Annotated in this window: 103 protein-coding genes (1 of these 103 cut by a window edge); 54 read left to right on the forward strand and 49 right to left on the reverse strand. The window is 70.9% G+C overall.

Going from position 1 to position 113564, the window contains the following annotated elements; genetic code table 11:
• Window positions 1-9, forward strand: partial view of an alanine racemase gene (locus tag BEK98_RS05580; protein ID WP_094215254.1) — the end only. Its footprint begins 1269 nt before the window's first position; only the last 9 of its 1278 coding nucleotides appear in the window; its start codon lies off the left edge, out of view; its stop codon occupies window positions 7-9.
• A gap of 16 nt (window positions 10-25) precedes the next feature.
• Window positions 26-1636, forward strand: a complete 1611-nt coding sequence (locus BEK98_RS05585) for an N-acyl-D-amino-acid deacylase family protein (protein ID WP_094215255.1) — start codon at window positions 26-28, stop codon at window positions 1634-1636.
• Window positions 1637-1654: 18 nt separating this feature from the next.
• Here BEK98_RS05585 and BEK98_RS05590 read toward each other — a convergent pair whose 3' ends face one another.
• Window positions 1655-2497, reverse strand: coding sequence for a trypsin-like serine peptidase (locus BEK98_RS05590; RefSeq protein ID WP_094215256.1), 843 nt, complete (start codon window positions 2495-2497; stop codon window positions 1655-1657).
• A gap of 142 nt (window positions 2498-2639) precedes the next feature.
• Window positions 2640-3356: a hypothetical protein gene (locus BEK98_RS05595; protein WP_244201756.1), complete on the reverse strand. Its 717-nt coding sequence runs from the start codon at window positions 3354-3356 to the stop codon at window positions 2640-2642.
• Between the two features lie 361 nt (window positions 3357-3717).
• Here BEK98_RS05595 and BEK98_RS05600 point away from each other — a divergent pair, with 361 nt between their 5' ends.
• The 7 genes from BEK98_RS05600 (at window position 3718) to BEK98_RS05630 (ending at window position 11402) form a co-directional block, all read left to right on the forward strand.
• On the forward strand, window positions 3718-4920 hold the full coding sequence (locus tag BEK98_RS05600; protein WP_094215257.1) for an RNA-guided endonuclease InsQ/TnpB family protein: 1203 nt from the start codon (window positions 3718-3720) through the stop codon (window positions 4918-4920).
• Between the two features lie 90 nt (window positions 4921-5010).
• Entirely contained in the window at window positions 5011-6222 is a 1212-nt protein-coding gene (locus tag BEK98_RS05605) for a pyridoxal phosphate-dependent aminotransferase (protein WP_094215258.1), read from the forward strand.
• A 96-nt stretch (window positions 6223-6318) separates the two neighbouring features.
• Window positions 6319-6738, forward strand: a complete 420-nt coding sequence (locus BEK98_RS05610; protein WP_094215259.1) for an SCO4983 family protein — start codon at window positions 6319-6321, stop codon at window positions 6736-6738.
• Window positions 6739-7001: 263 nt separating this feature from the next.
• Window positions 7002-8087 carry a substrate-binding domain-containing protein gene (locus BEK98_RS05615; protein WP_094215260.1) on the forward strand — a complete coding sequence of 362 codons (1086 nt, stop codon included), beginning with the start codon at window positions 7002-7004 and terminating at the stop codon, window positions 8085-8087.
• A gap of 15 nt (window positions 8088-8102) precedes the next feature.
• The gene (locus tag BEK98_RS05620; RefSeq protein ID WP_094215261.1) at window positions 8103-9272 is read left to right on the forward strand and encodes a toxic anion resistance protein; all 1170 of its coding nucleotides are present in this window, start codon (window positions 8103-8105) and stop codon (window positions 9270-9272) included.
• The gene (locus BEK98_RS05625; protein ID WP_094215262.1) at window positions 9269-10813 is read left to right on the forward strand and encodes a vWA domain-containing protein; all 1545 of its coding nucleotides are present in this window, start codon (window positions 9269-9271) and stop codon (window positions 10811-10813) included. The genes BEK98_RS05620 and BEK98_RS05625 overlap by 4 nt, the downstream gene beginning before the upstream one ends.
• Window positions 10800-11402, forward strand: coding sequence for a hypothetical protein (locus tag BEK98_RS05630; protein ID WP_208643017.1), 603 nt, complete (start codon window positions 10800-10802; stop codon window positions 11400-11402). The genes BEK98_RS05625 and BEK98_RS05630 overlap by 14 nt, the downstream gene beginning before the upstream one ends.
• Window positions 11403-11513: 111 nt before the next feature.
• Here the strand turns inward: BEK98_RS05630 and BEK98_RS05635 are convergent, their stop codons facing one another.
• Window positions 11514-13337: a phosphoenolpyruvate carboxykinase (GTP) gene (locus tag BEK98_RS05635; protein ID WP_094215264.1), complete on the reverse strand. Its 1824-nt coding sequence runs from the start codon at window positions 13335-13337 to the stop codon at window positions 11514-11516.
• A gap of 281 nt (window positions 13338-13618) precedes the next feature.
• Here BEK98_RS05635 and trhA point away from each other — a divergent pair, with 281 nt between their 5' ends.
• From trhA to BEK98_RS05655, 4 genes are all read left to right on the forward strand, one after another.
• On the forward strand, window positions 13619-14332 hold the full coding sequence (trhA, locus tag BEK98_RS05640) for a PAQR family membrane homeostasis protein TrhA (protein WP_094215265.1): 714 nt from the start codon (window positions 13619-13621) through the stop codon (window positions 14330-14332).
• A 126-nt stretch (window positions 14333-14458) separates the two neighbouring features.
• Window positions 14459-16027, forward strand: a complete 1569-nt coding sequence (locus BEK98_RS05645) for an MFS transporter (protein WP_094215266.1) — start codon at window positions 14459-14461, stop codon at window positions 16025-16027.
• 5 nt (window positions 16028-16032) lie between these two features.
• Window positions 16033-16665 (forward strand): TetR/AcrR family transcriptional regulator, encoded by a 633-nt coding sequence (locus BEK98_RS05650; protein WP_483027323.1) that lies wholly within the window; start codon window positions 16033-16035, stop codon window positions 16663-16665.
• A gap of 33 nt (window positions 16666-16698) precedes the next feature.
• Entirely contained in the window at window positions 16699-17421 is a 723-nt protein-coding gene (locus tag BEK98_RS05655) for a Mut7-C RNAse domain-containing protein (protein ID WP_094215268.1), read from the forward strand.
• Between the two features lie 3 nt (window positions 17422-17424).
• Here BEK98_RS05655 and BEK98_RS05660 read toward each other — a convergent pair whose 3' ends face one another.
• From BEK98_RS05660 to BEK98_RS05685, 6 genes are all read right to left on the reverse strand, one after another.
• On the reverse strand, window positions 17425-19821 hold the full coding sequence (locus BEK98_RS05660) for a galactose oxidase early set domain-containing protein (protein ID WP_094215269.1): 2397 nt from the start codon (window positions 19819-19821) through the stop codon (window positions 17425-17427).
• Entirely contained in the window at window positions 19818-21002 is a 1185-nt protein-coding gene (locus BEK98_RS05665) for a glycosyltransferase (protein WP_094215270.1), read from the reverse strand. Before BEK98_RS05665 ends, BEK98_RS05660 begins: the two co-directional genes overlap by 4 nt.
• Window positions 20999-22651, reverse strand: a complete 1653-nt coding sequence (locus BEK98_RS05670) for an ArnT family glycosyltransferase (RefSeq protein WP_094215271.1) — start codon at window positions 22649-22651, stop codon at window positions 20999-21001. Before BEK98_RS05670 ends, BEK98_RS05665 begins: the two co-directional genes overlap by 4 nt.
• Window positions 22648-23916 carry a glycosyltransferase gene (locus tag BEK98_RS05675; RefSeq protein ID WP_094215272.1) on the reverse strand — a complete coding sequence of 423 codons (1269 nt, stop codon included), beginning with the start codon at window positions 23914-23916 and terminating at the stop codon, window positions 22648-22650. Before BEK98_RS05675 ends, BEK98_RS05670 begins: the two co-directional genes overlap by 4 nt.
• A 215-nt stretch (window positions 23917-24131) precedes the next feature.
• Window positions 24132-26186, reverse strand: a complete 2055-nt coding sequence (locus BEK98_RS05680) for a thioredoxin domain-containing protein (RefSeq protein ID WP_094215273.1) — start codon at window positions 26184-26186, stop codon at window positions 24132-24134.
• Entirely contained in the window at window positions 26167-26757 is a 591-nt protein-coding gene (locus BEK98_RS05685; RefSeq protein ID WP_094215274.1) for a winged helix-turn-helix domain-containing protein, read from the reverse strand. Before BEK98_RS05685 ends, BEK98_RS05680 begins: the two co-directional genes overlap by 20 nt.
• Before the next feature lie 128 nt (window positions 26758-26885).
• Between BEK98_RS05685 and BEK98_RS05690 the strand changes: the two genes are divergently transcribed.
• Together BEK98_RS05690 and BEK98_RS05695 are read left to right on the forward strand one after the other, a co-directional pair.
• On the forward strand, window positions 26886-27353 hold the full coding sequence (locus BEK98_RS05690) for a hypothetical protein (protein ID WP_094215275.1): 468 nt from the start codon (window positions 26886-26888) through the stop codon (window positions 27351-27353).
• Between the two features lie 76 nt (window positions 27354-27429).
• Window positions 27430-30633: a tetratricopeptide repeat protein gene (locus BEK98_RS05695; protein WP_094215276.1), complete on the forward strand. Its 3204-nt coding sequence runs from the start codon at window positions 27430-27432 to the stop codon at window positions 30631-30633.
• Window positions 30634-30637: 4 nt separating this feature from the next.
• Here BEK98_RS05695 and BEK98_RS05700 read toward each other — a convergent pair whose 3' ends face one another.
• Window positions 30638-30871 carry a hypothetical protein gene (locus tag BEK98_RS05700; protein WP_208643018.1) on the reverse strand — a complete coding sequence of 78 codons (234 nt, stop codon included), beginning with the start codon at window positions 30869-30871 and terminating at the stop codon, window positions 30638-30640.
• Window positions 30864-31745: a mycothiol conjugate amidase Mca gene (gene mca, locus BEK98_RS05705; RefSeq protein WP_094215278.1), complete on the reverse strand. Its 882-nt coding sequence runs from the start codon at window positions 31743-31745 to the stop codon at window positions 30864-30866. Before mca ends, BEK98_RS05700 begins: the two co-directional genes overlap by 8 nt.
• Before the next feature lie 104 nt (window positions 31746-31849).
• Here mca and BEK98_RS05710 point away from each other — a divergent pair, with 104 nt between their 5' ends.
• From BEK98_RS05710 to BEK98_RS05720, 3 genes are all read left to right on the forward strand, one after another.
• Window positions 31850-32248 carry a DUF4307 domain-containing protein gene (locus tag BEK98_RS05710; protein WP_094215279.1) on the forward strand — a complete coding sequence of 133 codons (399 nt, stop codon included), beginning with the start codon at window positions 31850-31852 and terminating at the stop codon, window positions 32246-32248.
• 171 nt (window positions 32249-32419) lie between these two features.
• Entirely contained in the window at window positions 32420-32920 is a 501-nt protein-coding gene (greA, locus tag BEK98_RS05715) for a transcription elongation factor GreA (protein WP_094215280.1), read from the forward strand.
• Between the two features lie 252 nt (window positions 32921-33172).
• A complete protein-coding gene (locus tag BEK98_RS05720; protein WP_208643047.1) occupies window positions 33173-34273 on the forward strand; it encodes a serine hydrolase domain-containing protein in 1101 nt (366 codons plus the stop codon).
• Window positions 34274-34317: 44 nt separating this feature from the next.
• Here BEK98_RS05720 and BEK98_RS05725 read toward each other — a convergent pair whose 3' ends face one another.
• The 3 genes from BEK98_RS05725 to ilvA all read right to left on the reverse strand — a co-directional run bounded on the left by BEK98_RS05725 (window position 34318) and on the right by ilvA (window position 37624).
• Window positions 34318-35169: an ABC transporter permease gene (locus BEK98_RS05725; RefSeq protein ID WP_094215281.1), complete on the reverse strand. Its 852-nt coding sequence runs from the start codon at window positions 35167-35169 to the stop codon at window positions 34318-34320.
• Window positions 35166-36152 (reverse strand): ATP-binding cassette domain-containing protein, encoded by a 987-nt coding sequence (locus BEK98_RS05730; protein WP_094215282.1) that lies wholly within the window; start codon window positions 36150-36152, stop codon window positions 35166-35168. The genes BEK98_RS05725 and BEK98_RS05730 overlap by 4 nt, the downstream gene beginning before the upstream one ends.
• A gap of 242 nt (window positions 36153-36394) precedes the next feature.
• Window positions 36395-37624, reverse strand: a complete 1230-nt coding sequence (ilvA, locus tag BEK98_RS05735) for a threonine ammonia-lyase (protein WP_094215283.1) — start codon at window positions 37622-37624, stop codon at window positions 36395-36397.
• Window positions 37625-37786: 162 nt separating this feature from the next.
• Between ilvA and BEK98_RS05740 the strand changes: the two genes are divergently transcribed.
• The 3 genes from BEK98_RS05740 (at window position 37787) to BEK98_RS05750 (ending at window position 39199) form a co-directional block, all read left to right on the forward strand.
• Window positions 37787-38290 (forward strand): MarR family winged helix-turn-helix transcriptional regulator, encoded by a 504-nt coding sequence (locus tag BEK98_RS05740; RefSeq protein ID WP_208643048.1) that lies wholly within the window; start codon window positions 37787-37789, stop codon window positions 38288-38290.
• A 130-nt stretch (window positions 38291-38420) separates the two neighbouring features.
• Window positions 38421-38954 carry a sigma factor-like helix-turn-helix DNA-binding protein gene (locus BEK98_RS05745; RefSeq protein ID WP_094215284.1) on the forward strand — a complete coding sequence of 178 codons (534 nt, stop codon included), beginning with the start codon at window positions 38421-38423 and terminating at the stop codon, window positions 38952-38954.
• Window positions 38951-39199 carry a hypothetical protein gene (locus BEK98_RS05750; protein WP_094215285.1) on the forward strand — a complete coding sequence of 83 codons (249 nt, stop codon included), beginning with the start codon at window positions 38951-38953 and terminating at the stop codon, window positions 39197-39199. The genes BEK98_RS05745 and BEK98_RS05750 overlap by 4 nt, the downstream gene beginning before the upstream one ends.
• Before the next feature lie 7 nt (window positions 39200-39206).
• Here BEK98_RS05750 and BEK98_RS05755 read toward each other — a convergent pair whose 3' ends face one another.
• Window positions 39207-40361 (reverse strand): cystathionine gamma-synthase, encoded by a 1155-nt coding sequence (locus tag BEK98_RS05755; RefSeq protein WP_094215730.1) that lies wholly within the window; start codon window positions 40359-40361, stop codon window positions 39207-39209.
• A 119-nt stretch (window positions 40362-40480) separates the two neighbouring features.
• On the opposite strand from BEK98_RS05755, the gene BEK98_RS05760 reads away from it, so the two are divergent.
• From BEK98_RS05760 to BEK98_RS05780, 5 genes are all read left to right on the forward strand, one after another.
• Window positions 40481-41599, forward strand: coding sequence for a hypothetical protein (locus BEK98_RS05760; protein ID WP_094215286.1), 1119 nt, complete (start codon window positions 40481-40483; stop codon window positions 41597-41599).
• A 195-nt stretch (window positions 41600-41794) separates the two neighbouring features.
• Window positions 41795-43435: a M48 family metallopeptidase gene (locus tag BEK98_RS05765; RefSeq protein ID WP_094215287.1), complete on the forward strand. Its 1641-nt coding sequence runs from the start codon at window positions 41795-41797 to the stop codon at window positions 43433-43435.
• 58 nt (window positions 43436-43493) lie between these two features.
• A complete protein-coding gene (locus BEK98_RS05770) occupies window positions 43494-44585 on the forward strand; it encodes a hypothetical protein (RefSeq protein ID WP_094215288.1) in 1092 nt (363 codons plus the stop codon).
• A 78-nt stretch (window positions 44586-44663) separates the two neighbouring features.
• Complete coding sequence (gene msrA / locus BEK98_RS05775; protein WP_094215289.1) at window positions 44664-45329, forward strand: peptide-methionine (S)-S-oxide reductase MsrA; 666 nt, start codon at window positions 44664-44666, stop codon at window positions 45327-45329.
• A gap of 150 nt (window positions 45330-45479) precedes the next feature.
• Window positions 45480-47900 (forward strand): SpoIIE family protein phosphatase, encoded by a 2421-nt coding sequence (locus BEK98_RS05780; protein ID WP_244201758.1) that lies wholly within the window; start codon window positions 45480-45482, stop codon window positions 47898-47900.
• Between the two features lie 39 nt (window positions 47901-47939).
• Here BEK98_RS05780 and BEK98_RS05785 read toward each other — a convergent pair whose 3' ends face one another.
• From BEK98_RS05785 to BEK98_RS05795, 3 genes are read right to left on the reverse strand one after another with little or no spacing between them, the layout of a single operon-like run.
• Window positions 47940-48662: a hypothetical protein gene (locus BEK98_RS05785; protein ID WP_094215291.1), complete on the reverse strand. Its 723-nt coding sequence runs from the start codon at window positions 48660-48662 to the stop codon at window positions 47940-47942.
• A gap of 38 nt (window positions 48663-48700) precedes the next feature.
• Window positions 48701-49510, reverse strand: coding sequence for an endonuclease/exonuclease/phosphatase family protein (locus BEK98_RS05790; RefSeq protein ID WP_167444094.1), 810 nt, complete (start codon window positions 49508-49510; stop codon window positions 48701-48703).
• Window positions 49501-50781, reverse strand: a complete 1281-nt coding sequence (locus BEK98_RS05795) for a hypothetical protein (protein WP_143684078.1) — start codon at window positions 50779-50781, stop codon at window positions 49501-49503. The genes BEK98_RS05790 and BEK98_RS05795 overlap by 10 nt, the downstream gene beginning before the upstream one ends.
• 179 nt (window positions 50782-50960) lie before the next feature.
• Between BEK98_RS05795 and BEK98_RS05800 the strand changes: the two genes are divergently transcribed.
• Window positions 50961-51695, forward strand: a complete 735-nt coding sequence (locus tag BEK98_RS05800; RefSeq protein WP_094215294.1) for a type 1 glutamine amidotransferase family protein — start codon at window positions 50961-50963, stop codon at window positions 51693-51695.
• Between the two features lie 107 nt (window positions 51696-51802).
• Here BEK98_RS05800 and BEK98_RS05805 read toward each other — a convergent pair whose 3' ends face one another.
• On the reverse strand, window positions 51803-52843 hold the full coding sequence (locus BEK98_RS05805; protein WP_094215295.1) for an NAD(P)-dependent alcohol dehydrogenase: 1041 nt from the start codon (window positions 52841-52843) through the stop codon (window positions 51803-51805).
• A gap of 179 nt (window positions 52844-53022) precedes the next feature.
• Between BEK98_RS05805 and BEK98_RS05810 the strand changes: the two genes are divergently transcribed.
• The gene (locus BEK98_RS05810; protein ID WP_094215296.1) at window positions 53023-53919 is read left to right on the forward strand and encodes a helix-turn-helix domain-containing protein; all 897 of its coding nucleotides are present in this window, start codon (window positions 53023-53025) and stop codon (window positions 53917-53919) included.
• Window positions 53920-53968: 49 nt separating this feature from the next.
• On the opposite strand, the gene BEK98_RS05815 is transcribed toward BEK98_RS05810, so the two are convergent.
• The 6 genes from BEK98_RS05815 to BEK98_RS05845 form a co-directional block, all read right to left on the reverse strand.
• The gene (locus BEK98_RS05815; protein ID WP_094215297.1) at window positions 53969-54739 is read right to left on the reverse strand and encodes a group II truncated hemoglobin; all 771 of its coding nucleotides are present in this window, start codon (window positions 54737-54739) and stop codon (window positions 53969-53971) included.
• Between the two features lie 47 nt (window positions 54740-54786).
• The gene (locus BEK98_RS05820) at window positions 54787-58089 is read right to left on the reverse strand and encodes a S8 family peptidase (protein ID WP_208643019.1); all 3303 of its coding nucleotides are present in this window, start codon (window positions 58087-58089) and stop codon (window positions 54787-54789) included.
• Window positions 58090-58333: 244 nt separating this feature from the next.
• Window positions 58334-59017 carry an ABC transporter ATP-binding protein gene (locus BEK98_RS05830; RefSeq protein WP_094215299.1) on the reverse strand — a complete coding sequence of 228 codons (684 nt, stop codon included), beginning with the start codon at window positions 59015-59017 and terminating at the stop codon, window positions 58334-58336.
• An 84-nt stretch (window positions 59018-59101) separates the two neighbouring features.
• Window positions 59102-60562 (reverse strand): ABC transporter permease, encoded by a 1461-nt coding sequence (locus BEK98_RS05835; RefSeq protein WP_094215300.1) that lies wholly within the window; start codon window positions 60560-60562, stop codon window positions 59102-59104.
• Window positions 60563-60727: 165 nt separating this feature from the next.
• On the reverse strand, window positions 60728-61975 hold the full coding sequence (locus tag BEK98_RS05840; protein WP_244201759.1) for a L,D-transpeptidase: 1248 nt from the start codon (window positions 61973-61975) through the stop codon (window positions 60728-60730).
• A 221-nt stretch (window positions 61976-62196) separates the two neighbouring features.
• A complete protein-coding gene (locus BEK98_RS05845) occupies window positions 62197-62541 on the reverse strand; it encodes a hypothetical protein (protein ID WP_094215301.1) in 345 nt (114 codons plus the stop codon).
• A gap of 111 nt (window positions 62542-62652) precedes the next feature.
• On the opposite strand from BEK98_RS05845, the gene BEK98_RS05850 reads away from it, so the two are divergent.
• Together BEK98_RS05850 and BEK98_RS05855 are read left to right on the forward strand one after the other, a co-directional pair.
• Entirely contained in the window at window positions 62653-62988 is a 336-nt protein-coding gene (locus BEK98_RS05850) for an LAETG motif-containing sortase-dependent surface protein (protein ID WP_094215302.1), read from the forward strand.
• Window positions 62989-63030: 42 nt separating this feature from the next.
• The gene (locus BEK98_RS05855) at window positions 63031-63816 is read left to right on the forward strand and encodes a hypothetical protein (RefSeq protein ID WP_244201760.1); all 786 of its coding nucleotides are present in this window, start codon (window positions 63031-63033) and stop codon (window positions 63814-63816) included.
• Between the two features lie 67 nt (window positions 63817-63883).
• Here BEK98_RS05855 and hutH read toward each other — a convergent pair whose 3' ends face one another.
• From hutH to BEK98_RS05870, 3 genes are all read right to left on the reverse strand, one after another.
• Entirely contained in the window at window positions 63884-65422 is a 1539-nt protein-coding gene (hutH, locus tag BEK98_RS05860; RefSeq protein WP_094215304.1) for a histidine ammonia-lyase, read from the reverse strand.
• A 64-nt stretch (window positions 65423-65486) separates the two neighbouring features.
• Complete coding sequence (locus BEK98_RS05865; RefSeq protein ID WP_094215305.1) at window positions 65487-66674, reverse strand: GGDEF domain-containing protein; 1188 nt, start codon at window positions 66672-66674, stop codon at window positions 65487-65489.
• Between the two features lie 241 nt (window positions 66675-66915).
• Window positions 66916-67710: an enoyl-CoA hydratase/isomerase family protein gene (locus BEK98_RS05870; RefSeq protein ID WP_094215306.1), complete on the reverse strand. Its 795-nt coding sequence runs from the start codon at window positions 67708-67710 to the stop codon at window positions 66916-66918.
• Between the two features lie 203 nt (window positions 67711-67913).
• Here BEK98_RS05870 and BEK98_RS05875 point away from each other — a divergent pair, with 203 nt between their 5' ends.
• Window positions 67914-68594 carry a hypothetical protein gene (locus BEK98_RS05875; protein ID WP_208643021.1) on the forward strand — a complete coding sequence of 227 codons (681 nt, stop codon included), beginning with the start codon at window positions 67914-67916 and terminating at the stop codon, window positions 68592-68594.
• On the opposite strand, the gene BEK98_RS05880 is transcribed toward BEK98_RS05875, so the two are convergent.
• Window positions 68585-69691 (reverse strand): adenylate/guanylate cyclase domain-containing protein, encoded by a 1107-nt coding sequence (locus BEK98_RS05880; RefSeq protein WP_094215307.1) that lies wholly within the window; start codon window positions 69689-69691, stop codon window positions 68585-68587. The two genes, BEK98_RS05875 and BEK98_RS05880, sit on opposite strands and share 10 nt — an antisense overlap.
• Before the next feature lie 491 nt (window positions 69692-70182).
• On the reverse strand, window positions 70183-71043 hold the full coding sequence (locus tag BEK98_RS05885; protein WP_094215308.1) for a biotin--[acetyl-CoA-carboxylase] ligase: 861 nt from the start codon (window positions 71041-71043) through the stop codon (window positions 70183-70185).
• 111 nt (window positions 71044-71154) lie between these two features.
• Here BEK98_RS05885 and BEK98_RS05890 point away from each other — a divergent pair, with 111 nt between their 5' ends.
• The 4 genes from BEK98_RS05890 to BEK98_RS05905 all read left to right on the forward strand — a co-directional run bounded on the left by BEK98_RS05890 (window position 71155) and on the right by BEK98_RS05905 (window position 73868).
• Window positions 71155-72750: an acyl-CoA carboxylase subunit beta gene (locus tag BEK98_RS05890; protein ID WP_094215309.1), complete on the forward strand. Its 1596-nt coding sequence runs from the start codon at window positions 71155-71157 to the stop codon at window positions 72748-72750.
• A 24-nt stretch (window positions 72751-72774) separates the two neighbouring features.
• Window positions 72775-72984: an acyl-CoA carboxylase epsilon subunit gene (locus BEK98_RS05895; protein WP_094215310.1), complete on the forward strand. Its 210-nt coding sequence runs from the start codon at window positions 72775-72777 to the stop codon at window positions 72982-72984.
• Window positions 72985-73095: 111 nt separating this feature from the next.
• Window positions 73096-73224, forward strand: a complete 129-nt coding sequence (gene mmpB / locus BEK98_RS50820) for a morphogenic membrane protein MmpB (protein WP_094215311.1) — start codon at window positions 73096-73098, stop codon at window positions 73222-73224.
• 26 nt (window positions 73225-73250) lie between these two features.
• Window positions 73251-73868 (forward strand): Maf family protein, encoded by a 618-nt coding sequence (locus BEK98_RS05905; RefSeq protein WP_094215312.1) that lies wholly within the window; start codon window positions 73251-73253, stop codon window positions 73866-73868.
• Here BEK98_RS05905 and BEK98_RS05910 read toward each other — a convergent pair.
• Window positions 73840-74397, reverse strand: coding sequence for a hypothetical protein (locus BEK98_RS05910; protein ID WP_094215732.1), 558 nt, complete (start codon window positions 74395-74397; stop codon window positions 73840-73842). The genes BEK98_RS05905 and BEK98_RS05910 overlap by 29 nt on opposite strands.
• Window positions 74398-74799: 402 nt before the next feature.
• On the opposite strand from BEK98_RS05910, the gene BEK98_RS05915 reads away from it, so the two are divergent.
• On the forward strand, window positions 74800-76572 hold the full coding sequence (locus BEK98_RS05915; RefSeq protein ID WP_094215313.1) for an acetyl/propionyl/methylcrotonyl-CoA carboxylase subunit alpha: 1773 nt from the start codon (window positions 74800-74802) through the stop codon (window positions 76570-76572).
• 69 nt (window positions 76573-76641) lie between these two features.
• On the opposite strand, the gene BEK98_RS05920 is transcribed toward BEK98_RS05915, so the two are convergent.
• Window positions 76642-77580, reverse strand: coding sequence for a DeoR/GlpR family DNA-binding transcription regulator (locus tag BEK98_RS05920; protein WP_094215314.1), 939 nt, complete (start codon window positions 77578-77580; stop codon window positions 76642-76644).
• A 166-nt stretch (window positions 77581-77746) separates the two neighbouring features.
• Window positions 77747-79195 (reverse strand): NAD(P)H-quinone dehydrogenase, encoded by a 1449-nt coding sequence (locus BEK98_RS05925; protein WP_094215315.1) that lies wholly within the window; start codon window positions 79193-79195, stop codon window positions 77747-77749.
• Between the two features lie 98 nt (window positions 79196-79293).
• Here BEK98_RS05925 and BEK98_RS05930 point away from each other — a divergent pair, with 98 nt between their 5' ends.
• From BEK98_RS05930 to BEK98_RS05945, 4 genes are all read left to right on the forward strand, one after another.
• A complete protein-coding gene (locus tag BEK98_RS05930; RefSeq protein ID WP_094215316.1) occupies window positions 79294-79731 on the forward strand; it encodes a gamma-glutamylcyclotransferase family protein in 438 nt (145 codons plus the stop codon).
• A gap of 51 nt (window positions 79732-79782) precedes the next feature.
• On the forward strand, window positions 79783-80061 hold the full coding sequence (locus BEK98_RS05935) for a type II toxin-antitoxin system RelE family toxin (protein WP_094215317.1): 279 nt from the start codon (window positions 79783-79785) through the stop codon (window positions 80059-80061).
• 110 nt (window positions 80062-80171) lie between these two features.
• A complete protein-coding gene (locus tag BEK98_RS05940) occupies window positions 80172-80996 on the forward strand; it encodes a purine-nucleoside phosphorylase (RefSeq protein WP_094215318.1) in 825 nt (274 codons plus the stop codon).
• A gap of 172 nt (window positions 80997-81168) precedes the next feature.
• Complete coding sequence (locus BEK98_RS05945) at window positions 81169-82800, forward strand: phospho-sugar mutase (protein WP_094215319.1); 1632 nt, start codon at window positions 81169-81171, stop codon at window positions 82798-82800.
• A 76-nt stretch (window positions 82801-82876) separates the two neighbouring features.
• Here the strand turns inward: BEK98_RS05945 and BEK98_RS05950 are convergent, their stop codons facing one another.
• Both BEK98_RS05950 and BEK98_RS05955 read right to left on the reverse strand, forming a co-directional pair.
• Window positions 82877-84523 carry a hypothetical protein gene (locus tag BEK98_RS05950; protein WP_094215320.1) on the reverse strand — a complete coding sequence of 549 codons (1647 nt, stop codon included), beginning with the start codon at window positions 84521-84523 and terminating at the stop codon, window positions 82877-82879.
• 136 nt (window positions 84524-84659) lie between these two features.
• On the reverse strand, window positions 84660-85319 hold the full coding sequence (locus BEK98_RS05955; RefSeq protein ID WP_094215321.1) for a PH domain-containing protein: 660 nt from the start codon (window positions 85317-85319) through the stop codon (window positions 84660-84662).
• Between the two features lie 137 nt (window positions 85320-85456).
• Between BEK98_RS05955 and deoC the strand changes: the two genes are divergently transcribed.
• From deoC to BEK98_RS05970, 3 genes are read left to right on the forward strand one after another with little or no spacing between them, the layout of a single operon-like run.
• A complete protein-coding gene (deoC, locus tag BEK98_RS05960; protein WP_094215322.1) occupies window positions 85457-86416 on the forward strand; it encodes a deoxyribose-phosphate aldolase in 960 nt (319 codons plus the stop codon).
• A gap of 5 nt (window positions 86417-86421) precedes the next feature.
• Window positions 86422-87858, forward strand: a complete 1437-nt coding sequence (locus BEK98_RS05965; protein ID WP_094215323.1) for an aldehyde dehydrogenase family protein — start codon at window positions 86422-86424, stop codon at window positions 87856-87858.
• Window positions 87851-88780 (forward strand): aldehyde dehydrogenase family protein, encoded by a 930-nt coding sequence (locus tag BEK98_RS05970; protein WP_094215324.1) that lies wholly within the window; start codon window positions 87851-87853, stop codon window positions 88778-88780. Before BEK98_RS05965 ends, BEK98_RS05970 begins: the two co-directional genes overlap by 8 nt.
• A gap of 91 nt (window positions 88781-88871) precedes the next feature.
• Here the strand turns inward: BEK98_RS05970 and BEK98_RS05975 are convergent, their stop codons facing one another.
• Window positions 88872-89294: a hypothetical protein gene (locus BEK98_RS05975; protein ID WP_094215325.1), complete on the reverse strand. Its 423-nt coding sequence runs from the start codon at window positions 89292-89294 to the stop codon at window positions 88872-88874.
• Window positions 89295-89421: 127 nt separating this feature from the next.
• Between BEK98_RS05975 and BEK98_RS05980 the strand changes: the two genes are divergently transcribed.
• Window positions 89422-90057, forward strand: a complete 636-nt coding sequence (locus BEK98_RS05980) for a uridine kinase family protein (RefSeq protein WP_244201763.1) — start codon at window positions 89422-89424, stop codon at window positions 90055-90057.
• Between the two features lie 158 nt (window positions 90058-90215).
• Here the strand turns inward: BEK98_RS05980 and BEK98_RS05985 are convergent, their stop codons facing one another.
• On the reverse strand, window positions 90216-90953 hold the full coding sequence (locus tag BEK98_RS05985; RefSeq protein ID WP_094215327.1) for a SigE family RNA polymerase sigma factor: 738 nt from the start codon (window positions 90951-90953) through the stop codon (window positions 90216-90218).
• 229 nt (window positions 90954-91182) lie between these two features.
• Here BEK98_RS05985 and afsQ1 point away from each other — a divergent pair, with 229 nt between their 5' ends.
• From afsQ1 to BEK98_RS06010, 5 genes are all read left to right on the forward strand, one after another.
• On the forward strand, window positions 91183-91860 hold the full coding sequence (afsQ1, locus tag BEK98_RS05990; RefSeq protein WP_208643022.1) for a two-component system response regulator AfsQ1: 678 nt from the start codon (window positions 91183-91185) through the stop codon (window positions 91858-91860).
• Complete coding sequence (locus BEK98_RS05995; RefSeq protein WP_094215329.1) at window positions 91857-93449, forward strand: sensor histidine kinase; 1593 nt, start codon at window positions 91857-91859, stop codon at window positions 93447-93449. The genes afsQ1 and BEK98_RS05995 overlap by 4 nt, the downstream gene beginning before the upstream one ends.
• On the forward strand, window positions 93446-94057 hold the full coding sequence (locus BEK98_RS06000) for a hypothetical protein (protein ID WP_094215330.1): 612 nt from the start codon (window positions 93446-93448) through the stop codon (window positions 94055-94057). Before BEK98_RS05995 ends, BEK98_RS06000 begins: the two co-directional genes overlap by 4 nt.
• Before the next feature lie 93 nt (window positions 94058-94150).
• The gene (locus tag BEK98_RS06005; RefSeq protein WP_094215331.1) at window positions 94151-94708 is read left to right on the forward strand and encodes a VanZ family protein; all 558 of its coding nucleotides are present in this window, start codon (window positions 94151-94153) and stop codon (window positions 94706-94708) included.
• Window positions 94709-94801: 93 nt separating this feature from the next.
• The gene (locus tag BEK98_RS06010; RefSeq protein ID WP_094215332.1) at window positions 94802-95005 is read left to right on the forward strand and encodes a PspC domain-containing protein; all 204 of its coding nucleotides are present in this window, start codon (window positions 94802-94804) and stop codon (window positions 95003-95005) included.
• Between the two features lie 76 nt (window positions 95006-95081).
• Here BEK98_RS06010 and BEK98_RS06015 read toward each other — a convergent pair whose 3' ends face one another.
• Window positions 95082-95435 (reverse strand): ATP-binding protein, encoded by a 354-nt coding sequence (locus BEK98_RS06015; protein WP_094215333.1) that lies wholly within the window; start codon window positions 95433-95435, stop codon window positions 95082-95084.
• Between the two features lie 151 nt (window positions 95436-95586).
• Window positions 95587-96762 carry an adenosine deaminase gene (locus tag BEK98_RS06020; protein ID WP_094215334.1) on the reverse strand — a complete coding sequence of 392 codons (1176 nt, stop codon included), beginning with the start codon at window positions 96760-96762 and terminating at the stop codon, window positions 95587-95589.
• A gap of 121 nt (window positions 96763-96883) precedes the next feature.
• Between BEK98_RS06020 and BEK98_RS06025 the strand changes: the two genes are divergently transcribed.
• Window positions 96884-97645, forward strand: a complete 762-nt coding sequence (locus BEK98_RS06025) for an alpha/beta hydrolase (protein ID WP_094215335.1) — start codon at window positions 96884-96886, stop codon at window positions 97643-97645.
• A gap of 68 nt (window positions 97646-97713) precedes the next feature.
• Here BEK98_RS06025 and BEK98_RS06030 read toward each other — a convergent pair whose 3' ends face one another.
• Window positions 97714-98667, reverse strand: coding sequence for a LysR family transcriptional regulator (locus tag BEK98_RS06030; RefSeq protein WP_094215336.1), 954 nt, complete (start codon window positions 98665-98667; stop codon window positions 97714-97716).
• Between the two features lie 63 nt (window positions 98668-98730).
• On the opposite strand from BEK98_RS06030, the gene BEK98_RS06035 reads away from it, so the two are divergent.
• The 3 genes from BEK98_RS06035 (at window position 98731) to BEK98_RS06045 (ending at window position 102359) form a co-directional block, all read left to right on the forward strand.
• Window positions 98731-100023 (forward strand): MFS transporter, encoded by a 1293-nt coding sequence (locus tag BEK98_RS06035; RefSeq protein ID WP_094215337.1) that lies wholly within the window; start codon window positions 98731-98733, stop codon window positions 100021-100023.
• A gap of 97 nt (window positions 100024-100120) precedes the next feature.
• On the forward strand, window positions 100121-101239 hold the full coding sequence (gene dnaN / locus BEK98_RS06040) for a DNA polymerase III subunit beta (protein WP_094215338.1): 1119 nt from the start codon (window positions 100121-100123) through the stop codon (window positions 101237-101239).
• A gap of 106 nt (window positions 101240-101345) precedes the next feature.
• Window positions 101346-102359 (forward strand): sigma-70 family RNA polymerase sigma factor, encoded by a 1014-nt coding sequence (locus BEK98_RS06045; protein WP_094215339.1) that lies wholly within the window; start codon window positions 101346-101348, stop codon window positions 102357-102359.
• Here the strand turns inward: BEK98_RS06045 and BEK98_RS06050 are convergent.
• Complete coding sequence (locus tag BEK98_RS06050) at window positions 102243-102629, reverse strand: STAS domain-containing protein (protein WP_143684079.1); 387 nt, start codon at window positions 102627-102629, stop codon at window positions 102243-102245. The two genes, BEK98_RS06045 and BEK98_RS06050, sit on opposite strands and share 117 nt — an antisense overlap.
• A 76-nt stretch (window positions 102630-102705) precedes the next feature.
• Between BEK98_RS06050 and BEK98_RS06055 the strand changes: the two genes are divergently transcribed.
• On the forward strand, window positions 102706-103626 hold the full coding sequence (locus BEK98_RS06055) for an AEC family transporter (RefSeq protein ID WP_094215733.1): 921 nt from the start codon (window positions 102706-102708) through the stop codon (window positions 103624-103626).
• Window positions 103627-103688: 62 nt separating this feature from the next.
• Here the strand turns inward: BEK98_RS06055 and BEK98_RS06060 are convergent, their stop codons facing one another.
• From BEK98_RS06060 to BEK98_RS06095, 8 genes are all read right to left on the reverse strand, one after another.
• Complete coding sequence (locus tag BEK98_RS06060) at window positions 103689-104966, reverse strand: thymidine phosphorylase (protein ID WP_208643023.1); 1278 nt, start codon at window positions 104964-104966, stop codon at window positions 103689-103691.
• A 71-nt stretch (window positions 104967-105037) separates the two neighbouring features.
• Window positions 105038-105442, reverse strand: a complete 405-nt coding sequence (locus tag BEK98_RS06065; protein WP_094215341.1) for a cytidine deaminase — start codon at window positions 105440-105442, stop codon at window positions 105038-105040.
• On the reverse strand, window positions 105439-106701 hold the full coding sequence (locus tag BEK98_RS06070; protein ID WP_094215342.1) for an ABC transporter permease: 1263 nt from the start codon (window positions 106699-106701) through the stop codon (window positions 105439-105441). Before BEK98_RS06070 ends, BEK98_RS06065 begins: the two co-directional genes overlap by 4 nt.
• Window positions 106701-107822, reverse strand: a complete 1122-nt coding sequence (locus BEK98_RS06075; protein ID WP_094215343.1) for an ABC transporter permease — start codon at window positions 107820-107822, stop codon at window positions 106701-106703. Before BEK98_RS06075 ends, BEK98_RS06070 begins: the two co-directional genes overlap by 1 nt.
• A complete protein-coding gene (locus tag BEK98_RS06080) occupies window positions 107819-109492 on the reverse strand; it encodes an ABC transporter ATP-binding protein (RefSeq protein ID WP_094215344.1) in 1674 nt (557 codons plus the stop codon). The genes BEK98_RS06075 and BEK98_RS06080 overlap by 4 nt, the downstream gene beginning before the upstream one ends.
• A gap of 231 nt (window positions 109493-109723) precedes the next feature.
• Complete coding sequence (locus tag BEK98_RS06085) at window positions 109724-110776, reverse strand: BMP family lipoprotein (protein WP_094215345.1); 1053 nt, start codon at window positions 110774-110776, stop codon at window positions 109724-109726.
• 215 nt (window positions 110777-110991) lie between these two features.
• Complete coding sequence (locus BEK98_RS06090; protein WP_094215346.1) at window positions 110992-112020, reverse strand: BMP family lipoprotein; 1029 nt, start codon at window positions 112018-112020, stop codon at window positions 110992-110994.
• A 289-nt stretch (window positions 112021-112309) separates the two neighbouring features.
• A complete protein-coding gene (locus tag BEK98_RS06095) occupies window positions 112310-113551 on the reverse strand; it encodes a M20 family metallopeptidase (RefSeq protein WP_094215347.1) in 1242 nt (413 codons plus the stop codon).
• Between the last annotated feature and the right edge of the window lie 13 nt (window positions 113552-113564).

Raw genomic sequence — 113564 nt, forward strand, 5'->3', positions numbered from 1 at the left:
TTCTTCTAAACAACCGGGGAGTGCCGTGGAGGACCTGGTCATCCGGGACGCGGACGTCGTCGACGGCAGCGGTGCGGACTCCTACCGCGCCGATGTCGTGGTCGACGGCGGCCGGATCGTCTCGATCGTCAAGGAGGCCGCGGCAGCGGGCTGTCAGCGGCCCGGGGCGCGGCGGGAGCTGGACGCGGAGGGGCTCGTCCTCTCCCCCGGCTTCATCGACATGCACGCCCACTCCGACCTGGCCCTGCTGCGCGACCCCGACCACAGCGCGAAGGCCGCGCAGGGAGTCACACTCGAAGTCGTCGGCCAGGACGGTCTGTCGTACGCGCCCGTGGACGACCGCACGCTGGAGGAGGTCCGGCGGGCGATCACCGGCTGGAACGGGTACGGCGACGACCTCGACATGGACTGGCGGACGGTCGGCGAGTACCTCGACCGGCTCGACCGGGGCATCGCCGTCAACGCCGCCTATCTCGTCCCCCAGGGCACGGTCCGCGCGCTCGCCGTCGGCTGGGAGGACCGGCCGGCCACGCCCGCCGAGCTGGACCGGATGCGGCGGCTGGTCGCGGAGGGCCTGGAGCAGGGCGCGGTCGGCCTGTCCTCGGGGCTCACGTACACGCCCGGGATGTACGCCGAGGACGCCGAACTGACCGAGCTGTGCCGGGTGGTGGCGCGGTACGGCGGCTACTACTGCCCGCACCACCGCTCCTACGGCGACGGCGCCCTGGAGGCCTACGCCGAGATGGTGGCGCTGACCCGGGAGGCGGGCTGCCCGCTGCATCTGGCCCACGCGACGATGAACTTCGGCGTGAACAAGGGCCGGGCGCCCGACCTGCTGGCCCTGCTCGACGAGGCCCTGGACTCCGGCGCGGACATCACGCTGGACACCTACCCCTACACCCCCGGCTCCACGACCCTGGCCGCGCTGCTGCCGAGCTGGGCGAGCGAAGGCGGCCCTGAGCGGATCCTGGACCGGCTCGCCGACCCGGCGACGGCCGCGCGGATCCGGCACGACCTGGAGGTGACCGGCGCGGACGGCTGCCACGGCGTGCCCGTGGAGTGGGAGACGATCGAGATCTCCGGCGTGACCGCACCGGCCCTGGCCGACCACGTGGGCCGTACGGTCCGGGAGTCGGCGAACCTGCGCGGCGAGAGCTGCTGGACGACCGCCCGCCGCCTGCTGGTCGAGGACCGGCTCGGTACGACGATCCTCCAGCACGTCGGCCACGAGGAGAACGTCCGCACGATCATGCGGCACCGCGCCCACACCGGCGGCTCGGACGGCATCCTGCGGGGCGCCAAGCCGCACCCGCGGGCCTACGGCACGTTCCCCCGCTATCTCGGGCACTACGTACGGGAGCTGGGCGTGCTGACGCTGGAGGAGTGCGTCGCCCACCTCACGGCGCGGCCCGCGGCCCGGCTGCGACTGCCGGACCGCGGGCTGGTGCGTGAGGGATACCGGGCGGACCTGGTGCTCTTCGACCCGGCGAAGGTGGCGCCCGGCGCCACCTTCGCCGAGCCCCGCGCGCTGCCGACCGGGATCCCGTACGTCCTGGTCGACGGTGGGTTCGTCATCGAGGACGGCCGGCGGACGGACGTACTGGCGGGCCGGGCGGTGCGCCGTACACCGGTGTGACCGCCCGGGCCGGAGGGACTACGGCTTGGGCAGGGTGCAGCCGGAGGCGCTCAGGTTGAGCTTGTTGCCGGTCGTGAAGCAGGCCGGGATCTGGTAGGTCTCCTCGGCGTAGTTGATGCCCTGGCGGACGGTGACGTTGCCGCTCTCGTCCACCTCGCACGGGTTGTTCTCCGTGCAGCGCTCGCCGTCCTCGTTGCCCGTGTTGTTGACCGCGACGACGTTGCCGGTGGCCGTGTCGATCACCGGGGAGCCGGAGGTGCCGCCGATGGTGTTGCAGGCGGAGGTGTAGCGCAGCGAGTCCTTCCAGGTCCAGTCGCCCTCCTTCAGCCGGTACACGAACCCGTCCACGTTGCAGTTGTAGATCCGCTTCCAGTAGCCGGAGACGACCTTGATGGCGGATCCGGTGGTCGGGTGCGTGTTCTGCACGGTGAGCGGGCTGATCCCGTACGAGCTCTTGATCGCCGCGTAGGTGGTGGTCAGCCGGTAGATCGTGACGTCCGTGTCCGTCATGGTCGAGTAGACGACCTGGTTGGCGCGGAGCGTGGCGACCTTGGTGCCGGAGGAGTTCAGCAGGCCGAAGGTGCGGCTGGAGGACTGGCCGGTGATGACCTCGCCCGGTTCCGGGAAGCCGGTCTCCAGGCAGTGGCCGTTGGTCATCACGAGCGCCGGGTCGCTGTCCGCGGAGTTCGGGAAGCGGACGACGGAACCGGAGCAGTTGCTGAGCGAGACGGTGCCCGCGAAGTTGACGGTCACCGCCTTGGCCGCCTTGGCCGTCTTGGCCTGGGGCGCGGCGACCGCGGGGGTCGCGCCGAGCCCGGCGATCGCCAGGGCGGAGAGCGCGGCCAGGAGAGGCTTGTTCATGTGGGGGTCCCCTCTGCAGACATAAGCGACCGGAGATCTTCCGGCCGCCCACTGTCTTGTCATGAGCATTCTCATGAGAGGGACATGAGTGAGCAAGGAGTTGTATGCGAACTGTTTTCCTGACGGAGCGTCAATCCGTGGACTAGTGAGGCTTCTTGGTGGCACCGCGGCCGTGCCCCCGGCCGCCGGGGACGCCGGTGGTCGTCGGCGTCGCGGAAGCGCTCGCGGTCGCCGATGCGCTCGTCGCCGTCGGCGTGGGGGCGGTGGAGGTCTGCGCGCCCGGAGAGGTGGCCGTGCTCGCCGAGGCGGCGGTGGACCCGGACGCGAGGGACGGCGAGGCACCACCGGGGGTGCCGGCGCTGGCCGTGTCGCTCGGAGCGCCGCTGTCCTGCCCCGTACTCGGCGCGCCGGAGTCACCGGAGTCGTCGGAGGAGACCCGGCCGCCCTTCGAGGGCTGCTGTCCGGCCGGGGAACCCGAGCCGCCCGCCAGCGCGGCGACCACGGCGACGGCACCGGCCACGCCGAGGACCCCCGCGACGACCGCCACCCGGCGACGACCGCCCTGCTTCCGCCGCCGCCGGAGATCGGCCCGGCCGCGGCCCGCCACGGGAGCGGGCGGCCCGGCGGGATCGTCCGGCGCGGGCACCGGGGGCACCGCGGGCATGGCGGGCACCGCAGGCAGCTCACGGGTCTCGTCGTAGGCGTTCTGCCAGCCGTGGGCGGCGGCAGGATCGCCGTACTCCTCGTACGACGGGGCCGAGGCGGCCCGCGGGTGGTACACGTTCGGCGCAGCCCCCGGCTCGCCACCCGCTCCGGGCGCGCCGTACGCCTCCGCCTCGTGCTCACGATCGGTGGACATGGGCGGGAATTGTAGAGACGCGTGTGACTCCTGAGACAGCTACCGGCGATAACAGACCAAAGCGACCCGACTCATCAAGCCTCACGGAGGATGTTCCGACTTTCAGATCCGGGAGGACCGGGTCCCTCAGGACGGCCCGGCCAGAACCGGCAAGAAGCCCGGGACATGCTGGGCGCGCCGGTCTGCACCGGGCGCGGCATGCCCGCACGCCGCCTGTCGGAGCCGAGAGGAGCGAACGTGCGTGTCATCGCTCACCGATTGAGGTGATGAAGGCCAGAGGATGGTGCGGGCGTTCGGGCATAGCACGTACGGTCTGATGGTGGAGGCCGCGTGATCTGGGCGTGAGGGCGGGGGTGCTGGTGTGGCGGCGGTGCGGGAGTCCGATGGCGCGGGGCATGCCCGGTACACCTACCGGTTGCGTGTGTCGGCCACCGCCCGTGAGGCGCTGCTGGCGGAGTGGGGGCGGTGCCGGTGGGTGTGGAACGAGTGCGTGGCCCGTTCCAAGAAGGCCCACACCGACGCGGAGGAGTGTGGTCCGGCGCGGCTGGACCGGCTGCTGACCCGGGCTCGCGCCATCACCCCATGGCTGGCCGCGGGGGCCAGCGTGCCGCAGCAGCAGCTGATCCGCGACTTCGGCAAGTCCCGCGCAAAGGCACTGAAAGACATCAAGGATCGGCTGCCGGTCCGGCAGCGGGCAGGGATGCCGGGCTACAAGAAGAAGCATGAGGCCGATCCGAGCCTGAACTACACGCGGCACGGCTTCCGGCTCAAGGAGGGGCGGCTGCATCTGGCGGGCGGGATCACCCTGACCGTGGTCTGGTCCCGTGAGCTGCCCGCCGAGCCCTCGTCGGTACGCGTGTACCGGGACAGCGTCGGCGACTGGTACGCCTCGTTCGTCGTCCCCGCCCGGGTCGAGCCGCTGCCGGAGAGCGGCCGGGCGCTCGGTGTCGACTGGGGAGTGAAAGAGATTGCGACGACCACCAGCGACGCCCACGACCTGCCCCATGCCGAGCACGGCAAGAAGGCGAAGGGGAAGCTGTCGCGGTACGACCGGATGATGGCCCGCCGAAGGCCGAAGAAGGGCCAAGCAGCTTCGAAGGGCTATGGGCAGGCGAAGAAGTGGCGGGCCAAGACGTACCAGAAGATCGCCCGCCAGCGGCAGGACGCTGCCCGCAAGTGGGCGAAGAAGGTTGTGCGGGACCATGACGCGATCGCCGTGGAGGACTTCCGCCCGAAGTTCCTCGCCAAGACGTCGATGGCGCGGAAGGCGGCGGACGCCGCGATCGGCGCGACGAAGAAGGCCCTGATCGAGATGGGCCGCAAGCACGGGCGGGACGTGCGTCTGGTGCATCCCGCGCACACCACCATGGACTGCGGACGCTGCGGAGCGAGAACCAAGCACGCACTCCCGCTGTCGGAACGTACCTACACCTGCACCGCGTGCGGAATGGTGTCTCCAAGGGACAAGAACTCCGCGCGTGTGATGCTCGTCCGGGCTGGTCTGGCCCCGGCTGGTGTCGAGGGCGTAAGACCCCCTGGAGCGCTGCTCCAGGAGGCGGCCTGAGCCAGGAATCCCCTCCCACCAGGGACGGGAGCAGTCAAGTGGTGGAAAACACGGCCCCACGGGGCTTTACAGGGCCGTAAGCTGCCTGACATGCAGGTGATCCAGTCGACCAAGCTCGCCAACGTCTGTTACGAGATCCGGGGCCCGGTTCTCGAGGAGGCGATGCGCCTTGAGGCAGCAGGTCACCGCATCCTGAAGCTCAACACGGGCAACCCGGCCGCCTTCGGCTTCGAGTGCCCGCCGGAGATCCTGGAGGACATCCTCCGCAACGTCTCCACCGCGCACGGCTACGGCGACGCGAAGGGCCTGCTGGCCGCGCGCCGGGCGGTCGTCATGCACAACCAGACCCTCGGCATCGAGACCGACGTCGAGCACGTCTTCATCGGCAACGGCGTCTCCGAGCTGATCGTGATGGCGATGCAGGGCCTGCTGGACGACGGCGACGAGGTCCTCGTACCGGCCCCGGACTACCCGCTGTGGACGGCGGCCGTCTCCCTGTCCGGCGGTACGGCGGTGCACTACCGCTGCGACGAGCAGTCCGACTGGATGCCCGACCTCGCCGACATCGAGCGCAAGGTGACCGACCGCACCAAGGCGATCGTCATCATCAACCCGAACAACCCCACGGGCGCGGTCTACGACGAGGCGATGATCAAGGGGCTGACGGACATCGCCCGCCGCCACAACCTGCTGGTCTGCTCCGACGAGATCTACGACAAGATCCTCTACGACGGCGCCACGCACACCCCGACCGCCAAGGTCGCCCCCGATCTGCTCACCCTCACCTTCAACGGCATGTCCAAGGCGTACCGGGTGGCCGGCTACCGCGTCGGCTGGATGTCGATCTCCGGCCCGCGCGCGCACGCCGACTCCTACATCGAGGGCCTGACCATCCTGGCCAACATGCGGCTGTGCGCCAACATGCCGGGCCAGCACGGGGTGGTCGCCGCGCTCAGCGGACGCCAGTCGATCAACGACCTGGTGCTGCCGGGCGGCCGGCTCAAGGAGCAGCTGGACGTCGCCTACGACCTGCTCACCCAGATCCCGGGCGTGACCTGCGTACGGCCCAAGGGTGCGCTGTATCTCTTCCCGCGCCTCGACCCCAAGGTCTTCAAGATCAGGGACGACCGGCGGATGGTGCTGGAGCTGCTGCGCCAGGAGAAGATCATGGTCGTCCAGGGCACCGGCTTCAACTGGCCCGAGCCCGACCACTTCCGTGTGGTGACCCTGCCGACCGCCGGTGATCTCCGGGACGCGGTGACCCGGATCGGGAACTTCCTGGACGGCTACAGCCAGCCGTAGCGGACGGAGACCGGCGGACCGCAATCCGTGACACGGCTCAACTTTAGACGAAATCCAAGCTAGGATGGTTTCCTGTCAGCACAGGAGGCCATCCCCATGTACGAACCGATCCGCACCAAGTCGGTCCACAGCACGATGGCCGGCACCCCTTCCGACTTTCCGCACCGGTCGCGCGAGGAGGAGCTGGACATCCAGCTGGCCGGACACCTCTCCGCGCTGCTCGCCGTCACCGACGACCTGCGCGCCCTGACCCCGTGCGCCGACCTGGACGCGGCCGCTGAACGCCTCGCCAGCGAGGTCGGCCGACTGCGGGAAGGACGTCCGCCGTTGCGTGCGACGCCGACCGCGTCCGGTGCCCCCGCCGCCCTTCACCAGCGCGCACACGCCCTCGCCGGCCGCGCCCTCGTGGTCGCCGCCTCCCGCGCGGACACCGCGGCGGCGATCCTCGCGGCCGAGCGGATGGACGCCCACGCCGCCGCCCTGGCCGACCCGAAGGAACTCAGCGCGGCCCACTGACCCCGCCTCAGGGGTCCCCCGATCGGCCCCGGTCCGCGTGCACCCGCAGCGACGCGCGGACCGGGAGCCACACACTGCGTTGGCTTGAGCCCGGGTACCTTTCGCCGTAGGGGCTTGTGTCGTCCTGCGGCTGTCTGCCGTGCGTGGCTTGTCGCGCAGTTCCCCGCGCCCCTTAACGGCGTTGCAGTGCCGGGGCCGGTATGTCACCCCCCGTTCACCGGCCACCGCGGGGAATGTTGGGTTCCGCGAGCACAGTCCCCGGCGTGAGACGTATCGCAGGAATCGTCCTCGCCGTTCTGCTGATCGGTGGCGTGGTGGCCGCCGTCGTCGCGGGACGGCACGGGGAGGACAAGGGCACGGCAACGAAGACCGTGCGGGGAGTGATCGGATCGGAGAAGGCCGACTTCTTCGCCGATCCCGATGTGGTGAAGGCCCTCGCCGCCAAGGGCTACACCGTGAAGACGGAGGCGTCGGGGTCCTGGGCCATGGAGGGCCTGGACCTCAAGGGGTACGACTTCGCCTTCCCGTCCAGTCAGGCGCCCGCCGACGTGCTGGCCGCCAAGTACCACGTGCAGGAGCCGCTGCCCCGGCCGTTCTACTCGCCCCTCGTGGTCGTGGCCCACCGCAGTGCCGCCGATGTGCTGGCCGCCAACGGGCTGGCCACGCTCGACGGGAAGAGCCGGGGCACGCTGAAGATGGGCGCCTATGTCGACGCCGCCCGGCACAACCGGACCTGGCAGCAGCTCAAGGGAGCCTCCAGGCACGGGGAGTTGACCGGCACGCTCTACATCGCGAGCACCGACCCGGAGTCCTCCAACTCGGGCGCGCTGTACCTCGCCGCCGCCTCCTACGTCGCGAACGGCGGCAAGGTGGTCGCGAGCAAGGCCGACGTCGACCGCACCGCACCCCTGCTGCGCCAGCTGGTCAGCGTCCAGGGCGCCCAGCAGTCCAGCTCGGACGCGGTCTTCCGGGACTTCATCAGCGGCGCCGGAAACCCGCTGGTGCTCGTGTACGAGTCGCAGGTCGCCTCGCTGCTCGCCGAACAGCAGCCCAGCTCGGACGCGGACGACCTGGTGGTGCTCTACCCGGACACCACGGTCAACAGCGACCACACCGTCGTACCGCTCGACGCGAACGGCCGCGCGCTCGGGGAACTCCTCAGCACCGACCCGACGCTGCGCAAGCTCGCCGTACGACACGGTTTCCGGCCGCAGGGCGACGCCGCCGAGTTCGTCGCGGCCACCGCGGACCGCACCGCCTACCTGAACCAGAAGCTGACCGGCGTCCGGCAGGCGCCCGTGCCCACCTCCGCGGTGCTGCACGAGATGGCCCGCCGGGCGCGCGGATGACGGGGGAATCGTCAAGTGACCAGTAACGACAACGAGTTCACGCTCACACCACCCGAGGCCGTCACGCCCGTGCCGCGGGACAAGGCCGGTGGGCTGGTGCCCGTCGAGGACGGTGTGCGCACCGACATGGCCCGCAAGGCCGCCGCGTACGTCGACGGGCTCGCCTCGCTCGACGCCCGCTCGCCCGAGTTCGCGGGCAAGGTCGGCGAGATCACCGCCCTCGGCGCCGGCGACATGCGCACCGCAGCGGCGCAGTCCAACCGCATGCTGGAGCGGACCGTGCGCAGCCTGCCCGACAAGGGCGGGGACGCCCAGACGAAGGTCGCCGGCTCGCTGGTGGAACTCCGCCGGGTCGTCGAGGACCTGGACCCGCGCGACCTGCCGTCGGGCAAGGGCCGTAAGTTCCTCTCCCGGCTGCCCGGCGGCAACAAGCTGCGCGACCACGTCGCCAAGTACGCCTCCGCGCAGGGCACGTTGAACAGGATCGTGGGCTCGCTGCGCGGCGGGCAGGACGAACTGCGCCGGGACAACGCGGCGTTGCAGACCGAGCGGGTCCGGCTGTGGGAGTCCATGGGCAAGCTCCAGGAGTACGTCGTCCTCACCGAGGCCCTGGACACCGCCGTCGAGGAGCACATCGCCGGGATCACCGACCCCCAGCAGGCCGACAGCCTGCGCGCCGACGTCCTCTTCCCGGTCCGGCAGAAGCACCAGGACCTGCTCACCCAGCTCGCGGTGTGCGCACAGGGCTACCTCGCCATGGACGTCGTACGCCGTAACAACGACGAGCTGATCAAGGGCGTCGACCGGGCGGCCACCACCACCGTCTCGGCCCTGCGCATCTCGGTCATGCTGGCCTCCGCCCTCGACAACCAGAAGAAGGTCGTCGAGCAGGTCAACGCGCTGCGCGGCACCACCGAGGACCTCATCCGGGCCAACGCCGACATGCTCAGCACGCAGAGCGGCGAGATCCAGCGCATCGCCGCCGACCCGGCCGTCGGCGCGGAGACGCTGCGCTCGGCGTTCCAGCAGATCTACCGCACCCTGGACGCCATCGACACCTACAAGGCGCAGGCGACCGAGGCGATGGCCTCCACCGTCCAGTCGCTGACGGACGAGCTGCAGAACGCGAGCGCGTACCTGGAGCGCAGCCGGTCCCGGGGCGCGCTGGAGGGCGGAGTCGCATGACGAGACGGACACTGGCCGTGCTGGCCACCACTGCCGCTCTCCTCACCGCCTGCACGGCCGAGGGACACGAGGACGGCACCGCCGACTCCACCGCCCCGAAGCCCGGCACCCTGCGGATCCTCGCGTCCAGCGAACTCAGCGACATGACCGCCGTCTTCGACCGCGTCCGCAAGGACACCGGTGTCACCGTCCGCCCGACCTACATGGGCACCCTGGACGCCGTGGACCTGCTCGCCAAGGGCAAGGCCGACGGGCGGTACGACGCGCTGTGGCTGTCCTCGGACGACTATCTGCGGCTGCGTCCCGACGCGGCGAAGAAGGTGCTCTCCGAGACGCCGGTCATGTCCAGCCCGGTCGCCATCGGCGTGAAGACGGCCACCGCCCAGGCCCTCGGCTGGAAGCCCGAGCAGGTCACCTGGTCGCAGATCGAGCAGGCCGTGCAGGACGGGAAGCTGACCTACGGCATGACCGATCCGGCCCGCTCCAACTCCGGTTTCTCCACCCTCGTCTCGGTCGCCTCGGCCCTGTCCGGTGCCCAGTCGGCACTGACGGACGCGGACGTCGCCAAGGCCACGCCGAGGCTGAAGGAGTTCTTCAAGGGCCAGAAGCTGACGTCGGGTTCCTCCGGGTGGCTGGCGACGGCGTACAAGCGGCGCGGCAACGTCGACGCCCTGCTCAACTACGAGTCCGTCCTCAAGGGCATCCCGGGCCTGACCGTGATCCGCCCCAAGGACGGCGTCGTCACGGCCGACTACCCGCTCTCCTCGCTCACCGCGACCGACGCCCGCACCCGTGAGGACGTCCGCAAGGTGACCGAGGACCTGCGTACCGACGCCGTACAGAAGCTGATCACCGACACCACCCACCGCCGCCCGGTCGTCGCCTCGGTGGCGCCCGCGTCCGGCCTGGACACGAGCCGCCGGCGCGAACTGCCCTTCCCTGGCAGCCGTTCCGTCGCCGATGGGCTCCTCGACTCCTACGAGAACGAGCTGCGCCGCCCCTCGCGCACGGTGTACGTCCTCGACACCTCCGGCTCGATGGAGGGCGACCGGCTGACCGCGCTGAAGAAGGCGCTCACCGGCCTGACCGGCGACTTCCGCGACCGTGAGGAGGTCACGCTGATGCCGTTCGGCTCGGACGTGAAGAGCGTGCGGACGCACGTCGTGGACCCCAAGGACCCGAAGGCCGGTCTGGACGCCATCCGCAAGGACACCGACGCCCTCGAAGCCGACGGCAACACCGCGATCTACACCTCGCTGGAGAAGGCCTACGACCACCTCGGCGGCGACCGCGACACGTTCACCTCGATCGTGCTGATGACCGACGGCGAGAACACCACCGGCGCCGGGGCCGGGGACTTCGACGGCTTCTACCGCCGGCTCACCGGCACCCGGCGGGACACCCCCGTCTTCCCGATCCTCTTCGGCGACTCCGACCGCTCCGAGCTGGCCCACATCGCCGACCTGACCGGCGGCCGCCTCTTCGATGCACAGAGCGGCTCGCTGGACGGCGCCTTCGAGGAGATCCGTGGCTACCAGTAAGGTCCTCGGCTATCTCGAGTCCCGCAAGAACCTCACCGGCGGCGCCCTGGGCCTGGTCGGCCTGGTGCTGACCTTCACCGGGGTCGCGGGCCCGTACTGGCCCGTCGTGGTGGCCGGACTCTACGGCGCGGGCGCGCTGATCGCCCCGCCGGAGCGGCCGGCCCCGCCCGCCTTCCCGGACCCGTCGGCCCAGCTCGACGCGGTGCGCGAGGACTTCGGGAAGCTCGGCGGGTATCTCACCGGCGTCGACCTGCCGCCCGGCCCCGCCGCCCGGCTCACCGAGCTGACCGACCTGCTGGCCGCGCTGCTGGAGCCGGGCTGGGTCGCCGCGGCGCTCGCCCGGGACCCCGAGGGCGTGCACGCCCTCTCCCGGGCGGTACGGCAGGACGTCCCCGAGGCCGTCGACGCCTTCGTCCGCACCCGGTGGTGGACCCGGCTGACCCCGGGCACGGAGCCGCCCGAAGTCCACCTCGAACGGCAGCTCTCCCTGTTGCGCGAGGAGGCCGAACGTCTGGCGTCGGCACTGCGCGAAGCGGAGGCGCGCAGGCAGGAGACCCACACGCGCTATCTGGAGGACCGCCAGCAGTAGACGAAGGCCCCGCACGCCGTTGTGCGGGGCCTTCGAGGGTGTCACCACGGCCGGCCGTGACGATCGCTGGTCAGGGCATCCCAACCGGCCGTGGAGTCTTCGGTGCGGGACTCAGCCCAGGCGCTCGACCAGCGCGCGGTACTGGTCCCACAGCTCCTTCGGCGTGTGGTCGCCGAAGGTGTTGAGGTGCTCGGGGACGAGGGCCGCCTCCTCGCGCCAGACCTCCTGGTCGACCGTGAGCAGGAAGTCGAGGTCGGACTCGGCCAGTTCGAGGCCGTCGGTGTCCAGCGCGTCCCGGGTCGGCAGAACGCCGATCGGGGTCTCGACGCCCTCGGCCTTGCCGTCCAGGCGCTCCACGATCCACTTCAGGACGCGGCTGTTCTCACCGAAGCCCGGCCAGACGAACTTGCCCGCGTCGTTCTTGCGGAACCAGTTGACGTAGTAGATCTTCGGCAGCTTGGACTGGTCCTTGTCCTTGGCCACGTCGACCCAGTGGGCCATGTAGTCGCCCATGTTGTAGCCGCAGAACGGCAGCATGGCGAAGGGGTCGCGGCGCAGCTCGCCGACCTTGCCCTCGGCGGCGGCGGTCTTCTCGCTCGCCACGTTGGCGCCGAGGAACACACCGTGGTTCCAGTCGAAGGACTCCGTCACCAGCGGCACCGCGGAGGCGCGGCGGCCGCCGAAGAGGATCGCCGAGATCGGCACGCCCTTCGGGTCCTCCCACTCGGGCGCGATGATCGGGCACTGGGAGGCCGGGACGGTGAAGCGGGCGTTGGGGTGGGCGGCCGGGGTCTCGGACGCCGGCGTCCACTCGTTGCCCTTCCAGTCGGTCAGATGGGCGGGCGCCTCCTCGGTCATGCCCTCCCACCAGACGTCGTCGTCGTCGGTGAGGGCGACGTTGGTGAAGACCGCGTTGCCCCACAGCGTCTTCATCGCGTTGGCGTTGGTGTGCTCACCGGTGCCGGGCGCGACGCCGAAGAAGCCGGCCTCGGGGTTGATCGCGTACAGCCGGCCGTCCGCGCCGAACCGCATCCAGGCGATGTCGTCGCCGATGGTCTCCACGGTCCAGCCGGAGATCGTGGGCTCCAGCATGGCGAGGTTGGTCTTGCCGCAGGCGCTCGGGAAGGCGGCGGCGACGTACTTGGACTCGCCCTGCGGCGGGGTGAGCTTGAGGATCAGCATGTGCTCGGCCAGCCAGCCCTCGTCGCGGGCCATGACGGAGGCGATGCGCAGGGCGTAGCACTTCTTGCCGAGCAGCGCGTTGCCGCCGTAGCCGGAGCCGTACGACCAGATCTCGCGGCTCTCCGGGAAGTGGGAGATGTACTTGGTCTGGTTGCAGGGCCAGGGGACGTCCGCCTGGCCGGGCTCCAGCGGGGCGCCGAGCGTGTGGACGGCCTTGACGAAGAAGCCGCTGTCGCCCAGCTCGTCCAGGACGGCCTGGCCCATGCGCGTCATCGTGCGCATGGAGACGGCGACGTAGGCGGAGTCGGTGATCTCCACGCCGATCGCGGAGAGCGGGGAGCCGAGCGGGCCCATGCAGAACGGGACGACGTACATGGTCCGGCCGCGCATCGAGCCACGGAACAGGCCCTTCTCACCTGCGAAGATCTCCCGCATCTCGGCGGGGGCCTTCCAGTGGTTGGTCGGGCCGGCGTCCTGCTCCTGCTCGGAGCAGATGAAGGTCCGGTCCTCGACGCGCGCGACGTCGGTCGGGTCGGAGGCGGCGTAGTAGGAGTGCGGGCGCTTGATCGGGTCGAGCTTCTTGAAGGTCCCCTTTGCGACGAGCTCCTCGCACAGTCGCTCGTACTCGGCCTCGGATCCGTCACACCAGACCACGCTGTCCGGCTGGGTCAGTTCGACGATCTCGTTGACCCACGAGATCAGTTCCTGGTGGTGGGTGGGGATGACGGTGGGAGCCGCGATGTCGCGCGCCACGATTGCTCCTAATTGAGGGATTTTTGTCTTGTCTCGCCCCGTGGGGGCCGCGGCCCGGACGCTTCGTAGCCGCTCATCCGGTGCCGACCGCACTCATTTGATCATCCGATTCTAGTGCCCATCTGTCCAGAGGGCATCACAGGTGAGCAACGTGAGGAATCCCACGGTTTCCGTGATTCTTTGCGTACGCATGGAGTTCAGCAGGAGGACTTTTTGCGTTACGGCCCCTCACGAGGGCGCGCTGACACACGACTTACGGAGCCGTAGGTACCATGCCCCGCATGACTGCGCCCGTCCCCGACGCGCCCACGGACTCGCCGGCCGCCGGCCACGGTCCCACCGCGCTCTCGCTGCCGCACCCGGTCAAGCCCAGGCTCCGCGGCTGGCTGCACCTCGGCATGTTCCCGGCCGTACTGATCGCCGGGCTGGTGCTCACCGCCCTCGCCGACTCCACCAGAGGCCGCATCGCCTGCGGGATCTACGTCCTGACGGCCTGCCTGCTCTTCGGCGTCAGCGCGCTGTACCACCGGGGCAACTGGAGCCCCCGGATGGACGGCGTCCTGCGCCGCCTGGACCACGCCAACATCTTCCTGATCATCGCGGGCACCTACACCCCGCTGACCATGCTGCTCCTCCCGGGCGCCAAGGGTCAGTGGCTGCTGTGGAGCGTCTGGGCCGCGGCCGCCGCGGGCATCGTCTTCCGCGTCTTCTGGGTCGGCGCCCCGCGCTGGCTCTACACCCCCTGCTACATCGCGATGGGCTGGGCGGCCGTCTTCTTCCTGCCCGACTTCATGCGCACCGGCGGCATCGCCGTCCTGGTCCTGGTGATCGTCGGCGGCCTGCTCTACAGCGCCGGGGGCGTGATCTACGGCATCAAGCGCCCGAACCCGTCACCGCGCTGGTTCGGCTTCCACGAGGTCTTCCACTCCTTCACCCTCGCCGCGTTCGTCGTCCACTACGTCGGCATCTCGCTGGTGGCGTACCAGCACGCGTAGCCCTTTCCGGCGGCCTCTTTCGAGCGGCCCCTTTCCGGCCACGGCACTCCAGCCGTGGCCGTTTTTCATTCCCTGACAGTGCATCCCCGTTGACGAAACCCATCTTTTGACAGTTACTCTCATTTCATGGTTGCTGTCATCCAGACCGAAGAGACGCGGCGCGACCCCCGCCGCTGGTGGGCCCTCGGGGCCCTGGTCGCGAGCATGCTGGTGCTCGGCTTCGACATGACGATCCTCAACGTGGCGCTGCCGACCATGGCGGAGCAGCTGGGTGCCACCACCGGTGAGCAGCAGTGGATGGCGGACGCGTACGTCGTCGTCTTCGCGGCGCTGATGCTCCCGGCGGGCCTGCTCGGCGACCGGTTCGGGCGGCGGCGGATGCTGATCGCCGGACTGGTGGTCTTCCTGGCCGGCTCCCTGCTGGGCGCCCTCGCCGGTGACGTGAACGTGGTGATCGCGGCTCGCGCGGTGATGGGCGTGGGCGCCGCGCTGATCACACCGCTGGCGATGTCCGTGCTGCCGTCGCTGTTCACGCCCGACGAGCAGGGCAAGGCCATCGGCCTCGTCTCCACCGGCTCGGCACTGGGCCTGCCGCTGGGACCGATCATCGGCGGCTGGTTGCTCGACCACTTCTGGTGGGGCTCGGTCTTCCTGATCAACGTCCCGATGGTCGCGATCGGCATCACGGCCTGCGTCCTCCTGCTCCCCGAGACCCGCGACCCCGCTTCCCCCAGAGTCGACACCCTCTCCACCGCGTTCACCGTCGGCGGGCTCGGCGCCCTCATCTACGCGATCATCGAGGCCCCCGACCGCGGCTGGGGCGATCCGCTGCTCCTCGCCGTGTTCGCCGGAGCGGCGGTCCTGATCACCGGGCTGGTCCTGCGCTCGCGCCGGGTGCCGCGCCCCATGCTGGACATGACCCTGCTCGCCAGGCGCGGCTTCCTGCTCAACACCGTCGCCGCGACCCTGGTGATGTTCGTGCTGTCCGGCCTGATGTTCGTGCTGCCGCCCTACCTCCAGGCCGTCCTCGGCAACGACACCCTCGGCACCGGCGTCCGGATGCTGCCCATGGTCCTCGGCCTGTCCGTCGCCGCGAAGCTCGCTCCGCCGGTCGCCACCCGCTTCGGGGCGCGCGCCACGGTCAGCGCGGGCCTGGTCGTGCTGGCCTTCGCCGCCCTGCTCGGCAGCCGTACGACGACCGTCTCGGGCTACGGCTTCACCGCCCTGTGGCTCACCATCGCCGGCCTCGGCTTCGGCTTCGCGCTCGTACCGTCCATGACCGGCGCCCTCGCGACCCTGCCCCGCGACCGGGCCGGCAGCGGCTCGGGCCTGCTGATGACCCTGCGCCAGGTCGGCTCCGCGATCGGCATCGCCCTGCTCGGCAGCCTGCTGGCCAACGTCTTCCGCGACCGCCTCGACGTGACCGGCCTGCCCGCACCGGCCGCCCACACCGCCGGGGACTCGGTGGTCGCCGCACATCTGATCGCCCAGAAGACCGGCTCCGCGCACCTGGCCGCCTCCGCGAACGGTGCCTACGTCCACGGCATGGGCGTGGTCCTGCTGGTCTGCGGCGTCGCCGCCCTGGTCTCCGCGCTGCTGGCGGCGGCGTTCCTGCCGAACACCCCGGTCACGCGGCGCACGGAACGCGAGCAGGCCCCGGCCGTGGCCGCCCCCGCGGGAGATGCCGGACAATGACGGGCATGACGGCCGCACACTCCCCCGCCTCCGCTGCCGACCGCCCCCGCCTCGGTCTGCGCGAACGCAAGAAGATCAAGACCCGCGAGGCGATCCGCGCGGCGACGTACGCCCTGGTCGAGGAGCAGGGGTACGACGCCACGACGATCGACCAGATCGCCGACCGGGCGGAGGTGTCGCCGTCGACCGTCTTCCGCTACTTCCCGACCAAGGAGGACATCGTCCTCACCGACGAGTACGACCCGCTGCTCCTGGACGAGCTGAGGGCACGACCAGCGGACGAGCCGTGGACGGAATCCATCCGGTACGTGACGCACCGGGCCGTCCAGGCCGGCATCGAGGAGGACGCCAGGGTGTCCCGGCTGCGCAGCCGGCTGACGGCCGAGGTCCCCGCGGTGCGCTCGCGGATGATGGAGACCATGTCGGTCACCGGCCGGATGATCTGCCAGGCCGTCGGCGAGCGCACCGGCCGCGACCCGGACAGCCTGGAGGTGCGGGTCTACGCCATGTCCCTGATCGGCGCTCTGATGGAGGCCACGATGTACTGGGCCGAGCACGGCCACCAGGACGACTACGCGGAGCTGCTCGACCGCACCCTGGACGTCCTGGAACACGGCCTCCCCGCCGAAAAACCCTGAGGCCCCGGCCCGGCCCCGTGCCATCCTGACGATGTGAACGGACCCGAGATCCACGTCGAAGTCGCCCCCGCACTGCACCTGTTCGTGCCGCCGGCACGGCGCGCCGGTGCCGCTGGTCTCAGCACGGACGGCGTCTCGACGCTCGGCCATGTCATCGAGTCCCTCGGCGTCCCGCTCACCGAGGTCGGCGCGCTGGTCGTGGACGGCCGCGAGGTGCCGCCGTCGCACATCCCGGCGTCGGGCGAGCGCGTGGAGGTCCGCGCGGTGCAACGCCCCCAGCGGGTCCCCGGCGCCCCGCTCCGCTTCCTCCTCGACGTCCACCTCGGCACCCTCGCCCGCCGGCTGCGCCTGCTCGGCGTGGACACGGCGTACGAGTCGACCGACATCGGCGACCCGGCGCTGGCCGCCCGCTCGGCGGCGGAGAAGCGGGTCATGCTCAGCCGCGACCGGGGCCTGCTGCGCCGTCGCGAGCTGTGGGCGGGGGCGTACATCTACAGCACCCGCCCCGAGGACCAGCTCCAGGACGTCCTCGACCGCTTCGCCCCCGACCTGCGCCCCTGGACCCGCTGCACCGCCTGCAACGGCCTGCTGCGCGAGGCCACCAAGGACGAGGTCGCCGACCAGCTGGAACACGGCACCCAGCGCACGTACGACGTCTTCGCCCAGTGCACGGCATGCGGCCGCGCCTACTGGAAGGGCGCGCACCACGACCAGCTCGAAGCGATCGTGGAACGCGCCCTGACGCAACGCCCCTAGGGGCTAACGCACGTCAGCCCTCCCACAGGCGACCCCGTCCCGGTTCCGGTCGAGCCCCAGCGGATCGTCCCCGCCGTTGACCTTCAGCCGGCCGTAGTGGTTCTGCTTGAGCCAGGTGCAGCGGGCGGCGGCGGTCTTCTTCACCTGCGACGGGAACACCGTCGGCACGCACACGTTGATCGACCCGTAGTGCCGGTCGCACCCGGAGATCGTGGGGCTGACCTTCTGCGAGGACCGCTTCTTGCCCGGCCCCGAGGTCGTGCCCGTCAGACCGTCGGCGAAGGAGTGGACGTGCGGGGAGGCGGCCGAGGCGCTGAGCGCGGCCGGCCCCTGCAGATGCACCCACTTGGCCACCGACGGCACCCCGTTGGCGTCCACCGCGAAGAGCATGTACCAGCCGGGCGGGGCCAGGTTGGGGTTGCTCGTCACGTTCAGGTCGACGTTGTTGCCGTCGACGGACAGCGGCAGGTCGACGAAGCGCTGGTTCGGGTCGGAGGAGTGGGTGACCGCGGCCGGGCGGATCAGCTCGGCCTTGGCGATGGGCCGGTCGACGGTGATCCGCTGGGTGTCGCCGTACTTCCACTCCTGGTTGATCACCGAGGTGATCGTCGGGCGGGTGCCCTTGTAGAGGTAGGGCGGGGTGTAGATCGACACGTTGTGGTTCCAGGTGCCGTTGCCCGGGTTGTCGCCGGTGGCCATCACCCGGCCGTCGGGCAGCAGGAACGCGGAGGAGTGGTAGCCGCGGGACTCGGGGTCGGCGGCGACGGGGTCGAAGGTGTTGGTGCCCGGGTCGTAGATCGAGGACTCGTACACCGGGTTGGCGCGGTTGTGCAGGGCGCCGCCCGTCTCCAGGACCTTGCCGTCGGGCAGCAGGACGGCGGAGACGTACATCTTGCCCTGGTTGCCGGTCTCGGCGACCTTGCCGTTGCCGAGGTCGACCGTGCCCTGCGGGATCTGCGGCCCGGCGACGTACGACGGGTTCGCCTGCTTGAGGTCGATCAGGTCGGTGAGGCGGTTGGCGTCGGGGTTGGAGTCGATGTTGCCGCCGCCGATGGTGAGGACCTTCTGGTCCTGCGCCGGAGGTAGCAGGACGCTCGCCGACTGGTCCCGCTGGTCCTTGTTCTGCAGCCCCGGGACCTGGGTGACCGTGTTGGCGTTGTAGTCGTAGACCGCCGAGCCGGTGCCGGGGATGTTGTTGCCGAAGACATGGCTGCCCGTGTAGAAGAGGCGGCCGTCCTGCATGAGGACCATCGACGGGTACAGACCCCAGTACGACCAGGTCTGGTTGACCTTCCACAGCGGCAGCCACTGCTGGTCCTTGTCCGACCAGTACTCGGCGGTCACCGAGCCGGTGGAGTCCTCGCGCAGACCGCCGAAGGAGACGACGTCACCGTTGCCCAGCTCGGTCGCCGACGGGTACCAGTGGCCGTCGTTGAGGTCGTTGGTCTTGCTGTAGGTCTCGGTCTTCGGGTCGAAGATGTACGAGTCCTTGAACCCCTCGTAGCCGTGCCCGCCCGCGACCGGGTACGCCTTGTTGCCGCTCATGACGAGCACCCGGCCATCCTGGAGCTGCACATGGCCGGCGCAGAACATGTCCTTCGGCGTCGGGATCACCTTGTAGGTGCCGTTCGCCGGGTCGTACACCGCGCTGGTGAAGGTGCCCGCGTTGAAGTTCTCCTCGCTGTTGCCGGAGCCCGCGATCAGCAGCACCTTGCCGTTGTTGAGGACGACCGAGTGCATGGAGCGGACCGGGTTCTGCGTCGGCAGGACGGACCAACTGCCGTTGGCGCACTGGTCGTTCGTGCCGGTGCACTGGGCGGGCGGGACCGGGTCCGCGACCTGCTCCATGGTGTAGTCGTCGGTGGTCGCCGAGCCGGTGCCGTAGACGGAGACACCCCAGGTGATCCGGTCGGTGCCGGCCGGGACCGCGGGGGTGCGGACCGTGGCCTGGGTCCACGCGGACGCCATGTCCAGGGTCTTCAGGTCGGTCCAGTACTGCCAGCCGGCGGTGGCGTCGTGCCGGAAGAGGGTGATGTTGGCGTCGGGCGTCGTGGTCTTGTACCAGAGCCCGAGGTCGTACTGCTTGCCGACGGTCACCACCGGCGCGCACGCGGTGGACTCGGTGATCAGCGCCTTGCGGTCACCGTCCACCCGCCGGGTCAGCGTGACCTTCATGGCCTTGGTACCGGAGTGGGCGTCGGACGTGGTCTGGAAGCTGAAGTCGTTGTTGCCCCACCCGGACTTCTCCCAGCAGTAGGGCATGTCGTCCGTACCGGCGGTCTCGAAGCCCGGGTTCTTGACCAGGTTGGCGGCCACGGCGGCCTGCGGTGAGGTGAGAAGCAGACCGGCGGTCAGGGCCCCCACCCCGACCAGCGCGGTCCGTCTGCGGTACTTGCTCACACGGCTCTCCTAGCGGTTGTACTGCCCCCGCGGCGGCGTCGCGGGAGATAGACCAGCGCTTCGGTCCCCACGAAGCGCAGGACGAACGTCATGACCAGCGCGAGCGCGGTGGCGGGCAGCGCGCCCATCCCGAACCGGTCCACCAGCAGCGCGATCAGCGGGATGCGCAGCACCAGGTCAGCGTTGGCGAGCAGCGCGAACCGGCCCAGCCGGTCCCACCAGCGGCGGTGCGCGCGCCGGTCGCGGAACAGCAGCTGCTCGATGAGCAGGAAGTTCCAGGCGACGCCGAGCTGGTTGGCGAGGATCTCGGCGGGCACGTAGTGCAGGCCGAGCACGGTCAGCGCCCACAGCCCGACGAGGTTCGGCACGAAGCCGCTCGCCCCGATCAGCCCGAAGCCGACCATGCGGGCGACCGGTGAGGCGGTGCGCAGCCCGACCAGGTGGCGCAGGAAGCGGAAGCCCTCCTGCGCGCTCGACTTGGACTCGCCGGCGAACCGGTCCTGGAAGACGAACGGCACCTCGGCGACCTGCCGGGGGCGGCTGCGTACCGCCAGCTCCAGGAGGATCTTGTAGCCGAGCGGCTTGAGCACGTCGGCCGTGACCGCGCTGCGCCGGATCGCGAAGAAGCCGCTCATCGGGTCGCTGATGCCGTGCAGCCGGCGCGGGAAGAGCGCCTTGGTGAGCCAGGTCGCGCCGCGCGAGACGGCCACCCGGTAGCTGCCGGCCAGCCCGGCCCGGCTGCCGCCCTTGATGTACCGGGAGGCGACGACGAGCCCGGCGTTCGTCCGCTCACCGGTGGCCACCAACTCCGGCACCAGGGACGGCGGATGCTGGCAGTCGCCGTCCATGACGACGATCCAGTCCGAGGTCGCCGCCTTCAGCCCCTCGACCACCGCCCCGCCGAGCCCGCCGACCGGATCCTCGCGGTGCAGCACGGCCACCGGGAACGGGCAGTCCTGCGCGGCCGCGCGGATCACCTCGGGGGTGTCGTCGGTGGAGTCGTCCACGAAGACGACCTCGCAGGGCAGCCGGGCGGGCACCGACTCGGTGATCTGGTGCAGCAGCTGCCGGATGTTCGCGGACTCGTTGAAGGTCGGCACGACGATGGTGACGGCGCCGGGCTCGGCGACTTCCGCGGCGTCCAGGCCCTCGGCCGGGACGGTGTACTCGTGGCTGCTCATCGCGCGCCTCCCGCGGCTGCCGTCTGGATCTGCCGGATCTCGATCCGGTCGGGTCCGGTGCCGAAGGTGGCGACCGGCTCGGAGTGCTGGATGGCGGCCTTGACGTTGGGCAGGTCCTTGGCGTCGCGGCGGACGGTCGGCGAGGCGACGACGTAGTCGATGTCCCGCCAGCCGTGCGGCATGGTCTTGGTGACGGCCGGGTCGAGGTCGGCCTTGTAGAACCAGATCGCGCCGAGCCCGGGCCGGTACCCGGCGTGCACGAGGTCCAGCCAGAGGGCGTCGTCCACGAGGACACGGGTGCCCTTCGGGTCCGCGACCTTCGTGCTGAGCCAGTGGGAGGCCTGCCGGTAGGGCTTGTTGGCATCGGCGGTAAGGGCGGTGCGGTCGCCGTCGTACCAGTGCGGTACGACGTAGGCGCCGGCGGCGAGGGCCAGTACGGCGGCGAGCGCGTACCGGCCGCCGGTGACATACCGCTTCTCGCCCTCGGCGCGCCTACGGCGGACGACCGCGTGGGCGACGGAGGCGGCGCCGCCGGCCAGGACCAGGGCGAGGAACGGCAGCGCGCCGATGATGTACATGGCGGGCAGATAACCGTTGGGCCGCATGGCCACGGCGGCCAGGATCGCCACGGCCAGGGCGGGTCCGGCGAGGGCACGGGCGGTGACCGACCAGCGCCAGGTGACGATCAGCAGCAGGGCTCCGGCGAGGCCGCCGAGGGGCAGCACCCGGTCGTAGTACAGCCAGGAGTGCAGCACCCCGTACGAGCCGGAGGAGGTGTCCAGGATGAAGCCCGAACCGGGCCTGGACATCTGGTACTTGACGCCGTCCCACAGCGAGACGTGCCCGCTGCCCGGAAGCAGCTCGCCCTTCAGCAGGGCGAAGAGCGGGTAGGAGAAGCCGATCAGGGCGCAGGCGGTGACGGCTCCGGTGAGCGCGAACTTGCGGGTGTCGCGGTGGCTGTGCCGCCACATGGTGACGAACAGGGCGGGCAGGACGACGAGCATCGTCTCCTTGGTGAGCACGCCCGCGGCGGCCGCGAGGCCCGCGCCGAAGTGGTGCCACAGATGCCGGCTGGGCGAGGCGGCGAGGCAGAACGCCAGCAGCAACCACATCACGGCGATGTTGTCGAGGAAGATCTCCCGCTGGAGCACGACGGCCAGCGGCGAGAGCCCGAACAGGGCCATGCCGAGCCCGGCGGCCCAGCGGGGCAGGGAGAGCCTGCGGCCGAGGACGTACACCAGCACCGCGCTGATGCCGCTGATCACCAGCATGGCGATCCGCATGGAGCCGACGGTCATCGAGCCCGGGCTGATCGCCGAGGGTATCCAGGTGAGCAGGGCTATCTGGACCCAGCCGAGCGGCGGGTGGTCGTACCAGTAGGTGTAGTGGGCCAGGCCCTTGCCCTGCTGGACGGCCCAGGCCTGGGCGAGGTAGGTGCCCTCGTCGTCGCTGAGGGTCGGGTAGTCGGCGATGTGCCAGCCCTGGACGACGAGGATCGCCGCGAGCAGGAGACCGCACAGCAGCAGGTCGGAGCGGGAGGAGCGGAGCCGCTCCGGCGGGCGTGTCCGGCCGGTCGAACGCGCCTCAGGCGCAGGCCGGCGCTGCGCGGGGACCTTCGGAGTGGTCACCGCGGGAAGAGTGGAGGTCACGCAGGAACGTCCTCTCGGATCGGCTCGGCCGCGGTGAGGTGCGCGCCGACGTGCGTGGTCAACTCCCAGTCGTTCCGGCCGCGTTGCTCGCGCCACACCGCGCGGATCGCCGCCCCGGCAAGGAGGACCTGGTAGAAGGGGCCGCCCACGACGAGCTTCGCGTAGTGGACGAGGCGGACCCGAAGCCCGTACTGCTTGCCGAAGTCGTGCAGTCCGACCACCTCGAAGACGAAGGTGACGGCGGCCGTGACCAGCGGCAGGAAGGTGATGAAGGCGACGCCGACCGGCACGTCGAGGAAGAGCGCGATCGCCGCGTTGACCGGAATGATCACGCCGGAGAAGGCCTGCAGGAACGGGGTCATCAGCGTGTACCGGGCGAGCAACCGCTGCCTGAAGCCGGGCAGTTGCTTCCAGTCCTTCTTCCGGTACACCTGCAGGAAGCCCTGGTTCCAGCGGGTGCGCTGCTTCAGCAGCGACATCAGCGAGCCCGGGGTCTCCTCACGGGTGACCATGTCGGAGTCGTAGGCGACGACGACCTTCTTGCCGACGCTGGACAGCCGCACGCCCAGGTCGCAGTCCTCGGCGAGGCAGTTGGGGTCCCAGCCGTCCGCTTCCCTGAGGACGTCGGTCCGCACGAAGACGGTGTTGCCGCCGAGCGGGATGAACCCCTTCTGCGCGTGCAGGTGCAGCCGGGAGCGGAACCAGAAGAAGTACTCCAGGCAGTTGCGCAGGCTGTACCAGCTGGAGTGGAAGTTGATCAGCTGGACACCGCCCTGGACGACGTCCGCCTCCGTCGTCCGGAACGCGTGGTCGACGTGGGCGAGCAGCTCCGGGTGGACCTGGTCCTCGGCGTCGAAGACCCCGACGACGTCGCCGCGGCAGTGCGGCAGCGCCGTGTTCATGGCCTTCGGTTTGTTCTTCTTCTCGTGGGTGTCGACGACGACACGGACACGCTGGTCGCGCTCGGCCGCCGCCCGGGCCACCTCGGTGGTCTCCGGGTCGTCGTGCCCGACGATCACGATGATCTCGAAGTCGGCGTGTGTGGACTCCAGCAGCCGCTGGATGGTGTGGTCGAGCACGGCCTGCTCGTGCCGGGCCGGCAGGAGCAGCGAGAAGGACAGGTGCTCGTCCCCGTCCGGTCTGCTGAACCGGGTGGAGGCGAGCACCTCGGGCGTACGCCACGCGTGCATCTGCCACCACAGAGTGAAGGCCGCCATCCAGAACAGAGCCAGCGAAACGGCAGCAATAAAGACAGACGTCAGCAAAAAGATCCCCCCAGATCCCCAATACCCCCTGTGCGCGCAACGGTGAGTAACACCCGCGTGCGCGCTGTGGAGAGACTAGGGGGGATCTGTGAAGCGTGGGAGCTGTTCCGATAAATAGCGTGTTTCGGAACGGTGTTACGGGAAGCGGTAGCTATCCGAACACCTGCTCACATTTGGGCAGTTCACTCCTCCGCTGCCCCGTTCGTTCGCGCCGCTCAGGTGGTGTTCAGCGCCGCGCCCAGCCGCTCCGGATCGGTCGTCGGGACGTCACAGGTGAAGTTACGGCAGATGTACGCCGCCGGTTCACCGCCCACGAGCGGACGATCGGCGAGCAACGGGAACTCGTCACTGTCCGGAGTCCCGGCGGCGACGACGGCACCCGGGGCGTTGCCGAGAAGTGCCGTACGGTGCAGGACACTTGTCCTCTCGTCGGCGAGGGACGGCCCGACGATCGCGACCTCCCGGGGCCCGTCGAGCAGCGCCTCCGCGACGGCCAGCCCCCACCCGATGAACCGCGGCACGCGCGGCCCGAGCGCCTTCACCACGCCCAACGCCCGTTCCGCCGCCGCCCGGTGGGCCTCCGAGCCGGTGTGGGCCGCATAGCTCAGCAGGGCACCGGCCGCCGCGGTCCAGCCGGACGGGGTGGCGTTGTCGGTGGGGTCCTGGGGCCGGCGGATGAGCTGCTCGGCGTCGGAGGCGGTGTCGTACAGGGCGCCGCTGCCGGGGTCGGTGAAGCGGGCCAGCACATGGTCGAGGAGCAGCCCGGCGAAGTCCAGCCAGACACCCTCGCCGGTCACGGACGCGAGCGCGAGGAAGCCCTCGGCGACGTCGGCGTAGTCCTCCAGCACCCCCGCGTTGGGCCCTACTCGGCCGTCCTTGCTGGTCCGGGCGAGCCGGCCATGGTCGTCGAGATGCACGCGGACGAGGAGATCGGCGGCGCCGACGGCGGCTTCGACGAGGTCGGGCCGCCCGAAGTAGGCGCCGGTCTCGGCGAGCGCGGCGATCGCGAGCCCGTTCCAGGCGGCGACGACCTTGTCGTCGCGGCCGGGGGCGGGGCGCTGCGCGCGCTTCTCCAGCAGGCGGTCCTTGACGGACGCGATCAGCTGGGCGTCGAAGACGCCTTCCTGCTGCGGAAGCTGGAGGACCGACTGGCCGTGCTCGAAGGTGCCTTCCTCGGTCACGCCGAAGTACTGGGCGGCGAGGTCGGCATCACCTTGGAGGGTCTCGCGGAGCTGCTCGGGGGTCCACGCGTAGTAGGCGCCCTCGACGTGCTTGCCCGTGCCGTCGTCGCTGTCGGCGTCGAGGGCCGAGGCGAACCCGCCCTCGGTGGTGCGCAGTTCGCGCACCAGGAAGTCGGCGGTCTCCAGGGCGACCCGCCGGGCGAGGTCGCCGTGTCCATCAGCGGCTCCGCCGCGGGCGGTGGCTCGCCACAGATGCGCGTACACACGGCACAGCAGCGCGTTGTCGTACAGCATCTTCTCGAAGTGCGGCACCACCCAGTCGCGGTCGACGGAGTAGCGGGCGAACCCGCCGCCGAGCTGGTCGTAGATCCCGCCGCGGGCCATCCGCTCGCAGGTGTCCTGGGCCATCTGCAGGGCGCCCTCGGCGCCGGTCCGCGCGTGGTGCCGCAGCAGGAACTCCAGCACCATGGACGGCGGGAACTTGGGCGCGCCGCCGAATCCGCCGCGCTGCGGGTCGTACTCGCGGGTGAGCCCGAGGAGGGCCTGGGCCAACTCCTGTTCGCCGGGGACCCGGTCGGTCTGGTAGCTGATCTCCCGCTGGGCGAGATCGCGCACGATCTTCTCGGCGACCTCGCCGACCTCGTCGCGCCGCTCGTCCCAGGCCTGCCGGACGCCCTCCAGCACCTGCCGGAAGGAGGGCATGCCGTGCCGGGGCGCGGGCGGGAAGTAGGTGCCGAAGTAGAAGGGTTCGGCGTCCGGGGTGAGGAACACGGTCATGGGCCAGCCGCCCTGGCCGGTGGCCGCCTGCACGGCCTCCATGTAGACGGCGTCGACGTCCGGGCGCTCCTCGCGGTCGACCTTGACGCTGACGAAGTGCTCGTTGAGGTAGTCGGCGGTGGCCTGGTCCTCGAAGGACTCGTGGGCCATGACATGACACCAGTGGCAGCTGCTGTAGCCGACGCTCAGGAGGACCGGTCTGTTCGCCTTGCGGGCGGCCTCGAAGGCCTCGGCCGACCAGGGCCACCAGTCGACGGGGTTGTCGGCGTGCTGGAGCAGGTACGGGGACGTCTCATGGGCCAGTCGGTTCACCGTTCCACTCTCCCACGGGCTCCGGGACCGCGTAGAAACGCATCATCACCGGGCGCGCCCCCTCGGGGGCGTCCTCGCGGAGGTGGCCGTACCGCTCGAGCAGGGCGTGGTACTCGCGCATGAAGGCGAGGAGTTCCTCCCTGGTCAGCCAGGTGCCGGTGCGCTGGACCTGGGCCCAGCCCTCGGGACCCCGGTACTCCTGGTGGGCGCGGCGGTAGAGGGCGGTGTCGAACTCGATCTTGAGGTGGGCGAGCTGTTCGGCGGCCGCGTACTCCTCCGGGGACATCGTGGCCGGGTCGGGTGTGGTGTGCCTGAAGGGCAGTACCCGCCACCAGCGCTCGCGTCCGCCGGACTTCTCCGGGATCTCCTCGATGAGCCGCTGCTCGGCGAGTTTGCGCAGGTGGTAGCTGGTGGTGCCGGAGCTCTCGCCGAGTTCGCGGGCGAGGACGGTGGAGTTCGCCTCGCCGTGCCGGCCGAGGTAGTCGAGGATCCGGCGGCGCAGGGGGTTGCCGAGGGACTTGTAGAGAGCGGTGCGCTCAAGGCTGGTCATCTCGGGCATGCCGTCGGTCATGCGGCCACCGTAACCCTGAGAACCCTGAGCCGTCCCTGATCTCTGCCGAGTTTTCTTTGCAAAAATTTCTCTGCGGTCTACTGTGGGGCTGTGCGGAAAGGACGCGGACGACGGACGGGGGATCTTTCATGAAGGGCGCACTGAAGAAGTGGACGGCGAAGAAGTGGACGGCGAAGAGGTGGACGGCGAAGAGGTGGACGCTGATCCTGCTCGGGGCGGGGGCCGTCCTGCTGGTGCCGTGGATGGTGGTGCTCGCGCTGACACTCCCGGGCAGCACGGAGGTACAGCACTGGTCGCTGGCCTGGATCGGCCTCGACGCCCTCATCGCGACAGGCTGCGCCGCGACGGCCCTGCTCGGCCTGCGCGCGGATCCCCGGGCCCGCCTCACGGCCGCGGCGACGGCGGCGATGGCGGTGCTGGACGCATGGTTCGACATAACGACGTCCCAGTCGGGCAGCGACCTCGCGCAGGCGCTGGCGTGTGCGGTGGCGGAGACCGTGCTGGCGGGGGTGTGTGTGGTTCTGGCGTTGTCGGAGCCGCAAAAGGCGGCCGCGCACAAGGGAGTTGCCGCCACCAAATCCTCACCCAGCCCCTGATCTCCGCCCCTCGCGTTCCCGCCCTCCCCGAAGGACACTCATAGGCAAGGGAGTTGCCGCCGGAGGGGGACGGGACATGCGGGACAGCCACCGGGTGGAGGCCGAGCGGCTGCTGGGGCGGGCCGTGGAGGAGGAGGTACGGCGCTCCGGCGGGCGGACCGACGGGCAGCTCCTGCTGTCGCGGGGGCGCGGCGCGCTGGACGCCATGGCGCAGTCCGCAGCCGAGGAGTACGAGACCTACACGCGCGCGCTCGACGAGGCCGAGGCCGGGCGCCTCACCTTCGGCCAGCGGTACGCCCGCGAGGGTGCCGGAACGGCCTTACTGGTGGCGGGCGTCGCCGCGGTGGCCGCCGCCGTCGCCGACCTGTCCCTCGGCACCGGTACCGGTACGGCCGTCGGTGCGGGCGTCGCCGTGGGTGTGGTGGGGGCCGCGGCCACCGTGGTGAAGGTGGCCGGTTCCCATCTGCCCGCCGCCCACCATCGCGCGGGCGCGGCCGGCCAGCCCGGCGGCCCGGAGCAGCTGCGGCTGCAGTGGCTGACCGCGCTGGAGGTGCGCGGCATCCGCCCGTTCCTCGACCAGCAGCGGGTGCTCAGCGCCTCCACGGGTCCGAAGAAGACGAGCGGCCCGGCGCTGCGCGGTGCGGACAAGAGCGCGGCGGCCCGCAGGCGTACGGTGCTGGAGCAGTCGTTCGGTCAACTGCCGGAGCCGGCCGGCCCGTTCGCGGGGCGCCGCCAGGAGCTGGCGCGGATCAGGCAGTGGGCGCAGTCGGCCCGGGCGGCGACCGATACCCGGCCGACGGTGGTGGTGCTGCACGGGGAGCCGGGCGCGGGCCGTACGACGCTCGCGGTCCGGGCGGCGCACGACCTCAGGGACCATTTCCGCGGCGCGGTCGTCGTGGACCTGCGCGGCGGCAGCCGGGAGGAGCCGCCGCTGCCCACCCGGGACGCCCTGCTGCACCTGCTCAACCGGCTCGGCGCACCCCGCGAGCAGTTGCTGTTCCGTGAGCGCTCCTCCCCCGACCAGCAGGTCAAGCGGCTCGGCGAGCTGTACCACCAGCAGCTGACCGGTGTGCCGGTGACGATCGTGCTGGACGACGCCTCGGACCCGGAGCAGGTGCGGGCGCTGGTGCCGGAGCGCTCCGACAGCCTGGTCCTGGTCACCTCCCGCACGCCGCTGGAGCTGCCCGCGGACCTGGTGGCCTGGGTGCACCATCTGCCGGTGGAGGCGCTGGACACGGCGGGCGCCGAGGAACTGCTGAGCGCGGCCGCGCAGGACATGTCGGGGCCGTACGACGCCGAGTCCACGGACCGGATCCGGCAGTTGTGCGGAAGCCTGCCGCTGGCGCTGCGGGTCGCGGGCTCGTCGCTGGGTCCGCGCTCGCCCCGGCAGCTGGCCACGGACCTGGGCGCGTACGGCCCGGTGGAGCCGGTGGAGCGGGTGCTGTGGCTGCGCTACACCGACCAGCCGGAGAGCGCGCGCCGGCTGCTGCGAAGGCTGGCGCTGGCCGGCCGGGCCTCGCTGGGCGCGGCGGCGGCCGCCGCCCTGCTGGCCACCGACGAGCCGGAGGCGACCCGGCATCTGGCCGCGCTCGCCCGGGCGGGCCTGATCGACCATGTGCGCGGCAGCCGCTACCGGCTGCACGACCTGGTGCGTGCCTTCGCGCAGGCCCGGCTGCTGGACGAGGAGGACCCGGCCGAGCGCACGGCCGCGCAGGAGCGGCTGATCGTGAACTACGCGGAGCTGGCCGACTCGGTGCTGCGGCTGGTCGACGGCAACATGTCGACGCGCTCGGACCGCTTCGGCCCGCACGGCTTCACCTCGCTGGACGAGGCGCTGCGCTGGCTGGACGACGAGTCCAGCTTCATCACGGCGGCCCTGCGGCACGCGGAGGGCGTGAACCAGGCGGCGGTGCTGAACCTGCTCGGTGCCCTGTGCGACTACTGCCTGCTGCGCGGGGACCTGTACCGGCTGGGCGAGATCAGCGAGCTGGCCCAGGCCGTCGACCAGGGCCTGCTGGTGCGTTCCGTGCAGTGGCGCACGGGTATCGCGGCCCGCCACCTGGGCGAGCTGGACAAGGCGCGCACCACGCTCGCCTCGGTCGTGGACCTCTACCGGGAGGCCCACCACGACGCGGGCGCCGCCCGCGCCCTGTGCTCCCTCGGCATCACCCTGCACCACCAGGGGAACCTCACCGAAGCGGCCGCCAAGCTCCAGGAGGCCCTGGATCTGCAGGCGGCCGAGGAGCTGTCGACGGACCGCGCCTGGACGATGCACGCGCTGGCGGCGGTCCAGCGCGACCGCGCCCGGCTGTCGGAGGCGCTGGACCTGCTCACCCGCTCCCTGGTCCTGCACCGCGAGGGCGGCTCCCTGCACGGCGAGGCCTGGGCCCACTTCCAGCTCGGCCAGCTGGCCCTGCGGATGGGTGACGTACCGCGCGCGGAGACGGAGCTGCGGGCGGCCCTGGAGCGGTACGGCCGTACCCGCGACGCGCGCGGGGAGGCCTGGGCGCTGACCCAGCTGGCCCGGGCGCGGCTGGTCGGCGGCGACGCCGCCCCCGCGGTGGAGGGCCTGCGCCAGGCGGCGGCCCGGCACCGGGAGAACGAGGACGCGCGCGGCGAGGCCTGGACGCTGTACTACCTCGGCCAGGCCCTGGAGGAGACCGGCGAGCTGGACCATGCGGTCCGGGACCTGGAGCGTTCCCGGCAGATGTTCTCCCGGATGCGCGACGTCTACGGCCTGGCCTGCGCCCGGCACCACTCGGCCCGGGTCACCCGGGACCAGCGGGCCGCGCAGACCGGCTCGCTGCGCAACTCGGGCTTCGCCCGTCAGCTGCTCGTGGACGCCCGCGCCGACTTCCAGCGCATCGGCGTCGCCCACGGCGAGGCCTGGACCTGCCTGGAGCTGGCGGTGGTGGACGCGGGCAACGCCCGGATCCCGCAGGCGCTGGCCCTGTGCGACGAGGCGCTGACCCTGTTCACGTCCTACGGCGACCGGCGCGGCGAGGACTGGGCCCGCTTCCTGCGCTGCACCCTGCTGCCGTACGGGGCGCCGGGCGGCATGGAGGTGGGTACGGCCGTCGCCCAGGAGGAGCTGGCCCAGCTGGCCCGCGCCACGCATCCGCTGCGGGACGAGAAGCTGGACGAGTGGGTACCGGCCTACGCCCTGCTGCTGGAGCGGGGCGTGAGCCTGGAGGCGGGCTGGCAGGCCTGGCGGCTGCGCATGACGCCGGACCGCCACGCCCGGGAGGTGATGGGGGTGGCGGTGCCGGCCGGGCGCTGAGGGGTCAGCCCCGCTGCGGTGTGGAGTCGGACGGCTGCTCCGACCCGGCGTCCGGGGACTCCTTGAAGTCGACCTTCTGCATGTGCTTGCTCATCGACTTCATCAGGCCCCACACGGCCAGGGCCATCACCGCGAAGACGATGAAGCCGAGGACGCCGGGGGTGACCTTGTTCTCGTCGATTTCCTTGGCGAGGGGGACGAGATGCGTCAGTGCCAGGCTTGCGCTCATGTCAGGCATTGTCGCGGATGCCCGCGAAGAGGTCGTCCTCGGGGAGGGAGGTGTCGACGAGCGCCTTCGCCAGCTCGTACTCCTCCGTCGGCCAGACCGCCTTCTGCAGCTCCATCGGCACCTTGAACCAGCCGCCGTCGGGGTCGATCTGCGTGGCGTGGGCGATCAGCGCCTTGTCACGGATCTCGAAGAAGTCCGCGCACGGGATGTGCGTGGTCAGCGTGCGCTCGGTGCGCTCGAACTCCTTCCAGCGCTTGAGCCACTCCCCGTAGGGCGAGTCCAGGCCGCGGTCGAGCATCGCCTGGTGCAGGGCCTCGGTGCGGGGGCGGTTGAAGCCCTGGTTGTAGTAGAGCTTGAGCGGCTGGTAGGCCGGGCCGTACTCGCTCTCGGGGTACTTCTCGGTGTCCGCCGCGCCCTCGAACGCCACCATCGAGATCTTGTGGGTCATGATGTGGTCGGGGTGCGGGTAGCCGCCGTTCTCGTCGTAGGTGGTGATCACCTGCGGGCGGAAGGAGCGGATCTTCCGGACCAGCTCGCCGGCCGCCTTGTCGACGTCCTCCAGGGCGAAGCAGCCCTCGGGCAGCGGCGGCAGCGGGTCGCCCTCGGGCAGGCCGGAGTCGACGAAGCCGAGCCACTCCTGCTTGATCCCGAGGATCTCGCGAGCCTCGTCCATCTCCTTCTTGCGTACCTCGTGGATGTGCTCCTCGATGTACTGGTCGCCCTGCAGCTTGGGGTTGAGGATGGACCCGCGCTCTCCGCCGGTGCACGTCACCACCAGCACGTCCACCCCCTCGGACACGTACTTCGCCATGGTCGCCGCGCCCTTGCTCGACTCGTCGTCGGGGTGCGCGTGCACGGCCATCAGTCGCAGCTGGTCAGTCAAGACACTCGATCCTCGTATGTCGGCGCCCCCGCGTCTTGGGGTGCGTTCGGCGGCTTCTATAGTGACCGAATCGGGGGGCGAATAATTCCGCGGAGAGGACGATCATGAGCACGGCGAGCACGCGGCTGCCCGAGGGCCGCTACGGTCGCTCCTCGGACGAGCGTGCCGACCGCAAGCTCAAGATCGCCGGATCCGTGCTGGGCGCCCTCCTGCTCGCACTGGTCGGCTACTTCGCCTACCACTACGTCGCGCAGAACGAGATCAGCGCCCAGGTGATCACCTTCCAGGCCTCGGACGACGCGGTCAAGGTGCATCTGGAGGTCCACAAGGACTCCGGCGCCACCGGCTACTGCACCCTGCGCTCCCAGTCGGCGGACGGTGCCGAGGTGGGCCGGGCGGACTTCCGCTTCACGGGTTCGGCCACGCGCATCGACAAGGTCGTCACGCTCCGTACGACGGCCGAGGGGACGACGGCCGAGCTGCTCGGCTGCCACGCCGGCTGATCCTTCACTCGCAATGCATATGCTCTGACCTGCATTGATGAGATTCTGATGGCTTATGTCCTCCCCCTTCTGGCATTGAATTGTTAGGCTCGTGGTTTCGCCCATCCAAGAGGGAACATTCTTCTGGGTAGGGCGATGCTTTGTATTCCCAGTACCGACGAGGAGCACCCTGTGACCCAGACCAGCGAGAACGTCACCTGGCTGACCCAGGAGGCGTACAACAAGCTCAAGGACGAGCTTGAGTACCTTACTGGTCCTGCGCGCACGGAGATCGCCGCCAAGATCGCGGCCGCGCGCGAGGAGGGCGACCTGCGCGAGAACGGCGGGTACCACGCTGCCAAGGAGGAGCAGGGCAAGCAGGAGCTGCGCGTGCGCCAGCTGACCCAGCTTCTGGAGGGCGCCCAGGTCGGCGAGGCCCCGGTCTCCGCCGACGGTGCCGTCGCGCCGGGCATGGTCGTCACGATCGCCTTCGACGGCGACGAGGACGACACGATGACGTTCCTGCTCGCCTCCCGCGAGTACGCGAGCGCCGACATCGAGACGTACTCGCCGCAGTCCCCGCTGGGCGCCGGTGTCATCGGCCACAAGGTCGGCGAGGACGCGGCGTACGAGCTGCCGAACGGCAAGAAGGCCTCGGTGCGGATCCTGAAGGCCGAGCCGTACTCGGGCTGATCCCACCCACTGGTTCGCATCGCGCCCCCGGCGTCCGCGTGACACCGGGGGCGCTGCCATGTCGTCGTGCGGCCGGGGGTTAGCCCTACCTGGAGCTGGGCGGGTAGCACGATCGTCCCGCGCGGTCGCTTCCGGAGATGCTGGGCCCATCAGCCGGTGGTTACCCAATGATTCCGGGGGAGTTGGCTCGTGCGTGAGCAGGCATGGCAGAGGTTTCGTTCGTCCGGGCGGCGGAGTGGCCGGCGCAGAGCCGTGCCGGCCGCGGCCGCGGTGGCCGTCGGCGTCATGACGATGGGCGCCCTGGCCCCGCCCGCGGCGTCTGCCGCCGCCAGGCCGCACACCATCCAGAAGGACCTGAACGCGCTGGTGCGCACAGACGGCGTGCCCGCCGCGCTGGCGAGCGTCCAAGACCGTGACAGCCGTACCCGCACCTACACCGCAGGGGTCGGCGACCTGGCCACCGGTACGAAGGTGCCCCGGGACGGTCAGGTGCGCATCGGCAGCAACACCAAGACGTTCACGGCGGTGGTCGTCCTGCAACTGGTCGGTGAAGGCAGGATCGGCCTCGATGCCCCGGTCGACACCTATCTGCCCGGTCTCCTCCGCGGGGACGGGATCGACGGACGCCACATCACCGTCCGCCAACTGCTCCAGCACACCAGCGGACTTCCCAACTACAGCAAGTACCTCAGCGACGACATCCGCTACTACGACCCCCGCGAACTCCTCGACCTCGCTCTGCAGCACGAGGCCGACTTCGCCCCCGGCACGAAATGGGCCTACAGCAACACGAACTACCTGGTGGCGGGCCTGATCGTGCAGAACGTCACCGGCCGTCCCCTCGCCGAGGAGATCGACCGGCGCGTCATCCGGCGCATCGGCCTGCGCCACACCTACTTCCCCGCCCCGGGAGAGGTGACGATCCGGGAGCGCCATCCCAGGGGTTACTACCAGGATTCGGCAGGCGCGCCCCTGGTCGACGCCACGGAATGGGACCCTTCCTGGGCCTGGGCCGCGGGCCAGATGGTGTCCACCGGCTCCGACCTGAACCGGTTCTTCACCGCGCTGTTGGCCGGCCGCCTTCTCCCTAAGGCCCAGCTCGACCAGATGCGCACCACCGTCCCGGCCGGTTACCCCTTTCCCGCCGGTGCCCGTTACGGGCTGGGACTCGTCAGCACACCGCTGTCGTGCGGCGGTGTGTACTGGGGCCACGGCGGCAGCATGACGGGATACGAGACCCGGGGCGGCGCCACCGAGGACGGCCGCGCGGCCGACGTCGCCGTGACCATGCAGCCGAGCCAGGCGACCAAGGAGCGGATGGACGGTGTCGTGGACACCGCCCTGTGCCGCTGAACCGCGTGCGGGATCCGCCGTCGCCGCGAGCGACGGCGGATCCGTCAGCCGGCCGCCCGGCGGTACTTGCGGACCGCCAGCGTACGGAAGACCAGGATGATCACGACCGACCAGATCAGCGAGGCCCACACCGGGTGCTGCATGGGCCAGGCGTCGGACGCCTGGAAGCCCGGGGGAAGGTTGCCGAACAGCTCACGGCTCGCCTGCACGGTGGCGCTGAACGGGTTCCACTCCGCGATGTGCCGCAGGAAGGACGGCATCTGGTTCGCGTCCACGAACGCGTTCGAGATGAACGTCAGCGGAAACAGCCAGATCAGGCCGCCCGAGGTCGCCGCTTCAGGAGTGCGCACGGACAGGCCGATGAGCGCGCCGATCCACGAGAACGCGTACCCGAGCAGCAGAAGCAGGCAGAATCCGGCGAGCACCTTGCCGACGTTCTCGTGCGTGCGCCAGCCGACGACCAGGGCGACGACCGCCAGGACGACAAGGGTGAGTGACGTCTGCACCAGGTCGGCGATGGTGCGTCCGGTCAGCACCGCACCACGCGCCATCGGCAGGGAGCGGAAGCGGTCGATGAGCCCCTTGTGCATGTCGTCGGCGATGCCCGCACCCGCGCCCGCCGTGGCGAACGTGACGGTCTGGGCGAAGATGCCGGCCATCAGGAACTCGCGGTAGGCCTGGGTGGAGGTGGAGGAGCCGACCTGGATCGAGCCGCCGAACACGTAGGTGAACAGCACCACGAACATGATCGGCTGTATCAGCCCGAAGATCACCATTTCCGGGATCCGGGACATCCGGATCAGGTTGCGTTTCGCGACGATCAGCGAGTCGCGGATGGACCGGCCGATGGGGTTGCCGGGTGCCGCGATGCGGACGGTGTCGGTGACGGCACTCATTTCTTCACGGCCTCCTTGCCGTTCGCCCGGTCCTGGTCGGCGGCCTCGGCCATGTGTCCGGTCAGGGACAGGAAGACGTCGTCGAGGGTCGGGCGGCGCAGCCCGATGTCGTCCATCTCGATCCCGCGGGTGTCCAGCTCCCGGATGACCTCGGCGAGCAGCTTGGCGCCGCCGGTGACGGGGACGGTGAGCTTGCGGGTGTGCTCCTCGACCGTCGTCTCGCCCTTGCCGAAGCCCCGCAGGACCTCGACGGCGGTCTGTATGTGCTCGCGCTCGTGCACCACGACCTCGACGCGCTCGCCGCCGGTGCGGGCCTTGAGCTGGTCGGAGGTGCCCTTGGCGATGACCCGGCCGTGGTCGACGACCGCGATGTCATGGGCGAGATGGTCGGCCTCTTCCAGGTACTGCGTGGTCAGCAGCAGCGTCGTACCGCCGGAGACGAGCTGTTTGATGACCTCCCACAGCTGCTGGCGGTTGCGCGGGTCGAGGCCGGTGGTCGGCTCGTCCATGAACATCACGGGCGGTGAGACCACGAGGGCGGCGGCCAGGTCGAGCCGGCGGCGCATGCCTCCGGAGTACGTCTTGGCGGGGCGGTCGGCCGCGTCCGCGAGGTGGAACTGCTCGAGCAGTTCGGCCGCGCGCTGCCGGGCCGCCCTGGCCCTCATCTGGTAGAGCTGCCCCACCATCTGCAGGTTCTCCCGGCCGGTCAGGTACTCGTCGACCGCCGCGAACTGGCCGGACAGGCCGATGGAGCGGCGGACCGTGTCGGGGTGCTTGAGGACGTCCACACCCGCGACGACCGCCCGGCCGCTGTCGGGGCGCAGCAGTGTGGTCAGGCACCGGACCGTCGTCGTCTTGCCGGCGCCGTTCGGCCCGAGCAGGCCGAGGACCGTGCCCTCGGGGACATCGAGGTCGACGCCGTCCAGTGCCCTTACGTCGCCGAAGGTCTTCACCAGACCTTCGGCATAGATGGCGCCTGGCATATGAGTCTCCACGTCATCGGGGATCGTTCGGGACAGGGTGGGGGGTTGCGGAAAAGCGTAGGTTTGTCCGCTCGGCGCCGCCTGTTGTTTTCCACCAGGGGCTTTCCGCGCGCGAACCGGCGGACAGACGGCCGACGGATCGGCGTACCGGCAGCCACGCGACACACCATAACGCGATGTATCGCGTCTCTCAATGGTTTTCCCCGAACGAGTGACACCACCGCTTCGGGCCTGGGCCGGCCTCAGTCGATGACCGTGTAGCCCGCCTCGCGCAGGGCCTGGCCGACCTCGGCGCAGTGCGCCGGTCCCTTCGTCTCGAGGTGCAGCTCCACCTCCGCCTCCGTGAGCCCGAGCCGGGGATCGGTTCGTACATGGCTCACGTCGAGGACGTTAGCGTCGACCACTGACAACACCCCGAGGAGCGTGGCGAGGGCGCCCGGACGGTCGGTCAGCCGCAGCCGAACGGCCAGGTAGCGGCCCTGCGCGGCCATGCCGTGGCGCAGCACCCGCTGCAGCAGGACCGGGTCGACGTTGCCGCCGGAGAGGACGGCGACGACCGGGCCGGGGAAGGCCCCGGGCTCGCCGAGCAGGGCCGCGACCGGGCTCGCCCCGGCCGGTTCCACGACCAGCTTGGCCCGCTCCAGGCACAGCAGCAGCGCGGCCGACAGCTGGTCCTCGCTCACCGTGCGGACCTCGTCCACCAGCTCCTCGACGATCTCGAACGGCACGAGGCCCGGCCGCCCCACCCTGATGCCGTCGGCCATCGTCGCCGGGTTCCGCACCGACACGGGACGGCCGGCCGCGAGCGAGGGCGGGTAGGCCGCGGCGCCCTCCGCCTGCACCCCGACGATCCGCACGTCCGGCCGCAGCGCCTTCACCGCGACCGCGATGCCGGCCGCCAGCCCGCCGCCGCCGACGCCGACGACGATCGTGCGCACCTCCGGGCACTGCTCCAGGATCTCCAGGCCGACCGTGCCCTGACCAGCGATGACGTCCGGGTGGTCGAAGGGGTGGATGAACACCGCGCCCGTCTGCTCCGCGTACTCCTGGGCGGCGGCCAGCGTCTCGTCGACCACCTGGCCGTGCAGGCGCACCTCGGCGCCGTAGTCCCGGGTCGCGCTGATCTTCGGCAGCGGGGCGCCCTGCGGCATGAACACGGTGGCGTGCACACCGAGCAGCGCGGAGGCGAGCGCCACCCCCTGCGCGTGGTTACCGGCGCTCGCGGCCACCACCCCGGCGGCACGTTCCTCCGGCAGCAGCCCGGCGATCCGGACATAAGCGCCGCGCAGCTTGAACGAGCCGGTCCGCTGCAGGTTCTCGCACTTGAAGTGCACCGGCGCGCCGACCAGCTGGGACAGGTGCCTGCTGCCCTCCATCGCCGTCACGCGTGCCACACCGGAGAGCATCTTCTGGGCTCCGCGCACATCGTCGAGGGTGACGGAGCGCAAGGAGTCAGTCGGGCCGTAGCTCATGACTCAAGTCTCGCAGTTCACGGTCGCACACGGCGGGTGTGACCAAGCTCCGAGACCGGTTTGGTCAGCGCTGGTACGGCCCGCCCCCGGGCCGCGTACCCTGTCCCCCAACCCAGCAGCCCTTCATGAAGCGAGCCTCCGGCCATGCCCACAACACCTGAAATGTCGATGGACATGACGACCGTCGGTGACACCGGTCTTCTCGACACCCTCCAGCACGAGGTGGCGGTGTTCGCCCGCCGTGCCGAACAGACCCGGCTCGGCGGCGTCGGACAGGTGCGCAACTCCATGGACCGCGCCGCGTACCTGCTGCTCAACCGCCTCGACAAGGAAGGCCCGATGGGCGTCAAGGCGCTCGCCGCGAGCATGGGGATCGACTCCTCCACGGTCACCCGGCAGGTGGCCCCGCTGGTCGACACCGGGCTCGTCAAGCGCACCTCGCACCCGGAGGACGGGCGGGCGGTGGTGCTCCAGCTGTCCCCGCGGGGGTCCTCGCGACTGGAGGAAGTCCGGTCGTCGAGGCGTCAGTTGATGGCCGAGCTGACACACGACTGGGCGCCGGAGGAGCGCGAGCAGTTCTGCACGCTCCTCACGCGCTTCAACACCGCGCTCTCCTCGCGGATGGCGATCCAGGTGCCGTCCTCGGAGCAGCCGTCGACGGCCTGAGGCCGACCGCACTGGTGCGGTCCCGAGTCTTGACCTTGGGCCGCCGCTGGCCTCATATGAGACCGGGTCCTGCGTCGTGCGCGGTTCGCCTGTCCCGTACCGGACAGGACCTCCTCAGGGGGGAGGCGCGGTGCGTGATCGGCAGGCATCCCGTGCTGCCCGCCGGGCCCGGGAGTTCGAGGCGTTCGTCGCGGGCGCGGCCGGGCGGCTGCTGCACACCGCCACGCTGCTCACCGCGGAGGCGCCGGACGCCAACCCGCGCGCGCGGCGCCTGCTGACGCTGGCGCTCGCCCACACCTACGCCGGCTGGGACCGGCTGCACGGCGAGGACCCCTACGAGTGCGCCCGCCAGTACCTCGCCACCCGGTTCCAGCACGGGGCGTGGCACCACTACGGCGCCGTCGGCCGCGCCCGGCCGGATCCGCGCAGCCCGCTCGCGGCCCTGAGCCCGCAGGAGCGGCTGATCCTGGTGCTGCGGATGTACGAGGGAGTCGCCGAGGAACAGGCGGCGGCCCTGCTCGGGCTGCCCGTCGAGCGGGTGCACTCGATCTGCGACCGGGCCACGGCCACCGTGCTGCATCCGGCGCCCGCGACCACCCCGCGCGCGGTGGGCACGAGGGCGGTGCCGTCCTGGGCCTCCCGGCCGGCCGGGAGGCCACGGTGAACCGTCCCCAGCGCGAGGCCGCCGTACGGCGGATCCTGGAGCGGGCCCCGGCCCCCGTGCCGCCGGACCTGTACGGCGAGGCCGTCCGCCGCGGCGACCGCATGCTGCGCCGTCGGCGACTCGCCCGGCGCCTGTGGTGGCTGCTCCTGTGCGCCGCGGCGGTGGCGTTCACCGTCTGGGCGGTGACGGCCCGTCCCTGGGTGGAGCCGCCCTCGCAGACGACTCCACCGATCACCGGCTGGTGAGCCGCGGCTAGCCGAGGGCCTGCTGCAGGTCCTCCAGCAGGTCGTCGACGTTCTCGATGCCGACGGACAGGCGCACCAGGTCGGCGGGGACCTCCAGGGCGGAGCCGGCCGCGGAGGCGTGCGTCATCCGGCCGGGGTGCTCGATCAGCGACTCGACGCCGCCGAGGGACTCGCCGAGGGTGAACACCTCGGCGCGGTTGCACACCTCGACGGCGGCCTCCTCGCCACCCTCGACCTGGAAGGACACCATCCCGCCGAACGCCTTCATCTGCTTGGCGGCGACCTCGTGGCCGGGGTGCTCGGGCAGGCCCGGGTACAGGACGCGGGTCACCCGCGGGTGCCGGGTCAGCATCTCGGCGATGCGCGTGGCGTTCTCGCTGTGCCGGTCCATGCGTACCGCGAGGGTCTTGGTGCCGCGCAGCACCAGCCAGGAGTCGAAGGGGCCGGCGACGGCGCCCATCGCGTTCTGGTGGTAGGCCAGTTCCTCGCCCAGCGCCTGGTCGGAGACGATCAGCGCACCGCCGACCACGTCCGAGTGGCCGCCCATGTACTTGGTCAGGGAGTGCACGACGACGTCCGCGCCGAGCGACAGCGGCTGCTGGAGGTAGGGCGTGGCGAAGGTGTTGTCGACGACGAGCCGGGCACCCGCGTCGTGGGCGATCTGGGCGACGATCGCGATGTCGGTGATGCCGAGCAGCGGGTTGGAGGGGGTCTCCACCCACACGGCCTTGGTCTTCGGGGTGATCGCGGCCCGCACGGAGGCCGGGTCGCTGGTGTCGGCGACGGACCACTCGACGCCCCAGCGGCTGACGACCTTGGCGAAGAGGCGGAAGGTTCCGCCGTAGGCGTCGTTCGGGATCACCACGTGGTCGCCGGGGCTGAGCAGCGTGCGCAGCAGGGTGTCCTCGGCCGCCAGGCCGGACGCGAACGCGAGGCCGCGGCGGCCGCCCTCCAGCGCGGCGAGGTTCTCCTCCAGGGCCGTCCTGGTCGGGTTGGCGCTACGGCTGTACTCGTAGCCACCGCGCAGGCCGCCGACGCCGTCCTGCTTGTAGGTCGAGACCTGGTAGATCGGCGGGACGACCGCGCCGGTGAGGGGATCCGCGGTGTTGCCCGCGTGGATCGCGAGAGTCTCGAAGTGCTGACTGATGTGCCTGTCGCTCATGTCCACCGAGCGTAGTGCGCCTGACCGGATGCTGGCGTCCGCACGCGGCCATCGAGGTTTTCCACAGGTCCGGCGGGCGGGGTTCGCCTTTTGTCGGTGGCGTCTGGTTCGCTGGAGTCATGTCGATTCTCTGGCTGCTCATGGCGCTGGTCATGCTGAGCTTCGTGCTGCTCCCGATCGTCCGGCGCAGGCGCGGGGCGATCGGGCTGGTGCCCCCGGGCCACCCGGACGCCGCCGACCCGGCGGACTACGGCTTCGTGCGCCAGGAGGAGCTGGACGTGCGGATGCCCGGCCCCGACCAGGACCTGCTGGACGTCCTGGAGCTGGTGCAGCGCACGCAGGACTACCGCGCGGCGGCCCAACTGCTGGCCGGCACCGAGGCCGAGGGCGAGGAGCGCTGGCAGCGGGTGCAGGCCTTCGCCGGTGCGGCGGCCCTCGAACTGCAGCAGCGGCCGGGCGGGGTGCACGAGACGCCGGGCGGACAGTGGCTCAGGGTGTGGCGGGCGGAGCAGCCCAAGGACGCGGGCGGCGCGGCGGTGCACGCCGAGTTCCTGGTGCAGCAGGCGTGGCGGACGTCGACGCCGGGCACGGACGACTTCCGCATCATCATGGAGGAGGCCAGGCAGGCCTGCGGGCAGGCGGCGCTGCTGGCCCCCGGGGACCCGGTGCCGTACCTCGTCGAGCTGTCGATCGCCCGCGGCCTCGCCTATCCGCAGCCCGAGTTCGAGAAGCTGTGGCTGAACATCCTGGACCGCGCCCCGCACCACATGGGCGCGCATCTGGCCGCGCTGCACTACTGGTGCGAGAAGTGGCACGGCTCGCGCGAGCAGGCGTACGCGTTCGCCGAGGCCGCTGCGGCCCGCGCCCCCGAGGGCTCGCTGCTCGCCGCGCTGCCGCTGTTCGCGGTCTTCGAGCACCTCCCCGAGGTGAACCTGGTCGCGAGTTTCTACCAGAGCGAGGTCGTCACCAAGGCGATGCACGGTGCGCTGCACGCGGTGCACTCGGCCCACCCCGACGACCCGATGGTCGCGCACGTCCGCCATCTGCTGCTCTTCTTCCTGGTCCGCGCCGAGCGCTGGGCGGAGGCCATGGACCAGCTGATCCACGTCGACGGCCATGTGGGGGCCCTGCCCTGGACCCTGTCCGCCGACCCGGCCGCCGGGTTCGCCGTCTTCCGCGCGGTGGCGGTGGCGGGCTACGAGGCGAACGGCGGCAGCCCGGCGGCCCTGGCCGGCTGACACCCCGAGCCTCGGATCTGGTGGATTGCCCTGCTGACCTGCGGTAGGGCATACTCCGCATGCTCCGAGTTTGCTCTTGCTTTGCCTTGAGTCGGCTCCGGGTGTGCTCCGCGTCCCCCCCACACTCACCGGCAGCACCTTCGGCACCGGTGTTTGCCATGTCCATGTCTCTGGGTCTGTGGGGGGAAGTGCCCGATGGGCGCAACTCTGCGCGCGCTGCGCGCCCTCGTCCTGCTGTGCGGCTTCTATCTGCTGAGCCTGCTGCTGCTCGCGGCACTGGCCGGTGTCGACGTCGCCGCGTTCGGCTCGGGGCTGCACGGCCCGGCCGCCGTCAAGCTCTTCATCGTCACCGTGGTGCTCGCCATCCCCGTCGTACGCGGCATGTTCATGCTGCGCACGCCCCGCGGCGAGGAGCGGGCCGGTGTCCCGGTCACCGAGGCCGACGAGCCCCGGCTGTGGGCGCTGGTCCGGGAACTCGCGGCGGCGACCGGCACCCGCGCCCCCGACCGGATCCTGCTCACCGCCGACGTCAACGCGGCCGTGAGCGAGGAGTCCCGCCTGCTCGGCCTGCTCCCCGGCCCGCGCCGCCTCTACCTCGGCGTACCACTGCTGACCGGTCTGACCGAGGCGCAGCTGCGCGCCGTACTCGCCCACGAATACGGCCACTTCACCGGTGGTGACACCCGGCTGTCCGCGCTCGTGGTGCGCGGCCGGGCGCAGATCGCCCGGGTCATCGGGCAGTTCCACGCCCAGGCCGACGGCAAGGTGGCCGCCGAACGCGCCCGCCAGGAGAAGGCCTCCGCCAAGCGGGTCGCGGAGGGCAAGAAGGCGAAGCGGGTCGACACCGGCGGGACCGGGGCGACGTACCGGATGATGGCGAAGATCTACACCGCGTACGGCAAGCTCTACCTGCGGGCCTCCCTCTCCACGGGCCGCGCCCAGGAGTACGCCGCCGACCTGGCCGCCGCCCGGATCGCCGGGCGCGACGCGACCGCCTCGGCGCTGCGCGAGATCCCCGTCCTGGCCTCCTCCCACGACTTCTACGTCGACTCCTACGCCACCCTGGGCCTGCCCGTACGGATGCTGCCCCCGCGCGGCGAGTTCTTCGGCGGCTTCGGCCGGCTGCTGACCGCCCGCGAACGGGAGTTGGCGGAGCTGCGGGCCGACCTGCCGACCGAGCCCGCCTCGCCGTACGACTCCCATCCGCCGATCGCCGAGCGGGTGCGCCGGATCGAGGCACTGCCCGCCGACGGTCGCGCCGAGGAGGCCAAGGACACCGCCCTCGCCCTGCTCACCGACCCGCAGCGCACCCTGGCCGCGCTGGAGGACGCCGTCCTGACGGACGAGGTCCTCGCCTTCCGGCGCACCGCCGAGTGGCAGGAGCTGCTGGAGGCCTCCATGGCCGAGGGCATGTCCTCCGTGCGCACCCCGCTGCACCAGGCGCTCGCCGACTACACCGGGCAGCCGGCGACGCTGCCCGCGCTGCTGGAGGTCATCGACGACGGCCGGCTGTGGCGGCTGGCGGAGCGGCTGCCGCTGTCCGAGGAGGCGGCCGCGGCGAAGGGCCGGGCCTTCCGCGAGTTCGTACGGCCCCGGCTGCGCAACTCGCTGCGGACGATGGTGCTGGCCGAGTTCAGCGCCCGTTCGCTGCTGCACTGGGAGTTCTCCTGGTCCCGCGCGGCCGCCGTCCGGCTGCCTGGCTGGACGTCGGAGAACACACCGGACGACGGCCCCGAGGCCGCGCTCGACGCGGCGGTGGACGCGGCGCTCGCCGACCACCCCGACACCGCACCGCTGCGTGCCCTGCTGCCGCCGGCGGCGACCCAGCCCGCGTGACCGGCAGGCACTTCGGCTCCTCGACGCCACCCCTTCGACGAACGGACCGCACCCTCCCATGACCGTCCTGCTCTGGATCCTGGCCGTCCTGGCCGTCCCCACGCTGATCTTCGCGGTGTGGATCGCCGGGGTGTTCCTGAAGGAGTTCTTCCACCCGAGCCCCGACGACGGCACCGAGGCCGCGCAGGCCGCCGAGAAGCTCGGGCTGCTGCCCGCCGAGCGGCAGAGCACGGACCACCCCGCCCCGCTGCCCGCCGACTGGGCGGCCGCCCTCGACGCGGTGCGCCGCGGCGACTGGCAGCCCGCCGCCGAGCTGCTGCGCGCCATCGGCCGGGACTGGGACCGCCGGACGACGGTCATCGGCCACCTCGCCACGCTCGCGGCCAAGGACGACGAGTGGCTGCTGGCCTGGGAGGCCGCGCGCCCCGAGGACCCGGACGCGGCCGTGGTCAGGGCGCAGAGCACGGTGTACCTCGCCTGGGAGCTGCGGGGTGCGAAGAAGGCCAAGTACACGACGCAGGAGCAGTTCCAGGGCTTCCACCGGACGCTGGTGGGCGCCCGCGAGGAGATCGCGCGGGCGGCCGCCCTCAACCCCGACGACCCCACGCCGTACGTCGCGGAGATCTGGGTGGCGCTCGGTCTCGGCTACGCGAACGCCGAGATGGACAAGCTCTGGGCGGAGATCACGACCCGCGACCCGCACCACGTCGGGGCCCACTTCTCGGCCCTCCAGTACTGGTGCGCGAAGTGGCGGGGCTCGCGGCAGCTGGCGTTCGACTTCGCCGAGCGTGCGGCCGCCGAGGCGCCGCTGGGCAGCCTGCTGACAGTGCTGCCGCTCATCGCGCACTTCGAGCACGACGAGTCGACCGACACCGCGGCCGACAACACACCCGAGATGGTGGCCAGGGTCGACGCGGGCCTCGCGGACGCGGCGGCCGCGGACCCCACCCACCCGGGCCTGGCACAGCTGCGCCACCTGCTGGCGTTCTACCTCCACCTGCAGGACCGGCACGAGGCGGCGCTGGAGCAGTTCAAGCTGGTCGACGGGTATGTGGAAGCGCTGCCGTGGAGCTACCGCGGCGACGGCGCGGCCGCCTACTACTGCCAGGTGCGTAACGACACGGTGCGGGCGGTGGCGGCGGAGGCCTGACCGGAATGCGGCGGAGGCCCGGGCCGTTGCACCACGTGCCAGGCCGGCCTCCGCCTTCCAGACCGACAGGGAGACCCCATGCTCTTCGGCCGCTCACCCCAGCTGCCCACCCCCGAGCAGGCACTCAAGGGCCGTGATCTGCCCGCCTTCCAGGTCCCCGAGCGCCATACCGTCCTGGGCACCCCGCTCCTCGGCCCCTACCCCGCGGGCCTGGAGGTCGCCGACTTCGGCCTGGGCTGCTTCTGGGGCGCGGAACGCAAGTTCTGGCAGCTCCCGGCGGGTGTGTACACCACCCTGGTCGGCTACCAGGGCGGCTACACCGAGCACCCCATGTACGAGGAGGTCTGCTCGGGCCTGACCGGCCACACGGAGGTCGTCCGCGTGGTCCACGACCCGAAGCTGATCTCCTACGACCGCCTCCTGAAGACCTTCTGGGAGTCCCACGACCCGACCCAGGGCTTCCGCCAGGGCAACGACGTGGGCACCCAGTACCGCTCGGCGATCTACACCCACACCCCCGAGCAGGCCGCCACGGCCGAGGCCTCCCGAGCCGCCTACCAGAAGGTCCTGACCTACTCCGGCCACGGCACGATCACCACGGAGATCCTCCCGGCCGAGGGCCGCACCTTCTACCCGGCCGAGGCGTACCACCAGCAGTACCTGGACAAGAACCCGGCGGGTTACTGCGGCTTGGGCGGCACCGGCGTGTCCTGCCCGATCGGTGTGGCCGAGGCCAGGGGCTGACGTCGCCCGGTGGGACGCAGAACCTGATCCCCGACCCGGCAGAACGGCGCCCTCCAGCCCGGGTCCGCTGATCGTGTCGGTCGCGGTCGGACTCCGCGGAGAGGAACATCGGAGTCACGGAGGCAGGTGGTGGCTATGGGGACGCCGTCGATGCATTTCAGCGAGAGTCCCGAGGATCCGTTCGCCCTCGGGCGTGGTGCCTCGGCCGTGCTCGACGACCAAGGCACCGTGGTCGGCTGGAGCGCACGCGCGCAGGCGTTGCTCGGCTATCCGGCCAAGGAAGTGATCGGACGGGCGTGGCAGGACCTCCTGGTCGACGCCCGTGACCTGCCTGTCGTACGGTCCGTCGTCGTGACCGCCATGAAGGCGGGAGGATGGTTCGGCGTCCTGCCCGTCCGACACCACGACGGACGCCGTGTGGAGATGGGTTTCCGAGCCCGTGCGGTCACACGGGAGGGGGGCGCTCAGGAGTGGCTCCTGGTCGGTGCTCCTGCCGCGGAGGTCATCGCCTGGCAGCGGGACCGTGCGCTGCTGGACGGCCTGTACCGCCGGTCCCCGATCGGTCTGGTCACCTACGGCCCGGACAGGAGGGTGATCCGGGTCAACCGTGCGGTCGAAAAGGCGAGCGGCGTCCCGGCCGAGGCCCCGGTGGGCCACCACCCCCGCGAATTCATGGTCGACGAGGACGCGGGTCCGGCGGATGAACGGGTCCGGCACGTCCTGGAGACCGGCGAGCCGTTGATCTTCACCGAGCAGTCCGCCCGGGCACGCCACGATCCGGGCCGGGAACGGATCGTGTCCGTTTCGGCGTTCCGGATGGAAGATCCCTCGGGCCGGGTTCTCGGCGTGGCCGAGACGATCGAGGACGTGACCGACCGTCACCGGGCGCAACGCAGGCTCGCCCTGCTGAACGAGGCGAGCGCCCGGGTCGGAACCTCGCTGGACGTGACACAGACCGCTCGGGAACTGGCCGAGGTGGCCGTCCACGGCCTGGCCGACTACTGCTCGGTGGACCTCCTCAAGCCCGTGACACTCGGTGACGAACCCGTTCCCGGTACGGCAGGTCCGCTGGTCCGGGCCGCCCTGTCACCACCGGAACACCGCGTCCCGTTCCAGGAGGGCGACGTGGTCCCGGTGCTTCCGGAATCCCCGCAGGCGCGGTGCCTGGCCGAGCGTCGCCCGATTCTCGACGGGCGGCTGTCCCTGCGCCCCGAGTGGTACGCCATGGACCGGCGGAGGATCGAGATCGCCCTGGGTCTCGGCGTTCATTCGCTGATCACGGTGCCCCTGCTTGCGCGCGGCCTGGTACTGGGCGTGGTGAGCCTGTGGCGGTCGCGCAATTCGGAACCCTTCGAGGACGGCGATGCAGCGGTGGCCCAGGAGCTCTCCTCGCGTGCGGCCGTCTCCATCGACAACGCGCGCCGCTTCACCCAGCAGCAGAGCGCCGCGCTGACCCTTCAGCGCAGTCTGCTGCCGAGCGCGGCGTCCGACCTGCCGGCCGTGGAGGTGGCCTGCCGATACCTCCCGGCCAGCGGTGAACCGGGCATCGGCGGTGACTGGTTCGACGTGATCCCGTTGTCGGGGGCCCGGGTCGCCCTCGTGGTGGGCGACGTGGTCGGCCACGGGATCCACGCCGCGGCCTCGATGGGCCGTCTGCGCGCCGCCGCGCGCACCCTGGCCAGCCTCGACCTGGAGCCGGACGAGGTGATGACGGGGCTGGACGATCTGGTCAGTCTGCTGGCCAGCGAGCTGGAGGCGAACGCCGACGACAACCGGTCGGCGATCGAGCAGGTGCTCGGGGCCACCTGCCTCTACGCCGTCTACGATCCGGTCTCCCAGCACTGCTCCCTGGCACGCGCCGGCCACCCGGCACCGATGGTGTCCACCCCGGACGGCGAGGTGACCGTGCTCGATCTGCCCGCGGGTCCACCGCTGGGCCTGGGCGGTCTGCCCTTCGAAACGTACGATCTGGACCTCCCCGAGGGCAGTCTGCTCACGCTCTACACGGACGGCCTCCTGGAGGCACGCAACGGCGACATAGACGCCGCGCTGGAGCATCTGGGCGCATGTCTCGCCCACACCACGGAGCCGCTGGACCAGACCTGCCACACCGTGGTCGAAGCGCTGCTGCCCAAGGACCACCTCCCCAGCGACGACATCGCGCTGCTCATCGCCCGTACCCGGGTGCTACGGCCCCAGAACGTCGCCTCGTGGCAGCTGCCCCTGGAAGCGACCTCCGCCGCCCGCGCCAGGGAGTTGACCACGGCGAAACTGACCGAATGGGCGCTGACCGAACTGGCCTTCACCACCGAGCTGGTCGCCAGCGAGCTCGTCACCAACGCCTACCGGTACGCAGCCGGCCCCGTCACCCTGCGTCTCATCCGTACGCACTCCCTGATCTGCGAGGTGTCCGACACCAGCCACACCTCCCCCCACCTCCGACGAGCCCTCAGCACGGACGAGGGCGGACGCGGGCTCTTCCTGGTCGCGCAGCTCACGGAGCGGTGGGGCACCCGCTACACCCGCGACGGCAAGACCGTCTGGACGGAGCAGCCCCTGCCGACGGCGTGAACCACGCCCTCCACCACCGCGGCCGACTGCGCGTGGGCCCTACGGGCCGAGTGTGCCGGACAAGGCGGTCAGTGCCGTCAGGTACTCGTCCTCGGTGAGCGGCACCTTGCGCACCCGCGCGGCGTGCGTCGTCGAGGGGCTGTACACGTCCGTGTGGGCGAGGCGTTCGCTCCCCGTCTCGAGAAGCAGAGTGACGGCGCCCTCCGCGGCGCCGCACCAGGCCCGGTGCAGGGTACGCGCCGCGAGCGCGTACGAGGCACCCCTGGCGTAGTGCGCCGTCTGCGCCAGACGAAGACGCGCCGGCCCGCGAGGCGCGAGCATCCAGTCGGCATCACGCGCCGACAGCGACTCCTGGTACTCGGCCATGTCGATCCCGCCGTCGGCCGAGGGCTCGTAGAGTTCCATGCTCAGCCGGCCTCGCACGACGCAGGACGCGATCGGCGACCGGTGGTTGTGAATGTCCTGCTCGCGGCCTGCGGAATCGCTGATCGGCTGCCACACATGGGCACGCAGCTTCAGCCCGGGCCCGTCGTCGATCAGCAGCAGCTTCTGGAAGCCGAGCACGTGCCCGTACGAACGGGCGGCGCAGCCAGCCGTCTCGCCGGCTCCCGAAGCCAGCTCCGTGATCAGCTCCGGCAGGAAGTCCGGGTCGCCCAGCTCGGCGACCAGGCCTCGTGCGGCCTCCATCAACTGATGCTCGGGCGCGGCACCTCCCACAGCCTCGGCCATCATGCGCCGCGCGGTCACGAGACGGTCCCCCATACACACCTCACGGTCCTCGAGTCCGGGCGTGCGCGCCCTCAGGGTTCTTCGGAGAACGTCCGGAGAACGTCCGCGGCCACCCGGAAGGTGGCGACGCATGCCCGGTGGTCGGAAAAGTTGTCGATCAGTTCAGCCCCGTCGAAGGTGAAGCCCGGTCCGTGGAGGATGTCGTCGATCGACTTGTTCCGGTACGTCGGCCGGCCTTCGAACGAGCTGTTCAGGGACAGGCTGTCGGAACTCAGCACCAGCCCCCGGTTGTCCGTGTTGAAGTCGCCGCACACCAACGACAGACGGCCGGTGGCCCGGCGGCCCAGCTCGCCTGCGAGCGCGTCCCAGATCTCCTTGAACTCGGCTTCGTCAGGGTCGCGTCCGAACAGATAGAACGGCACGGCGTGCAGCGACGTGACGTTGACCGTCGTGCCCCACAGAGGGACGGCGACGGAGACCAGACCCTTGTCGTGGCTCTGGATCTCCTTGCCGTCGAGGCGGGTCCGAAGCCGCGGGTTGGGAAGCATGTACTGCCGGGGGGTGCGCACCTCGAACCTGCTTGCCACGGCCACACCGCTGAGACGGCCGGGGAAGAAGGAGGAGTCGTGCAGCGGGTAGGACGCGACGTACCGCAGCGGAGTCCGCCGGCGTACGGACTCCAGGAGTTCGGAGCGCCCTCGATCGTCGAATCCGACCTCCTGGAAGGCCGCGATGCCGACGCCCCTGTCCGTGAGAAGGCCCACCACCTCGTCCATCGCCGCCGGTGAGCAGGGGCCTGCCCCACCCGCGCTCGGCAGCCCTTCGTGCAGGTTCCAGCTCGCGACCGTGAGACAGCGACCGGATGTTCCCGCTACGCCCATGCGGCCGTCCTCAGCGCGTAGTCCCTCGCGACCGCGGTTCCCTGATAGGTCATCCAGATCGGCCTCGTGCCGTCGTGCCATCTCCAGGCACCGTCCTTGCAGTTGTCGAGAGTCTCACTCACGGCCGCCTCCAGCCGCTCCTCACACTCCGGTGCGATGGTGAGCATCAGCGCCCGGGCCACCCAGGCCGGGGTGAAGTGACCGATCATCAATGCGTCCACTGTGCCATCGCCGACCGGTCGGCGGAGCTGTTCGTCGGTCAGCCGCAGATCGAGGTCCGCGGTGCACAGCCATCTGACGCCCGAGCGCGCGGCGTTGTCGAATATCTCTCCGTCGGAGAGAACACCGGCCGCACGGTGCAGGGCGATGGCGGCACGCGCCGTGTGCGCGGCCGACCTGGCCGAACTGTGCAGCGTTTCACCCCAGTAGGCCATGCCCGCCGCGGCGCCCTCGTCCGTGTGCGCTCCGTCGACGAGGCGTCGCGCGAGCCAGGAGAGCCTGGGGGAGGTCGGAGCGACTTCGGACAGGCTGGAGATCGCGACGGACAGCACGCTGGTCCGGTCCATACCGAGCGGATCCTCGCCGGGGTCGAGCATGGCTTCGAGGATCCGGACCAGTTCGGTCTTCGTCGTGCCGTCGAGGCCGCAGCGGAACATCGCCGCCAGGACCCAGGCGGTGATCTCGGGTCTGCCGCGGTCCCGCTGGGTGCTCGCCGCCCAGCCCCCGCCCGGCTTCTGCAGGGCGATGAGCGAGTCGAGCACCTGCCGCCGGTTGATGCGTGGATCCCTGATGTCGAACGCGTTGACCATCCGGAGCCCGTACGAGGTGCCGACCGCGGTGGGCGGCACGTGATGGTCGTTCAGGTACTGCGACCACCCGGCCAACTCCGCCTGACCGTGCCGCATTTCCCGGTACTCACCCAGCACCCCGCGCGCGGACTCGTCGATCACCCGCCGGGCGGACCGTGTGCCGGTTCTGCGCGCCGGTGCGGGGAGCTGCGCCGTATCCGCTCTTGTCGCGGGCAGTTGGCCGAGCAGGCGCAGGCCGAGACCGATACAGAGGGCGCAGATTCCGGCGAACAGGTACCTGAGGAAGGAGACGCTGAACCAGTCCTCGGGTAACGCGTAGTCGAGAAGGCCCTTGTACGCGACCAGCGCGGCCGTGAACGGGCCGAGGGACACCAGGGCGTCCTTGAGCCGCCGCGCTTCGGGCCTGCCGCGGGGAGCCGATGGAGCCGGTGTCGCGGGTCTGGCCCGATTCGTCTGTGTCATCGTGTCCCCTCCCCCGGCAAGGACGCCCGATGAAACGTCACGATAGCGGTCCCGCCGTGCCACAGCCATCCATTGGCGCACAAATGGGATCCCGGTAATTCGGGCGACCCCGGCAGCTCCCCGCCCGTACATTCGCCCCTCGCGTACGTCGCGTACGTCGTACAAGGGGAGGATTCCGGATGAGCGGTTCTGTGTTTCTGATCGGTGGCGGGTGGGACGCCCCGGAGGTGTACCAGCCGTTTCTGCGGCGGGCGGCGGCGCGTGGTGGGGGTGTGCCGCGGGTCGGGTGTGTGATCGTCGACGAGGGGGACGGGGCGGAGCAGTTCGAGCGGTATGCGGGGGTGCTGGGGAAGGCCGGTCCGTGTGCGCCTGTGCCGTTGCTCGTGCCGGTCGGGGGGCGGTTCGAGCCGGAGGGGGTGCTGGACGGTGTGGACGGGCTGCTGGTGTGTGGCGGGCTGACGCCTGCCTATCAGGAGGCGTTCGTCGAGTGCCTGGACCGGCTGCCGCGGCTGCTCGCCGAGCGCGGGGTGCCTTACGCGGGATTCTCGGCGGGCGCCGCCGTGGCCGCGCGGCGGGCGGTGGTCGGCGGGTGGCTGGCGGACGGGGTGCCGGTGTGCCCCGAGGACACCGCGGAGGACCTTGAGGAGATCGAGGTACGGGCGGGTCTGGGGCTCGTGCCGTTCGCGGTGGACGTGCACGCCGCGCAGTGGGGGACGCTGGGGCGGCTGGTCGCGGTGGTGCGGCGCGGGGAGGTGCCGTACGGCGTCGCCGTCGACGAGAACACCCTGGTGGAGGTGGCCGGCGGGAGCGGACGGGTGGCCGGGCTCGGGCGCGTGCACGTCGTACGGCCCGGTGGGGAGGGAGGGGTTGCCGTGCGGTCGTACGGCGCCGGGGAGGTCTTCGGTCTCTCCTAGGCCCTGTCGGACCCCTCGTCGCGCGGCCGCCGGGGTCTCGGGAAGGAGACCCCGGCGGCCGCGCTCGGAGTGCGGGTCGAGCGTGCGTCGCTCGGGTGCCGCGTCGGTCAGATGGTGGCCGTGTCGATGACGAAGCGGTAGCGGACGTCGCTCGCCAGCACCCGCTCGTACGCCTCGTTGATCTCGGCGGCGTTGATCAGCTCGATCTCGGCGCCGATGCCGTGCTCGGCGCAGAAGTCGAGCATCTCCTGGGTCTCGCGGATGCCGCCGATCATGGAGCCCGCGAGAGTCTTGCGGCCGCCGATCACCGAGAACAGGTTGAGGGAGACGGGCTCCTCGGGCGCGCCCACGTTCACCAGGGCGCCGTCCACCTTCAGCAGCGACAGGAGCGCCCCGAAGTCCATCGGCGCCGACACCGTCGAGATGATCAGGTCGAAGGTGCCGGCCAGCTCCTCGAAGGTCTTCGGGTCGCTGGTGGCGTAGTAGTGGTCGGCGCCCAGCTTCAGCCCGTCGTCCTGCTTGCGCAGGGACTGCGAGAGCACGGTCACCTCGGCGCCCATCGCGTGCGCGATCTTGACACCCATGTGGCCCAGGCCGCCGAGCCCGACGACCGCGACCTTCTTGCCGGGGCCCGCGTTCCAGTGCCGCAGCGGGGAGTAGGTCGTGATGCCCGCGCACAGCAGCGGCGCGGCCACGTCCAGTGACAGGCCGTCGGGGATGCGGACGACGTAGTTCTCGTCGACGACGATCTTCTGCGAGTATCCGCCGTAGGTGGGCTCGCCGTCCTTGCCGACGGCGTTGTACGTGCCGACCATGCCCTTGAGGCAGAACTGCTCCAGCCCCTGGAGGCAGTTCTCGCACTCGCGGCAGGAGTCGACCATGCAGCCGACGCCCACCCGGTCGCCGACCTTGTACTTCGTGACACCGGCTCCGGCCTCGGAGACGACACCCGCGATCTCGTGGCCGGGGACCATCGGGAAGATCGCCGTGCCCCAGCCCTCGCGGGCCTGGTGGATGTCGGAGTGACAGATACCGGCGAACTCGATGTCGATCAGGACGTCGAACTCACCGACCGCGCGCCGCTCGATCGTGGTCCGCTCCAGCGGGGCCTTCGCGGCGGGCGCGGCGTACGCAGCAACAGTGGTCATGCCGGGGTTCTCCTAGCGGGGGTTCGTGCCCGGTTGCCTTTCGACCGGGTACGGCGTCCAGCCTGCCGCGGGCGCCGCGACTCACCCAGACCACGGATCTTCGTACGACCGCTGTGCCTACCACTGGCGGGGTCAGGCTCGCGGGCGTACGACCACGGGATACCGTCGATACTGGCGATATGGACGAACAGCGGGACGCGGCCGCCGGCCGGCCCCTGGACCGGCGGGCCGAGCTGAGCGAGTTCCTGCGCAGCCGGCGGGCCCGGCTGAAGCCGGAGGACGTGGGGCTGCGCGACTTCGGCCGGCACCGCCGGGTGCCGGGGTTGCGCCGCGAGGAGCTGGCCCAGCTGGCCGGGGTGTCGGTGGCGTACTACACCCGGCTGGAACAGGGCAACGGGCGCAACGTCTCGGCCGAGGTCCTGGACTCGATCGCCCGCGCCCTGCGGCTGACGGACGCCGAGCACGCCCACCTCACCCACCTGGCCAAGCCGAAGGCGCACAAGAAGAAGCCGGCGGCACGGCAGCAGCAGGTGCGCGTGGCACTGTGCCAGCTGCTGGACGTGATGGAGGGGGTGCCGGCGTACATCGTCGGGCGCCGTGCGGAGATCCTGGCCTGGAACCGGATGGCGGCCGCGGTCTTCGGCGACTGGTCCGAGCTGCCGCCCGTCGAGCGCAACTGGGCCCGTCTCGTCTTCCTGCACCCCGACTACCGCGACCTCTTCGTCGACTGGGAACAGAAGGCGATCGACATCGTCTGCGCCCTGCGCATGGACGCCGGCTGCTATCCGGACGACCCGCGGCTGTCCGCCCTGGTGGGCGAACTCTCCGTCAAGAGCGACGAGTTCCGCCGCCTGTGGGCGACCCACGACGTCAAGGAGAAGAGTCACGGCGTCAAGCGCCTGCACCACCCCCTGGTCGGCGACCTGTCCCTGCACTTCGAGGGCTTCCGCCTCACGGACGACTCGGACATGTCCCTGGTGACGTACCACGCGGAACCGGGTTCCCCGTCGGCGGAGTCCCTGCGCCTGCTGGCCAGCTGGGGCACGGACGCGACCCGGGCGGCACGAACGGCCTGAGGCCTGAGCCCCGAGCCCTGACTCCTGGGTCCGCCGCCCGGGCCGGCTGTCACCCCTGGTAGGGCGGCATCGCTCCCCACGACCACTTCGGCACCGGCTGCTCGGCGGGCGGCTTCGCGTCCTGGCCCGAGAAGTACACGGCCAGCCGCGTGCCCCACTCCACGTAAGCCAGGAACGCCGACCGGAACTCCGCGTCCTTCGGGAGGCCCGCGTCGTCCGCCGCGTCCTGGACGAGGTTGACCCAGCGGCGGCGCTGGGGCTCGGTGATGTGCTTGCCGAAGTGCTTGGCGACCATGTGGCCGTGGCCGCCATGGGTGTCGGAGTACGCCGCCGGGCCGCCGAAGACCTCGGCGAGCCAGAGGGCGACGTGGGCGGCGTGCTCGGGGGCCAGGTCCGCGAAGAGGGGCGCCAGCAGGTCGTCCTTCAGGACCTTGTCGTAGAAGACCTCGGTCAGGCGGGAGAAGGCCTCGGCGCCGCCCGCCCAGTCGTACAGGGTGGGGACGGCGCCCCCACCGCCCTGCACTCCGGTCGGCCGGTAGTGGCGCATCTCCTCGATGTTCTCCACGTACGGCCGGATCTCCGCGAAGAACGGCGGGAAAAGCTCCGACCTGCGGAAACCCTCGATGTGGTCCTCGGTCGACGTCCAGGTGATGCGCAGGATCCAGGACTCGGGTTCCTCCTCGCAGCGGGTCAGTCCGTAGTCGACGCACTGGGGAGCGGCGGCCAGCTGGACGGCCGCGCGGGTGTAGGCGGCCAGGAACGGGGCCGCCTGCTGTTCGGGAACGCGGTAACGGATGTACTCGACTGTGTTCGCCGTCATGCGTGCACACAAGCACGAACGGCCACGGCCTACTCAGGTACGGCGGCTCACTTGCCGTAGTACGCGTTGTAGATGGTGATCGTCGACGTGTTGCCCTTCTTGTCGGCGATCTTGGCGCGGAACGAGATGGCCTTGTCCTTCGCCGGGTTCTTCACGGTGATCTTGCCGCCGCGGACGTCGACCTTCTTGAAGGTCTTGCCGTCGTAGGAGACGTACACCGTCAGGGACTTCAGGTTGCTGCCTGCGGCCGCGCCCTCGACGGTGACCGGGAAGGTGACCGTCTTGCCGGCCTCGACGCGGCTGTCCAGGCCGGTCTTGGCACCGAAGTACAGGGCGGACACGGGGAGCTTCGCGGAGCCGCTCGCCGGCTTCTTGGAGCGGAAGGTCCACGCCGCGTCGATCCGCGAGGAGGCCTCCGACACCTTGGCCGAGCGCTTGACCGAGGTGGTCAGCTTGTACGCGGCGTCACCGGCGGGCACCTTGAAGGACTTCTCGCCGAACAGCGGGTCGTCGTTGGAGCCGACCTTGACACCGTTGCGGTACAGGGTCGTGGTCGCCGAGGAGAACGTCGAGTAACCGACGTGCTTGGCGCCATCGGCGAACAGCGGCAGCGAGCCGTAGATCTCGTTGCCGTCCCGGAAGAGACCGAAGTCGGCGTTGACGAGCGGGGCGAAGACCGCGGTGTTGAAGGTCTTCGTGTACGACTTGCCCGCCGTGTAGGACTGCGCGTTCAGCGAGTAGGCGGCATCGGCGAGCGGGAACCCGTCCGGGTCCACCCCGCCGTCCTGCTCGAACTCCAGCTGCCACTTCACGCCGCCCTTGGCCGACAGGTGCAGGGTGCGGGTGCCGGGCAGGGTCTGCGGGATGCCGATGGAGGAGGCGCCGCCGCTGCCGGGCAGCCAGCCCACCGCGTTGACGGAGCCCTTCTTGCCGCTCGCGGCGGCACCCAGGCGGGCCTTCACCGTGGCCAGGTCGCTCGCCTTGTAGTGCTTGGTGTAGCCGGTGGCGAGCTTGGTGACCGGGCCGCCCGAGGTGACGTCGTACTCCTCGGTGGCACCCTTGGACCAGTGCCCGTCCCACTGCTGGTACAGCGTGCCGGCGGGCAGCGACGCGCCCAGGTGGGCGGTGTGGAAGTTGTCGTACGAGTCGAGGAACCAGCCGTAGCCGTACTGGCCGTCACCGATCGTGACGTCCCACTCCGGCGAGGCGAACTCGGACTTCGCGCCCGTGGCCGGGACGGTGATGTCCACCGGCTTGGCCTTGCGCGCGTCGATCGTGATCGTCTGCTTGCCGGAGACGGTCAGCTTCGGCTGGGCGATCCAGTCGATGCCCTTGCTGGCGTCCTTCGGGTCCACGTAGGTGGCCGTGTTGAGGATGTACGTGCCCTTGGGCGCGCGCACCTTCACCGTGCCGGACGGGTCGTACGGGTTCAGCCACTGACCGTTGGCCAGGCCCGCCACACCGGTCAGGTCGGCGTCGAAGTACTGGGCCGGCTTGCCGTCACGACCGATGAACTTCAGCGTGACGTCGTACGACTCCACCTCGCGCTGCACCGCGGCGGCCGTGCGGACGGTCTGTCCGCCGCCGGTCGCGGTCACGTACGCGGAGTAGGCGCCGTCGACGGTGCCGCCCAGCTTGGTGTTGACCGTCAGGTCGACGGCGGCCTTGCCGTGCGCCGGGACCGTCACCTTGGTCGCGCCGAGCTTGAAGAAGCCCGCCGGAGCCGCCTGGCCCTTGGGGTTGGTGGCGGTGCTGGTCAGGTTGAGGGTGACGTCCTTGTCGCCGAGGTTGCGGTACGACACCTGCTTGGTGACCGGCTTGTCGTCGGTGTGCGGCCACTGCTGCACACCGAAGCTGACCGACACCGGGTCGGCGATCACGGACTGCTTGATGGCCTTGTCGACCGCGATCCGGCCCGAACCCTGCTGGAACGGCGTGTACTTGCCGCCCTTGGCGGAGCCGGTGAGCGCGCCCTTCAGCTCGGCGTAGCCCCAGTCGGGGTGCTCCTGCTTGAGGATCGCGGCGGCGCCCGCGACATGCGGGGTGGCCATCGACGTGCCGGAGATGGTCAGGTAGCCCTCGGGCTTCTCACCGACCTCCTGGTCGATGACGCTGCCCTTGGCCGCGGCGGCGGTGATGTCCACACCGGGCGCGGTGACGTCGGGCTTGATGGCGCCGTCGCCGGTGCGCGGGCCGGTCGAGGAGAAGTCGGCCAGCTTGTCGTTGCCGTCGACCGCGCCGACGGTGAGCGCGGCGTCCGCGCTGCCCGGCGAACCGATCGACTGGGGGCCCTCGTTGCCCGCGGCGATCGCGAACAGGATGCCCTTCTCGGCGGAGAGCTTGTTGACCTCGGCCTCGAGCGGGTCCACCTCGGGCGTGTCGTAGCCGCCGAGGCTCAGGTTGATGACCGAGGCGCCCTGCGAGGCCGCCCACTCCATGCCGGCGAGGATGCCGGAGTCGTCACCGGAGCCGTTGTCGTCCAGGACCTTGCCGTTGAGGAGCTTGGCGTCGGGAGCGACACCCTTGTACTTGCCGCCCGACTTGGCGCCGGTGCCCGCCACGATGGAGGCGACGTGCGTGCCGTGACCGAAGTGGTCCTTGGCGTCGGCCGCGGTGGAGAAGTTCTTGGACTCGATCACCTGGTCCTTGAGGTCCGGGTGACTGGTGTCCACACCCGTGTCCAGGACGGCGACCTTGACACCCTTGCCGGTGTAGCCGGCGGCCCATGCGACCGGGGCGCCGATCTGCGGCACCGACTTGTCGAGGGAGGCCTTGCGGACGCCGTCGAGCCAGACGTGCGCGATGCCGGAAGCGGTCTTGTCGCCGTTGGTGACGGCGTCCCACAGCTCGGCGGTGTCCTTGACCGGGGTCTGCACCGCGTCCGCGTTCAGCGCCTTGAGGCTGCGGCGCAGCTGGCCGGCGTCGCGGACGTCCTGCTTGGCGGTCGTGGCGGCACCGCTGTAGCCGACGATGACCTTCAGGCCGTTCTTCTGGGCCTTGCGGGTGGCGGCCTTGTTCAGCTCGGTGATGTCGAACAGCCGCTGGTCCAGCTTGCCGGAGGCGACCAGGCGGGCCGCGTCGGCGGGGATGACCAGCGTGTGCCCGTCGGCCTTGCGGACCTGGACGGGTATGTGCTCCCGCCCCTTGGCCCGCTGAAGGCCGACGACGCGGCCCTTGGCGTCCAGGGCGACACGGTCGCCGGTGATCAGGGTGACGTGGTGCTTGGCGGTGAGCGAGGAGGCAGCGGCCGAGACACGCTGCTCGGGCTTCGCCGACGCGGGGCTGGTCATGCCCGCGGCGAGGGCGACAGCTGCGGCGGTGGCCACGGAGGCCGCTGCCGCTCTTTTCACTTGTCTGCGCAAGACTCTCCCCCTGGAGATGGAGTACCGAGGTGAATTCCCCATTCACCCGGCCGGGGGTAGTCCCGTACACCTGCACGTCAACCCCCCGGATCACGAAGTATGCCGGGGGGTGATCAGACGGCTCAATAGATGAGAGGACAGTAAGAAAGCGCTGACCGTAACTGTTACGCGCCGGGGGAGATACCGTTACAGAATCGGGAACTCGCCTTCGTGCGAACGGTGTTACAGGCCGTCAGGCGCCCGCGTTCTCCTTCACGGTGATCCTGCCCTTGCGGATGGTGGCCACGCGCGGGGCCTTCTTCGCGATCGCGGAGTCGTGGGTGACCATGATGAAGGTCAACCCGTGCTCCTTCCACAGGCGTTCGAGTACGTCCATGATCTCGTCGCGCATGCCCTCGTCGAGGTTGCCGGTCGGCTCGTCGGCGAGGAGGACCTTCGGTCGTTTGACGAGGGCTCGGGCGATGGCGACGCGCTGCTGCTGCCCTCCGGACATTTCGGAGGGCAGGTGGTTCAGGCGTTCTCCGAGCCCGACCGACTTCAGTGCCTCGGCGGCTCGTTCGCGGCGTTCCTTCACCTTCACGCCGAGCGGTACGAGAGCGGTCTCTACGTTCTCCTGCGCGGTGAGGGTGGGGATGAGGTTGAAGGACTGGAAGACGAAGCCGATGTTCTCGCTGCGGACCTTTGTCAGCCGGGCTTCACTGAGTTTGGCCAGGTCGGTGCCGTCCAGGACTACTTCGCCGGACGTGGGGCGGTCCAGGCCGCCGAGCATCTGCAGGAGGGTGGACTTGCCGCCGCCGGTGGGGCCCTGGATGACCAGGCGGTCGCCGTCGCCGATGGTGAGGTCTATGCCGTCGAGGGCGTGGACGGTGTCTTTGCCCCTGGTGTAGCGCTTGGTTACGTTTCTGAGTTCGTACATGGTGGCTCCTGGGTTCGTGTTCGGCTGCGGATGGTGGGGGCTGGTCGCGCAGTTGGGACCGGTCGGCCCCCGTCAAAAGGCGAGCTACTCCACCCGCCGCAACGCGTCCGCCGGACGCAGCCTCGACGCCCGCCAGCCGCCGAACGCTCCCGCGATCAGGCCGCCGGCCACCGCCAGGCCCACCGCGAGGAGGATCGTCGTCACGCTCACCGGGGCCGTGAGGGCCACCTCCAGGGTCTTCGCCGTCCGTCGGCCGGGGCCTCCGAAGCCGGCGCCGCCGCCGGGGCCGCCGCCGAAGCCGCCGCCGCCCGTGCCGCCGCCGAGCTGGGCCTGCAGGCTGGGGCTGATGGCCGTGACGGCGTACGCGCCCGCCAGGCCGAGTGCGATGCCGAGGGCGCCGCCCACCAGGCCGTTGACGACGGCCTCGCCGACCACCTGCCGGGTCACCCGGCCGGACTTCCAGCCCAGGGCCTTCAGGGTGCCGAACTCGCGGACGCGCCGGGAGACGGCGGACGAGGTGAGCAGGCCCGCGACCAGGAACGCGGCCACCAGCACCGCGATGGACAGCCACTTGCCGACGTTGGTGGCGAGGGAGGAGGCGGTGGACAGGGAGCCGGAGACGGTGTCCGCGAGGTCGGCGGAGGTGGTGACCGTCGTACCCGAGACGTTCTTCTGGATCGCGGACTTGACGCTGCCGATCTGCTGCGAGTCGGTCGCCTTGACGTAGATCGTGGTGACCTTGTTCTTCGAGTCGCTGAGGGTCTGCGCCTGCTTGAGCGGGATGTACAGGTTGGCGGCCGAGTCACCGCTGTCGGCCGTGGCGATGCCGATCACCTTGAACTTGACGCTCTTGATGGTGACGGTGGAACCGACCTTGTACTTCTTCTCCTTGGCGTAGGCGGAGTCCGCGACGACGACCTTGGCGTTCGTCTCGGTCGTCTTGAACGTACGGCCGCTGGTGATCTTCGAGGAGGTCAGCGGGCCGAGGGCCGGCCTGGTGACGTCGGCGCCGTAGACGGAGTAGTTGTTGACGTCGAAGTTGGCGCCGCCGCCCTGTACTTCGCCCTGCGGCTGGCCGCTTCCGCCGGGGCCGCCGCGCTGGCTGCCGCTGTTGCCGTTCTGCTGGAACTGGCCCCGCGTGAACTGGCCGTTGATCTTGATGACCTGCAGGCTCAGCCCGCCGACCGCGTCCGAGACGCCGGACTGCGCGCCGACCTTGGTCACCGTCGAGGTCGACAGCGTCTGGAAACCCTGCACCATGACGCGGTCGCTGCTCTGGGTGGAGTCGTCGTCGTTGCCCCGCGCGTCGAACTGGAAGCGAGGCCGCTGGGCGTCGCCGGTGGACGCCGACGCCGCCTTGGTGACCGTCATGTCCGTGCCCAGTCCGTACAGCGACTGCAGGACCTTGTCCTGGGCCTTCCCCATGCCACTGGACACGGAGTTGACCACGATGACCAGTGCGATGCCCAGGGCGAGGCCGGAGGCGACGACCAGGGCCGCCTTTCTGCGGCGGCGCAGTTCGCGCCTCAGGTAGGTGAAGAACATGCCCGCAAGCTAGGGACAGACCGTGATGACTCGATAAGTTCGAAATAAAAGAACCATGAGAAGGCTGTGGCCGACCCCTGGAAGGCCCCAGCAAGTCCTCGGAAAAGCCCCGGAAACACCGATGCCGCCCCTGGGGGCGGCATCGGAATCGCTGTGCGCGGGCTGTCAGACGGCCGAACCGGCCTTCCACTGCGCCCAGTCCAGGTTCCAGCCGTTGAGGCCGTTGTCCGGGGCGACGGTCTTGTCACCGGTGTGCTGGATGACGACCACGTCACCGAGGAGGGAGTTCTTGAACATCCACGAGCCCGGTGTGTTCGGGTCGTTCGCGCCCTTGGTGTCGGACAGGCCCACGCAGCCGTGGCTGGTGTTCACGCTGCCGAAGATGGATTTCGCGCCCCAGTAGTTGCCGTGCAGGAAGGTGCCGGAGTTGGTGAGGCGGATGGCGTGCGGCACGTCCTTGATGTCGTACTCGCCCTTGCCGTCGTCGTCGGTGAAGCCCACGGTCGCGCCGTTCATGCGCGTCTCCTTGAACTTCTGGGACATCACCATGATGCCCTCGTACGTCTTGTTCTCCGGCGAACCGGCGGAGATCGGGATGGTCTTGACGACCTTGCCGTCCTGCGTGACCTTCATCTGCTTGGTCTGCGCGTCGACGTAGGAGATCTGGTTGCGGCCGATGTGGAAGGTGACCGTCTTCTGCTGCACGCCGTAGACGCCGCTCGCGCCCTCGACACCGTCGAGCGTCAGCTTCAGCGTGACGGTGGAGTTCTCCTTCCAGTACGCCTCCGGACGGAAGTCGATGCGGTTGGCGTTGAACCAGTGGCCCACGACCTCCTGCCCGCTGCTGGAGGTGACCGTGATGCCCTTCTGGACGGCGGCCTTGTTGGTGATCGCCTTGTCGAAGTTGATCGACACGGGCATGCCGACGCCGACGGTGGAGCCGTCCTCGGGCGTGAAGTTGCCTATGAAGCTGTTGGCCGGGGAGACCGTGGTGAAGGTGGCGTTCTCGTGCGCGACGAGGCCGGCGGAGTCCTTGGCCTCCGCGGCGACCTGGTAGCTGGTGGAGCGCTCCAGCTGGGCGGTGGGCTTCCAGCTGGTCTTGTCGGCGGACAGCGCGCCCGCGACCGCCTTGCCGTCGGCGGTGGTCATGGTCACACCGGTGAGGGTGCCCTTGGCAACCGTGACGGCGGCCGAGTTGTTGATGGAGGCGTTGTTGGAGCCGTCCTTGGGTGTGATCGTGATCTGGGCCTCGGACGACTTCTTGGCCGCCGCCTCGTCGGCCTTGGCCTGGGAGGTGTCGCCGTTGTCGGCTGCCTTGCCATCGCCGCCGCCGGAACATCCGGTGAGTACCAGCACACCGCCGAGCAGTGCGGACGCGACCGTCAGGCCCTTGCGCCGCTTACTGTCCGTCATCACACGCTTCTCCATCGCTGCCGAATCCGCGGAATCCCCGAGAGTCCCCGTCGAGAACCATCAACGCTACGGCCGGTCCGCCCCGTTCCACATAGATCACATGTGTGGGCCACACCACGTCCCGCCCGGGACGGGTGGTGCGGAAGTCGTCCGTGCACTCCCCGAAACGACGAGACCCCGGACGGCGGTTGCCGTCCGGGGTCATGGGTTCCCCGTGACGCTCAGCCGATGCCGCCCTCTTCCTCGTCGTCGCCCCCATCATCCTCGTCCAGCTCCCAGTCCGGCGAATCCGGGTCGTACTCGATCCGCTCGCTGGACCAGGAGGCCTGCTGGAGCTCGACCCCGGGCACCTCGCTGACCAGGTCGAACGGGTCCACGAGATAGGCGAGGGCCTCCGCGGTGTCTTCCGTCACAGCGCCCTCGGCGTGGGCCCGCTCCTCCGGAGGCAGCTCGGGATCGGCGGCGATCCGGCGCAGCGCGGCCTTGGTCACCCCGTCCTCGTCGTGCACCTCAAGAACCAGCTCCACCCGAAGCCGTACAAACCGTGATGTCTCTTCCGTGCTCATGACGGGAGCGTACGACTGAAACCTCCCGTGACTTTCCCGTGACCCGCGACTTTCACTAACATCGCCCCCACACGGCCAATTCGCCAGCGTCACAAGGGGGATCGATATTCCGTGTCATCCGCTCGCCGCCCGCTGCTGACCGCCACCGCCGCGGGAACCCTCCTGTGCGCCCTGTGGTTCGTCCCGTCCGCCAACGCGTCCCAGGACGGCCCGGCCAGAGCGACGACCGAGGTGACGGAGGTGACCGGGACGACGCGGGTCACCCAGCAGGCGAAGGCGATCTCCGAGGCCACGACCGCGGACGCCGCGGACGCCGCGGACAGCACCCAGCTCGCCGACACCGGCAGCTTCGACACCACGCCGTACGTCGTCGGCGGCAGCCTGTTCCTCGCCGTGGGCGCCGGGTTCGTGGTGTATTCGGTTCGCCGGGAACGTCTCGATTTTTAATTGAGCTTGACTGTTCTTTGACAGAGAACGCATAGTCCGCCCATGAAGAGATCATCGGGCGTGCGGCTGTGCGCCACCGCAGCTGTGAGCGTGCTGTCGCTCGCCCTCATCACCGGCTGTTCCGACGGGGGTTCGAAGGACTCCGGGGACGGCAAGGGCGGGAAGTCCGCCGCGAAGGCGCTGAGCGCCGCGGAGCTGAAGCAGCTGATCATCGCCAAGGGCGAGGTGCCCGGCTACAAGGTGGGGCCCGTCGAGGGCGGCATCCCCGACAAGACCAAGGTCAAGTCGGACGACGCCCAGTGCGACCCGGTGCTCCGGGCCCTGACCGGCATCGCGCCCGGCGAGCCGGCGGCGAACACCAGCCGCATGGCCACCGAGGACAAGAAGGACCCCACGGACGACGCCACGTCCCTGGACGACCTGGCCGACGGCAAGTTCGAGGACTCTCTCGGCGAGTCCATGGACCTGGACGTCACCGTGGTCACCCTGTCCTCGTACGACGGTGACGGCGCCGAGGCCGCCCTGAAGTCGGTCTCCGACGCGGTGAAGGGCTGCTCGGGCGGCTTCTCCGGCGAGCAGGACGGCGAGAAGGGGAAGTTCACCAAGGTCGCCGAGGAGAAGTCCTCGGGCACGGGCGACGAGTCGGTCGCCTTCACCGCGACCAACGACGCGGGCAAGGACGGCGCCCTGCCGCTGCACGCCGAGGTCGTGCGGCACGGGAACACCCTCGCCACGTACACCACCATCAACATCGGCGCGATGATGTCCAAGAAGGCCTACACGGTCTCGGCCCCGGTCATCAAGGCCCAGACGGCCAAGCTGAAGTGACATAGCGACACGAGGAGGGGCCCTGTCCGCCGGACAGGGCCCCTCCTTTTTGTGTCTTTTTCTGGTCCTACTGAAGCGGACCGGTGACCGTCTCCGCGGCGGCGACCAGGTGACCCGCGCGCACGAAGGCGTCCGCGGCGGCCAGGTCGGGCGCCAGGAACCGGTCCGGGCCGGGACCCTGCACACCGGCCGCGCGCACGGCCTCGATCACGGCCTGCGAGGCGGGCGCCGGGGTCAGGCCCTCGCGCAGCTCGATGCCGCGGGTGGCGGCGTACAGCTCGACGGCGATGATCCGGGTGAGGTTGTCGACGGCGGTGCGCAGCTTGCGCGCGGCCGACCAGCCCATGGACACATGGTCCTCCTGCATGGCGGAGGACGGGATGGAGTCCGCGGAGGCCGGTACGGCCAGCCGCTTCATCTCGCTGACCAGGGCGGCCTGCGTGTACTGGGCGATCATCAGCCCGGAGTCGACACCCGCGTCGTCGGCGAGGAACGGCGGCAGCCCGTGGCTGCGGTTCTTGTCCAGCAGCCGGTCGGTGCGGCGCTCGGCGATGGAGCCGAGGTCGGCGGCGGCGATGGCGAGGAAGTCCAGGACGTAGGCCACGGGGGCGCCGTGGAAGTTGCCGTTGGACTCGACGCGGCCGTCGGGCAGCACGACGGGGTTGTCGACGGCGGAGGCGAGTTCCCGCTCGGCGACGAGGCGGGCGTACGCGAGGGTGTCCCGGCCGGCACCGGCGACCTGCGGGGCGCAGCGCACCGAGTAGGCGTCCTGGACGCGGGGCGCGTCGTCCTGGTGGTGCCCGGTGAGCCCGGAGCCCTTGAGGACGGCGAGCATGTTGGCGGCGGACGCGCCCTGCCCCGGGTGCGGCCGGATGGCGTGCAGCTCGGGCGCGAGGACCTTGTCCGTGCCGAGCAGCGCCTCCATGCTGAGGGCGGCGGTGATGTCGGCGGACTTGTACAGGGCGTCCAGGTCGGCGAGGGCCATGACCAGCATGCCGAGCATGCCGTCGGTGCCGTTGAGGAGGGCGAGGCCCTCCTTCTCGCGCAGCTCGACGGGCTGGATCCCGTGCTCGGCGAGCAGCTCGCCGGCGGGCCGGACGCTGCCGTCGGGACCCTCGGCCTCCCCTTCGCCCATCAGGGTGAGGGCGCAGTGGGAGAGCGGGGCCAGGTCGCCGGAGCAGCCGAGGGAGCCGTACTCGTGCACGACCGGGGTGATCCCGGCGTTCAGCACGTCGGCCATGGTCTGCGCGACCTCGGGCCGCACACCCGTGTGTCCCGAGCAGACGGTCTTGAGCCGCAGGAACATCAGGGCCCGTACGACCTCACGCTCGACCCGCGGGCCCATGCCGGCGGCGTGCGAGCGGACGATGTTGCGCTGCAGCTGGGCGCGCAGTTCCTGGCTGATGTGCCGGGTCGCCAGGGCTCCGAAACCGGTGGAGACGCCGTAGACCGGGTCCGGCTTGGCCGCCAGGGCGTCCACGATCTCCCGGGCCGCCGCGAGGGCCGCCACCGCCTCCGCCGACAGCTCGATCCGGGCGCCGCCGCGCGCCACGGCGAGAACGTCGGACGCGGTGACACCGGACGTCCCCACCACCACAGTGTGCATATCCATATTCAGGAGCGTACGCATTGAATGCGTTGATGTCACTAGTGGGGGACAGGAGTGACCCTTACCGATCCGTGTGCTTCGCCTCACGGTCGGCCCCGGGCGGCCGGCGCCCGCGGAAGCGCCGCCGCTCGCCGTACTCGGCCCGCTCGGGCGTCGGCTCGTCGGCGAGGCGTACGACGGGGTCGTCCGGCCCCTCCCGGCCCGCGACCACCGGCCGGTCCGCGCGCATGGCCTTGGCCCGGTACTGGGCGGCGTCGGCCAGCCGGAACAGCCGCCGGGCCGAGGGCACCGGCCCGATGGCGTCCTCGGTCGAGGCGACCCCGCACGCCACCCCCTCCCCCAGCTCCAACTCGGCGGCCCTGCGGCACAGTTCGTCCGCCGCCTTGACCACCTCGTCGGCGGGCGGACCCACCGCCAGCAGACAGAACTCGTCTCCGCCGAGCCGCGCCGCGAGCGCGCCCGGCACCATCGCCCCGCACAGCGACAGCACCGAGCCGAACCGCTCCAGCAGCCGGTCCCCGACCGCGTGCCCGAGGGTGTCGTTGACCCGCTTGAGCCCATTGAGGTCACAGACGACGAGGCTGACGACCGCGCCGTCCGCGCGATGCCGCTCTACGGCCTCCTCCAGGCGTACATCCACGGCACGTCGGTTGGCGAGGCCGGTGAGGGCGTCGGTGAACGCGAGCCGGCGGGCCTCCTCCAGCCGCTCGGTCTGCGCGATGCCCGCGGCGACGACGGCGGCCAGGACCGTGGCGAAGTCGGCGTCCGCCCGCCCGAACACGGGCGCGCCGGCCGCGCGGGCGACATACAGCTCGCCCCAGGCCCTGCCGTGCAGCACGACGGGCGCGACCAGGCAGCAGCCGCGGCCCCTGCGGCGCAGGGCGGCGACCCGGTGGTGGTGGTAGCCGGGGGTGCCGGCCGCCGTGCCTTCGGCGGTCTCCACCCAGGCGTTCGGCTCGCCCCCGCCCGCCCAGCGCTCGTGCAGGAACTCGGTGATCTCCGGGAACTGGTGCACCGGATAGGACTCGGCCTCCGGGAACTCCTCCTCGTCCGGGCGGCGCTCCCCCACGTTCACGAGCACCCGCAGCCGCCCCAGCTCCCGCTCCCACACCGACAGCGCGCCGAAGCTCCCGTCCAGCGCCCGGCACGCACCGAGCGCGGCGGCCCGCCACGACTCCCGCGGGGTGTGCGCCGCCGCCATCCCCTGAGCCAGCGCCACCACAGCGGCGAACCGCTTGTCGTCACCCATTACCCCAGGTTAGGGAGAAATAGACCAATTCGGGACATTGGTACGGCGAACAGGTGGACAGAGCTGCCCGCGTGCCGCCGCAGCTGCGGGCAGTCGTGCCGCTAGGGGCGGCACGGGTGGGCGCAGCGGCACCCCGCAAGCGCGGGCAAGCGACCCAACCCCCGGCCAGCTACGACGCCGGGCGACCTACAAGCACGCCCCGGCCCGCCGCAGCACCGGCAACTCAGAAACGCGCCCCACTTCACTCCCCCGGCCACTCCGGCTTCCGCTTCTCGTTGAACGCGGCCACCCCCTCCGCCCGGTCCCCCGAGAACGCCACCGACCGCCACGCCGCGTCCTCGACCTCAAGACCGGCCCGCAGATCCAGCCCGTGCCCCAGCCGCAGCGCCCGCTTCGCCGCCCGCAGCCCCACCGGCGAGTTCCCGGCGATCCGCGCCCCCAGCGCCAGCGCCTCCTCGCGGTCCCGCCCCTCTTCCACCAACTGGTCCACCAGCCCCAGCTCGGCGGCCTCCGCCGCCTCCAGCCGCCGCGCCGAGAAAATCAGCTCGGCCGCCCGGGCCGCCCCGACCCGCCGTGGCAGCAGCTGCGTGCCGCCACCCCCCGGAATCACCCCCACGGACACCTCCGGCAGCCCCACCACCGCCGTACGGTCCGCGACGATCAGGTCGCAGGACAGGGCCAGCTCGAAACCGCCGCCCAGGGCGAAGCCGTGCACGGCCGCGATCGTCGGCATGGGCAGCTCCAGCACCCCGGTGTACGCCCCACGCGCCACCGGCCGCTGCCGCATCAGGTCCGCGTCACTGAACGAGTTCCGCTCCTTCAGATCGGCCCCCACACAGAAGGCCCGCTCATGGGACGAGGTCAGGACGACCACCCGCGCATCCCGGTCACTACCCAGCGCCGTACACGCGGCCGCGAGGGAACGGGCCATCTCCGTCGAGACGGCGTTCATGGCCTTGGGCCGGTCCAGCACCAGCTCCGCCACATGCCCGTGCCGCCGCACCAGCACGAACTCCCCGAACCGCTCCTCGCTCATGACACCCTCCGGTTAACGCGGGTTAACTCACTGTCGGCCCGATCATCGCAGCCGTACCCCGCCCCGGGAAAGAGCCGCCCCCGCCCGCTGTTCTACGCCCGTTCGAGTGACATCCCACCCGTCTCACCCCACACCGCCCACAGGAGCGCATAGCGTGCGCTCCGCCACGGCGCGCCCGGGGCGCGCGGCGGGGAGGAAACCTCATGACACCGATATCTGCACAGCCCAGCACGGCCGAAACAGACCAGCAGGCCGAGCCGGCCGAGACGGCGCACCCGGTCCTGACCGGCATCCGGCGCGGCCGGCACCGCAAGCCCCGCCCCCGCAAGGTGCTGATGGCCGCGGGCGGCCTGGCCCTGGCCGCCGGAGTCCTGAGCCTGGTCCACGTGGCCCCGGAGTCCGGGGTGGGCGCCCCGGGCACGGCGGAGGCCGAGCCGCGCCTGGACCCGGGCGGCACCACCGAGCACGCGCCCGAGACGGCGGCCACCGACGGCACCGCCCCCACGGCCCTGCCCTCGGCCACCTCGGTCATGGGCGGAGTGAGCGCGGTCCCCACGACCACAGCCACCACCGCACCCACCCCGTCGGCCACGCCCACGACGCTCCCCGGCAGTACGGACATCCCGACCACGATCCCGACCGGCGCCCCGCAGCCGACGAGCACCCCGTCCACGACGGCCCCCCGCCCGTCGCCCACGACACCCACGCCCACCCGGACCCCCACGCCGACGCCCAGCCACAGCACACCCGCACCCGAGCCGGGCGGGGTGTGCGTACCGGTGATCAGCCTGTGCGTGGACCTACCGGGGGCCCGGCAGGACAAAGGACCTCAAGGACTTCAAGGACTTCAAGGACTTCAAGGACTTCAAGGACGTCAGGACTGACCGTCGCGGCGGTTGAGCAGCCACGGCTCGACCACGCCGAGCCCGCGCACCGGCCGCTGCCACATCGGCTGGAGCCCGAAGCGGTACCGGGGCGGCTCCTCGCCCTCCTTCTCGGCGGCGGCAGCGGCCTCGGCCGCCTCTGCCTCCGAGGCGGGCGCCTCGGCGGTGCGGATCAGCTCCTCGGCGAAGGCGCTGTCGACGAGCACGGCATCGCGCGGGGCTATCGAGGTCAGCCGGGAGGCCAGGTTGACGGTCGTACCGAAGACATCACCCATCCGGGTGGTCACCGTGCCGAACGCCATGCCCACCCGCAGCTCGGGCATCGTCTCGTCGTTGGCCATCGTCTCGACCAGCCGCAGGGCGATGTCCGCGGCCGTACCCGCGTCGTCGGCGGCGTACAGCACCTCGTCACCGAGGGTCTTGATGAGCCGCCCGCCCCGAGCTGCCACGAGGTCCGCGGCGGTGGTCTCGAAGGCCTCGACCAGCTCGCCCAGCTCCTCCTCCTCCATCCGCCGGGTCAGCCGCGTGAACCCGACGAGGTCGGCGAAGCCGACGGCCAGCCGCCGGTCGACCATCTCCTCGTCGTCGCCGGTCTGCACGACCCGGCCGGCCGAGGCGGCGAGCTGGCGGCGCCACACATAGACCAGGAACTCCTCCAGCTCGGGCAGGAGCAGCTCGACGATCGGGTACGTCACCTCGGTGCGGGTCATGCCCGGCTCGGGGGGCTCGGTCAGGCCCTCCAGGAAGGAGTCCATCTGCCATTCGGCCAGTCGGGCGGTGGTCTGCCCGGTGGACCGGGCCACCTGGACGGCCATGGCCTCGCTGAGCAGCCCCGCCTCCACGAGGCCGGCGAGGCGGCGCAGGGCCAGTACGTCGGCCTCGGTCAGCGCCTTCGCCTGGCCGATGTCGGCGAAGCCCATGGCCCGCCAGAAGCGGGAGGCCAACTCCATGGAGACACCGGCGCTGCGGGCCGCCTGGAAGGGGGTGTAACGGCGCTCCGCACCCAGGATGAGGTGTTCGAGACGCAGCGCGAGCGGGTCCTCGCCGGAGTCGGCGGCCTGCGGGTCCGCTCCGGAGCCCGTGTCGTCGACGGTCACGCCAGCTGCCCTTCCGATCTGTCACGGTCAGATATCGACCGGCCTCAACTCTACGGCAGGTGTGCGCCAGCTCACTCCGTTGGGTTCGGCCGACAGTGCCTTGGCGCTCCGCTGGTTGGGCGCGCGGTGTCTCGGGCCTGGGCTGGTCGGGCGCCCGGTGCCGCGGTGGCCGCCCCGGGGGCTCCGCCCCCGGCCCCCCGTCCTCGCCCACCCACCACCCGACTCGGTCGGCTCAGAAGTCACCCGCCCGACTCGGTCGGCGCGAAGACCACCCGCCCGACTCGGTCCGCCCGGAGCCACTCGCCTGACCCGGTCGGCTCGAAGATCACCCGTTCGACCCGGTCCGCCCGGAGCCACCCGTCCGACCCGGTCGGTTCGAAGACCACCCGCCTGACCCGATCCGCTCGAAGATCACCCGCCCGACCCGGTCCGCCCGGAAGCCACCCGCCCGACCCGGTCCGCTCGCCCCCCCCCCACACACACAGCGAACCTCACACCGGTCGCAAGTGCACGACGTCGCCCGCCCCGACCGGCTCCTGTACCCCGGCCTCCGTGGCGATGACCAGGCGGCCGTCGCCGTCGATCGCCACGGCCTCGCCCACGACCGTGCGGTCGCCGGGCAGCTCGGCTCGTACCTTGCGGCCCAGCGTCGCGCAGCCCGCCGCGTACGTCTCCTGCAGGCCGCTCGCGACCGGATCGCCGCCCGCCGCCCGCCAGCGCCCGTACCAGTCCTCCAGCGCGCGCAGGACCCCGCGGAGCAAGGTGTCGCGGTCCGTGCTCACCGCGTTGGCCAGCGCGAGCGATCCCGCCTGCGGTACGGGCAGTTCCGCCTCGCGCAGGGTGACGTTGATGCCGACGCCGATGACCACGCCGTCGGTCCCGGCCCGTTCCGCGAGGATGCCGCCGGCCTTGCGCTCCTCGCCGCCGACGGTCACCAGCAGGTCGTTGGGCCACTTGAGTGCCGTGTCCACCCCGGCCGCCTTGGACAGGCCGGTCGCCACGGCCACGCCGGTGAGCAGCGGCAGCCAGCCCCAGCGGTCCACCGGGACCTCCGCGGGCCGCAGGAGGACCGAGAAGAACAGGCCCGAGCGGGCCGGCGCGGTCCACTGCCGCTCCAGCCGCCCCCGCCCCGCGGTCTGCTCCTCGGCGATCAGGACCGCGCCCTCCCCCGCCTTGCCCGCCACGGCCCGGGCCACGAGGTCGGAGTTGGTGGAGCCGGTGCGCTGGACCACGTCCAGTTCCGACCACAGACCCCCCTCCCGCACCAGGGCCCGCCGCAGCGCTGCGGCGTTCAGGGGCGGACGGTCCAGGTCGGACCAACGGCTGTCGTCTGATGCATTGTGCGGCGTCATGCAAGTCACCCTAGGTGTGGGAAACGCCGCACTGCCGACACGAAGGCGCGCCACTACGCTACGGATGAGTAACCGTCCCCCCTTTTGAGCAGGCAGGGAGCCGCGATCCCGATGTCCGAGCCGGAAGAGATCGACATTCACACGACCGCGGGCAAGCTCGCGGATCTGCAACGCCGTGTCCATGAGGCGACGCACGCCGGCTCGGAGCGCGCCGTCGAAAAGCAGCACAGCAAGGGCAAGCTGACGGCTCGTGAGCGCATCGAGCTGCTCCTCGACGAGGGATCCTTCGTCGAGCTGGACGAGTTCGCCCGCCACCGCTCCACCAACTTCGGCCTGGAGAAGAACCGCCCGTACGGCGACGGCGTCGTCACGGGCTACGGCACGGTCGACGGCCGCCCCGTCGCCGTGTTCTCCCAGGACTTCACGGTCTTCGGCGGCGCCCTGGGCGAGGTCTACGGCCAGAAGATCGTCAAGGTGATGGACTTCGCGCTGAAGACCGGCTGCCCGGTCATCGGCATCAACGACTCCGGCGGCGCCCGTATCCAGGAAGGCGTCGCCTCCCTCGGTGCGTACGGCGAGATCTTCCGCCGCAACACCCACGCCTCCGGTGTGATCCCGCAGATCAGCCTGGTCGTCGGCCCCTGTGCGGGCGGCGCGGTCTACTCCCCCGCGATCACCGACTTCACGGTCATGGTCGACCAGACCTCGCACATGTTCATCACCGGCCCGGACGTCATCAAGACCGTCACCGGCGAGGACGTCGGCTTCGAGGAGCTGGGCGGCGCCCGCACCCACAACGCCGTCTCCGGCGTGGCGCACCACATGGCCGGCGACGAGAAGGACGCCATCGAGTACGTCAAGCAGCTGCTGTCGTACCTGCCGTCCAACAACCTCAGCGAGGCCCCGGTCTTCCCGGAGGAGGCGGACCTCGCCGTCACCGCCGAGGACCTGGAGCTGGACACCCTGGTCCCGGACAGCGCCAACCAGCCGTACGACATCCGCACGGTGGTCGAACACGTCCTGGACGACGCCGAGTTCTTCGAGACGCAGGCGCTGTTCGCACCGAACATGGTCACCGGCTTCGGCCGGGTCGAGGGCCACCCGGTCGGCATCGTCGCCAACCAGCCCATGCAGTTCGCGGGCTGCCTCGACATCGACGCGTCCGAGAAGGCGGCGCGCTTCGTGCGCACCTGCGACGCCTTCAACCTCCCGGTGCTCACCTTCGTGGACGTGCCGGGCTTCCTCCCGGGCGTCGACCAGGAGCACACCGGCATCATCCGCCGCGGCGCCAAGCTGATCTACGCCTATGCCGAGGCCACCGTCCCCCTCATCACGGTCATCACCCGCAAGGCCTTCGGCGGCGCCTACGACGTCATGGGCTCCAAGCACCTGGGTGCCGACCTCAACCTCGCCTGGCCGACCGCCCAGATCGCCGTCATGGGCGCCCAGGGCGCCGTCAACATCCTGCACCGCCGCACCATCGCCGAGGCGGAGGCGAGCGGCGAGGACCTCGAGGCGGTCCGCGCCCGGCTCATCCAGGAGTACGAGGACACCCTCCTCAACCCCTACATCGCGGCCGAGCGCGGCTACGTCGACGCGGTGATCATGCCGTCGGACACCCGCGGCCACATCGTCCGCGGCCTGCGTCAGCTGCGCACGAAGCGGGAATCCCTGCCTCCGAAGAAGCACGGCAACATCCCCCTCTAGGCCCCGCTGACCTTTGGAGCGGTCATGAACATCAAGGTCGTACGAGGCAATCCCACCCCGGAGGAGCTTGCCGCCGCCCTGGCGGTGGTCCGCGCCCGCGCCGCGGCGGCAGCAGCAACGCCGCCCGGCGCACCGGGCCCGAGGGACTCCTGGTCGGACCCGGCCCGCATCGCGGGCCACCACGTCCCGCGCCCCGGCCCGGCATCCTGGACCCGCACCTACTGGCCAAGCTAGGGGCGATTCCCTCAGGGGCGCGGGGAACCGCGCAGCTCAGAGCAGTACCGGGTGCCAACTTGAGTACTTGTACTCAGGCACCCGGCACAAAAAAACCACACGCTGGACACCATGTTGTGGTCAGACCCCGAAGACGAGCCGCCGAAGGAACTCCGTGACACGCAGGAGATGCTCCGGCGGCTCGGCCTCGTCCTGGCCCTGGCCATGCTGCTGGGCATGATCGTCCTCGGCCTGAGGTAGCACAGCGGCACCGCTAACCTGACCGCATGACCGCAAAGCCGCGCAGACGCCTCGTGCTCGCCTCCCAGTCCCCCGCCCGCCTGGGCCTGCTGCGCCAGGCAGGCCTCGCCCCCGAGGTGATCGTGAGCGGGGTCGACGAGGACGCCGTCACCGCACCCACCCCGGCCGAGCTGGCGCTCGCTCTCGCCGAGGCCAAGGCCTCCGTCGTGGCGGCGAAGCCGGAGGTGCAGGGCGCCCTGGTGATCGGCTGCGACTCGGTGCTGGAGCTGGACGGGCAGGCGCTCGGCAAGCCCGCGGACGCCGAGGAGGCCACCGCCCGCTGGAAGGCGATGCGCGGGCGGGCCGGGACCCTCCAGACGGGGCACTGCATCTGGGACACGACGGCCAAGCGGTACGTCGCCGGGGTCGCCTCCACGATCGTCCACTTCGGCGAGCCCTCGGACGAGGAGATCGCCGCGTACGTCGCCTCGGGCGAACCCCTCTACGTCGCCGGAGCGTTCACCCTGGACGGCCTCTCGGCGCCGTTCATCGAGGGCATCGACGGCGACCACGGCAACGTGATCGGCATCAGCCTGCCCCTCGTACGGCGACTGCTGGCCGAACTGGGCATCAGCATCACAGAGTTGTGGGCACCGGCAGAGTGACCTGGGCGGGGACGGAGTCCTGCGGCTCGTCGTCCCCGTCCTGGGGCTCACCCGTCCGGCTGTGCGGCTCGCCCGCGAAGCCCGGGTTTCCGGCCGGCTCGCCCTCGGCCTTCGGGTCGCCGCCCGCCTCCGGGGCATCACCGGAGGCACTCTGCTCCGGGCCGTCCTCACGGTCGTAGGACACCAGGAGCAGCACCAGGAGGCCGAGCATCACGACCATGAACACGAACGCCGGCCAGCCCACCAGGCTCAGGGTGAACGCGCCCAGCAGGCCGTGCACGACCGCCACGCTGATCAGCACGACACGCCCGAAGCCTGCGGGCGCGCGGTTGCGTATCGCCACGAGCAGGGCCACCAGGGCGCACAGGACGAAGTAGAGGCCGAACGCCACGCCGCCGATCTTCGAGGACTTCGACATGACGTCGGGGTCGAGGCCGGCCAGCGACATCCGCTGCCGGTCCACGACCACTCCGAGGAACCAGTTCAGTGCCCCGATGAAGAACGCCTCGGCCAAGAGGACGACTGCCACGACCCATGCCACCGGTCTGCGCACCACCGGTCCCCACCCACCTTCGACCTCAGCCCGAGCAGAGCTGCTGTTACCTGAAGTACGTTCGAGTCATCGCGAACGCTACTAACGGGTAAACCCGGGGACAAGGGTTCGGGCACCGGCAAAGAATCATTGGGCCATTCGTAGGGACTCGACAAAGAAACCGAGTGGGCCGCAGCACGCTCTCACAGAGACCTTGACCACATGACGGGGCTAGGGTTTTCCGGAGGAGTCCTGCCTACCGAGGTGCGACAAGGGATTTCGCGGGTCGAGCGAGCCTCGTATCACGCTCCGTGTGGGCAAGCTCACCATTGGGGACGGGTCGAAGTGCCGTGTCGGCAGTCCCTAAACTCGGCTTGTTTCAAGGAGGGAGCCTCAATCGTGCGCAAGGTGCTCATCGCCAACCGTGGCGAAATCGCTGTCCGCGTTGCCCGGGCCTGCCGGGACGCCGGGATCGCGAGCGTGGCCGTGTACGCCGACCCGGACCGGGACGCTCTGCATGTCCGCGCCGCGGATGAGGCGTTCGCCCTGGGTGGTGACACCCCCGCCACCAGCTATTTGGACATCGAGAAGGTCCTGAACGCCGCGCGCGAGTCCGGCGCGGACGCCGTCCACCCGGGCTACGGCTTCCTCTCGGAGAACGCCGAGTTCGCGCAGGCGGTCCTGGACGCCGGCCTGATCTGGATCGGCCCGCCCCCGCAGGCCATCCGCGACCTGGGTGACAAGGTCGCCGCCCGGCACATCGCGCAGCGTGCCGGCGCTCCCCTGGTGGCCGGTACGCCCGACCCGGTGAGTGGTGCCGACGAGGTCGTGGCGTTCGCGGAGCAGCACGGCCTGCCCATCGCGATCAAGGCCGCCTTCGGTGGTGGCGGGCGCGGCCTGAAGGTCGCCCGCACTCTCGAAGAGGTCCCGGAGCTGTACGAGTCGGCGGTCCGCGAGGCGGTCGCCGCCTTCGGCCGAGGCGAGTGCTTCGTCGAGCGCTACCTGGACCGTCCGCGCCACGTGGAGACCCAGTGCCTGGCCGACAAGCACGGCAACGTGGTCGTCGTCTCCACCCGTGACTGCTCGCTGCAGCGCCGCCACCAGAAGCTGGTCGAGGAGGCCCCGGCGCCGTTCCTCTCCGACGAGCAGGTCGCCGAGCTGTACCGCGCCTCGAAGGCCATCCTGAAGGAGGCCTCCTACGAGGGCGCCGGCACCTGTGAGTTCCTGGTCGGCCAGGACGGCACCATCTCCTTCCTGGAGGTGAACACGCGCCTTCAGGTGGAGCACCCGGTCACCGAGGAGGTCGCCGGCATCGACCTGGTCCGCGAGATGTTCCGTATCGCCGACGGCGAGGAACTCGGCTACGACGACCCGGCGCTGCGCGGACACTCGTTCGAGTTCCGGATCAACGGCGAGGACCCGGGCCGCAACTTCCTGCCGGCCCCCGGCACGGTCACCAGGTTCGCCGCGCCGTCCGGCCCCGGCGTCCGCCTGGACGCGGGCGTGGAGTCCGGCTCGGTCATCGGCCCGGCCTGGGACTCGCTGCTCGCCAAGCTGATCGTCACCGGCCGCACCCGCGAGGAGGCCCTGGAGCGGGCCTCCCGCGCCCTGGAGGAGTTCCAGGTCGAGGGCATGGCGACGGCGATCCCGTTCCACCGCGCGGTGGTCAAGGACCCGGCGTTCGCCCCGGAGCTGACCGGCTCCGCCGAGCCCTTCACGGTCCACACCCGCTGGATCGAGACCGAGTTCGTCAACGAGATCAAGCCGTTCGCCACCCCGGCCGAGGCCGAGGCGGAGGAGGAGACGGGCCGCGAGACGGTCGTCGTCGAGGTCGGCGGCAAGCGCCTGGAGGTCTCCCTCCCCTCCAGCCTGGGCATGTCCCTGGCCCGCACCGGCCTCGCGGCGGGCGCCAAGCCCAAGCGCCGCGCGGCCAAGAAGTCCGGCCCGGTGGCCTCCGGCGACACCCTCGCCTCCCCGATGCAGGGCACGATCGTCAAGGTCGCGGTCGAGGAGGGCCAGGAGGTCAAGGAAGGCGACCTGGTCGTCGTCCTGGAGGCCATGAAGATGGAACAGCCCCTCAACGCCCACAAGGCGGGCACCATCAAGGGCCTGAACTTCGAGGTCGGCGCCTCGGTCACGTCCGGCGCGGCGATCTGCGAGATCAAGGACTGACAGCAGGGATCCAAGTGACGCCCGGTGGACAGCACGTCTGCCGGGCGTTCCCTTTTCGACGGAGCCTTGCTATCGCCGCCGCAAATCAGCGACGCGCCCTCGCTCAGTCCCTCCCGACTGATCCCCGAGCATCCCCCGCAACCCACCCCCGGGCACCTGCCCCCGCCGAGGGCCAGGCAGACCCCGCTGACGCGCCGCAGGCAAATGTTCACCCCCCGGAGGGCTGCTCGCCCCCGCGACAGCGATCTGCACCCCCTGATCGGCGAGAGCCTGCAGCTCCGTGGCGGCGCGATCGTCGTGCGGGGGCGGCTCGTCGGTGACCAGGCGGGTGATGACATCGGTCGGCACCGTCTGGAACATCGTGTCCGTGCCCAGCTTGGTGTGGTCGGCGAGGACCACGACCTCCGCCGCGGCCTGCACCAGCGCACGGTCGACGGACGCCGAGAGCATGTTGGACGTGGACAGCCCGCGCTCGGCGGTGAGCCCACTCCCGGACAGGAAGGCCTTGGACACCCGAAGCCCCTGCAGGGACTGCTCCGCTCCGGAGCCGACGAGGGCGTAGTTGGAGCCGCGCAGGGTGCCGCCGGTCATCACGACCTCCACCCGGTTGGCGTGGGCCAACGCCTGTGCCACCAGAAGGGAGTTGGTGACGACGGTCAGCCCGGGCACGCGCGCGAGCCGGCGGGCCAGCTCCTGCGTGGTCGTACCCGCGCCGACCACGATGGCCTCGCCCTCTTCGACGAGTCCCGCGGCGAGATCGGCGATGGCCGTCTTCTCGGCGGTCGCGAGATGGGACTTCTGCGGAAAGCCGGACTCCCGCGTGAACCCGCCCGGCAATACCGCACCGCCGTGCCGGCGGTCGAGGAGTCCTTCTGCCTCCAGTGCGCGCACGTCCCGCCGTACGGTCACTTCGGAGGTCTGGACGACGCGGGCGAGTTCACGGAGCGACACGGCCCCGTTCGCTCGCACCATTTCGAGGATCAATTGGCGACGTTCTGCAGCGAACACGAAACTGACAGTAACCCCAACGACCGTCTGCTTTCAGCAGTTTGCGCCGAATAACAGAAGTTGTTCGCACGGCAGGACGGGAAGTGGTATAAGGCCTAATCTTCCCGCCTATGCCGTACGCATGCGCGACAACTCCCCGTGACCAGCGGGAAGTCGGACCCCTCGGTCAGGCCTCGCCGCCCGCCTTGCGCGTGTGCAGCTGCCGTGCCACCTCCGCGATCGACCCCGAAAGGGAGGGGTACACCGTGAATGCGTTCGCGATCTGTTCGACCGTCAGATTGTTGTCGACGGCGATCGAGATGGGGTGGATGAGTTCCGAGGCGCGCGGCGCCACCACGACACCGCCGACGACGATTCCGGTACCCGGCCGGCAGAAGATCTTGACGAAGCCGTCCCGGATGCCCTGCATCTTGGCGCGCGGGTTGCGCAGCAGCGGCAGCTTCACGACCCGGGCGTCGATCTTGCCCGCGTCCACGTCCGCCTGGCTGTAGCCGACGGTGGCGATCTCGGGGTCGGTGAAGACGTTCGAGGAGACCGTCTTGAGGTTCAGCGGGGCCACCGCGTCGCCGAGGAAGTGGTACATGGCGATACGTCCCTGCATGGCGGCCACGGACGCGAGCGCGAAGACACCGGTCACGTCACCGGCCGCGTAGACGCCGGGAGCGGTCGTACGCGAGACCTTGTCGGTCCAGATGTGGCCGGAGTCGCGCAGCTTCACGCCCGCCTCCTCCAGCCCGAGACCCGCGCTGTTCGGGATGGCGCCGACGGCCATGAGGCAGTGCGAGCCGGTGATGACGCGCCCGTCGGCCAGCGTCACCTCGACCCGGTCGCCGACGCGCTTGGCGGACTGCGCGCGGGAGCGGGCCATGACGTTCATGCCGCGGCGCCGGAAGACGTCCTCCAGGACGGCGGCGGCATCCGGGTCCTCACCGGGAAGCACCCGGTCCCTGGACGAGACGAGCGTGACCTTCGACCCCAGCGCCTGATACGCACCGGCGAACTCGGCACCGGTGACACCCGACCCGACCACGATCAGCTCTTCCGGCAGCTCGGTGAGGTCGTAGACCTGGGTCCAGTTGAGGATGCGCTCGCCGTCGGGCTGGGCGTCGGGCAGTTCGCGCGGGTGGCCGCCGGTGGCGATGAGGACGGCGTCGGCGGTGAGGGTCTCCTCGGAGCCGTCGGCGGCGGTGACGACGACCTTGCGGGAACCGTCGAGGCCCTGCATGCCGTCCAGCCGGCCGCGACCGCGCATGACCCGGGCGCCGGCGCGCGTGACGGACGCGGTGATGTCGTGCGACTGGGCGAGCGCGAGCCGCTTCACACGGCGGTTCACCTTCCCCAGGTCCACGCCCACCACCCGGGCCGCCTGTTCCAGCGGCGGGGTGTCGTCGGCGACGATGATCCCCAGCTCCTCGTAGGAGGAGTCGAAGGTGGTCATCACCTCGGCCGTAGCGATAAGGGTCTTCGACGGCACGCAGTCGGTCAGCACCGACGCTCCGCCCAGACCGTCGCAGTCGACGACGGTCACCTCCGCACCGAGCTGAGCGGCGACCAGCGCCGCTTCGTATCCGCCGGGTCCGCCACCGATGATCACGATCCGAGTCACGTACCCCATTGTCCCGCACGCTTCAAGGTGCTACTGCCCCGGGGGGCGCCGGGCGGCGGCCTCCGGTACGGGAGAGACGGGAGTTTCCGCTGCCGTACCCTCTCTCCATGTCGCTCTATGCCGCGTACGCCGGCAACCTCGAAGCGCGCCTGATGTCCCGCCGCGCCCCGCACTCCCCGCTGCGCGCCATCGGCTGGCTGAACGGCTGGCGGCTGACCTTCGGCGGCGAGCAGCTGGGCTGGGAGGGCGCGCTCGCGACGATCGTCGAGGAGCCCGGCGCCCAGGTCTTCGTCGGCCTGTACGACATCGCGCCCATGGACGAGGAGTCCCTCGACCGCTGGGAGGGCGTCGGCCTCGGCATCTACCGCCGGGTCCGCATCCGCGTGCACACCCTGGAAGGCGAGGAGTCGGCGTGGACGTACGCCCTCAACGCCTACGAGGGCGGCCTGCCGTCGGCGCGGTACCTCGGGGAGGTCGCGGACGCGGCCGAGTCGGCCGGGGCGCCACACGATTACGTGATGGAGCTGCGCAAGAGGCCGTGCTGACCGGCGTCGGCTCCTTAGACTGGGAAAACCGGCGCACCAACGGGAGAACGCATGGCCCCCACCACGTATGACGTCTATTACACGGTGCAGGCCGCCGAGGCCCGCGACCGGCTCGACGACCGTCAGCGCGCCGCGTTCGACAAGGGCATCGCCCTACTCGCCCGCGACCCGTTCCTCTCGGTGTCACGGCCCATAAGCTCCACCGGCGACGACCGCACGATCCGCCTCACCCAGAACATCCTCGTGGAGTACACGGTCAGCCGTGGCCGCCTGCTGGTCTTCATCGTCGAGGTCTTCAACGACAAGGACGTTCTCGTCCCGGACGAATGATCGTCCCGACGTCGGCATCGCCCTCTTCGTCGGAAACAACAAGACAACGAAAGCATTCCCGTGAGGTCTGTCATCTACGCGCGTAGGCGAAGACCGGCTACCCTCATCGCGTGAACGCATCTCTTCTTCCGGACGACATCCAGGGCGACCCCTACGCCGCCGCCGACGCCGCCGCCGCGCGCCTGCGCGAACTGACCGGCGCCGAGACCCACGACGTCGCCCTCGTGATGGGCTCCGGCTGGGCTCCGGCCGTCGACGCCCTGGGCGCACCCGACGCCGAGTTCCAGGTCACCGAGCTGCCCGGCTTCCCGCCGCCGGCCGTCGAGGGGCACGGCGGCAAGATCCGCTCGTACTCCTTCGGTGACAAGCGCGCCCTGGTCTTCCTGGGCCGCACCCACTACTACGAGGGCCGTGGCGTCGCCGCCGTCGCCCACGGCGTGCGCACCGCGGTGGCCGCCGGCTGCAAGACGATCGTGCTGACCAACGGCTGCGGCGGCCTGCGCGAGGGCATGCGCCCCGGCCAGCCGGTCCTGATCAGCGACCACATCAACCTGACGGCCACCTCCCCGATCGTCGGCGCCAACTTCGTCGACCTGACGGACCTGTACTCCCCCCGCCTGCGCGCCCTGTGCAAGGAGATCGACCCCTCCCTGGAGGAGGGCGTCTACGCGCAGTTCCCCGGCCCGCACTACGAGACCCCGGCCGAGATCCGCATGGCCCGCGTGATCGGCGCGGACCTGGTCGGCATGTCCACGGTCCTGGAGGCCATCGCCGCCCGTGAGGCGGGCGCCGAGGTGCTGGGCATCTCCCTGGTCACCAACCTCGCCGCGGGCATGACCGGCGAGCCCCTGAACCACGAGGAGGTCCTCCAGGCGGGCCGCGACTCGGCGGCACGCATGGGCGAGCTGCTGGGCCAGGTGCTGGGCCGGCTGTAAACAGATTCGAGGCCCTGTGGCGGCGCGAGCGTGCCACGGGTGCTTCGGCGGCGCTGAGCGCGATACGCCAGTCCACTTCCCAGCCGACCGAGTCGGGTGGGCGGGTGGGCGAACGGGGGTCTGGGGGCGGAGCCCCCAGGCGGCAGGCAAACAAGGAGAGGTTGATCCCAAGGTGCACGACGATCTGTTCGCCAAGGCCAGCGCATGGCTCGCCGAGGACCCGGACCAGGAGACCCGTGACGAACTGGCCAAGCTGATCGACGCCGGTGACGTAACGGAACTGTCGGCCCGATTCAGTGGCACCCTCCAGTTCGGCACCGCAGGCCTCCGAGGCGAACTCGGCGCCGGCCCGATGCGCATGAACCGCAGCGTCGTGATCCGCGCGGCCGCCGGCCTCGCCGCCTACCTGAAGAACCAGGGCCAGACCGACGGCCTCGTCGTCATCGGCTACGACGCCCGCCACAAGTCCGCCGACTTCGCCCGCGACACCGCCGCCGTCATGACCGGCGCCGGCCTGCGCGCGGCCGTCCTCCCCCGCCCCCTCCCCACCCCCGTCCTGGCCTTCGCGATAAGGCACCTGGGCGCGGTCGCGGGCGTCGAGGTCACCGCCAGCCACAACCCGCCCCGGGACAACGGCTACAAGGTCTATCTCGGCGACGGCTCCCAGATCGTCCCGCCGGCGGACGCGGAGATCGCCGCCGAGATCGACGCGATCGTCTCGCTGAACGACGTCCCGCGCCCGGACAGCGGATGGGAGACCCTGGACGACGCGGTCCTGGGCGCCTATCTGGCCCGTACGGACGCCGTGCTCGCCGAAGGCTCCCCGCGCACCGCCCGCACCGTCTACACGGCGATGCACGGCGTCGGCAAGGACGTCCTGCTGGCCGCCTTCGCCCGCGCCGGCTTCCCCGAGCCGGTGCTGGTCGCCGAGCAGGCCGACCCTGACCCGGACTTCCCGACGGTCGCCTTCCCCAACCCGGAGGAGCCGGGCGCGATGGACCTGGCGTTCGCGCAGGCCCGCGCGACCGACCCGGACCTGGTCATCGCCAACGACCCCGACGCCGACCGCTGTGCCGTGGCCGTGAAGCACGGGTCCGACTGGCGCATGCTGCGCGGCGACGAGGTGGGCGCGCTGCTCGCCGCCCACCTGGTGAGCCGCGGCGCCACCGGCACCTTCGCGGAGTCGATCGTCTCCTCCTCCCTCCTCGGCCGCATCGCCGAGAAGGCGAACCTCCCCTACGAGGAGACCCTCACCGGCTTCAAGTGGATCGCCCGCGTGGACGGCCTGCGCTACGGCTACGAGGAGGCCCTCGGCTACTGCGTGGACCCGGAGGGCGTACGGGACAAGGACGGCATCACGGCCGCGCTCCTGATCACCGAGCTGGCCTCGGTCCTGAAGGAGGAGGGCCGCACCCTCCTCGACCTCCTCGACGACCTGGCCGTGGAGCACGGTCTGCACGCCACCGACCAGCTGTCGGTCCGCGTCGAGGACCTCGCGGTCATCTCGGACGCGATGCGCCGTCTGCGCGAGCAGCCCCCGACCGAGCTGGCGGGTCTGGCCGTCGTCCGCGCCGAGGACCTCACCCAGGGCACGGACAAGCTCCCGCCCACCGACGGCCTGCGCTACACCCTCGACGGCGCCCGCGTCATCGTCCGCCCCAGCGGCACCGAGCCCAAGCTCAAGTGCTACCTGGAGGTCGTCGTACCGGTCGCCGCCCACGCCGGCCTCCCGGCCGCCCACACCCGCGCGACCGACCTGCTCACGGCCATCAAGCGGGACCTGTCCGCGGCCGCCGGCATCTGAGTCACCGGCCCTGAGGGGTGCCCCCGGAGTCGGGGGCACCCCTTCGCCGTACCCGGGCAGAGGCCTCCGCAGAGGCTTACGGGAGGAACACGAGGGCCGCCGTCCACGCCACGCCCAGCACCACCGCCAGCGGCCACAGCGGGCGTCCCCGGCGGCTCTCCGCGGCGCGCGCCGTCGGGCGCAGCCCGGGCTCCCGCCACAGCACGGTGATCTCGGCGGCCGTCCGCTCGTACGGGTGCAGCAGCCCGAACCGGCGCTCGAACCACGGCCAGCGCGGGGCGTGCGCCGACCACTCCGTGAAGGAGGACTGCCGGCTGCCCAGCGTCAGGTCGGTGCCCCCGCACTCGACCTTCTTCAGGTCGTCCCAGGCGATGTGCCGGATGCCGCGCAGCCCGTTGAACCACAGTCCCTCGCTGTCGGCGGTGATCCGCCAGGCGAACCAGCGCGGCAGCCGCAGGATCCCGGTGATCCAGACGGCCGCGCCGAGCAGGGAGTCCCACGCGCCGCTCGCGCCGAAGACGACGTAGTAGCCCCACAGCATCAGCAGCAGCCCGGTGAGCCAGTCGAGCAGGCCCGCCCGCCAGCGCCGTACGCCCTGCGGGGCCTCGGCGGGCGTCTCCCGGGCGACGGCGGCACGTACGGCCTGGCGCCGCTCCTCGTACGCCGCCTCGCGCGCCGCCTGCCGTGCCGCCGCTCGCCTCTCCCTCGCCAGCAGACGCCGTAGCGTCCCGTCGGACAGCGTCCGCACCGGCCCGGCCGACCGCTCCAGCAGCGGCGGCTCGCCCGGCTCCTCGGCGGCGGACACGAGCACGATCTCGGCGCCGTCGTACGGCACCCCGTACAGCACGGCCTCCCGCAACGGCCCGGGCCCCTTGCGCTCCAGCCGCGCGAGCAACTCCTCCTCGTCCTCGTCGTCCTCGTCGTCCTCGTCGTCCTTCGGGTCCAGCTCGGTGACGGCGACGGCGAACAGAGGACGCAGGGCGCCCGTGTCGTCGGCGGCGAAGACCTCCGTGTCGACGTCGGCGGACTCGCGCACGAGCACCCGCAGCACGGGCACCGGCCCGCCCCGCAGCGCCGCGGCCCGGCGCCGCCCCAGCAGCCCGGAGACGAGCAGCGTGCCGCCGAGCCCGGCCGCCGTCCAGCAGAGCGCGGCCGCGAAGCCACCGGGTACGACGAGCAGGACGACCCCGACCGCCACGGCGACGAAGAACCCGCCGCACCCGGCCTGGAACCGCCCGCGCACCACGGCCGGCCCGGCATCCGGCACCGGCGCGGTCGCACCGCCGGACACGTCCGCGGCCCGCTCCCGCTGCCGCGCCCGCGCGGCCAGCCGCAGCAGCGCCGCCGTCCAGAGCACCGCCAGGGCGAGGACACCGGCCACGGCCTGCGGCCAGGACGACGCGGGCGGCCACACCAGCACGGCGGCCGCCGGCACCGGCGCCACGACCCGCACGATCTCCGGACTCGTGACCGACCAGAGCAGATGCAGCCCGAGCAGCGCGGCGAGCCACCCGGGCCAGTCGCCGGGCCAGGTCAGCACACCGGTGACCAGCCCGGCGGCCAGCAGCCCGAGGCCGATGTGCTGCGCCCTCGCGGGCCGGGGCACCCAGCGCGGCGGCAGGGCCTCGATCCACCGGCGCGCCCGCTCACCGTCCCAGGAGGGACACCCGTCAGGCAGAGCGGACTCGGGCAGCGGCAAGGGCTGCCCAGGGCTGGTGTTCATGGACTTCCAGACTGTCGGACGGCACGGGAGGTTGCGGCCCCGGCGGTTACGCGGAGAAGCAGCCGATCATGGCCCGTACGACTGTGAGCGGGCTGGGGGTGGTGACCTCGGCGTCAGCCCCCGGCACCTGCTCCCCTCACCCCGTCGCCAGCAGCACCGCAAGCAGCACCGCTCCGGCGACCACGGGCGCGATCACCTCGTAGGCCCAGCGCACGGTCACCTCGCCCTGCGCCGACTTGGCCTGCCCGCGCCGCTCCTGGGCGGTCCGCAGGTCGTCCATGATCTGGTCGGTCTCGGCACGGGTCGGCCCGTCGTGGCCGCCGAAGCCGCCGAAGATGCCGAAGCCGGGTCCCGGGCCGGAGGACCGCCCCTCGCCCTTGGCCGCCGCCTGCGCCCGGCTCTGCTGGCGCGCCGCCTTCTTGCGGGCGCGCAGCGAGACGGGGATGGCCCACAGCTGGTACTTGGTGCCGGAGTTGTCGATGACCTCGTTGGTGTAGCCGGAGCGCAGGGAGGCGACCTCACCCCAGGGCAGGGTGATCACCCGGAACGGGTTGCGGACCCGCAGCCGGTCCTCGCCCGAGAAGACCGCCGGCCGCAGGGTGAAGGCGATCACCAGCGGGACGACCAGGATCAGCGTGGCGAGTGCGAGCCAGGGGGTGCGCCCGCCGCCGTGGACCAGCGCGTCGAAGCCCAGCCAGGCGGCCAGCGCGAGCAGCAGCACACCGGCCATGAGCGCCAGGGGCGAGCGGTAGGTCAGGTCCTTGGCGGTGGCCGACTGGTGGTCCGGGGTCGTCATGCTCCCGATTCTGCACGACGCCGACAGAACCGCCGCTATGCGCCCCCGGCCCTGCGCTCATCCGTGATCAACAGCCGGGCAATGAGCACCCGGGGCTATACAGCCGCTACGCGCGTAGATATGCTCGTCTGGTGACCATGCCCACCACTGCACCCACAGCACATGCTCTCGCTGACGTCACCGCGTCCGACAGCACGCTGCGCCGCTTCCTCCACGGGCTGCCCGGCGTCGACGCGGTCGGCCTGGAGGCGCGCGCCGCGTCTCTCGGCACCCGTTCCATCAAGACCACCGCGAAGGCGTACGCCATCGACCTCGCCATCTCGATGGTCGACCTGACGACGCTGGAAGGCGCGGACACCCCGGGCAAGGTCCGGGCGCTCGGCGCCAAGGCGGTCCACCCCGACCCGACGGACCGGACGACCCCGACCACGGCGGCCGTCTGCGTCTACCCCGACATGGTGGCCGTCGCCAAGGAGGCCGTCGCCGGCTCCGGCGTGAAGGTCGCCTCGGTGGCCACCGCCTTCCCGGCCGGCCGTGCCGCGCTCGACGTGAAGCTCGCCGACGTGCGTGACGCCGTCGCCGCCGGCGCCGACGAGATCGACATGGTCATCGACCGGGGCGCGTTCCTCGCGGGCAAGTACCTCAAGGTGTACGACGAGATCGTCGCCGTGAAGGAGGCCTGCGGGACCAGCGCCCGGCTGAAGGTCATCTTCGAGACCGGTGAGCTGTCCACGTACGACAACATCCGCCGGGCGAGCTGGCTGGGCATGCTGGCGGGCGCGGACTTCATCAAGACGTCGACCGGCAAGGTCGCCGTCAACGCGACCCCCGCCAACACCCTGCTCATGCTGGAGGCGGTGCGCGACTTCCGCGCCCAGACCGGCATCCAGGTCGGCGTGAAGCCCGCGGGCGGCATCCGCACCACCAAGGACGCCATCAAGTTCCTGGTCCTGGTCAACGAGACCGCGGGCGAGGACTGGCTGGACAACCACTGGTTCCGCTTCGGCGCCTCCTCGCTCCTGAACGATCTGCTGATGCAGCGTCAGAAGCTGGCCACCGGCCGCTACTCCGGCCCCGACTACGTGACGGTGGACTGATCACCATGGCATCCGCATTCGAGTACGCACCGGCGCCCGAGTCCCGCTCCGTCGTCGACATCGCCCCCTCCTACGGCCTCTTCATCGACGGCGAGTTCACCGAGGCGGCCGACGGCAAGGTCTTCAAGACGGTCAGCCCGTCCACCGAGGAGGTCCTCTCCGAGGTCGCCCAGGCGGGCGAGGCGGACGTCGACCGCGCGGTGAAGGCCGCCCGCAAGGCGTTCGAGAAGTGGTCGGCGCTGCCGGGCTCCGAGCGCGCCAAGTACCTGTTCCGCATCGCCCGCATCATCCAGGAGCGCAGCCGCGAGCTGGCCGTCCTGGAGACGCTGGACAACGGCAAGCCGATCAAGGAGACCCGCGACGCGGACCTCCCGCTGGTCGCCGCGCACTTCTTCTACTACGCGGGCTGGGCCGACAAGCTGGACCACGCGGGCTTCGGCGCGAACCCGCAGCCGCTGGGCGTGGCCGGCCAGGTCATCCCCTGGAACTTCCCCCTCCTCATGCTGGCGTGGAAGATCGCCCCGGCGCTGGCGACCGGCAACACGGTGGTGCTGAAGCCCGCCGAGACCACCCCCCTCTCGGCGCTCTTCTTCGCGGACATCTGCCGCCAGGCGGGCCTGCCCAAGGGTGTCGTCAACATCCTTCCGGGCTACGGCGACACGGGCGCCGCCCTCGTCTCGCACCCGGACGTGAACAAGGTCGCCTTCACCGGCTCCACGGCCGTCGGCAAGGAGATCGCGCGGACCGTCGCCGGCACCCGCAAGAAGCTCACCCTCGAACTGGGCGGCAAGGGCGCCAACATCGTCTTCGACGACGCCCCGATCGACCAGGCCGTCGAGGGCATCGTGAACGGCATCTTCTTCAACCAGGGCCAGGTCTGCTGCGCGGGCAGCCGTCTCCTGGTCCAGGAGTCGATCCAGGACGAGCTGCTGGACTCCCTCAAGCGCCGCCTGTCGACCCTGCGCCTCGGCGACCCGCTGGACAAGAACACCGACATCGGCGCGATCAACTCCGCCGAGCAGCTCTCCCGGATCACCTCGCTCGTCGAGCAGGGCGAGGCCGAGGGCGCCGAGCGCTGGTCCCCGGCCTGCGAACTGCCCTCGTCCGGCTACTGGTTCGCCCCGACGCTGTTCACGAACGTCACCCAGGCGCACACCGTCGCCCGCGACGAGATCTTCGGCCCGGTGCTGTCGGTCCTCACCTTCCGCACGCCCGACGAGGCCGTCGCCAAGGCCAACAACACCCAGTACGGCCTCTCCGCCGGCATCTGGACCGAGAAGGGCTCCCGGATCCTGGCCGTCGCGAACAAGCTGCGCGCCGGCGTCGTCTGGTCCAACACGTTCAACAAGTTCGACCCGACCTCGCCGTTCGGCGGTTACAAGGAGTCGGGCTTCGGCCGCGAGGGCGGCCGCCACGGCCTGGAGGCGTACCTCGATGTCTGAGAAGTCCGAGAAGACCGAGAAGTCCGAGAAGTCCGAGCAGCAGCGGCTCAGCGTTTTCAAGACCTACAAGCTGTACGTCGGCGGGAAGTTCCCGCGTTCCGAGAGCGGCCGGGTGTACGAGGTGACCGACTCGAAGGGCAACTGGCTGGCCAACGCTCCCCAGTCCTCCCGCAAGGACGCCCGTGACGCGGTCGTGGCCGCCCGCAAGGCGGTCGGCGGCTGGTCGGGGGCCACGGCCTACAACCGCGGCCAGATCCTCTACCGCGTCGCGGAGATGCTGGAGGGCCGCCGCGAGCAGTTCGTCCGCGAGGTGGCCGAGGCGGAGGGCCTGTCCAAGTCGAAGGCCGCCGCCCAGGTGGACGCCGCGATCGACCGCTGGGTCTGGTACGCGGGCTGGACCGACAAGATCGCCCAGGTCGTGGGCGGCGGGAACCCGGTGGCGGGCCCGTTCTTCAACCTCTCCTCGCCGGAGCCGACGGGCGTCGTGGCCGTCCTCGCCCCCCAGGAGTCCTCCTTCCTGGGCCTGGTGTCCGTGATCGCCCCGGTGATCGCGACCGGCAACACGGCGATCGTGATCGCGAGCGAGAAGTCCCCGCTCCCCGCCCTGTCGCTGGGCGAGGTGCTGGCCACCTCGGACCTGCCCGGCGGCGTGGTCAACGTCCTCTCCGGCCGTACGGCGGAGATCGCGGCGCCGCTGGCCGCGCACCAGGACGTCAACGCGATCGACCTGGCCGGCGCCGACGACGTGCTGGCCAAGGAACTGGAGATCGCCGCGGCCGACAACCTGAAGCGCGTTCTTCGTCCGCAGCCTGTGGACGACTGGTCGGCGACTCCCGGCATCGACCGCATGACGACGTTCCTGGAGACCAAGACGGTCTGGCACCCGACGGGGTCACTGGGCGCGTCGGGTTCGTCGTACTGACGGCCTGACGACCCGACGGCCCCGTAGAGCCGGAGAGCCGCGCCATCCCTCCGTCCGGGGGTGGCGCGGCTCTCCTCGTGTCCGCCGGGGTTCAGCCCAGCGGGGCGCCCGTACCACCGCCCAGCAGACCGGTCACCAGTCCCACCCCCGGCACCGCGCCGAGCGACTGCGCCTCCGCGACCGGGCCCGTCAGCATCTGCGAGCCGACCGGCTTGAAGTCGGCGAGCTGGGTGCCCACGCCGTTGTCGAGCGGGTCGACACCGGTGCCGGCGAGCGGGTTGGGCTTGAGGCCGGCGACCGGGCCGGTGACGTAGCCGACCGTGCCGGTGAGGGCCGTCAGGCCCGCCTTGGGGTCGATGTTGCCGAGTGAGGTGGGACGCCACGGCACGTCGACGACCGGGGCGGCGGCCGCGTGCGCCGTCGCCGCGCCCGCCCCCAGGGCCGCTCCGGCGGTGGCGAGGGCGATCAGGGCGCGCTGCGCGGTGGGGTGCTGGGAGGAAGCGGGTCGGGCCATCGCTGGTGCCACCTTCTGGTGCGCAGGGTAATGAGGTCAGTACGTAGGGTAGTTGAGGTGAGGCTCACGCTCAAAAGCCGACCCGCGGGGTCGGCAGGCGGCCCACCATGCGTCAAACTGGTGTTCCGTGAGCATTCATCACCCGTCCCCCGCCCGCGTCGTGCTGCTGTGCGGCCCCTCGGGCTCGGGCAAGTCACTCGTCGCCGCCCGTTCCGGGCTCCCCGTCCTGCGCCTCGACGACTTCTACAAGGAGGGCGACGACCCGACGCTGCCACTGGTGGACGGGAGTTCGGACATCGACTGGGACCATCCGGAGTCCTGGGACGCGGACGTCGCGATCGAGGCCATCTCCCGGCTGTGCGCCTCGGGCTCGACGCCCGTTCCGGTGTACGACATCGCGCTGAGCGCCCGTACCGGCGAGGAGGCGCTGCACATCGGGCGCACCCCGCTGTTCATCGCGGAGGGCATCTTCGCCGCGGAGATCGTGGAGCGCTGCCGTGACCTGGGTCTGCTGGCGGACGCGCTGTGCCTGACCCGCGGCCCGGTCACCACCTTCCGCCGGCGTTTCCTGCGCGATCTGAAGGAGGGCCGCAAGTCGGTGCCGTTCCTGCTGCGCCGCGGCTGGCGGCTGATGCGCGCGGAGCGGTCGATCGTGGCCCGCCAGGTGTCCCTGGGTGCGTATCCGTGCGACCGGGACGAGGCCCTGGGGCGGCTGACGGCAGCGGAGTGGGCCGTCGGGCACGGCAGCACAACCGCGGTCTGAGGGCCGTACGAAAACGCGAAACGGGACTGGTCAGACCCCCCGGCCCACCAGTCCCGTTCCTCTGTGCTCCCCCGTGTTCCCCCGTGGGCCCACCCCCCAGTGGTCCCCCGTTGCTCCCCCGTGTTCCCCCGAGGTCACCCCCCAGTGACCCCTGACCTTCAGGCGACCAGCTCGCCGAAGGCGTCCTCCTCGTCACGGCCGAAGCTGAGGACCTCGTCCTCGCGCAGCCGGCGGAGCGACCGCCAGATGCTGGACTTCACCGTGCCGACACTGATGTCGAGGATCTCCGCGATCTCCGGGTCCGTGCGGCCCTCGTAGTAGCGCAGGACCAGCATGGTGCGCTGGAGTTCGGGCAGCCGGGCCAGCGCCTGCCACAGGACCGCGCGCAGCTCGGTGCCGCGCATCGCGTCCGTCTCGCCGGGCGTCTCCGGCAGTTCCTCGGTCGGGTACTCGTTGAGCTTGCGGCGCCGCCAGGCGCTGATGTGCAGGTTGGTCATGGTGCGGCGCAGATAGCCGCCGACCGCCGCCTTGTCGCTGATCCGGTCCCACGCCTTGTACGTCGAGAACAGCGCGCTCTGCAGCAGGTCCTCGGCCTCGAAGCGGTCACCGGTCAGGTGGTAGGCGGTGGCGTACAGGGAGGCGCGGCGCTCCTGGACGTAGGCGGTGAACTCCGCCTCGGTCAGCGAACGGCGCTCCCCCGAGTCCTCCCTGTACGCGGATCCCCCGTGCGTTTCCCCCGTGTACGCGTCAACCACCGTCATGTAACCGGTGTGCTGACGCCCGGCGCCGCGAGCGCACCCCCGCCCGCTCACGGCGCCGGACTTCTCGGAACCCCGGTGCACGTCGTGCAGACGCGTGACAACTGCGCTGGTGCTGATGCTGTGCAGCGTGTTCATCTCGCGCTCCCCGTCGTGGACTTCCGGTGTTCGACTTGCTCGGCGTTGCTTCCTTGCCTGTGCCGAAAAGCTTGCCGAGGGACCTTCATGGCCGTGTCCGCCGACTGTCACAGACCTGTCACAGGGGTCCGGCCCAGGACCGTCACAGAGCGCGCACAGGAGGTGGCGGTAGGGAGGACCCGGCGTCGACAGGTCGTACGAGAGCCCGTCCATGGGCCAGAATGAGCCCGTGCCTTCCCTGTTGCTGATCGAGGACGACGACGCCATCCGCACGGCCCTGGAGCTCTCCCTGACGCGCCAGGGTCACCGGGTGGCCACCGCTGCCAGCGGTGAGGACGGTCTGAAGCTGCTGCGCGAGCAGCGGCCGGATCTGATCGTGCTGGATGTGATGCTGCCCGGCATCGACGGATTCGAGGTGTGCCGGCGCATCCGGCGCACCGACCAGCTGCCGATCATCCTGCTGACCGCCCGCAACGACGACATCGACGTGGTCGTGGGGCTGGAGTCCGGCGCCGACGACTATGTCGTGAAGCCGGTGCAGGGCCGGGTGCTGGACGCCCGGATCCGGGCCGTGCTGCGCCGCGGCGAGCGCGAGTCCAGCGACTCGGCAGCCTTCGGCAGCCTGGTCATCGACCGCTCCGCGATGACCGTGACCAAGAACGGCGAGGACCTGCAGCTGACGCCGACCGAGCTGAGACTGCTGCTGGAGCTGAGCCGGCGGCCCGGTCAGGCGCTGTCCCGCCAGCAGCTGCTGCGGCTGGTGTGGGAGCACGACTACCTGGGCGACTCGCGCCTGGTGGACGCGTGTGTGCAGCGGCTGCGCGCCAAGGTGGAGGACGTGCCCTCGTCCCCGACCCTGATCCGTACCGTCCGTGGTGTCGGCTACCGCCTGGACACCCCTCAGTGACCGATACGCAAGGGGGGCTGCGCGGCTGGACCGCGGGGCGCAAGGGAAACCTGTCGCGGCTGCGGTTCACCAGCCTCAGGCTGCGCCTGGTCGTCGTCTTCGGGCTGGTCGCGCTCACCGCCGCGGTGTCGGCGTCGGGCATCGCGTACTGGCTGAACCGGGAGGCCGTGCTCACCCGCGCCCAGGACGCGGTGCTGCGCGACTTCCAGCAGGAGATGCAGAACCGGGCGGGCGCGCTGCCGGTGCACCCCTCGCAGGACGAACTGCAGCACGCGGCGGGCCAGATGGCCGGCAGCAGCCAGCGGTTCAGCGTGCTGCTGGTCGCCCAGGACCCGAGCGGCAAGACGGTGTACGGCAACTCGGGCGGCATCAACGGCTTCGCGCTGGAGGACGTGCCCAGGTCGCTGCGGGCCGCGGTCAACAAGCAGCAGAAGGTGACCGACGCCAACAAGTCGCCGTACCACCTGTACTGGCAGCGGGTCGACGAGCACGGCACGCCGTACCTGGTCGCCGGTACCCGGCTGATCGGCGGCGGCCCGACGGGCTACATGGCGAAGTCGCTGGAGCCGGAGGCCAAGGACCTCAACTCGCTGGCCTGGTCGCTGGGGATCGCGACGGGCCTCGCCCTGATCGGCTCGGCGCTGCTCGCGCAGGCGGCCGCCACGACCGTGCTGAAGCCGGTGCAGCGCCTCGGTGTGGCCGCCCGGAGCCTCGGCGAGGGCAAGCTGGACACCCGGCTCAGGGTGACGGGCACGGACGAACTCGCGGATCTGTCCCGGACGTTCAACAACGCGGCCGAGGCGCTGGAGAAGCGGGTGGCCGACATGGCCGCGCGCGACGACGCGTCCCGGCGCTTCGTGGCCGACATGTCCCATGAGCTGCGGACGCCGCTGACCGCCATCACCGCCGTCACGGAGGTGCTGGAGGAGGAGCTGGAGTCCGAGGCCGGGGGCATCGACCCGATGGTCGAACCGGCCGTACGGCTGGTGGTCAGCGAGACCCGGCGGCTGAACGACCTGGTCGAGAACCTGATGGAGGTCACCCGCTTCGACGCGGGCACCGCCCGTCTGGTCCTGGACTACGTCGACATCGCCGACCAGATCACCGCCTGCATCGACGCCCGCGCCTGGCTGGACGCCGTGGAACTGGACGCCGAGCGCGGGACCCACGCCCGCCTCGACCCGCGCCGCCTGGACGTCATCCTGGCCAACCTGATCGGCAACGCGCTCAAACACGGCGGGTCTCCGGTGCGGGTGTCGGTGCGCATGGACGATGAAGAGGGCGCGGACCTGGTCATCGCGGTGCGTGACCACGGGCCCGGCATCCCCGAGGACGTCCTGCCGCACGTCTTCGACCGCTTCTACAAGGCCAGCGCCTCCCGGCCGCGCTCGGAGGGCAGCGGCCTGGGCCTGTCCATCGCCCTGGAGAACGCCCACATCCACGGCGGTGAGATCACCGCCGCCAACTCCCCCGACGGGGGTGCGGTGTTCACGCTGCGGCTGCCGCGGGACGCCTCACAACTGACGGAGGAGAACGGCGAGGGCACCAAGAACGACGAGATCGGGAACTCAGGGAAGGAGGGGTCATGAGACCAGGGACCGTACGCGGCCTGCTGGCGGCGCCCCTCCTCGCCGCGCTCCTCAGCGGGTGCGGGATCCGGCCCACCGAGGTGCCGACGGACTTCGGCGGGGCGCCCTCCCGGGTGCCGTGCACACCGTCCGGGCCCGGCGTGTCGACGCAGTCCTCGCAGGGGGTGCCCGTGCAGGTCTTCCTGCTGTGCGGCTCGTCCCTGGCCGCCGTCGACCGGACCGTCAGGGTCCCGGAGGGCACGCCGGACGAGCGGCGCCGGGTGATCGTGGCGCAGGGTCTGCTGGACCAGCTCGCCGCGTCCCCGTCGGCCGGGCAGAAGGCGGCTGGCTACACGACGTACGTGCCGGGCGGCCTGAGCGTGACCGGGCCCGGCCGCAAGGACCCGGAGGACGCGCTCCGGCTGAGCACCGCACCGGAGAAGCTCACCTCCTACGCCCTCGCCCAGGTCGTGTGCACGCTGTCCGACTCGGCGGCGACCGAGGGCGACGGCTCGGTCATCCTGGGCGGCCCGGGCACCGCCCCGCTGCGCCGCTACGAGTGCACCGACGACGTCCGCAACCGCCCGGGTACGACCGAGCCGCCGTCCGGCGAGGTCACGGCGGGCTGAGCGGCCGCAGGCGGGCGGGTGTGGCGGACGCCTCATGTACATCCGCGTGACGGATGCGGAACCGATCGTGCACAGGGGTGCGTCTAGGGGGTCGTGCAGCGTCAAGGCTCCATCGGCGGCAGCGCCGCGATCCGCATCCGTGTGACAGGGGGTGTCCTCCTCGTCGCACACCTCGGGCTCGTCGCCTGGCTGATGCTGCGTCCCCTGGACGTCCCCTGGGTGATGCCCGCCAACCTGCGCCCGCTGGCCGGCATCCGGGCCGACCTGGCGCTGGGCTGGCCCGGGGCCGCCAGACCCCTCGGCGAGGGGCTGGCCCTGCTCGCTCCGCTGGGCGTGCTGCTGCCGATGGCCGGCCGCCTCGACGTCTCCCCGCTCACCTCCCTGGTCCGCACGACGGCCACGGGTGCCCTGATCTCGCTGGGCATCGCCCTGCTGCAGACGGGGGTGCCCGGCAGGGTCGTGGACGTCGACTCGCTGCTGCTGAACACCGTGGGCGTGATCCTGGCCCACCTGGCGGTGGTGCCCGCGGGCCGGGCCTGGCTGCGGCGCCGGGACGAGCGTGGACCCCGCGAGGCGGAGCAGGTCACCGTCCAGGAGGACGTCCCTCAGGGTCGGACCCCGACGATTCCCAGGGTCGGGATCGCCCCGTAGAGCGACGCTTCGTCCCGTTCGTCTCCGTAGTGTGGAAGACAGTTGAGGCGATCGACCGGAGAGCCTCACCCGACGCTCACCGAGGAGCCGCAGATGTCCAGCCTCGCCCGTCCCACCCACGGCCGCATGATCGGCGGAGTGTGTGCCGCGCTGGCGCGGCGCTTCGGCACCTCCGCGACGACGATGCGGGTGATCTTCCTGCTGTCCTGTCTGCTCCCCGGCCCCCAGTTCCTGCTCTACATAGCGCTGTGGATCCTGCTGCCGGCGGAGGACAAGGCCAAGGCCACCGCCTGGTGAGTCCGGGCACGCGAACGCCGCTGGGGCGCTCCGGACTGCTCCGGGGCGCCCCAGCGGCGTCGTACGCGTGGCGGTGTCAGCCGAGCGGGATGCCGTTCACCGGCAGGCCGTGCGTGGGCAGGCCCTGCACCGGCAGTCCGCCGAGCAGCCCGGCGACCGGCGCGGCGGGCCCGTCGGCGAGGACCCTCTCGACGGTCGGCTGCGCGGCGGCCAGGCCGGCACCGAGGGCACCCTGCCCCTGGGCGAGCGCCTCACCGGCGCCCGGCAGCGCCTTGCCGACGTTCTCGGCGGGCAGCGTCTTGGTGACGGTGTCCAGGGCCTGCGTCGCGTCCGGGACGGCCGGGGCCGCGTTGGCGGCGCCCGCGCCGACGGCGGCGAAAGCGGCACCGAGGGCGGCGACACCGAGGGTCTTGGCAGCAGACTGCTTCATGGTGAATGCGTCCTTGAATCCGGAGACGGGAGATCACAAACGATCTGAGCGGTCCACGACCGTAAACATGCCGGACCGCCCGCCGCAAACACCGAAATACGGACGACTTGTGAAAGCCCGTCCGCATTCCGTGCCGCCGGTCGCCCCGCCGCTACCCCTCGGAACCGGAAGAACCGCTGGTGGAGGCGGTCTGCTGGAACAGCCACTCGGATTTCAGTTCTGCATATCCGGGCTTGACCACGTCATTGATCATCGCGAGTCGTTCATCGAAAGGAATGAACGCTGATTTCATCGCATTGACGGAGAACCATGCCAGGTCGTCGAGCGTATAACCGAACGCCTCGACGAGATGCTCGAATTCCCGGCTCATGCTGGTGTGCGACATCAGCCGGTTGTCGGTGTTGACCGTCGCCCGGAAGTGCAGCCGCCGCAGCAGCCCGATCGGGTGCTCGGCGTAGGAAGAGGCCGCCCCGGTCTGCAGGTTGGAGCTGGGGCACATCTCCAGCGGGATGCGCTTGTCACGGACGTACGACGCCAGCCGCCCGAGCCGCACCGAGCCGTCCTCGCGGACCTCGATGTCGTCGATGATCCGCACCCCGTGCCCGAGCCGGTCCGCACCGCACCACTGCAGCGCCTGCCAGATGGACGGCAGCCCGAAGGCCTCACCGGCGTGGATGGTGAAGTGGTTGTTCTCGCGCTTGAGGTACTCGAACGCGTCCAGGTGCCGGGTGGGCGGGTAGCCGGCCTCGGCGCCGGCGATGTCGAAGCCGACCACGCCCAGATCCCGGTAGCGGTTGGCGAGTTCGGCGATCTCCAGGGCGCGGGCGGCGTGCCGCATGGCGGTCAGCAGGGCGCCGACCCGGATGCGGTGGCCGTTCTGCCGGGCGAGCCGCTCGCCCTGCCGGAAGCCCTCGTTGACCGCCTCGACGACCTCTTCGAGGCTCAGCCCGGCCTCCAGGTGCTGCTCGGGCGCGTACCGCACCTCCGCGTAGACGACCCCGTCCTCGGCGAGGTCCTCGGCGCACTCCCGGGCGACGCGGACGAGCGCCTCCCGGGTCTGCATCACACCGACGGTGTGCGAGAAGGTCTCCAGATACCGTTCCAACGAGCCGGAATCGGCCGCTTCGCGGAACCAGATGCCCAGCTTGTCGGGGTCGGTCTCGGGGAGCTGGGAGTAGCCCGCCTCCTGGGCGAGTTCGACGACGGTTCCGGGGCGGAGCCCGCCGTCGAGATGATCGTGCAGCAGAACCTTGGGGGCCCGGCGGATCTGGTCCGGCGTCGGGACGTGCGTCGGGACGGTCCCAGTCGGTGCAGTCTGGCTCGTCATTGCCGCACTGTAACGCCTACGCGCGTAGAGAGCCGCTGTACGGCATGTACTTTTCCGTCGATATTTAACGGTGACCGCACGGACGGGTTTCGTACACCGAGCCTTCTGACACTGTTCTGTCATGGGACAGCAAGCGACGCCGGTCCGAACGGCCAGGCTGGCAAAGGCAGTCGGCCCGGAGCCGACGACAGTGAGCGGAGCGGTGCTGCTGCTCCCCGGGGGCGAGGAGGTCTCCGCCCGCAGGCCGTCGCTCATCCAGGCGACGGCCTTCGTCCGCTCCCTCGGCCGCAGGTTCGCCCGCGCGGGCCGCGCGGAGGGGCTGGCTGTCCATACCGTCCACTACCGCTACCGGGGCTGGAACGGCAGCGAGGCGCATCTCGCGGGGGACGCGGAGTGGGCCGCAGATGAGGTCGTACGGCGGTACGGGGACGTTCCCGTGTGTCTCGTCGGACTCGACATGGGCGGACGGGCTGCGCTGCGGGCGGGCGGGCACGAGGCGGTGAACTCGGTGATCGCGCTTGCCCCCTGGCTGCCGGAGGAGGACGTGGCCGCGGCCGCCGAGCCGGTGAAGCAGCTGGTGGGACGGCGGGTGCTGATCGTGCACGGCACGAACGACGAACGGACCGATCCCGAGCTGTCGTTCCGGCTGGCGGCTCGGGCGAAGAAGGTGAACCGGGATGTGTGCCGGTTCGAAGTGCACTCCGACGGCCATGGGTTGCATCAGCACCGGGATGAAGTGCTGTCGCTTGCGGTGGACTTCGTGATGGGGGCGTTGTTCGGGTGTTCGGTGTCTCGGCCTGTGGAGGATGCGTTGGCTGCTCCGCCGCCTATCGGTTTGAGGATGCCGTTGGCTGCGGGGTTCGGTAGGTCGTTGAGGCGGTAGCGCCGTTGGGTGTCGGTGGTTGTCGGGGTGCGGGTGCGTTGTGGTTGATCGCGCGGTTCCCCGCGCCCCTAGGTGGGGAGCAGGTTCCCTCTTCTGGAAAGCAAGAACTTCTTGAAGGCGGCCACGGGTGGGGTGTCCGGGCGGTCGGCCAGCCAGGCGACGCCGATTTCGCGGGCCGCCTTGGGGGCTGTCACCGTCAGTTCCACGACGCCCGGTCTGGGGACGGTCGGGGGAGGCAGGAGGGCGACTCCCAGGCCCGCCGCCACCAGGCCCCGTAGGGTTTCCGCCTCCTCGCCCTCGAAGGCCACCCTGGGGCGGAAGCCCGCCTGGGTGCAGAGGTCGTCGGTGATGCGGCGCAGGCCGTAACCCGGTTCCAGGGTGACGAAGGTTTCGTCGGCGGCCTCGGCCAGGCGGATGCGGCGGCGGGCGGCGAGGCGGTGGTCGGCCGGGACGACGAGACGCAGCTTCTGTTCGTCCAGGCGGCGGGCCACGAGGTCGGGTGCGTCGGGGACCGGAGAGGTGAGGCAGAGGTCCAGCTCTCCCGCGCGCAGCCGCTCCAGCATGGCCTCGCCGTAGTTCTGGACGAGACTGAAGCGGATGCGCGGGTGGTCGGCGCGGAAGGCGTGCAGCAGGCCGGGTACGGTCTCGGCGCCCATGGTGTGCAGGAAGCCGAAGGCGACCTTGCCGGTGGCCGGGTCGGCGTCGGCGCGGACCTCCTCGGCGGCGCGCTCGACCTCGGCGAGGGCACGTTCGACGGAGGCGAGGAAGGTGCGGCCGGCGGTGGTGAGGGAAACCGTACGGCCGTGGCGGGCGAACAGGTCGACACCCAGGTCCTGCTCCAGGCGGGCCATCGCGCGCGAGAGGGTCGACTGGGGGACGTTCATCTCGTGGGCGGCCCGGGTGACGTGCTCGGTGCGGGCGACGCCGGCGAAGTACGCGAGGCGGGGCGCCAGCAACAGCGCCATGTCTTCTGTGTCACTGGACGGTGACAGGCGGGCCTGTGAGCTTTGCTGATGCACCATGGGAACGATTATGGCCAATCCATGCATTGGACGGATGAGCGGGATCGTACGTAGCTTCGAGGCATGTCTCCCGCCAGTACCGGGGCGTCCACCAGCGTGGACGCCGCCCAGCCCGTCCGTTCCTCCGACTCCGCGTCCGACTCCCGCATGGCGCCGGGCGGCCCCGGCTACCGCCGGATGAGCTTCGCCCTCTTCCTCGCCGGAGTCGCGACCTTCGCCCTCCTCTACTCCACGCAGGCCCTGCTGCCGCTGATCTCCGGGGAGTTCGGGGTCGCGGCGAACGAGGCGAGCTGGACGGTGGCGGCCGCGACCGGCGGTCTGGCGCTGTTCGTGCTGCCGATGAGCGCCCTGTCGGAGCGCTTCGGCCGCCGTACGGTGATGACGGCCTCGCTGGCGGTCGCGGTGAGCGTCGGTCTGCTGGTCCCCTTCGCGCCCTCCATCGGGGCCCTGGTGGTGCTGCGCGCGGTGCAGGGCGCGGCGCTGGCCGGTCTGCCGGCCTCTGCGACGGCGTACCTGGCCGAAGAGGTCCGCCCGAAGGCGCTGGTCACGGCGATCGGGCTGTTCGTGGCGGGCAACAGCGTCGGCGGGATGAGCGGCCGGGTGATCACCGGCTGGGTCGCGCAGGAGTGGGGCTGGCGGGTGGCCGTCGGGGTGATCGGCGCGATCGCGGTGGCCTGCGCGGTGGCGTTCCGGCTGCTGCTGCCGGCACCGCGGCACTTCAAGGCCGGCTCGCTGCGCCCCCGCGTCCTGCTCGGCACGGTCCGCGACCACCTCTCCGACCCGCTGCTGCGCCGCCTGTACGCGATCGGCGCACTGTTCATGACGGTGTTCGGCGGTGTGTACACGGTGATCGGCTACCGCCTGACCGAGGCCCCCTTCTCCCTCCCGCAGGGCATCGTCGGCTCGATCTTCCTGGTGTACCTGGTGGGTACGGTGTCGGCGTCGACCGCGGGCCGCCTGGTGGGCCGCCTCGGCCGCCGGGGCGCGCTGTACCTGGCGGGCGGTACGACGGCGACGGGCCTGCTGCTCTCCCTGGCCGACTCCCTGCCCCTGGTCCTGCTGGGCCTGGTCCTGATCACCGCGGGCTTCTTCGCGGGCCACGCGGTCGCCTCCTCGGCGGTCAGCAAGACGGCCACCCACGGCCGCGCCCAGGCCTCGGCCCTCTACCAGTCCGCGTACTACGTCGGCTCCAGCGCCGGCAGCACGATCGGCGCGATGGCCTTCCACGCGGACGGCTGGGCCGGCACGGTCACCGTGGGCATCCTCGCGGTCCTCGGCGTCGTGACGATCACGGTCCTCGGCTCCCGGGCGGCCCGGGTGGCGGCCCGGCGGGCGCCGGTGGCGGCGGCGCACTGACCTTCGCTCCTCGCATTCCCCCTGCTCACAGCCCGTTGTCAGTGGCCGCGGATACCTTCCGCGGGTCAACTGGACGGATGAGCAGGGGGATTGCCGTATGGAGTTCCGGATCGCACGCGCGGATCTCAACGAAGCGGTCTCGTGGGCGGCACGGGCGTTGCCGGCGCGGACACCCGTGCCGGTGCTGGGCGGCCTGTCGCTGATGGCCGGGCCGGGGCGGCTGGCGGTGTCGGGGTTCGACTTCGAGACGGCCGCGCGGGTCGAGACGGACGCCGAGACGGTGGCCGAGGGGCGGGTGCTGGTCCTGGGGCGCAGGCTGCTGGACATCTGCCGGGTGCTGCCGGAGGGGCCGGTGAGCTGTGTGCTGGAGGGCTCGCGGTTCACGGTGGAGGCGGGCGGCGCCCGGTTCGGGCTGTCGACACTGCCCTACGAGGAGTATCCGGCGCTTCCCGAGGCGCCCCCGGTGTACGGCGGTGTGGACGCGGCCGCGTTCGCGACGGCTGTCGGACAGGTGGCCGTGGCGGCGGGCCGGGACGACACACTGCCGGTGCTCACCGGGATCCGACTGCGGCTCGACGGCGAGGAGATGGCCCTGTCGGCGTCCGACCGGTACCGGTATGCCGTGCGGCGGCTGGAGTGGAAACCGGAGGCGGGAGCGGCCGGGGCGGCGGTGGAGGCGCTGCTGCCCGCGCGGCGGCTGCTGGAGCTGGCGCGGTCGCTGGCCCGCTGCGGGACCGTGAGCATCGGGCTCGATCCGGCCGAGGGGGCCGGTGGGGGCATGGTCGGGTTCGAGGGCGGGCGGACGCGGACGGTCCTGCGGCGGCTGGAGGGGCGGCTGCCGGGGTACGGCTCGCTGTTCGAGCTGGCCGGGGCGGCGGTCGCCGAGGTGGAGTGCGGGGCGCTGGCGGAGGCGGTGCGGAGGGTGGCGGTGGTGGCGGAGGCGAACAGTCCGGTGCGGCTGGAGTTCTCCGGCGAGGACGGGTCCGTGATGGTGCGGGCCGGGTTCGGGGACGACGTGGCGGCGCAGCGGCTGCCCGCCGTGCTGCGCGGAGCCGGGGAGGTCGCCGTGGCCTTCAACCCGGCGTACCTGGTCGACGCGCTGAACTCCTTCGAGGGGCCCGCGCTGCGGCTGGAGCTGCTGGGGTCGGGGCAGCGGGTGCTGCTGGGCGACGGTGGGCATCAGCATCTGCTCATGTCCGTGAAGCAACTGGTCTGAGCTGGGCCTTTGCGCGCTCGGGGGGCCATTGTCAGTGGGCTGCGGTAGCTTCCGGAGTGCTGGGGCGCGAAGGCGCGTGAACAGAAGCCACAGGGGTGGGTGGACGATGGGCGACAGCACGGCGACGGTGGACCTGGACGTCGCACTGGAGAAGCACCGGACCGAGCTGACCGGGTATTGCTACCGCATGCTCGGCTCCTCCTTCGAGGCCGAGGACGCGGTGCAGGACACCCTGGTGCGGGCCTGGCGGAGCTACGACAAGTTCGAGGGCCGTTCCAGCCTGCGTTCGTGGCTGTACCGGATCGCGACGAACGTGTGCCTGGACATGCTGACGGCCGGGAACAAGCGGGCCCGCCCGATGGACCTCACCGACTCGACGCCCCTCGCGCAGGCCGCCCTCGCCCCTCGCCCGGACAACACCTGGCTGGAGCCGGTGCCGGACGCGCGCGTGCTGCCGACGGTCGAGGATCCTGCGGAGGCGGCCGTCGCCAAGGAGTCGATCCGGCTGGCGTTCATGGCGGCCCTGCAGCAACTGCCGTCCAAGCAGCGGGCGGTGCTGATCCTGCGCGAGGTGCTGGCCTGGAAGGCGAGCGAGGTCGCCGAGCTGCTGGACACCACGGTCGCCTCGGTCAACAGCGCGCTGCAGCGGGCCCGGGCGACGCTCGCCGAGCGGGAGCGGGCGGGCGCCGACGCGGCGGTCTCCAACCCGCTCGACGAGGAGCAGCAGAAGCTCCTGGAGCGCTATGTGAAGGCCTTCGAGGGCTACGACATGACGGCGCTCACGGCGTTGCTGCACGAGGACGCCATCATGACGATGCCGCCGTTCGACCTGTGGCTGACCGGCCACGACGACATCACCGGCTTCATGACCACCCTGGGCGCCGCCTGCGCCGGCTCCCGCCTGCTGCCCGTGCAGGTCAACGGGCTGCCCGGCTTCGCCCAGTACAAGCCGGACCCGGAGGCGGGCGGCTTCACCCCGTGGTCGATCCAGGTCCTGGAGATATCAGACGGCCGGCTGACCGGGTTCCACTTCTTCCTCGACACCCAGCGGTGGTTCCCTCTCTTCGGCCTGCCCCTCCATCTGGAAGCGGAGCCCGACCAGATCCAGGAGGACGTGTAGCGCGGGGGCGGGGTCGCGCAGCCGTATTCGCCCGCCCGCCCGGCGGGCGGCCAGCTCCAGCCGCGCCAGCAGCTCGACGGTCCCGAGCCCCGGGGGACCCAGCCCACCCACGTCACACACGACGACTGCGGCCCCGCTGCCCTCCAGCAGCCCGCGCACGTCGTCACACAGCCCCGGCACCTCGTCCCTGGTGACGGGGCCGGCCAGCACGAGCACGGCGGGTGTCTTCGCGTCCACGTGCGGTAGACCTGCGGGACGGCCGTAACTCATCGCGATAGCCCGCAGCCCGCACCCCGGGCGTAGATCACATTGACCCGCTCCCCCACTCCGCCGGAGGGTGGGCTCCGTGCAGGGGGTGCTGAGCGGGTTCGCGGTGATCGCGGTCGTCATCGGGGTGGGCTATGTGCTCGGGCGGCGCGGCTCGCTCGGCGAGCGGGGCGGCGAGGTGCTGACGCGGCTGGCCTTCAGCGTGGCGGGCCCGGCGCTCCTCTTCACGACCTTGGCCAGGGCCGACCTGTCGGTGCTGTTCTCGGCCCGGCTCCTGGTGACGGCCCTGAGCACAGCCGCGGTCTCCGGGGTCTTCGTGGCGGTCGGCGCGCTGCGCCGCTGGGGCGTGGGCCGCACCACCATCGGCGCCCTGTGCTCCGGCTACGTCAACTCGGGCAACCTCGGCATCCCGATCGCCGCGTACGTCCTGGGCGACGCGTCCCTGGTGGCACCGGTGCTGCTGTTCCAGGTCGTGCTGGTGACCCCGGTCGCGCTGACGATCCTGGACCTGTCGGGGATGGGCGAGAAGGGCACGGTGTGGCGCCGCCTGCTGACGCCGTTGCGCAATCCGATAGCGGTCGGCTCGTTGTCGGGAGTCCTGGTCTCGGCGGCGGGCTGGACGATCCCCGGCCCGGTCATGGACCCCCTGACCCTGATCGGCAACATGTCCGTCCCGGCGGCCCTGCTGGCCTTCGGCATGTCCCTGCACGGCAGCGCGGCCCCCGGCCGGGGGCGGGACCGTCAACTGGTCCTGCTGTCGGTGGCGTTGAAGTCGGTGGGGCAGCCGGCGGTGGCGTGGGCGCTGGCGAGTGGCGTCTTCGGGCTGCACGGCGCGCCGCTGCTGGACGTGGTGGTGACGTCGGCGCTGCCGGCCGCGCAGAACCTGTTCACGTACGCGAGCCGCTATCGGGTGGCCGAGTCGTTGGCCCGGGAGTCGATCCTGTTGTCGACGGTGGTGTCGGTGCCGGTGTTGGTGGGGGTGGCGGCGGTGTTGGGGTGATACGCCGAACGGGACCGGCGGAGGTCCACCGATCCCGTTCACCCGAAAGGGGAAACCGCAGGTCAGGCGATACGCTCCAGCACCACCGGCGACGCCGTGAAGTCCGTCCCCGCCGCCGCGATGTCGTACGAGCCCTCCACCGCCTGGAGCGCGTACTCGAAGCGCTCCGGGGTGTCCGTGTGCAGGGTCAGCAGGGGCTGGCCCTCGGTCACCGTGTCGCCCGGCTTGGCGTGCATCTCGATGCCCGCCCCCGCCTGCACCGGGTCCTCCTTGCGGGCGCGGCCCGCGCCCAGGCGCCAGGCGCCGACGCCGATGTCGTAGGCGTCGAGGCGGGTCAGGACGCCGGACGACGGCGCCTTGATGACGTGCTGTTCCTTCGACGTGGGGAGCGCGGCGTCCGGGTCGCCGCCCTGGGCCGCGATCATCCGGCGCCAGACGTCCATCGCCGAGCCGTCGGCCAGGGCCTTGGCCGGGTCCGCGTCCTTCACGCCGGCGGCGTCGAGCATTTCGCGGGCGAGCGCGATCGTCAGCTCGACGACGTCCGCCGGGCCGCCGCCCGCCAGGACCTCGACCGACTCGCGGACCTCCAGGGCGTTGCCCGCGGTGAGGCCGAGGGGGGTGGACATGTCGGTCAGGAGGGCGACCGTCTTCACGCCGTGGTCGGTGCCGAGGCCCACCATCGTGGACGCCAGCTCCCGCGCGTCCTCGATCGTCTTCATGAAGGCGCCCGAGCCGACCTTCACGTCCAGGACCAGGGAGCCGGTGCCCTCGGCGATCTTCTTCGACATGATCGAGGAGGCGATGAGGGGGATCGCCTCGACCGTGCCGGTGACGTCACGCAGGGCGTACAGCTTCTTGTCGGCGGGGGCCAGGCCGTCGCCCGCCGCGCAGATGACCGCGCCGGTGGTGTCGAGGACGTGCAGCATCTCCTCGTTGGAGAGCAGCGCGCGCCAGCCCGGGATCGACTCCAGCTTGTCCAGGGTGCCGCCGGTGTGGCCGAGGCCGCGGCCCGAGAGCTGGGGGACGGCCGCTCCGCAGGCCGCGACGAGGGGCGCGAGCGGGAGCGTGATCTTGTCGCCGACGCCGCCCGTGGAGTGCTTGTCCGCCGTCGGGCGGGACAGCGAGGAGAAGTCCATGCGCTCGCCGGAGGCGATCATGGCCGCGGTCCAGCGGGAGATCTCACGGCGGTTCATGCCGTTGAGCAGGATCGCCATGTTGAGGGCGGCCATCTGGTAGTCGGCGACCTCGCCGCGGGTGTACGCGTCGATGACCCAGTCGATCTGCTCGTCGGTCAGCTCGCCGCGGTCCCGCTTGGTGCGGATGACGGAGATGGCGTCCATGGCCATGGCTTTCCTTCCGGAAGTGCGAAGTGCACGGCCCCCCTGCGCAGGTCAGGGGGGCCGTACGGGAGTTACTTGGTGAGATGGTCCGGGCCGAAGGCCTGGGGCAGCATCTCGGAGAGCGGGAGGATGCCCGCGGGGGTGTCCAGGAGCAGGTCGGGGCCGCCGAACTCGTAGAGCAGCTGACGGCAGCGGCCGCACGGGACGAGCAGCCCGCCGGTGCCGTCCACGCAGGTGAAGTGCGTGAGGCGGCCGCCCCCGGTGCGCTGCAGCTGCGAGACCAGACCGCACTCGGCGCACAGGCCGAGGCCGTACGAGGCGTTCTCGACGTTGCAGCCGGTGACCGTGCGCCCGTCGTCGACCAGCGCCGCCACGCCGACCGGGAAGCCCGAGTAGGGGGCGTAGGCGTGGGACATGGCCTCCCGCGCCTCGGCCCGCAGGGCCTCCCAGTCGAACTCGGTGACGGGGCTGGTCACTTGCCCTGTCCCTTCCGGTACGGCAGGCCGTCCGCCTTCGGCATGCGCAGCTTCTGCGCGGACAGCGAGAGGACGAGCAGCGTGACGATGTACGGGGTCGCCGTCACCAGCTGGCGCGGGACCTCGTTGGTGGAGGCGTACCAGACGAACATCAGGGCCGCGATGACGGCCGTGATGACGGCGGGGACGTACTTCTTCCGCCACGCCTGGTAGGCGGCGCCGAACACCAGCAGGATCGCCAGCAGCAGGATCAGCGCGTGGACGTTCACCGTGCCGCCGCGCAGGTTGAGGCTGTCGGTGTAGCCGAACAGGCCGGCGCCGAGGGCGAGGCCGCCCGGCATCCAGTTACCGAAGATCATCGCGGCGAGACCGATGTAGCCGCGGCCGGCCGTCTGGCCGTCGAGGTACACGTTCGAGGCGACGATGGACAGGAACGCGCCGCCGAGGCCGGCGAAGCCGCCGGAGATGATCACGGCGATGTACTTGTACTTGTACACGTTGACGCCGAGGGACTCGGCCGCCACCGGGTTCTCACCGCAGGAGCGCAGACGCAGACCGAAGGAGGTCCGCCACAGCACCCACCAGGTCAGCGGGATCATGGCGACCGCGATGACGGTCAGCGGCGACAGGTCGGTGACCAGGCCGCCGAGCAGGCCGGCGATGTCGGAGACCAGGAACCAGTGCTTCTCGTTGAGCGTGTTCAGCCAGTCCGACAGGCCCGGGATGCTGAACTCGCCGAGGGAGTCGATCGGCGGGGACTGCTTGGTGGAGCCCTGCGGGGCGTTGGCGAAGGTGAACTTCGACAGGTAGCGGGTGGTGCCGAGGGCCAGGATGTTCAGCGCCACACCGGAGACGATGTGGTTGACGTTGAACGTGACCGTGGCGATGGCGTGCAGGACGGCGCCGAGCGCGCCGCCGATGATGCCGAAGACGACACCGGTCCACGGGCCCCACTGGTAGCCGGCCCAGGCGCCGAACCAGGTGCCGAGGATCATCATGCCCTCGAGGCCGATGTTGACGACGCCCGCGCGCTCGGCCCACAGGCCGCCGAGGCCGGCGAGGCCGATCGGCACCGCGAGCTGCAGCGCGGTGGACATCTGCCCGACCGAGGTGATGCCGTCCGCGCCGGTGATGATGCGGACGATCGAGGTCAGCACCAGTACACCCGCGATGACCAGCAGGAGTACCGGGAGCGACATACGGCGGCCGCCCTTGCCGGGCTGCTTGGCCTGCGGCTTGGCGATGGTCGCGGTGGACATCAGGCAGCCACCTCCTTGTTGGTGTTCTGGGCGGCGGCCGCGGCCAGCTCGGCGCCGACCCGGCGCTGCTGGCGGCGCAGGGCCCACTGCTGTACGGCCGCGTACGAGATGACGACCGCGAAGACGATCAGGCCCTGCATGATCGTGGCGATCTCCTTGTCGTACGCCACGGGGGTCGCGTAGTCGAGAGCGGGCGAGGCCTTGTCGAGGAAGGCCCACAGCAGGGCGGCGAGCGCGATGCCGCCGGGGTTGTTGCGGCCGAGCAGGGCGATGCCGATGGCGGTGAAGCCGAGGCCGGCCGGGAAGCTCAGGCTGTAGGTGTGGGTGTCGCCGAGCAGCAGCGGCAGGCCGGACAGGCCGGCGATGGCGCCGGAGATCAGCATCGCGGTCAGCACCATGCGCTTGGCGTCGACGCCGGAGGCCGCGGCGGCGGTCTCCGAGGCGCCGGTGGCGCGCAGGTCGAAGCCGAAGCGGGTGCGGTTGAGGACGACCCAGTAGCCGATGCCGAGGAGGACGGCGAGGAAGACCAGGCCGTAGATCTCGCCGACGTCGGAGCCGAGGTTGATGCCCGGGAACCAGCCGGACTTCTTCATGACGCCGGTCGTCACGTTGTCGCCGACCTGCACGCCCCACACGTCGGTGAGGGTGACGTAGCCGATGACGGCGGTGGCGATCGAGTTCAGCATGATCGTCGCGACGACCTCGCTGACGCCCCGGGTGACCTTGAGGACACCGGCGATACCGGCCCAGAAGGCGCCGGTGGCCATGGCGACGATCAGCAGCAGCGGGACCTGCAGCACGCTGGGCAGGGCCACGTGCGCGCCGACGACGGCGGTCATCACCGCGGCGAGGCGGTACTGGCCGTCGACGCCGATGTTGAACAGGTTCATACGGAAGCCGAGGGCGACCGCGATGGCGGCGATGTAGTACAGCGACGCCTGGTTGATGATCAGCACCTGGATGTCCGAGTACGGCAGCTGCTGGAGCATCAGGGTGTACGGCTCGATCGGGTTCTTGCCCGAGGCGAGCAGGACCACGGAGGTCAGCACGATCGCCAGGACGAGCGCGATGACCGGGCCGGCCACCGCGACGAGCACCCGCTCCTTGTCGAACTTCTTCATCGGGCCTCGTCCTCCGGACCGGCGTTGTCGTCGCCCTCGGGGGCGGTCTCTTCGTGCTCCAGGTGACCGGACGCGGCACCCGTCATGGCGGAGCCCAGCTCCTCCGGCGTGATGCTGGCCGGGTCGGCGTCGGCGACCAGCCTGCCGTCGTAGATGACGCGCAGGGTGTCGGACAGGCCGATCAGCTCGTCCAGGTCGGCGGAGATCAGCAGCACGGCCAGGCCCTCGCGGCGGGCCTCGCGGATGCGGTCCCAGATCTGCGCCTGGGCGCCGACGTCCACACCACGGGTCGGGTGGGCGGCGATCAGGAACTTGGGGTCGTGGCTCATCTCGCGGCCGACGATCAGCTTCTGCTGGTTGCCGCCGGACAGGGAGGCCGCGGTGACGTCGATGCCGGGGGTGCGGACGTCGTACTCCTCGACGATCCGGCGGGTGTCGGCCTGGGCGCCCTTGGGGTTGAGCCAGAAGCCCTTGGCGTTGGGCTTCTCGGTGACGTGGCCGAGGATGCGGTTCTCCCAGAGCGGGGACTCCAGCAGCAGGCCCTGGCGGTGGCGGTCCTCGGGGATGTAGCCGACGCCGGACTCACGGCGCTTGCGGGTGGGCCAGGGGGTGATGTCCTCGCCCAGGAAGGCGATCGAGCCGGAGTCGGCGTGCTTGGTGCCGATCAGAGCGTCGATCAGCTCGGTCTGGCCGTTGCCCTCGACACCGGCGATGCCCATGACCTCGCCGGCGTGGATGGTGAAGGAGACGTCGTCGAGGACCTTCTTGACCGCGCCGGCGGGCGCGAACTCGGTGAGGCCCTCGGCGGAGGGCTCCTCCTCCGTGCCCATGGAGACGGCGCCGCGGGCGTAGACGGTGAGGTTCCTGACCTCCACCACGGACCGGTCGGTCACGGTGGACTCGGCGGTCTCCGGGGTGGGCAGCTCGCTGCCGACCATCAGCTCGGCCAGCTGGCGCGGGGTGGTCTGGGAGGGGATCGCGGTCCCGACCGTCGTACCGCGCCGGATGACGGTGATGTCGTCGGCGACGGAGAGCACCTCGCCCAGCTTGTGGGAGATGAAGATGACCGACAGGCCCTCGGACTTCAGCTCGCGCAGGTTGTCGAAGAGTGCGTCGACCTCCTGCGGGACGAGCACCGCGGTCGGCTCGTCGAGGATCAGGGTGCGGGCGCCGCGGAAGAGGACCTTGAGGATCTCCACGCGCTGACGGTCGGCCACACCGAGGTCCTCGACCAGCACGTCCGGGCGGATGCCCAGCCCGTAGCGGTCGGAGATCTCCTTGATCCTCTTGCGGGCGCCACCGCCGATGCCGTGCAGCTTCTCGCTGCCGAGCACCACGTTCTCCAGCACGGTCAGGTTGTCGGCCAGCATGAAGTGCTGGTGGACCATGCCGATGCCGCGGGCGATGGCGTCGGCGGGGCTGGAGAAGCTCACCTGCTCGCCGTCGATCTGGATGGTGCCCTCGTCCGGCTTCTGCATGCCGTAGAGGATCTTCATCAGCGTCGACTTGCCGGCGCCGTTCTCGCCGACGAGCGCGTGGACGGTGCCCTTGCGGACCGTCAGGTGGATGTCGTGGTTGGCCACGACACCCGGGAATCGCTTGGTGATGCCCGCGAGCTCTACCGCGACTGTCGACTGAGCGGTGAGCGGAGGGCTGCTGGACGCGTCGATGGCGCACTCTCCTCGGGAAAGGGGTCGCTCTACGCGCGTAGCGCCCCTGCTTTAAATAGTGCCCGGACCTGATCGACCTTGATCGAAAATTGTCCGATCAAGAACCCGATCCGCTCCGAGCATTCTGCCGCGCGAACGGGGTGCGGGCAGGTCATCCTCTCCGCACCCCGTTCCGTGGCCGTAACGCTGCCATTACAGCGTTCTGTTGGCCAAGGCTTCTGACCTAGATCGTCAGGAGGTCTTCACCTTGATGCTGCCGTCCTTGATGCCCTGCTCGGCCTTCTTGATCGCGGCCTGCATGTCGGCGTTCTTCTGGAAGGTCGGGTTGGAGTCGGACAGGCCGACGCCACCGTTGTCCAGCGAGCCGCGGATCTCACCGGTGAGCGGCTTCTTGTCCTTGATGACGGACTTGGAGAGGTCGTAGACCGCGCCCTCGACGTTCTTCAGCGCCGAGGTCAGGATGTAGGCCTTGTACTTGGCCAGCGCCTGCTGCTTGTACTGGTCGGAGTCGACGCCGATGGCCCACACCTTGTGCTCGGCGGCGGACTTGATCACGCCCTGGCCGGAGAGACCGGCGGCCGCGTAGACCACGTCGGCGCCCGCGTCGATCTGGCCGTTGGCCGCGTTCTCGCCCTTGTCGGGGCTGGAGAAGCCACCCTCCTGAGCCGTCTGGGTCAGGTACTGCGACTCGATCTTGATCTTCGGGTTGACGGACTTGGCGCCCTGCTCGTAACCCGCCTCGAACTTGTGGATCAGCGGGACGTCCACGCCACCGATGAAGCCGATGTGGTTCTTCTTGGTCGCCTTGGCGGCCGCGACACCGGCGAGGTACGAGGACTGCTCCTCGTGGAAGACCATGTCGGCGACGTTGTTCGCCTGGGTCTGGTTGTCGTCGATGATGCCGAAGGTGACCTTCGGGAACTTCTGCGCGGCCTCCTTGACGGCACCCGCGTAGGCGAAGCCGACACCGATGACCGGGTTGTAGCCCGCCTTGGCCAGGGTGATCAGGCGCTGGGTCTTGTCCGCGTCCGACTCGTTGTCCGTCGGCTCGACGTCACGGCCGCCGACGCCGAAGTCCTTCTGCGCCTTCTCGAAGCCCGCGTAGGCGGCGTCGTTGAAGGACTGGTCACCCTTGCCGCCGACGTCGTACGCCAGGCCGATGCCCTTGGACTTGCCCTCGGTGGAGGAAGAGGAGGAGGTCGAAGAGCTGCCACAGGCAGAGACGGTGACGGCGAGCGCTGCGGTCGCAACGCCTGCAATCGTGATACGGGACACCCGGCGCATGGAACGTGACTCCTTTGTGCAAGCGCCCAAACCAGGCGCTGGTTCCGCCGCAGCGTAACGCGCGTAGACCAGACGGAAAACCCCCAATGTCCGGTCCGTTATCGAGCTGTGGCCACTGTCACTGTCAAGGTTACGGACAGCAGTACGCCCCTTGCGCGAGGCAAGGGGCGTACGGGTACGACGGCGCTCGGGCGGGCGCCGGAGCGGCGGTCAGATCACTTGGTGTTGACCGTGATCTTGCCGTCGATGATGTCCTGCTTGGCCTTGTCCACGGCCGCGACCACGTCGGTCAGCGCCTTGTACTTCGGGTTGGAGTCGGCGAAGCCGACGCCGCCGGACTTCAGGTCGCCGCGGACGTCGCCGGACAGCGGCTTGCCCTCGTAGACCGACTTGGCGAGGTCGTAGACCGCGCCGCCGACGTTCTTCAGGGCCGAGCCGAGGATGTAGTCCTTGTACTTGGCGAGCGCGCTCTGCGTGTACTGGTCGGAGTCCACGCCGATGGCCCACACCTTGTGCTCGGCGGCGGACTTGATCACGCCCTGCCCGGAGAGACCGGCCGCGTGGTAGATGACGTCGGCGCCGGCGTCGATCTGGCCGTTGGCCGCGTTCTCGCCCTTGTCCGGGCTGGAGAAGCCACCCTCCTGAGCCGTCTGGGTCAGGTACTGCGACTCGATCTTGATCTTCGGGTTGACGGACTTGGCGCCCTGGTCGAAGCCGGCCTCGAACTTGTGGATCAGCGGGATGTCCACGCCACCGATGAAGCCGATGTGGTTCTTCTTGGTGGCCTTGGCCGCGGCCACGCCCGCCAGGTACGAGGACTGCTCCTCGTGGAAGACCATGTCGGCGACGTTCTTCGACTGGATGGTGTTGTCGTCGATGATGCCGAAGGTGACCTTCGGGAACTTCGTGGCGACCTGCTTCACGGCCGGCGCGTAGGCGAAGCCGACGCCGATGACCGGGTTGTAGCCCGCCTTGGCCAGGGTCTCCAGGCGCTGCACCTTGTCCGCGTCGGACTCGTTGGCCTGCGGCTCGATGTCCCGGCCGCCGATCTTGAACTCGTCCTGGGCCTTCTTGAAGCCGGCGTAGGCGGCGTCGTTGAAGGACTGGTCGCCCTTGCCGCCGATGTCGTAGGCGAGGCCGATGCCCTTGGCGGAGTACTTGCCGTCCTTGGAGGTCGTGTCGGTGGACTCGGTGCTGGACTTGCCGCATCCGGCAGCCGCGAGGGCGACGACCGCGACGGTCACCGCAGCTTGGGAGAACCTCGTTCTCCGGGAGAACTTCCGAGAGAGCAGACGCACAGCAAGCACTCCTTCATCCCCACGGCGCCGTCACGGGCCGCTGTCCCCAATGTGCCGCCAGTGGTGGCGATTCGGCGCACAGTAACGCGCGTAGAAGGGGAGGGGAACGGGGTTTCTCCCGGCCGTTATCGATTCGTGCCGACTCCGGGTTACAGGCGGGCGCCGCCGGTTACGCCGGGGTGACACAAGGGGACGAAGAGGCACCGATCGGGTGCCCCTCCCCCCTCCGGGTGGCCTACAGGCCCTCGAGCAGCACGGCGGCCGTGAACATCTCCACGCCGACCGTGATGGCACGCTCGTCGGCGTCGAAGTCGCCCTGGTGCAGGTCACGGGAGACGCGGTCGCCCGGGGTGCGGACGCCGAGACGGGCCAGGGCGCCGGGCACCTGCTCCAGGTACCAGGAGAAGTCCTCGCCGCCGAGGCTCTGCTCGGTGCTCTCGACGGACCGCAGGCCGCGCCGGGCGACCATGGCCCTGCGCAGCAGCTCGGTGGAGTCCCGGTCGTTGACGACCGGCGGCACGCCCCGCACGTAGGTGATCTCCGACTTGGCGCGGTGCAGGGTGGCGACCTCGTCGATGGCCGCGTGCACGACGTCGGGTGCGTCGCGCCAGGCGTCCAGGTCCAGGCAGCGGACGGTGCCGGACAGCTCGGCGTGCTGCGGGATGACGTTCGGGGCGTGGCCCGACTCGATCCGGCCCCAGGTCAGGGCGAGGCCGCTGCGGGTGTCGACGCGGCGGGCGATCAGCGCGGGCACGTCGACGGCGACGCGGGCGGCGGCGGTGACCAGGTCGGTGGTCAGGTGAGGCCGGGCGGTGTGCCCGCCGGGCCCGTCCAGGGCGACCTCCAGCCGGTCGCAGGCGCTGGTGATGGCGCCGTGCCGCAGCCCGATCCGGCCGACGTCGACCTTGGGGTCGCAGTGCACGGCGAGGATCCGGCCGACCCCGTCGAGCACCCCGTCCGCGATGGCGCCGAGGGCGCCGCCGGGCATGACCTCCTCGGCGGGCTGGAACAGCAGCCGCACCGGGCGCGGCAGCAGCCCCTTCGCGTGCAGGTCGGCGAGGACGAGCCCGGCGCCGAGCACGACGGATGTGTGCACGTCGTGGCCGCAGGCGTGGGCGCGGTCGGGCACCGTGGACCGGTACGGGCAGTCGGTCTTGGTGTCCGGGATGGGCAGGGCGTCGATGTCGGCCCGCAGGGCGAGCAGCGGGACGGCGGGCCGCTCTCCCTCGGCGAGCCGCTGCCCCTCCGGGAGCCCGATGTCACAGATGAGCCCGGTTCCGGTGGCGAGGACGCGGGGGCGCAGCCCGGCCCGCTCCAGCCGCTCCTTGATCGCGGCGGTCGTACGGAACTCCTGGTTGCCCAGCTCCGGGTGCATGTGCAAGTCGCGGCGGAACTCTACGAGTTCGGCGTGCAGGGACTCGCTGAGTGCGCCCGGGAGAACATCCCCGGGGAGATCGGTCTCGGACTCTAGGGACATCAATTGGTTCACC

The sequence above is a fragment of the Streptomyces diastatochromogenes genome, assembly GCF_002242805.1.
Taxonomy (GTDB): domain Bacteria; phylum Actinomycetota; class Actinomycetes; order Streptomycetales; family Streptomycetaceae; genus Streptomyces; species Streptomyces diastatochromogenes.

Excerpts from the sequence above, each read along its gene's own strand:
- BEK98_RS05590 (WP_094215256.1), bottom strand. The coding sequence starts at position 2,497 with ATGAACAAGCCTCTCCTGGCCGCGCTCTCCGCCCTGGCGATCGCCGGG.
- BEK98_RS05595 (WP_244201756.1), bottom strand. The coding sequence starts at position 3,356 with ATGTCCACCGATCGTGAGCACGAGGCGGAGGCGTACGGCGCGCCCGGA.
- BEK98_RS05605 (WP_094215258.1), top strand. The coding sequence starts at position 5,011 with ATGCAGGTGATCCAGTCGACCAAGCTCGCCAACGTCTGTTACGAGATC.
- BEK98_RS05610 (WP_094215259.1), top strand. The coding sequence starts at position 6,319 with ATGTACGAACCGATCCGCACCAAGTCGGTCCACAGCACGATGGCCGGC.
- BEK98_RS05625 (WP_094215262.1), top strand. The coding sequence starts at position 9,269 with ATGACGAGACGGACACTGGCCGTGCTGGCCACCACTGCCGCTCTCCTC.
- trhA (WP_094215265.1), top strand. The coding sequence starts at position 13,619 with ATGACTGCGCCCGTCCCCGACGCGCCCACGGACTCGCCGGCCGCCGGC.
- BEK98_RS05645 (WP_094215266.1), top strand. The coding sequence starts at position 14,459 with ATGGTTGCTGTCATCCAGACCGAAGAGACGCGGCGCGACCCCCGCCGC.
- BEK98_RS05650 (WP_483027323.1), top strand. The coding sequence starts at position 16,033 with ATGACGGCCGCACACTCCCCCGCCTCCGCTGCCGACCGCCCCCGCCTC.
- BEK98_RS05665 (WP_094215270.1), bottom strand. The coding sequence starts at position 21,002 with ATGAGCAGCCACGAGTACACCGTCCCGGCCGAGGGCCTGGACGCCGCG.
- BEK98_RS05685 (WP_094215274.1), bottom strand. The coding sequence starts at position 26,757 with ATGACCGACGGCATGCCCGAGATGACCAGCCTTGAGCGCACCGCTCTC.
- BEK98_RS05690 (WP_094215275.1), top strand. The coding sequence starts at position 26,886 with ATGAAGGGCGCACTGAAGAAGTGGACGGCGAAGAAGTGGACGGCGAAG.
- BEK98_RS05695 (WP_094215276.1), top strand. The coding sequence starts at position 27,430 with ATGCGGGACAGCCACCGGGTGGAGGCCGAGCGGCTGCTGGGGCGGGCC.
- BEK98_RS05700 (WP_208643018.1), bottom strand. The coding sequence starts at position 30,871 with ATGCCTGACATGAGCGCAAGCCTGGCACTGACGCATCTCGTCCCCCTC.
- BEK98_RS05710 (WP_094215279.1), top strand. The coding sequence starts at position 31,850 with ATGAGCACGGCGAGCACGCGGCTGCCCGAGGGCCGCTACGGTCGCTCC.
- BEK98_RS05725 (WP_094215281.1), bottom strand. The coding sequence starts at position 35,169 with ATGAGTGCCGTCACCGACACCGTCCGCATCGCGGCACCCGGCAACCCC.
- BEK98_RS05730 (WP_094215282.1), bottom strand. The coding sequence starts at position 36,152 with ATGCCAGGCGCCATCTATGCCGAAGGTCTGGTGAAGACCTTCGGCGAC.
- ilvA (WP_094215283.1), bottom strand. The coding sequence starts at position 37,624 with ATGAGCTACGGCCCGACTGACTCCTTGCGCTCCGTCACCCTCGACGAT.
- BEK98_RS05740 (WP_208643048.1), top strand. The coding sequence starts at position 37,787 with ATGTCGATGGACATGACGACCGTCGGTGACACCGGTCTTCTCGACACC.
- BEK98_RS05755 (WP_094215730.1), bottom strand. The coding sequence starts at position 40,361 with ATGAGCGACAGGCACATCAGTCAGCACTTCGAGACTCTCGCGATCCAC.
- BEK98_RS05760 (WP_094215286.1), top strand. The coding sequence starts at position 40,481 with ATGTCGATTCTCTGGCTGCTCATGGCGCTGGTCATGCTGAGCTTCGTG.
- BEK98_RS05765 (WP_094215287.1), top strand. The coding sequence starts at position 41,795 with ATGGGCGCAACTCTGCGCGCGCTGCGCGCCCTCGTCCTGCTGTGCGGC.
- BEK98_RS05770 (WP_094215288.1), top strand. The coding sequence starts at position 43,494 with ATGACCGTCCTGCTCTGGATCCTGGCCGTCCTGGCCGTCCCCACGCTG.
- msrA (WP_094215289.1), top strand. The coding sequence starts at position 44,664 with ATGCTCTTCGGCCGCTCACCCCAGCTGCCCACCCCCGAGCAGGCACTC.
- BEK98_RS05780 (WP_244201758.1), top strand. The coding sequence starts at position 45,480 with ATGCATTTCAGCGAGAGTCCCGAGGATCCGTTCGCCCTCGGGCGTGGT.
- BEK98_RS05785 (WP_094215291.1), bottom strand. The coding sequence starts at position 48,662 with ATGGGGGACCGTCTCGTGACCGCGCGGCGCATGATGGCCGAGGCTGTG.
- BEK98_RS05790 (WP_167444094.1), bottom strand. The coding sequence starts at position 49,510 with ATGGGCGTAGCGGGAACATCCGGTCGCTGTCTCACGGTCGCGAGCTGG.
- BEK98_RS05795 (WP_143684078.1), bottom strand. The coding sequence starts at position 50,781 with ATGACACAGACGAATCGGGCCAGACCCGCGACACCGGCTCCATCGGCT.
- BEK98_RS05800 (WP_094215294.1), top strand. The coding sequence starts at position 50,961 with ATGAGCGGTTCTGTGTTTCTGATCGGTGGCGGGTGGGACGCCCCGGAG.
- BEK98_RS05805 (WP_094215295.1), bottom strand. The coding sequence starts at position 52,843 with ATGACCACTGTTGCTGCGTACGCCGCGCCCGCCGCGAAGGCCCCGCTG.
- BEK98_RS05810 (WP_094215296.1), top strand. The coding sequence starts at position 53,023 with ATGGACGAACAGCGGGACGCGGCCGCCGGCCGGCCCCTGGACCGGCGG.
- BEK98_RS05815 (WP_094215297.1), bottom strand. The coding sequence starts at position 54,739 with ATGACGGCGAACACAGTCGAGTACATCCGTTACCGCGTTCCCGAACAG.
- BEK98_RS05830 (WP_094215299.1), bottom strand. The coding sequence starts at position 59,017 with ATGTACGAACTCAGAAACGTAACCAAGCGCTACACCAGGGGCAAAGAC.
- BEK98_RS05835 (WP_094215300.1), bottom strand. The coding sequence starts at position 60,562 with ATGTTCTTCACCTACCTGAGGCGCGAACTGCGCCGCCGCAGAAAGGCG.
- BEK98_RS05840 (WP_244201759.1), bottom strand. The coding sequence starts at position 61,975 with ATGACGGACAGTAAGCGGCGCAAGGGCCTGACGGTCGCGTCCGCACTG.
- BEK98_RS05845 (WP_094215301.1), bottom strand. The coding sequence starts at position 62,541 with ATGAGCACGGAAGAGACATCACGGTTTGTACGGCTTCGGGTGGAGCTG.
- BEK98_RS05855 (WP_244201760.1), top strand. The coding sequence starts at position 63,031 with ATGAAGAGATCATCGGGCGTGCGGCTGTGCGCCACCGCAGCTGTGAGC.
- hutH (WP_094215304.1), bottom strand. The coding sequence starts at position 65,422 with ATGCACACTGTGGTGGTGGGGACGTCCGGTGTCACCGCGTCCGACGTT.
- BEK98_RS05865 (WP_094215305.1), bottom strand. The coding sequence starts at position 66,674 with ATGGGTGACGACAAGCGGTTCGCCGCTGTGGTGGCGCTGGCTCAGGGG.
- BEK98_RS05870 (WP_094215306.1), bottom strand. The coding sequence starts at position 67,710 with ATGAGCGAGGAGCGGTTCGGGGAGTTCGTGCTGGTGCGGCGGCACGGG.
- BEK98_RS05875 (WP_208643021.1), top strand. The coding sequence starts at position 67,914 with ATGACACCGATATCTGCACAGCCCAGCACGGCCGAAACAGACCAGCAG.
- BEK98_RS05885 (WP_094215308.1), bottom strand. The coding sequence starts at position 71,043 with ATGACGCCGCACAATGCATCAGACGACAGCCGTTGGTCCGACCTGGAC.
- BEK98_RS05890 (WP_094215309.1), top strand. The coding sequence starts at position 71,155 with ATGTCCGAGCCGGAAGAGATCGACATTCACACGACCGCGGGCAAGCTC.
- BEK98_RS05895 (WP_094215310.1), top strand. The coding sequence starts at position 72,775 with ATGAACATCAAGGTCGTACGAGGCAATCCCACCCCGGAGGAGCTTGCC.
- mmpB (WP_094215311.1), top strand. The coding sequence starts at position 73,096 with ATGTTGTGGTCAGACCCCGAAGACGAGCCGCCGAAGGAACTCCGTGAC.
- BEK98_RS05905 (WP_094215312.1), top strand. The coding sequence starts at position 73,251 with ATGACCGCAAAGCCGCGCAGACGCCTCGTGCTCGCCTCCCAGTCCCCC.
- BEK98_RS05925 (WP_094215315.1), bottom strand. The coding sequence starts at position 79,195 with ATGGGGTACGTGACTCGGATCGTGATCATCGGTGGCGGACCCGGCGGA.
- BEK98_RS05930 (WP_094215316.1), top strand. The coding sequence starts at position 79,294 with ATGTCGCTCTATGCCGCGTACGCCGGCAACCTCGAAGCGCGCCTGATG.
- BEK98_RS05935 (WP_094215317.1), top strand. The coding sequence starts at position 79,783 with ATGGCCCCCACCACGTATGACGTCTATTACACGGTGCAGGCCGCCGAG.
- BEK98_RS05950 (WP_094215320.1), bottom strand. The coding sequence starts at position 84,523 with ATGAACACCAGCCCTGGGCAGCCCTTGCCGCTGCCCGAGTCCGCTCTG.
- BEK98_RS05955 (WP_094215321.1), bottom strand. The coding sequence starts at position 85,319 with ATGACGACCCCGGACCACCAGTCGGCCACCGCCAAGGACCTGACCTAC.
- deoC (WP_094215322.1), top strand. The coding sequence starts at position 85,457 with ATGCCCACCACTGCACCCACAGCACATGCTCTCGCTGACGTCACCGCG.
- BEK98_RS05965 (WP_094215323.1), top strand. The coding sequence starts at position 86,422 with ATGGCATCCGCATTCGAGTACGCACCGGCGCCCGAGTCCCGCTCCGTC.
- BEK98_RS05970 (WP_094215324.1), top strand. The coding sequence starts at position 87,851 with ATGTCTGAGAAGTCCGAGAAGACCGAGAAGTCCGAGAAGTCCGAGCAG.
- BEK98_RS05975 (WP_094215325.1), bottom strand. The coding sequence starts at position 89,294 with ATGGCCCGACCCGCTTCCTCCCAGCACCCCACCGCGCAGCGCGCCCTG.
- BEK98_RS05985 (WP_094215327.1), bottom strand. The coding sequence starts at position 90,953 with ATGAACACGCTGCACAGCATCAGCACCAGCGCAGTTGTCACGCGTCTG.
- BEK98_RS06000 (WP_094215330.1), top strand. The coding sequence starts at position 93,446 with ATGAGACCAGGGACCGTACGCGGCCTGCTGGCGGCGCCCCTCCTCGCC.
- BEK98_RS06010 (WP_094215332.1), top strand. The coding sequence starts at position 94,802 with ATGTCCAGCCTCGCCCGTCCCACCCACGGCCGCATGATCGGCGGAGTG.
- BEK98_RS06015 (WP_094215333.1), bottom strand. The coding sequence starts at position 95,435 with ATGAAGCAGTCTGCTGCCAAGACCCTCGGTGTCGCCGCCCTCGGTGCC.
- BEK98_RS06020 (WP_094215334.1), bottom strand. The coding sequence starts at position 96,762 with ATGACGAGCCAGACTGCACCGACTGGGACCGTCCCGACGCACGTCCCG.
- BEK98_RS06025 (WP_094215335.1), top strand. The coding sequence starts at position 96,884 with ATGGGACAGCAAGCGACGCCGGTCCGAACGGCCAGGCTGGCAAAGGCA.
- BEK98_RS06030 (WP_094215336.1), bottom strand. The coding sequence starts at position 98,667 with ATGGTGCATCAGCAAAGCTCACAGGCCCGCCTGTCACCGTCCAGTGAC.
- BEK98_RS06035 (WP_094215337.1), top strand. The coding sequence starts at position 98,731 with ATGTCTCCCGCCAGTACCGGGGCGTCCACCAGCGTGGACGCCGCCCAG.
- dnaN (WP_094215338.1), top strand. The coding sequence starts at position 100,121 with ATGGAGTTCCGGATCGCACGCGCGGATCTCAACGAAGCGGTCTCGTGG.
- BEK98_RS06045 (WP_094215339.1), top strand. The coding sequence starts at position 101,346 with ATGGGCGACAGCACGGCGACGGTGGACCTGGACGTCGCACTGGAGAAG.
- BEK98_RS06050 (WP_143684079.1), bottom strand. The coding sequence starts at position 102,629 with ATGAGTTACGGCCGTCCCGCAGGTCTACCGCACGTGGACGCGAAGACA.
- BEK98_RS06060 (WP_208643023.1), bottom strand. The coding sequence starts at position 104,966 with ATGGACGCCATCTCCGTCATCCGCACCAAGCGGGACCGCGGCGAGCTG.
- BEK98_RS06070 (WP_094215342.1), bottom strand. The coding sequence starts at position 106,701 with ATGTCCACCGCGACCATCGCCAAGCCGCAGGCCAAGCAGCCCGGCAAG.
- BEK98_RS06075 (WP_094215343.1), bottom strand. The coding sequence starts at position 107,822 with ATGAAGAAGTTCGACAAGGAGCGGGTGCTCGTCGCGGTGGCCGGCCCG.
- BEK98_RS06085 (WP_094215345.1), bottom strand. The coding sequence starts at position 110,776 with ATGCGCCGGGTGTCCCGTATCACGATTGCAGGCGTTGCGACCGCAGCG.
- BEK98_RS06095 (WP_094215347.1), bottom strand. The coding sequence starts at position 113,551 with ATGTCCCTAGAGTCCGAGACCGATCTCCCCGGGGATGTTCTCCCGGGC.